This is a genomic window from Treponema sp. OMZ 906 (assembly GCF_024181185.1).
GTDB lineage: Bacteria > Spirochaetota > Spirochaetia > Treponematales > Treponemataceae > Treponema.
On the sequence record NZ_CP051196.1, the window covers coordinates 403,701 to 519,043 of the forward strand.

At 46.5% G+C, this 115,343-nt stretch carries 113 protein-coding genes and 3 tRNA genes (2 of these 116 cut by a window edge); 62 read left to right on the top strand and 54 right to left on the bottom strand.

Annotated features, from left to right (window positions below; translation table 11 throughout):
* From rsxC to E4N69_RS01660, 8 genes are all read left to right on the top strand, one after another.
* Positions 1 to 328, top strand: partial view of an electron transport complex subunit RsxC gene (gene rsxC / locus E4N69_RS01625; protein WP_253714945.1) — the final stretch only. 1,049 nt of this gene lie to the left of the window's left edge; only the last 328 of its 1,377 coding nucleotides appear in the window; its start codon lies off the left edge, out of view; it ends in the stop codon at positions 326 to 328.
* 3 nt (positions 329 to 331) lie between these two features.
* The gene (locus E4N69_RS01630) at positions 332 to 1,354 is read left to right on the top strand and encodes an RnfABCDGE type electron transport complex subunit D (protein WP_162662175.1); all 1,023 of its coding nucleotides are present in this window, start codon (positions 332 to 334) and stop codon (positions 1,352 to 1,354) included.
* Positions 1,351 to 1,929, top strand: coding sequence for an RnfABCDGE type electron transport complex subunit G (locus E4N69_RS01635; protein WP_253714946.1), 579 nt, complete (start codon positions 1,351 to 1,353; stop codon positions 1,927 to 1,929). Before E4N69_RS01630 ends, E4N69_RS01635 begins: the two co-directional genes overlap by 4 nt.
* Positions 1,930 to 1,942: 13 nt before the next feature.
* Entirely contained in the window at positions 1,943 to 2,776 is an 834-nt protein-coding gene (rsxE, locus tag E4N69_RS01640; protein ID WP_162662178.1) for an electron transport complex subunit RsxE, read from the top strand.
* The gene (locus E4N69_RS01645; RefSeq protein WP_162662180.1) at positions 2,763 to 3,335 is read left to right on the top strand and encodes an electron transport complex protein RnfA; all 573 of its coding nucleotides are present in this window, start codon (positions 2,763 to 2,765) and stop codon (positions 3,333 to 3,335) included. Before rsxE ends, E4N69_RS01645 begins: the two co-directional genes overlap by 14 nt.
* An 18-nt stretch (positions 3,336 to 3,353) precedes the next feature.
* Positions 3,354 to 4,196, top strand: a complete 843-nt coding sequence (locus E4N69_RS01650; RefSeq protein ID WP_253824285.1) for an RnfABCDGE type electron transport complex subunit B — start codon at positions 3,354 to 3,356, stop codon at positions 4,194 to 4,196.
* Positions 4,197 to 4,288: 92 nt separating this feature from the next.
* The gene (gene era / locus E4N69_RS01655; protein WP_253824871.1) at positions 4,289 to 5,176 is read left to right on the top strand and encodes a GTPase Era; all 888 of its coding nucleotides are present in this window, start codon (positions 4,289 to 4,291) and stop codon (positions 5,174 to 5,176) included.
* A gap of 542 nt (positions 5,177 to 5,718) precedes the next feature.
* On the top strand, positions 5,719 to 6,945 hold the full coding sequence (locus E4N69_RS01660; protein WP_253823921.1) for an IS110 family RNA-guided transposase: 1,227 nt from the start codon (positions 5,719 to 5,721) through the stop codon (positions 6,943 to 6,945).
* Between the two features lie 77 nt (positions 6,946 to 7,022).
* Here the strand turns inward: E4N69_RS01660 and E4N69_RS01665 are convergent, their stop codons facing one another.
* The 10 genes from E4N69_RS01665 to E4N69_RS01710 all read right to left on the bottom strand — a co-directional run bounded on the left by E4N69_RS01665 (position 7,023) and on the right by E4N69_RS01710 (position 13,913).
* Positions 7,023 to 7,826: a metal ABC transporter permease gene (locus E4N69_RS01665; protein ID WP_253824286.1), complete on the bottom strand. Its 804-nt coding sequence runs from the start codon at positions 7,824 to 7,826 to the stop codon at positions 7,023 to 7,025.
* A gap of 152 nt (positions 7,827 to 7,978) precedes the next feature.
* Positions 7,979 to 9,178 carry a knotted carbamoyltransferase YgeW gene (ygeW, locus tag E4N69_RS01670; RefSeq protein ID WP_253714948.1) on the bottom strand — a complete coding sequence of 400 codons (1,200 nt, stop codon included), beginning with the start codon at positions 9,176 to 9,178 and terminating at the stop codon, positions 7,979 to 7,981.
* Between the two features lie 55 nt (positions 9,179 to 9,233).
* Positions 9,234 to 10,580 carry a YgeY family selenium metabolism-linked hydrolase gene (locus tag E4N69_RS01675; protein WP_253824287.1) on the bottom strand — a complete coding sequence of 449 codons (1,347 nt, stop codon included), beginning with the start codon at positions 10,578 to 10,580 and terminating at the stop codon, positions 9,234 to 9,236.
* Positions 10,581 to 10,976: 396 nt separating this feature from the next.
* Positions 10,977 to 11,050, bottom strand: a tRNA-Val gene (locus E4N69_RS01680).
* Between the two features lie 205 nt (positions 11,051 to 11,255).
* Positions 11,256 to 12,014 carry a TPM domain-containing protein gene (locus E4N69_RS01685; protein WP_253824288.1) on the bottom strand — a complete coding sequence of 253 codons (759 nt, stop codon included), beginning with the start codon at positions 12,012 to 12,014 and terminating at the stop codon, positions 11,256 to 11,258.
* A 16-nt stretch (positions 12,015 to 12,030) separates the two neighbouring features.
* Complete coding sequence (locus tag E4N69_RS01690; RefSeq protein ID WP_253824289.1) at positions 12,031 to 12,693, bottom strand: regulatory protein RecX; 663 nt, start codon at positions 12,691 to 12,693, stop codon at positions 12,031 to 12,033.
* Positions 12,647 to 13,036: a 30S ribosomal protein S9 gene (gene rpsI / locus E4N69_RS01695; protein ID WP_044017141.1), complete on the bottom strand. Its 390-nt coding sequence runs from the start codon at positions 13,034 to 13,036 to the stop codon at positions 12,647 to 12,649. The genes E4N69_RS01690 and rpsI overlap by 47 nt, the downstream gene beginning before the upstream one ends.
* 17 nt (positions 13,037 to 13,053) lie before the next feature.
* Entirely contained in the window at positions 13,054 to 13,482 is a 429-nt protein-coding gene (gene rplM / locus E4N69_RS01700) for a 50S ribosomal protein L13 (RefSeq protein ID WP_162662194.1), read from the bottom strand.
* Between the two features lie 88 nt (positions 13,483 to 13,570).
* A complete protein-coding gene (locus E4N69_RS01705) occupies positions 13,571 to 13,819 on the bottom strand; it encodes a hypothetical protein (RefSeq protein ID WP_162662195.1) in 249 nt (82 codons plus the stop codon).
* A gap of 20 nt (positions 13,820 to 13,839) precedes the next feature.
* Positions 13,840 to 13,913: transfer RNA gene (locus tag E4N69_RS01710), tRNA-Arg, on the bottom strand.
* A gap of 160 nt (positions 13,914 to 14,073) precedes the next feature.
* On the opposite strand from E4N69_RS01710, the gene secA reads away from it, so the two are divergent.
* Together secA and E4N69_RS01720 are read left to right on the top strand one after the other, a co-directional pair.
* Positions 14,074 to 16,818: a preprotein translocase subunit SecA gene (gene secA, locus E4N69_RS01715; RefSeq protein ID WP_371922373.1), complete on the top strand. Its 2,745-nt coding sequence runs from the start codon at positions 14,074 to 14,076 to the stop codon at positions 16,816 to 16,818.
* Between the two features lie 24 nt (positions 16,819 to 16,842).
* Positions 16,843 to 18,006: a M20 family metallopeptidase gene (locus E4N69_RS01720; RefSeq protein WP_253824291.1), complete on the top strand. Its 1,164-nt coding sequence runs from the start codon at positions 16,843 to 16,845 to the stop codon at positions 18,004 to 18,006.
* 220 nt (positions 18,007 to 18,226) lie between these two features.
* Here E4N69_RS01720 and E4N69_RS01725 read toward each other — a convergent pair whose 3' ends face one another.
* Entirely contained in the window at positions 18,227 to 18,874 is a 648-nt protein-coding gene (locus E4N69_RS01725) for a peroxiredoxin (protein WP_162662197.1), read from the bottom strand.
* A 283-nt stretch (positions 18,875 to 19,157) separates the two neighbouring features.
* On the opposite strand from E4N69_RS01725, the gene infC reads away from it, so the two are divergent.
* From infC to E4N69_RS01755, 6 genes are read left to right on the top strand one after another with little or no spacing between them, the layout of a single operon-like run.
* Positions 19,158 to 19,679 (top strand): translation initiation factor IF-3, encoded by a 522-nt coding sequence (gene infC, locus E4N69_RS01730; RefSeq protein WP_162662199.1) that lies wholly within the window; start codon positions 19,158 to 19,160, stop codon positions 19,677 to 19,679.
* 15 nt (positions 19,680 to 19,694) lie between these two features.
* Complete coding sequence (gene rpmI, locus E4N69_RS01735; protein ID WP_162662200.1) at positions 19,695 to 19,901, top strand: 50S ribosomal protein L35; 207 nt, start codon at positions 19,695 to 19,697, stop codon at positions 19,899 to 19,901.
* Between the two features lie 24 nt (positions 19,902 to 19,925).
* Positions 19,926 to 20,285: a 50S ribosomal protein L20 gene (gene rplT, locus E4N69_RS01740; RefSeq protein WP_162662202.1), complete on the top strand. Its 360-nt coding sequence runs from the start codon at positions 19,926 to 19,928 to the stop codon at positions 20,283 to 20,285.
* 3 nt (positions 20,286 to 20,288) lie between these two features.
* Complete coding sequence (locus E4N69_RS01745; protein WP_253824292.1) at positions 20,289 to 20,759, top strand: cell division protein ZapB; 471 nt, start codon at positions 20,289 to 20,291, stop codon at positions 20,757 to 20,759.
* 2 nt (positions 20,760 to 20,761) lie between these two features.
* Positions 20,762 to 21,100, top strand: coding sequence for a cell division protein ZapA (locus tag E4N69_RS01750; RefSeq protein ID WP_253714956.1), 339 nt, complete (start codon positions 20,762 to 20,764; stop codon positions 21,098 to 21,100).
* Positions 21,097 to 21,555, top strand: a complete 459-nt coding sequence (locus E4N69_RS01755) for a YaiI/YqxD family protein (protein ID WP_253824293.1) — start codon at positions 21,097 to 21,099, stop codon at positions 21,553 to 21,555. The genes E4N69_RS01750 and E4N69_RS01755 overlap by 4 nt, the downstream gene beginning before the upstream one ends.
* Here the strand turns inward: E4N69_RS01755 and E4N69_RS01760 are convergent.
* Positions 21,494 to 22,777: a GAF and HD-GYP domain-containing protein gene (locus E4N69_RS01760; protein WP_162662210.1), complete on the bottom strand. Its 1,284-nt coding sequence runs from the start codon at positions 22,775 to 22,777 to the stop codon at positions 21,494 to 21,496. The genes E4N69_RS01755 and E4N69_RS01760 overlap by 62 nt on opposite strands.
* 232 nt (positions 22,778 to 23,009) lie before the next feature.
* On the opposite strand from E4N69_RS01760, the gene E4N69_RS01765 reads away from it, so the two are divergent.
* The 9 genes from E4N69_RS01765 (at position 23,010) to E4N69_RS01805 (ending at position 33,493) form a co-directional block, all read left to right on the top strand.
* Positions 23,010 to 24,449 carry an aminoacyl-histidine dipeptidase gene (locus tag E4N69_RS01765; protein WP_253824294.1) on the top strand — a complete coding sequence of 480 codons (1,440 nt, stop codon included), beginning with the start codon at positions 23,010 to 23,012 and terminating at the stop codon, positions 24,447 to 24,449.
* Between the two features lie 348 nt (positions 24,450 to 24,797).
* Complete coding sequence (locus tag E4N69_RS01770; RefSeq protein ID WP_253714958.1) at positions 24,798 to 26,219, top strand: alanine/glycine:cation symporter family protein; 1,422 nt, start codon at positions 24,798 to 24,800, stop codon at positions 26,217 to 26,219.
* A 321-nt stretch (positions 26,220 to 26,540) separates the two neighbouring features.
* Positions 26,541 to 28,424, top strand: coding sequence for a sodium-extruding oxaloacetate decarboxylase subunit alpha (gene oadA / locus E4N69_RS01775; protein ID WP_253824295.1), 1,884 nt, complete (start codon positions 26,541 to 26,543; stop codon positions 28,422 to 28,424).
* 27 nt (positions 28,425 to 28,451) lie between these two features.
* Entirely contained in the window at positions 28,452 to 29,855 is a 1,404-nt protein-coding gene (locus E4N69_RS01780; RefSeq protein ID WP_253824296.1) for a glycoside hydrolase family 3 N-terminal domain-containing protein, read from the top strand.
* 130 nt (positions 29,856 to 29,985) lie between these two features.
* Positions 29,986 to 30,225 carry a DUF2281 domain-containing protein gene (locus E4N69_RS01785; RefSeq protein ID WP_253824297.1) on the top strand — a complete coding sequence of 80 codons (240 nt, stop codon included), beginning with the start codon at positions 29,986 to 29,988 and terminating at the stop codon, positions 30,223 to 30,225.
* On the top strand, positions 30,222 to 30,629 hold the full coding sequence (locus tag E4N69_RS01790) for a type II toxin-antitoxin system VapC family toxin (protein WP_253824298.1): 408 nt from the start codon (positions 30,222 to 30,224) through the stop codon (positions 30,627 to 30,629). The genes E4N69_RS01785 and E4N69_RS01790 overlap by 4 nt, the downstream gene beginning before the upstream one ends.
* A 190-nt stretch (positions 30,630 to 30,819) precedes the next feature.
* Positions 30,820 to 31,104, top strand: a complete 285-nt coding sequence (locus E4N69_RS12695) for a CC/Se motif family (seleno)protein (protein ID WP_305880162.1) — start codon at positions 30,820 to 30,822, stop codon at positions 31,102 to 31,104.
* 327 nt (positions 31,105 to 31,431) lie between these two features.
* Positions 31,432 to 32,364 carry a 2-dehydropantoate 2-reductase gene (locus E4N69_RS01800; RefSeq protein WP_253824300.1) on the top strand — a complete coding sequence of 311 codons (933 nt, stop codon included), beginning with the start codon at positions 31,432 to 31,434 and terminating at the stop codon, positions 32,362 to 32,364.
* A 70-nt stretch (positions 32,365 to 32,434) separates the two neighbouring features.
* Entirely contained in the window at positions 32,435 to 33,493 is a 1,059-nt protein-coding gene (locus tag E4N69_RS01805) for a PTS sugar transporter subunit IIC (protein ID WP_253673630.1), read from the top strand.
* A gap of 140 nt (positions 33,494 to 33,633) precedes the next feature.
* On the opposite strand, the gene E4N69_RS01810 is transcribed toward E4N69_RS01805, so the two are convergent.
* Positions 33,634 to 34,275 carry a YoaK family protein gene (locus E4N69_RS01810; RefSeq protein ID WP_253824301.1) on the bottom strand — a complete coding sequence of 214 codons (642 nt, stop codon included), beginning with the start codon at positions 34,273 to 34,275 and terminating at the stop codon, positions 33,634 to 33,636.
* Between the two features lie 135 nt (positions 34,276 to 34,410).
* Here E4N69_RS01810 and E4N69_RS01815 point away from each other — a divergent pair, with 135 nt between their 5' ends.
* Genes E4N69_RS01815 through E4N69_RS01830 form a run of 4 tightly spaced genes read left to right on the top strand, consistent with a single transcriptional unit; the run spans position 34,411 to position 38,481 of the window.
* Positions 34,411 to 35,298: an ABC transporter ATP-binding protein gene (locus E4N69_RS01815; RefSeq protein WP_253824302.1), complete on the top strand. Its 888-nt coding sequence runs from the start codon at positions 34,411 to 34,413 to the stop codon at positions 35,296 to 35,298.
* Positions 35,295 to 36,029, top strand: a complete 735-nt coding sequence (locus E4N69_RS01820) for an ABC transporter permease (protein ID WP_253824303.1) — start codon at positions 35,295 to 35,297, stop codon at positions 36,027 to 36,029. The genes E4N69_RS01815 and E4N69_RS01820 overlap by 4 nt, the downstream gene beginning before the upstream one ends.
* Entirely contained in the window at positions 36,026 to 37,594 is a 1,569-nt protein-coding gene (locus tag E4N69_RS01825; RefSeq protein ID WP_253824304.1) for a Gldg family protein, read from the top strand. The genes E4N69_RS01820 and E4N69_RS01825 overlap by 4 nt, the downstream gene beginning before the upstream one ends.
* Complete coding sequence (locus E4N69_RS01830; protein ID WP_253824305.1) at positions 37,591 to 38,481, top strand: DUF4340 domain-containing protein; 891 nt, start codon at positions 37,591 to 37,593, stop codon at positions 38,479 to 38,481. The genes E4N69_RS01825 and E4N69_RS01830 overlap by 4 nt, the downstream gene beginning before the upstream one ends.
* A gap of 50 nt (positions 38,482 to 38,531) precedes the next feature.
* Here the strand turns inward: E4N69_RS01830 and E4N69_RS01835 are convergent, their stop codons facing one another.
* The 14 genes from E4N69_RS01835 to rsmI all read right to left on the bottom strand — a co-directional run bounded on the left by E4N69_RS01835 (position 38,532) and on the right by rsmI (position 51,688).
* On the bottom strand, positions 38,532 to 40,766 hold the full coding sequence (locus E4N69_RS01835) for an AAA family ATPase (protein WP_253824306.1): 2,235 nt from the start codon (positions 40,764 to 40,766) through the stop codon (positions 38,532 to 38,534).
* A complete protein-coding gene (locus tag E4N69_RS01840; protein ID WP_253824307.1) occupies positions 40,759 to 41,793 on the bottom strand; it encodes a hypothetical protein in 1,035 nt (344 codons plus the stop codon). Before E4N69_RS01840 ends, E4N69_RS01835 begins: the two co-directional genes overlap by 8 nt.
* A 14-nt stretch (positions 41,794 to 41,807) precedes the next feature.
* Positions 41,808 to 42,431: a TP0733 family outer membrane beta-barrel protein gene (locus E4N69_RS01845; protein ID WP_253714972.1), complete on the bottom strand. Its 624-nt coding sequence runs from the start codon at positions 42,429 to 42,431 to the stop codon at positions 41,808 to 41,810.
* A gap of 137 nt (positions 42,432 to 42,568) precedes the next feature.
* The gene (locus tag E4N69_RS01850; RefSeq protein WP_253824308.1) at positions 42,569 to 43,132 is read right to left on the bottom strand and encodes a hypothetical protein; all 564 of its coding nucleotides are present in this window, start codon (positions 43,130 to 43,132) and stop codon (positions 42,569 to 42,571) included.
* 14 nt (positions 43,133 to 43,146) lie between these two features.
* Entirely contained in the window at positions 43,147 to 43,740 is a 594-nt protein-coding gene (locus tag E4N69_RS01855; protein WP_162662226.1) for a hypothetical protein, read from the bottom strand.
* A gap of 2 nt (positions 43,741 to 43,742) precedes the next feature.
* The gene (locus E4N69_RS01860) at positions 43,743 to 44,210 is read right to left on the bottom strand and encodes a hypothetical protein (protein ID WP_253824309.1); all 468 of its coding nucleotides are present in this window, start codon (positions 44,208 to 44,210) and stop codon (positions 43,743 to 43,745) included.
* On the bottom strand, positions 44,207 to 45,229 hold the full coding sequence (locus E4N69_RS01865; RefSeq protein ID WP_253714975.1) for an RnfABCDGE type electron transport complex subunit D: 1,023 nt from the start codon (positions 45,227 to 45,229) through the stop codon (positions 44,207 to 44,209). Before E4N69_RS01865 ends, E4N69_RS01860 begins: the two co-directional genes overlap by 4 nt.
* Positions 45,219 to 46,496 (bottom strand): 4Fe-4S dicluster domain-containing protein, encoded by a 1,278-nt coding sequence (locus tag E4N69_RS01870; RefSeq protein ID WP_253824310.1) that lies wholly within the window; start codon positions 46,494 to 46,496, stop codon positions 45,219 to 45,221. The genes E4N69_RS01865 and E4N69_RS01870 overlap by 11 nt, the downstream gene beginning before the upstream one ends.
* Positions 46,493 to 47,950, bottom strand: a complete 1,458-nt coding sequence (locus E4N69_RS01875; RefSeq protein WP_253824311.1) for a hypothetical protein — start codon at positions 47,948 to 47,950, stop codon at positions 46,493 to 46,495. The genes E4N69_RS01870 and E4N69_RS01875 overlap by 4 nt, the downstream gene beginning before the upstream one ends.
* 3 nt (positions 47,951 to 47,953) lie before the next feature.
* Positions 47,954 to 48,439: a divergent PAP2 family protein gene (locus E4N69_RS01880; RefSeq protein WP_162662235.1), complete on the bottom strand. Its 486-nt coding sequence runs from the start codon at positions 48,437 to 48,439 to the stop codon at positions 47,954 to 47,956.
* A 21-nt stretch (positions 48,440 to 48,460) separates the two neighbouring features.
* A complete protein-coding gene (locus tag E4N69_RS01885) occupies positions 48,461 to 49,390 on the bottom strand; it encodes a TrmH family RNA methyltransferase (RefSeq protein WP_253824312.1) in 930 nt (309 codons plus the stop codon).
* A 3-nt stretch (positions 49,391 to 49,393) separates the two neighbouring features.
* Entirely contained in the window at positions 49,394 to 50,542 is a 1,149-nt protein-coding gene (locus E4N69_RS01890) for an iron-containing alcohol dehydrogenase (protein ID WP_162662239.1), read from the bottom strand.
* A 154-nt stretch (positions 50,543 to 50,696) separates the two neighbouring features.
* Positions 50,697 to 50,981 (bottom strand): flagellar biosynthesis anti-sigma factor FlgM, encoded by a 285-nt coding sequence (locus E4N69_RS01895; RefSeq protein ID WP_162664711.1) that lies wholly within the window; start codon positions 50,979 to 50,981, stop codon positions 50,697 to 50,699.
* Between the two features lie 47 nt (positions 50,982 to 51,028).
* The gene (gene rsmI / locus E4N69_RS01900; protein ID WP_253824872.1) at positions 51,029 to 51,688 is read right to left on the bottom strand and encodes a 16S rRNA (cytidine(1402)-2'-O)-methyltransferase; all 660 of its coding nucleotides are present in this window, start codon (positions 51,686 to 51,688) and stop codon (positions 51,029 to 51,031) included.
* Positions 51,689 to 52,162: 474 nt separating this feature from the next.
* On the opposite strand from rsmI, the gene yqeC reads away from it, so the two are divergent.
* Genes yqeC through E4N69_RS01920 form a run of 4 tightly spaced genes read left to right on the top strand, consistent with a single transcriptional unit; the run spans position 52,163 to position 54,665 of the window.
* Positions 52,163 to 52,933, top strand: a complete 771-nt coding sequence (yqeC, locus tag E4N69_RS01905; RefSeq protein ID WP_162662241.1) for a selenium cofactor biosynthesis protein YqeC — start codon at positions 52,163 to 52,165, stop codon at positions 52,931 to 52,933.
* A 49-nt stretch (positions 52,934 to 52,982) separates the two neighbouring features.
* Complete coding sequence (yqeB, locus tag E4N69_RS01910; protein ID WP_253824873.1) at positions 52,983 to 53,756, top strand: selenium-dependent molybdenum cofactor biosynthesis protein YqeB; 774 nt, start codon at positions 52,983 to 52,985, stop codon at positions 53,754 to 53,756.
* 9 nt (positions 53,757 to 53,765) lie between these two features.
* Complete coding sequence (locus tag E4N69_RS01915; RefSeq protein WP_253714979.1) at positions 53,766 to 54,329, top strand: 4'-phosphopantetheinyl transferase family protein; 564 nt, start codon at positions 53,766 to 53,768, stop codon at positions 54,327 to 54,329.
* Between the two features lie 42 nt (positions 54,330 to 54,371).
* Positions 54,372 to 54,665 (top strand): hypothetical protein, encoded by a 294-nt coding sequence (locus E4N69_RS01920; RefSeq protein ID WP_162662247.1) that lies wholly within the window; start codon positions 54,372 to 54,374, stop codon positions 54,663 to 54,665.
* A 78-nt stretch (positions 54,666 to 54,743) separates the two neighbouring features.
* On the opposite strand, the gene E4N69_RS01925 is transcribed toward E4N69_RS01920, so the two are convergent.
* Positions 54,744 to 55,427: a metal ABC transporter ATP-binding protein gene (locus E4N69_RS01925; protein ID WP_371922374.1), complete on the bottom strand. Its 684-nt coding sequence runs from the start codon at positions 55,425 to 55,427 to the stop codon at positions 54,744 to 54,746.
* A 75-nt stretch (positions 55,428 to 55,502) separates the two neighbouring features.
* The gene (locus tag E4N69_RS01930) at positions 55,503 to 56,990 is read right to left on the bottom strand and encodes an HDOD domain-containing protein (protein WP_162662251.1); all 1,488 of its coding nucleotides are present in this window, start codon (positions 56,988 to 56,990) and stop codon (positions 55,503 to 55,505) included.
* A 142-nt stretch (positions 56,991 to 57,132) separates the two neighbouring features.
* Here E4N69_RS01930 and E4N69_RS01935 point away from each other — a divergent pair, with 142 nt between their 5' ends.
* The 8 genes from E4N69_RS01935 to E4N69_RS01970 all read left to right on the top strand — a co-directional run bounded on the left by E4N69_RS01935 (position 57,133) and on the right by E4N69_RS01970 (position 67,192).
* Complete coding sequence (locus E4N69_RS01935; protein ID WP_253824874.1) at positions 57,133 to 57,978, top strand: sulfide/dihydroorotate dehydrogenase-like FAD/NAD-binding protein; 846 nt, start codon at positions 57,133 to 57,135, stop codon at positions 57,976 to 57,978.
* Positions 57,979 to 58,090: 112 nt separating this feature from the next.
* Positions 58,091 to 59,602 carry an NADPH-dependent glutamate synthase gene (gltA, locus tag E4N69_RS01940; RefSeq protein WP_253824315.1) on the top strand — a complete coding sequence of 504 codons (1,512 nt, stop codon included), beginning with the start codon at positions 58,091 to 58,093 and terminating at the stop codon, positions 59,600 to 59,602.
* A 16-nt stretch (positions 59,603 to 59,618) separates the two neighbouring features.
* Positions 59,619 to 60,998, top strand: a complete 1,380-nt coding sequence (locus tag E4N69_RS01945) for a tryptophanase (RefSeq protein WP_253824316.1) — start codon at positions 59,619 to 59,621, stop codon at positions 60,996 to 60,998.
* Between the two features lie 65 nt (positions 60,999 to 61,063).
* Positions 61,064 to 62,389, top strand: coding sequence for a sodium-dependent transporter (locus E4N69_RS01950; RefSeq protein WP_253824317.1), 1,326 nt, complete (start codon positions 61,064 to 61,066; stop codon positions 62,387 to 62,389).
* 156 nt (positions 62,390 to 62,545) lie between these two features.
* Complete coding sequence (locus E4N69_RS01955; RefSeq protein WP_253824318.1) at positions 62,546 to 63,568, top strand: BMP family ABC transporter substrate-binding protein; 1,023 nt, start codon at positions 62,546 to 62,548, stop codon at positions 63,566 to 63,568.
* Between the two features lie 9 nt (positions 63,569 to 63,577).
* Positions 63,578 to 65,296 carry an ATP-binding cassette domain-containing protein gene (locus tag E4N69_RS01960; RefSeq protein ID WP_253824319.1) on the top strand — a complete coding sequence of 573 codons (1,719 nt, stop codon included), beginning with the start codon at positions 63,578 to 63,580 and terminating at the stop codon, positions 65,294 to 65,296.
* Positions 65,289 to 66,338 (top strand): ABC transporter permease, encoded by a 1,050-nt coding sequence (locus E4N69_RS01965; RefSeq protein ID WP_253824320.1) that lies wholly within the window; start codon positions 65,289 to 65,291, stop codon positions 66,336 to 66,338. Before E4N69_RS01960 ends, E4N69_RS01965 begins: the two co-directional genes overlap by 8 nt.
* Complete coding sequence (locus tag E4N69_RS01970; RefSeq protein WP_253824321.1) at positions 66,335 to 67,192, top strand: ABC transporter permease subunit; 858 nt, start codon at positions 66,335 to 66,337, stop codon at positions 67,190 to 67,192. The genes E4N69_RS01965 and E4N69_RS01970 overlap by 4 nt, the downstream gene beginning before the upstream one ends.
* Positions 67,193 to 67,203: 11 nt before the next feature.
* Here the strand turns inward: E4N69_RS01970 and E4N69_RS01975 are convergent, their stop codons facing one another.
* Positions 67,204 to 68,199 carry a Fic family protein gene (locus tag E4N69_RS01975; protein ID WP_253824322.1) on the bottom strand — a complete coding sequence of 332 codons (996 nt, stop codon included), beginning with the start codon at positions 68,197 to 68,199 and terminating at the stop codon, positions 67,204 to 67,206.
* Between the two features lie 127 nt (positions 68,200 to 68,326).
* Between E4N69_RS01975 and E4N69_RS01980 the strand changes: the two genes are divergently transcribed.
* The 3 genes from E4N69_RS01980 (at position 68,327) to E4N69_RS01985 (ending at position 69,319) form a co-directional block, all read left to right on the top strand.
* Entirely contained in the window at positions 68,327 to 68,500 is a 174-nt protein-coding gene (locus tag E4N69_RS01980; protein ID WP_253714989.1) for a DUF4194 domain-containing protein, read from the top strand.
* A gap of 14 nt (positions 68,501 to 68,514) precedes the next feature.
* Positions 68,515 to 68,646 carry a hypothetical protein gene (locus E4N69_RS12665; RefSeq protein ID WP_256478595.1) on the top strand — a complete coding sequence of 44 codons (132 nt, stop codon included), beginning with the start codon at positions 68,515 to 68,517 and terminating at the stop codon, positions 68,644 to 68,646.
* A gap of 112 nt (positions 68,647 to 68,758) precedes the next feature.
* A complete protein-coding gene (locus tag E4N69_RS01985; RefSeq protein ID WP_253824323.1) occupies positions 68,759 to 69,319 on the top strand; it encodes a glutathione peroxidase in 561 nt (186 codons plus the stop codon).
* Positions 69,320 to 69,782: 463 nt separating this feature from the next.
* Here E4N69_RS01985 and E4N69_RS01990 read toward each other — a convergent pair whose 3' ends face one another.
* The 3 genes from E4N69_RS01990 to E4N69_RS02000 form a co-directional block, all read right to left on the bottom strand.
* Positions 69,783 to 70,997, bottom strand: a complete 1,215-nt coding sequence (locus E4N69_RS01990; RefSeq protein WP_253824324.1) for a galactokinase — start codon at positions 70,995 to 70,997, stop codon at positions 69,783 to 69,785.
* A 310-nt stretch (positions 70,998 to 71,307) separates the two neighbouring features.
* Positions 71,308 to 72,570, bottom strand: coding sequence for a hemolysin family protein (locus E4N69_RS01995; RefSeq protein ID WP_253824325.1), 1,263 nt, complete (start codon positions 72,568 to 72,570; stop codon positions 71,308 to 71,310).
* The gene (locus E4N69_RS02000; RefSeq protein WP_253824326.1) at positions 72,567 to 74,126 is read right to left on the bottom strand and encodes a hemolysin family protein; all 1,560 of its coding nucleotides are present in this window, start codon (positions 74,124 to 74,126) and stop codon (positions 72,567 to 72,569) included. Before E4N69_RS02000 ends, E4N69_RS01995 begins: the two co-directional genes overlap by 4 nt.
* A gap of 129 nt (positions 74,127 to 74,255) precedes the next feature.
* Here E4N69_RS02000 and E4N69_RS02005 point away from each other — a divergent pair, with 129 nt between their 5' ends.
* From E4N69_RS02005 to clpB, 3 genes are all read left to right on the top strand, one after another.
* A complete protein-coding gene (locus tag E4N69_RS02005; RefSeq protein WP_253824327.1) occupies positions 74,256 to 74,771 on the top strand; it encodes an HdeD family acid-resistance protein in 516 nt (171 codons plus the stop codon).
* A 216-nt stretch (positions 74,772 to 74,987) separates the two neighbouring features.
* Entirely contained in the window at positions 74,988 to 76,049 is a 1,062-nt protein-coding gene (locus E4N69_RS02010; protein WP_162662271.1) for an extracellular solute-binding protein, read from the top strand.
* A 64-nt stretch (positions 76,050 to 76,113) separates the two neighbouring features.
* Positions 76,114 to 78,690 (top strand): ATP-dependent chaperone ClpB, encoded by a 2,577-nt coding sequence (clpB, locus tag E4N69_RS02015; RefSeq protein WP_253824328.1) that lies wholly within the window; start codon positions 76,114 to 76,116, stop codon positions 78,688 to 78,690.
* Positions 78,691 to 78,921: 231 nt separating this feature from the next.
* Here the strand turns inward: clpB and E4N69_RS02020 are convergent, their stop codons facing one another.
* Genes E4N69_RS02020 through E4N69_RS02030 form a run of 3 tightly spaced genes read right to left on the bottom strand, consistent with a single transcriptional unit; the run spans position 78,922 to position 82,535 of the window.
* On the bottom strand, positions 78,922 to 79,155 hold the full coding sequence (locus E4N69_RS02020; protein ID WP_253824329.1) for a hypothetical protein: 234 nt from the start codon (positions 79,153 to 79,155) through the stop codon (positions 78,922 to 78,924).
* A 30-nt stretch (positions 79,156 to 79,185) separates the two neighbouring features.
* The gene (locus E4N69_RS02025) at positions 79,186 to 81,675 is read right to left on the bottom strand and encodes a hypothetical protein (RefSeq protein ID WP_253824330.1); all 2,490 of its coding nucleotides are present in this window, start codon (positions 81,673 to 81,675) and stop codon (positions 79,186 to 79,188) included.
* Between the two features lie 26 nt (positions 81,676 to 81,701).
* Positions 81,702 to 82,535, bottom strand: a complete 834-nt coding sequence (locus tag E4N69_RS02030; protein ID WP_253824331.1) for a viperin family antiviral radical SAM protein — start codon at positions 82,533 to 82,535, stop codon at positions 81,702 to 81,704.
* 147 nt (positions 82,536 to 82,682) lie between these two features.
* Between E4N69_RS02030 and E4N69_RS02035 the strand changes: the two genes are divergently transcribed.
* Positions 82,683 to 83,639: a TatD family hydrolase gene (locus E4N69_RS02035; protein WP_253824332.1), complete on the top strand. Its 957-nt coding sequence runs from the start codon at positions 82,683 to 82,685 to the stop codon at positions 83,637 to 83,639.
* A gap of 22 nt (positions 83,640 to 83,661) precedes the next feature.
* On the opposite strand, the gene E4N69_RS02040 is transcribed toward E4N69_RS02035, so the two are convergent.
* A tRNA-Cys gene (locus E4N69_RS02040) sits at positions 83,662 to 83,733 on the bottom strand.
* A 468-nt stretch (positions 83,734 to 84,201) separates the two neighbouring features.
* Between E4N69_RS02040 and E4N69_RS02045 the strand changes: the two genes are divergently transcribed.
* Together E4N69_RS02045 and E4N69_RS02050 are read left to right on the top strand one after the other, a co-directional pair.
* Positions 84,202 to 85,371 (top strand): FIST signal transduction protein, encoded by a 1,170-nt coding sequence (locus E4N69_RS02045; protein ID WP_162662280.1) that lies wholly within the window; start codon positions 84,202 to 84,204, stop codon positions 85,369 to 85,371.
* Positions 85,372 to 85,392: 21 nt separating this feature from the next.
* Complete coding sequence (locus tag E4N69_RS02050) at positions 85,393 to 86,829, top strand: aldehyde dehydrogenase family protein (RefSeq protein ID WP_253824333.1); 1,437 nt, start codon at positions 85,393 to 85,395, stop codon at positions 86,827 to 86,829.
* A gap of 76 nt (positions 86,830 to 86,905) precedes the next feature.
* Here E4N69_RS02050 and E4N69_RS02055 read toward each other — a convergent pair whose 3' ends face one another.
* The 4 genes from E4N69_RS02055 to E4N69_RS02070 form a co-directional block, all read right to left on the bottom strand.
* Positions 86,906 to 87,670 carry an IclR family transcriptional regulator gene (locus E4N69_RS02055; protein ID WP_253813098.1) on the bottom strand — a complete coding sequence of 255 codons (765 nt, stop codon included), beginning with the start codon at positions 87,668 to 87,670 and terminating at the stop codon, positions 86,906 to 86,908.
* A 41-nt stretch (positions 87,671 to 87,711) separates the two neighbouring features.
* Positions 87,712 to 88,452, bottom strand: coding sequence for an RluA family pseudouridine synthase (locus E4N69_RS02060; RefSeq protein WP_253824334.1), 741 nt, complete (start codon positions 88,450 to 88,452; stop codon positions 87,712 to 87,714).
* Positions 88,452 to 89,345, bottom strand: a complete 894-nt coding sequence (locus E4N69_RS02065) for a hypothetical protein (RefSeq protein ID WP_253824335.1) — start codon at positions 89,343 to 89,345, stop codon at positions 88,452 to 88,454. Before E4N69_RS02065 ends, E4N69_RS02060 begins: the two co-directional genes overlap by 1 nt.
* 240 nt (positions 89,346 to 89,585) lie before the next feature.
* Complete coding sequence (locus E4N69_RS02070) at positions 89,586 to 90,713, bottom strand: glycosyltransferase family 4 protein (RefSeq protein ID WP_162662290.1); 1,128 nt, start codon at positions 90,711 to 90,713, stop codon at positions 89,586 to 89,588.
* A 78-nt stretch (positions 90,714 to 90,791) separates the two neighbouring features.
* Here E4N69_RS02070 and E4N69_RS02075 point away from each other — a divergent pair, with 78 nt between their 5' ends.
* From E4N69_RS02075 to fabZ, 6 genes are all read left to right on the top strand, one after another.
* Positions 90,792 to 91,985, top strand: a complete 1,194-nt coding sequence (locus E4N69_RS02075; protein WP_253824336.1) for a DEAD/DEAH box helicase — start codon at positions 90,792 to 90,794, stop codon at positions 91,983 to 91,985.
* Positions 91,986 to 92,405: 420 nt separating this feature from the next.
* The gene (locus E4N69_RS02080) at positions 92,406 to 93,359 is read left to right on the top strand and encodes a beta-ketoacyl-ACP synthase III (protein WP_253715002.1); all 954 of its coding nucleotides are present in this window, start codon (positions 92,406 to 92,408) and stop codon (positions 93,357 to 93,359) included.
* Between the two features lie 80 nt (positions 93,360 to 93,439).
* A complete protein-coding gene (locus E4N69_RS02085) occupies positions 93,440 to 94,408 on the top strand; it encodes an ACP S-malonyltransferase (protein ID WP_253824337.1) in 969 nt (322 codons plus the stop codon).
* A gap of 9 nt (positions 94,409 to 94,417) precedes the next feature.
* The gene (fabG, locus tag E4N69_RS02090; protein WP_253824338.1) at positions 94,418 to 95,164 is read left to right on the top strand and encodes a 3-oxoacyl-ACP reductase FabG; all 747 of its coding nucleotides are present in this window, start codon (positions 94,418 to 94,420) and stop codon (positions 95,162 to 95,164) included.
* A gap of 15 nt (positions 95,165 to 95,179) precedes the next feature.
* A complete protein-coding gene (gene fabF, locus E4N69_RS02095) occupies positions 95,180 to 96,427 on the top strand; it encodes a beta-ketoacyl-ACP synthase II (protein ID WP_162662300.1) in 1,248 nt (415 codons plus the stop codon).
* Between the two features lie 204 nt (positions 96,428 to 96,631).
* Positions 96,632 to 97,054, top strand: a complete 423-nt coding sequence (fabZ, locus tag E4N69_RS02100) for a 3-hydroxyacyl-ACP dehydratase FabZ (protein ID WP_016522437.1) — start codon at positions 96,632 to 96,634, stop codon at positions 97,052 to 97,054.
* A 299-nt stretch (positions 97,055 to 97,353) separates the two neighbouring features.
* On the opposite strand, the gene E4N69_RS02105 is transcribed toward fabZ, so the two are convergent.
* The 5 genes from E4N69_RS02105 to E4N69_RS02125 form a co-directional block, all read right to left on the bottom strand.
* Complete coding sequence (locus E4N69_RS02105) at positions 97,354 to 98,115, bottom strand: alpha/beta hydrolase (RefSeq protein ID WP_253824339.1); 762 nt, start codon at positions 98,113 to 98,115, stop codon at positions 97,354 to 97,356.
* Between the two features lie 275 nt (positions 98,116 to 98,390).
* Positions 98,391 to 98,975, bottom strand: a complete 585-nt coding sequence (locus tag E4N69_RS02110) for a GIY-YIG nuclease family protein (RefSeq protein ID WP_253824340.1) — start codon at positions 98,973 to 98,975, stop codon at positions 98,391 to 98,393.
* A complete protein-coding gene (locus E4N69_RS02115; protein WP_253715005.1) occupies positions 98,944 to 99,414 on the bottom strand; it encodes a DUF6884 domain-containing protein in 471 nt (156 codons plus the stop codon). The genes E4N69_RS02110 and E4N69_RS02115 overlap by 32 nt, the downstream gene beginning before the upstream one ends.
* Before the next feature lie 93 nt (positions 99,415 to 99,507).
* On the bottom strand, positions 99,508 to 100,245 hold the full coding sequence (locus E4N69_RS02120) for a hypothetical protein (protein WP_162662308.1): 738 nt from the start codon (positions 100,243 to 100,245) through the stop codon (positions 99,508 to 99,510).
* Positions 100,246 to 100,683: 438 nt separating this feature from the next.
* Positions 100,684 to 101,037, bottom strand: coding sequence for a glycosyltransferase (locus E4N69_RS02125; RefSeq protein ID WP_162664712.1), 354 nt, complete (start codon positions 101,035 to 101,037; stop codon positions 100,684 to 100,686).
* 313 nt (positions 101,038 to 101,350) lie between these two features.
* On the opposite strand from E4N69_RS02125, the gene E4N69_RS02130 reads away from it, so the two are divergent.
* The 4 genes from E4N69_RS02130 (at position 101,351) to E4N69_RS02145 (ending at position 104,768) form a co-directional block, all read left to right on the top strand.
* Positions 101,351 to 101,473, top strand: coding sequence for a type II toxin-antitoxin system RelE/ParE family toxin (locus E4N69_RS02130; protein ID WP_203232436.1), 123 nt, complete (start codon positions 101,351 to 101,353; stop codon positions 101,471 to 101,473).
* 11 nt (positions 101,474 to 101,484) lie between these two features.
* The gene (locus E4N69_RS02135; protein ID WP_253824341.1) at positions 101,485 to 101,874 is read left to right on the top strand and encodes a HigA family addiction module antitoxin; all 390 of its coding nucleotides are present in this window, start codon (positions 101,485 to 101,487) and stop codon (positions 101,872 to 101,874) included.
* Positions 101,875 to 101,961: 87 nt separating this feature from the next.
* Positions 101,962 to 103,407: a TldD/PmbA family protein gene (locus tag E4N69_RS02140; protein ID WP_253824342.1), complete on the top strand. Its 1,446-nt coding sequence runs from the start codon at positions 101,962 to 101,964 to the stop codon at positions 103,405 to 103,407.
* Positions 103,404 to 104,768 (top strand): TldD/PmbA family protein, encoded by a 1,365-nt coding sequence (locus E4N69_RS02145; protein WP_253824343.1) that lies wholly within the window; start codon positions 103,404 to 103,406, stop codon positions 104,766 to 104,768. Before E4N69_RS02140 ends, E4N69_RS02145 begins: the two co-directional genes overlap by 4 nt.
* Here E4N69_RS02145 and E4N69_RS02150 read toward each other — a convergent pair.
* The 4 genes from E4N69_RS02150 to E4N69_RS02165 all read right to left on the bottom strand — a co-directional run bounded on the left by E4N69_RS02150 (position 104,752) and on the right by E4N69_RS02165 (position 107,902).
* Positions 104,752 to 104,937, bottom strand: a complete 186-nt coding sequence (locus E4N69_RS02150) for a hypothetical protein (RefSeq protein WP_253824344.1) — start codon at positions 104,935 to 104,937, stop codon at positions 104,752 to 104,754. The genes E4N69_RS02145 and E4N69_RS02150 overlap by 17 nt on opposite strands.
* A gap of 10 nt (positions 104,938 to 104,947) precedes the next feature.
* Entirely contained in the window at positions 104,948 to 105,367 is a 420-nt protein-coding gene (locus tag E4N69_RS02155) for an MFS transporter (RefSeq protein WP_253824345.1), read from the bottom strand.
* Between the two features lie 24 nt (positions 105,368 to 105,391).
* Positions 105,392 to 106,759, bottom strand: a complete 1,368-nt coding sequence (locus E4N69_RS02160; protein WP_253824346.1) for an alpha-amylase family glycosyl hydrolase — start codon at positions 106,757 to 106,759, stop codon at positions 105,392 to 105,394.
* Between the two features lie 558 nt (positions 106,760 to 107,317).
* Entirely contained in the window at positions 107,318 to 107,902 is a 585-nt protein-coding gene (locus E4N69_RS02165) for a TetR/AcrR family transcriptional regulator (protein WP_253824347.1), read from the bottom strand.
* Between the two features lie 128 nt (positions 107,903 to 108,030).
* Between E4N69_RS02165 and E4N69_RS02170 the strand changes: the two genes are divergently transcribed.
* Both E4N69_RS02170 and E4N69_RS02175 read left to right on the top strand, forming a co-directional pair.
* Positions 108,031 to 108,729 carry an HAD family hydrolase gene (locus tag E4N69_RS02170; protein WP_206182417.1) on the top strand — a complete coding sequence of 233 codons (699 nt, stop codon included), beginning with the start codon at positions 108,031 to 108,033 and terminating at the stop codon, positions 108,727 to 108,729.
* Between the two features lie 99 nt (positions 108,730 to 108,828).
* Entirely contained in the window at positions 108,829 to 112,074 is a 3,246-nt protein-coding gene (locus E4N69_RS02175) for a SpiroCoCo family coiled-coil protein (protein ID WP_253824348.1), read from the top strand.
* Between the two features lie 106 nt (positions 112,075 to 112,180).
* Here the strand turns inward: E4N69_RS02175 and ispF are convergent, their stop codons facing one another.
* The 4 genes in view from ispF to E4N69_RS02195 are tightly spaced (at most 50 nt apart) and all read right to left on the bottom strand, a layout consistent with a single transcriptional unit that may run on beyond the window.
* Complete coding sequence (ispF, locus tag E4N69_RS02180) at positions 112,181 to 112,654, bottom strand: 2-C-methyl-D-erythritol 2,4-cyclodiphosphate synthase (protein ID WP_212565469.1); 474 nt, start codon at positions 112,652 to 112,654, stop codon at positions 112,181 to 112,183.
* Positions 112,655 to 112,664: 10 nt separating this feature from the next.
* The gene (locus E4N69_RS02185; RefSeq protein ID WP_253715015.1) at positions 112,665 to 113,354 is read right to left on the bottom strand and encodes an IspD/TarI family cytidylyltransferase; all 690 of its coding nucleotides are present in this window, start codon (positions 113,352 to 113,354) and stop codon (positions 112,665 to 112,667) included.
* Positions 113,341 to 113,937, bottom strand: coding sequence for a CarD family transcriptional regulator (locus E4N69_RS02190; RefSeq protein ID WP_162662327.1), 597 nt, complete (start codon positions 113,935 to 113,937; stop codon positions 113,341 to 113,343). The genes E4N69_RS02185 and E4N69_RS02190 overlap by 14 nt, the downstream gene beginning before the upstream one ends.
* A gap of 50 nt (positions 113,938 to 113,987) precedes the next feature.
* Positions 113,988 to 115,343: the 3' portion of a putative glycoside hydrolase gene (locus tag E4N69_RS02195; RefSeq protein WP_253824349.1), read on the bottom strand. Its footprint extends 669 nt past the window's final position; only the last 1,356 of its 2,025 coding nucleotides appear in the window; the start codon falls outside the window, past its right edge; its stop codon occupies positions 113,988 to 113,990.

The following is a 115,343-nucleotide window of genomic DNA, read 5'->3' on the forward strand; positions in this document are numbered from 1 at the left end:
CGTACAGAAGAATACGTCCGGTGTTCTTTTCTTAACAAGGGAAGAAGTCAACCTTGATGAAGAAAGCCCCTGTATCGGATGCGGAAAATGCGTAACTCATTGCAGCTGCCAACTGTCTCCCGTTCTGATGATCCGCGCATTAAAAGCGAATAAGCTGGATGAAGCCGTTCGCTGCGGGTTGATGGACTGCGTTGAGTGCGGCATTTGTTCTTATGTGTGTCCGGCGCGTATAAAGCTCGTCCAACGGTTCAAGGTAGGAAAGCAGCTTTTACGTGAAGCAAAACAAAAAGAGGCCGCAAAAGCAGCCGCTGCGCAAGGAGGAAAATAGACTATGGCTGATACAGATAAGAACGAAATTTATCTTTCCCCCGCGCCTCATATCGCGAGCCCCGTAACCACCAGAAAATTGATGATACACGTACTGATTGCGCTTGCTCCGCTTGCGCTGTACGGTATTTATCTGTATGGAGTTCCGGCGCTCATCCGTATTATTGTTTCCGTAGGCGTTGCAGTCGGTGCCGAAGCCGCATTTCGAAAAGCGATGGGTAAGGACATCCGCATAAAGGATTGTTCTGCTGCCGTAACCGGTTTGCTGTTGGCGCTTGTTTTGCCGCCGCTTATTCCGATCTGGATTGTGGTGGTTTCCGCAATTTTTGCCATCGTCGTAGCAAAAGAATTTTTCGGCGGACTCGGCGCCAATCCTTTTAACCCGGCGCTGGTAGGTCGCGCCTTTGCGTTTGTCAGTTTTTCACGCTTGATGACTTCGTGGGTTGCTCCTCATCACGGCTTTGACGCGGTGAGTACGGCGACGCCGCTTTCGTACCTTAAAATGTCGGAAGGTGGGATTTCCACCGCAGCCGCAATCGCGGAGAAGATGGGCTTATCTTCCTCAAGCGATGTATACCTTAAACTCTTTTTAGGAGATCACGGAGGCTGTATCGGTGAATCAAGCGCGGTGCTCATCCTCATCGGTTTTGTCTACTTGCTGGTTACCCATGTTATTGAATGGCAGATTCCCGTTTCTATGGTGCTAACAGCTGTAGCGGTAACCGCGCTTGCGGGTATCGATCCGCTGCTCACGCTGCTAAGCGGCGGTTTGCTGTTCGGCGCCGTCTTTATGGCTACCGACTATGCAACCTCTCCCGTAACCTTTAAAGGACAGATCATTTTCGGCGCGGGCTGCGGCTTAATTACCGCTTTGATGCGGCTCTTTGCCGGAATGCCGGAAGGCGTTATGTACAGCATTTTGATTATGAATTCGGTTGTTACGTTCTTAAATAAACTGATTCAAAAGAAATACGGATATGTGAAGCCCGTTAAGGTTGCAAAACCGGCCAAGGAGGGCGCAAAATGAAACAGATGATGAAATTATCCGTTACGTTGGCGCTGTATACCGTTGTAGCATGTCTTGCGCTTGCGGCGGTTAATATGCTGACCTCTCCCCGTATCCTCGCGGCAAAAGAGGCCAAAACAAAGTTGGCGCTTCAAGCAATTTTCCCCGATGCGGATTCATTCCGTCCCGTTACCGAAGGAATGCCGAAATCGGTTGATAAAATCGCGTTCGGCGATACCTACCTTGCCTTCAACGGAGATAAACCTGTCGGAATTATCGTAACGGTCAGCGGTCATACGTATGATCAGGCGACTATCCTTATCGGTATCGATACGGAAAAAAAACTAAGGATGATTCAGTTTTTATCTTTAACCGACTCACCCGGTATCGGAACAAAGGCGAAGGACGAACCGTTCATCGGGCAGTTCCGCAATAAACCGACTACCGATGCCTTTGCGCTGGGAAGTGATGTTCAAGCGATTGCCGGCGCTACGATTACCTCTACGGCTGTTACCCGCATGGTAAAAATTGCCGTCGATGCCGCTTCTTCATATATGAGCAGTCAAGGACTTGGCGGCTCCGGCAGCGGAAACTAAGAGGAGAACGGTTATGAAAGAGTATGTACGTATTTTTACAAACGGGTTGGTGAAAGAAAATCCCCTCATCATGCTGATGATTGGACTTTGTTCCGCGCTCGCCATTACCACTTCCGTTGCAAACGGTATTGGAATGGGGCTCGCAATGACTTTCGTTATTGTGTTGAGCGAGATGATTATCAGTATGTTCCGAAAGTTTATTCCGAATGATATCCGTATTCCTATCTTTATTATTGTTATCGCATCGTTTACCACTATCGTAGACCTTTTGATGCAGGCGTTTTTACCGGAGCTCTCCGAATCGATGGGTATTTTTATTAAACTCATCGTTGTAAACTGTATCATTATGGGACGTGTCGAATCGTTTGCTTCAAAGGAATCTCCTTTAAAAGCGATGGCGGATGCATTGGGCATGGGGATGGGTTTTACGTGGGTGCTGGTCGTTATGTCTGCCATCCGTGAGCTTTTGGGTACCGGTACCGTGCTCGGTGTGCGCTTGTTGCCGGATGACTACCTTATTAAGTTCTTTGCAAACTCTCCCGGCGGCTTTTTTGTATTCGGTGTGATGATTGCCTTAACGTATTTGGTACAAGATCAGCGGAAGCAGCGGAAAATACGGAAAGCAGCCGCATTAAAAGAAGCGGCGCTGAAAGAGGCTGCCGCATTACGGGAAGCTGAGCTGGCGAAAGAAGCTGCGCTCAAGGCGGAGGCTGCACAAAAAGAAGCCGCGTTAAAGGCTGAAGCGGAAAAACAAGCCGCCGCACCTGCGACCCAATCTGAGGCTGGTGCCGAACCCGCGGCCGTTGCAGCGCCTGCAAAGGAGGGAACTGAAAATGGAACTGTTTAAGATTTTTCTCGCTGCGGTATTCGTTAAGAATATCGTTTTTATCCGCTTCCTTGCACTGTGTTCGTTTATCGGTATGACCTCCGATGTGAAAAAATCCACCGGTATGGGATGGGCGGTTCTCTTTGTTACGGTTATCGCAACGGCTGCAACGTATCCGCTCTATAAATTGGTTCTTGCTCCATATCATCTCGGCTTTTTGCAGACACTGCTCTTTATCTTGGTTATTGCGAGTTTGGTTCAGTTGGTCGAGTTCTACTTAAAGAAGTCGGCGCCTGCTCTGTATTCGGCGATGGGGGTGTACTTACCGCTGATTACCACGAACTGTGCCATTCTTGCGGTTACGCTCGATGTTATCGCTGCCGACTATACCTTTATTCAGTCGATGGTATACTCAATCGGTGTCGCAATCAGCTATATGTTGGCGATGGTTTTGTTTGCCGGTTTGCGCGAGCGTATCGACATTGCCCCGATACCTAAGTACCTCAAAGGTACTCCTATCCTGTTTATCGCTGCCGCCCTGTTATCGTTGGCATTCGGCGGTTTTGCAGGCATGATTTAGAGGAGTGTAAAAAAGAGTATGCAAATAATTATTTTAACGCTTATCGTTTCGCTGATTTTATCGTTAGCGATAGGCTTTTTATTAGGCTTTTTTAAAAAGCTGTTTTATGTAGCACCTGATGAAACGGTTGCGAAAATCCGTGAGGTGCTTCCCGGTGCAAACTGCGGTGCGTGCGGTTTTCCGGGCTGTGACGGTTTTGCGGCTGCGGTTGCAAGCGGCAATGCGCCGGTAAACGGCTGTTCCGTCGGTGCCGGTCCCGTTGCGGCGAAAGTCGGTGCGATTATGGGCGTTTCGGCAAATGCCGATGCAAAAGTCGCAGTTCTGCTTTGCCAAGGTTCGCACGATGTCTGCAAAGAAAAGGCGGATTATGTCGGCGTTAAAACATGCCGCGCCGCAAAGATTTCAGTCAACGGACTGCGGGAATGCGATTGGGGCTGTATCGGCCTCGGCGACTGCGAAATGGCCTGTCCGTTTGATGCCATCCATGTTGAAGCGGACGGTATTCCTCATGTCGATTATGAAAAATGTACCGGCTGCGCAGTATGTGTTGCGGCCTGTCCTCAGCATATTTTGACCACGGTACCTACTTCGCGGAAAGGTTCCATTGCGCTTTGTTCATGCAGAAATCCGAGAAAAGCAGTTATCATGAAAAACTGCAAGCGCGGCTGTATCAAGTGTATGAAGTGCGAAAAGAACTGCCCAACCGGTGCGATCAAAGTTATTAACGGTATTCCGGAAGTGAATTACGAGCTCTGCGATTCCTGCGGTATCTGTATAAAGGGCTGCCCGACAAAGGTGCTCGCTTTAGTAGAAGATAAGATTGCAGTGCTGTCGCCCTGCAGCGCGTGCGAAGCGTGTTAATTTGTGCGAAATATTTAAATTACGGCTTACCGGCATGTTTAATGAATGCTCGGTAATATCGAGCAGGATTGGTAAATATGCCGGATAAAAAGATGCGGAGCGGCGTTGTCTGTATTATCGGACGCCCCTCCGCCGGAAAGTCAACATTTCTAAATAGTGTTTGCGGTGAAACGGTATCGATTGTTTCCGCGCTGCCGCAAACCACGCGCAGCTCCGTCCGCGGTATCCTTACGGCGGAGCTGGGGCAGATTATCTTTCTTGATACGCCCGGTTATCATATCAGTGAAAAAAAAATAAACCGCCGTATGCAGCTCATTGCGGAAAATCGTCTACAGGAAGCCGATGCCGTGCTGTATCTTATCGATGCAGCGCGTCCGTTCGGCGAAGAAGAGCTGGCTATCTGCGCATTGCTGAAAAATAAACAAGACCGCTTGATTGTCGGTATTAATAAAATCGATAGTCCAGCCGCGTGTCCGGGGCAAACCCGCCTGAGTGTAATGCAGGCTTTACCCGATTTACCGCAAGAGCGGATATTTGAGCTGTCTGCGCAGGAAAAAACGGGACTAGAGCCCGTGCTTGCCGCACTGTTTTCCCTTTTGCCGGAAGGTGAACTTTTGTATCCCGAAGACTTTTATACCGACCAGCCGGTGGATTTCCGTATTGCCGAAATTATCCGCGGACAGGCAATCAGCCGCCTCTACGAAGAAATCCCCCATGCGCTGTATGTTGATATTCAGGATATGGAGATGAAAAAGAACGGAAAGGAGCTTTTTGTCCGTGCCTTTCTGTGCGTAGAACGAGACAGTCAAAAGGTGATGGTTATCGGTAAAGGCGCGGCGATGATTAAAGCAATCAGGGTAGAATCTCAAAAAGAGCTGCGTAAAATTTTTCCGTATCGAGTACAGCTTGATTTACAGGTGCGCGTCGATAAAAATTGGCGCCAAAAAGATCGGGTGCTGCAATCCGTATTGCAGGAATAGTACCACTTTTGAAAATATACGACGCATCTGCGTTGTCGCATCATTAAAAGTGTACATCCGTGTACACTTTTAATGGCGAGTTTCGCGGAATCGCGAAACATCGCTGCTGGTTAATACAAGCGGCATCCGTGCCGCTTCTGAAAATCCTCAACGTATCAAAACCGCCACGGATGGCGGTGGTTCTCGTCAGTAACGTGTTTGCAGTGCAAACACGTAGGTACAAAATGTACACGGATGTACATTTTGTACCGTGCCTGCGGGTGTTTTTTGTGCGCTCCTAGCATCTGCATCGTCTCGTATAATAAAGTCATTGAATGATCTTATGCATTTTGGGATAGTATACCCGTGCAATATGATGAGATAACCCGTCTGCACGCTGGGGGTGCTCCCCGTAAAATAGACTGGATTTCTTAGCTCCGGTAGGTAGTACACAGATGAGCAGGATGGGGGCATTCCCCGTATCTCACACGAGGATGTGTGCCTTTCGGAGATAAGATCATTCATATTTCACCAATCCATTTATCCCAAAGGAATACAGCATTATGTTTATTGTTGGAATTGATATTGCCAAGAAAACTCACGTTGCTGCTATAACCGATGATACCGGTAAGCTCATCGGTAAAACGTTCAAAGTCGACAACTCCGTCGAAGGCTTTAACGGTCTTCTTCAAAAACTTGCCGACATCAGTACTGACATCAGTCAATTCGTTTTCGGTATGGAAGCGAGCGGACATTATTGGCTGAACCTGTATACGTGGCTGAGCGATAAAGGTTTTACCATTCACGTTATCAATCCCCTCCAGTCCGATGCACTGCGCCGGTTGCAGATACGACGGACAAAAACCGATCCTATCGATGCACAACTGATTGGCGAATGTATACGGCTAGGGAAATACTGTGAAACCAATCTTGCCAACGATGATATGCTCGCTCTGCGTGACCTTACTCGTCAGCGTTTCTATCTGGTCGATATGGCAGGTGATATAAAGCGCAAAGTTATTTCCATGATGGACAGGATTTTTCCCGAATATGAATCACTTTTTAGCGACATGTTCGGCAGAACCTCTTGTGAACTGCTGAAGGAATGCACGAGTCCTGAAGAAATCCTCGCTCTCGACACCGAACGGCTGTGTGAAATCTTACGCAAGTCAAGTAAAGGCCGTTTTAAGCAGCAGAAAGCTGATCAAGTACGAGAACGTGCACGAAATTCTTTTGCAGTTCTTTTATCTTCTCAGTCTTTGTCTCTGCTTGTAAAGCAAATGATCGAACAACTTGAACTTTTAGAAAGTCAAATACGCCAAATTGAGACGCTCATCGAACAACTGTATGCCAAGTTCGATTGTAAATTAACCAAAATACAGGGAATGGGTACTACGCTCGCTGCTGTAATCTTGAGCGAGATAGGTGATATCTCCCGTTTTCAAAATCCAAAACAGCTGACCGCTTTCGCAGGTCTGGATCCGGTTATTAAGCAATCCGGTTCCTTCTCGGCAACAAGGGTTCATATGTCTAAACGCGGCTCTCCGTATCTACGCAGAGCGCTGTGGCTTGCTGCAAACACCGTCAAACAATGGGATCCCTCATTTGCTTTTGCCTATCAGAAAAAAATGAATGCAGGAAAGAATAAATCTCAAGCCTTGGCTTTCATTACTCATAAACTTCTTAACGTCGTTTTTACCATACTCAAAAACAATATTGATTATCTCCCGCTCTTTCCTCCTGATTTTGAGCTTTCTAAGCTGCCTCAAAATTTTCATTTAGCCACTTGACTTTTCATAGCAGGCTATTTTCAAAAGGCTAACGGCGAGGTTACTTAAAAATCATGGCTTCCATTATTCTGCGTTTTTTATCTACTCTGCCTGATACCAGTCTTTTTTATAATCAGCACCAGCAACAGCATAAAAACCGAAATCAGTGCGGTAAAGCCGCCGGGGGCGACGTTTAAATAGTACGAGCAGACAAGTCCGAGCATGATATCCGCGATCCCGAAACAGATTGAAAAAAACACCGTCCGCTTAAAGCCTACGTGCAGCTGGAGCGCCGCTGCAACCGGCAGGGCAATCATCGAGCTAAGTACGAGAATTCCTACTATCTTGATGGAAACGGCAATTGTTGCCGCTACTAAAATCGAAAAGATATAATTGATTGTCTTTACGCGGATACCGATGACATACGCGATGTCTTCATCAAGCGTTATATACAGCAGCTTATGATACAGCATGGCCAATACGGCAACGGCAAAAAAGCTCAATACGATAACGGTGATAACGTCGGAGGTTGAAACCGTTAAGATGCTTCCGAACAAATAGGCTTCTGCATTGGTGCGTATCAACCCCGAACTCATCAAGGTGATGGCAATACCGACACTGAGCGAAAGGACGATGGAAAGGATGAGATCGCTGTATTCTTTAAAATAGTTGCGCAGCGCTTCGATGAGTGCGCCTGCCGCAGAGGTAAAGGTAAAGGCTCCGATGATGGGATTGACACCGGTAACCAGCCCAAGCGTAATCCCCGTCAGCGATGCGTGTGCAAGGGTGTCTCCGATAAGCGAGTACCGCCGTAAAACAAGGAAAATACCGATTAACGGGCAAAGAATACCGATAAAGAACGACACAATAAAGGCGTTCTGCATAAAAGCGTATTTCAACATAGCGGTTATATTATCAAATTTTACGGATAAGGGCTATCGGGGATTAAGGAGCCGGATACACAACCAAAGCTGCGCATCCTCGGCTCCTTAACGGTTTATTCTTAACTGTTAAAAAACTCTAAAAATCTAACCGAGCTTTTTCAGATGTCCGCTTATCTACCGGTATGGCGGAGTGTTGCCCGCTTTTCCAGTTCTTCAAGCGTAAGCTGCGGATAGCGTACTTTTGCAAGGAAGATCATTGCGGCGATGATGTACGGCTTAAAGCTTGCTTGCTTGTAGAGCGGCACGCGGTAGCGGTCGAACACCGAACCGGCAACTTCACCTTCTTTGCAGCTGACGCCGGTGATATCTGCCGGTAAGCAATGCAGATAGAGCGCTTTACCGTCTTTGGTCAGCTTCATCATATCTTCGGTGCATTCCCAATCCTTGTGCTTAGCATTTTGAGCGAGCAGTTCTTTTTCGAGCGCTTTGATACCGTCAAAATCGCCTGCGCCGTAGAGGTTCGTCCGCTTTTCCATTGCGGTAAAGGGCGCCCAGCTCTTGGGATACACAATGTCCGCATCCTTAAATGCTTCTTTCATGCTGTTGGTCTTGGTAAAGGAACCGCCCGATGCCTTTGCCTGTTTTCTCGCGACTTCTTCAACCTCAGGCATTACTTCATATCCTTCCGGATGTGCAAGTACAACGTCCATTCCCAAGCGAGAGAACAGGCCGATTGCGCCCTGCGGAACGGAAAGCGGTTTGCCGTAAGAGGGTGAATATGCCCATGTCATCGCGATTTTCTTACCCTTGAGGTTTTCCAAACCGCCGAACTCGTGGATGATATGGAGAGTATCCGCCATAATCTGAGTGGGGTGATCGATATCGCACTGCAAGTTGACAAGGGTGGGACGCTGTTCGAGCACGCCGTCCTTATTGCCTTCGGCAACCGCATTCATAAAAGTGTGCATATAGGTATTACCCTTGCCGATGTACATATCGTCGCGGATACCGATAACGTCAGCCATGAACGAAACCATATTAGCGGTTTCACGGACGGTTTCTCCGTGGGCAATTTGAGACTTGCCTTCGTCCAAATCCTGTACTTCCAAACCGAGCAGGTTACACGCAGAGGCAAAGCTGAACCGTGTGCGGGTTGAGTTGTCGCGGAACAGCGAAATGCCGAGACCGCTTTCAAAAATCTTTGTAGAAATGTTTGATTCCCGCAAGGTGCGCAGCGCATCGGCTACCGTCCATGTTGCAAGAATTTCATCGAAGGTCTTTTCCCATGTAAGGAAAAAATCATTGTTGTACATTTTCTTAAAGCTCAAGCTATTGAGCTTTGTAATGTACGGATCCATAATCAAGGCCATAATTACTCCTAATACTATAGGGCATCTCTAAAACTCGAAGTTCCGGAGACTCCTTTTATAACTTTTCAACGTATATGGACGGCAGTGCGGCATATACGGCAGCGCAGGTTACCAAGTCCTGTTTCCACGTAATTTCGTTCGGGGCATGAGCCTGTGCTTCCGCGCCCGGGCCGAAACCGATACAGGGAACTTTATTCCGTCCCATGATGGAAACGCCGTTTGTAGAGAATGTCCACTTGTCAACGAGCGGGCGTGCTTCGCGCATAGCAAGCTGATCTTTCGGGCCGATACGCTTATCGCCGTATAAATTGTTATACGATTCGATCATCGAACGTGCAACAACATGTCCTTTCGGCAATACCCATGTGGGGAAGAAGCATTCGATCGGGTATTGTTCTCCCGTCCACGACGGCCGGTCGTAGTTGTACATCGAGACCGTTACATCTTTTCCGTATTTTTTGACGGCGGGAAGCTGGCGAATTTCTTCCAAGCATGATTCCCATGTTTCTCCGGCTGTCATACGGCGGTCGAGTGAAACGGAGCAGGAGTCCGCAACGGCGCAGCGGCTCGGGCTGGTATAGAAAATTTCGGAAACGGTAACGGTTCCGCGTCCGAGGAAGTTTGCTTCTTCCCATTCCTTGTTGTATTTTTTATCCAGCATTTTGACGAGGCCTTTAATTTCGGTGCCGTCAGCCGCATCGTTTTCATTCAACTTGCGTACTTCCTGCAAAATGTCGGACATCTTGTAGATTGCGTTATCGCCGCGCTCCGGTGCGGAACCGTGGCAGGAAACACCTTTAACATCGATGCGGATTTCCATGCGTCCGCGGTGTCCGCGATAGATACCGCCGTCAGTCGGTTCGGTGGAAACGACAAAGTCGGGCTTGCAGAGTTTTTCGTAACCGGGAACTTTGACGTCTTTTTTCAGGATGTACTCCCAGCACATACCGTCGCAGTCTTCTTCCTGTACGGAGCCGACTACCATCGCGGTGTATTTATCGTTGAGAAGACCTAAGTCCTTCATCATCTTACAGGCATACATTGCAGAGACAACGCCGCCGGTTTGATCGGAAACCCCGCGTCCGCCGATGAATATGTCATCTTCAAATCCTTCGTAGGGGTCGAACTTCCAGTTGCTGCGGTTACCGATACCGACCGTATCGATATGGCCGTCAAAACAAACAATGTGCGAGCCGGTGCCCATCCATCCCATTACGTTGCCGAGCGGATCAATCCATGTTTTGTTGAACCCGAGTTCATCCATTTTCTTTTGGATGCGCTTTGCTTTTTCCCCTTCATGACTACTTTCGCTGGGAAGGCGGATGATTTCGCGCAGAAAGGCGGTCATATCGGCCTTATATCCTTCTGCAGCAGCTTTAATCTTATTAAAATCCAAACTCATGCTTCCTCCTCTATCGTTTTTTCGAGCATTTTGCTCGATGCGATATTGATATAAACCGGGCTTCCGTAAAAATATATTTAACATATTTATAGAAGGAACCTTAGGTTATTTTAATTATAGAATTGAAAAATCCCTCTGTCAAGCATAATCTTCTAAAAATTTTTTAGCTATACTAATTTTTTTTTAGTTTTGTAAAAAAATTAGCTGTTAGGTGATTTTGGACAATCTGATGGAGAGTTGGTGAACATTGGTGGAAAAGAGAGTAGGGGAGAGCGGAATTAAGTGGAATGCTGTATTCTGTATGAAACGAGCAAACACATAAAAGAAATTGATGGAATAAAAATATGAATTTCGGTATTTTTGGGTTAAGTCTATATACAGTAAGGAAGGGAATTATGGGCGCTGACGGGATCGAACCGCCGACATTTTGGGTGTAAACCAAACGCTCGTACCAGCTGAGCTAAGCGCCCTAATAACAGAAAGGACTATATATAAACCGGATAAAAATGTCAAGCAGGGCACAGAGCTTTGTCGGGAATTCTTCATTATAAATATTTCAAGGGTTGAACAGCCCCAATGATCCTACGAGGTTATCGATGTTAGTTAACAGGTACCCCATTCTATCCACGGGGTTGACTTAATCCCCCGGTGCGGTAACGTGCAATAACGGCAATGTTACCACGAGCCGGAAGAACCGCCGCCGCCAAAGCGGCCCCCTCCTCCGCTGAAACCGCCGGCAAAGCCCCCACTACCGAACCCTCCGCCGCGTCCCGAATAACCGCCTCTTCGTCCTGACGAAAGGAACAGCAACGGCCAGAATAAACCGCCGGGCATAAAACGGGAACCGAACAGAAAGATAATAATCAGAAAAATGACGAGTGGCAGCGGAATAGAATCGTCATTCTGCCGGTCGGCTTCTTTTACAGTCTCACTAATGAGGCTTTCGTCTTGAAGTGCAAGTCCAGCGAGGTTTTTAACCCCTAACAAGACGCCTTTTCCGTATTCCTGCTGTTTAAAGTAAGGTGCGATGATCGAACGGATAATCCTGCTGCTTTGTGCATCGGTGATGCGATCTTCGAGGCCGTATCCCACTTCGATACGCAGCTTACGGTCTTGGACTGCAATTATTAAGATAACGCCGCTGTCCTTGCCTTTTTGCCCAATCTGCCATTTTTCCGCGACACGGATGGAATAATCTTCAAGACTTTCGCCTTCCAACGAAGGAATGGTCAATACCGCTATCTGTAAATCGCTTTGGCGGTCAATACTATATAAATATGCATTTAATTCCTGCGTTTCGCTTGCTGTGAATATATGTGCGTAATCGTTGACCGGACCGTTCAGGGGCGGAACGTCAAGCGCAAACAGAAAGACGCTTTGCACACAAAGACAGGCAATAATGATAAACCGAAAAGAATGTTTTGAAAATTTCATAGCGTCCCCTTTAGTTTTATGATGCGGCGGAGGAAAGGCGTGTAAGACATCGTTTGATCATAGAGAATGGGAACCCTTTCCGTTGGAGGGCGCTGTAGAGCTTTTGCTCGGTATAGCCCTTACGGATAAGGCTGCGTGCTGCTCCTTCGCATACTTCTGCTTCGTCAATCTCTGTAAAAAAATCATTGAGCGCTTGCTTTGCCGTGTCTGCAGCGATTCCGCGTTTACGCAGTTCCGAAAAGAGACGCGCACACCCCTCTTTTTTTGAAAGGCTCCTCGTATGTAAATATGCACCGGCAAAGCGGGAGTCGTCAAGCGTACCTTCGTCACGTAAATAATCCAACGCAGGCTGATATTCGTTTTTTATATAGCCTTTTTTTTGCAATTTGACTGTCAGTTGATAAGAGGAATGTTCGGCACGGTTAAGATAGGCGGCAGCTTGTTTTTCAGCTAAGAAACGCCGACCTGCTTGATAGAGATGTTCTGTTTGGGATTCTGTAAGGATGAGCGGGAGATCATCTATCGCAAGCGGTTCATCAAAGTAACAAAACCGGCTTACGATAGAAACATCCCCGGAGAGTACCAGTTTGACGGTATCCGAGGATGTATGCTCCACCGCAATAAGGGTAGGATTAACGCTTGCTGAACTGGAAGCGTCGGCGAGCACCGCGTTGGCCATACTTTTTACGTTCAACCATTCTGGAATCACGAGTTAATAAGCCATTCGCTTTAAGTGAGCTGTGGTTAGAGGCATCTACCTGTGCAAGCGCACGGGCAATACCGTGTGAACAAGCGCCTGCCTGTCCGTTTAAACCGCCGCCATATACGGTAATGATGATATCATAGCGGGTATCGCTGCCGGTAACAAACAAAGGCCGTTTTGCCATTTGAACCTGCTCGGGAGTGGCAAAGTAGTCGTCCATATTCTTATTGTTGACGGTTACCGAACCTTTTCCTTCGCGGATATAAACCCGTGCTACCGAGGTCTTTCTTCGTCCTGTTCCTATTCCGATATTTTTCACAACCATTTCTCCTAAAATTATAACGCTACCGCAACAGGATTTTGTGCCGCATGCGGATGTTCGCTACCTGCATAAATTTTTACATTTTTAAGCAGTTTACGTCCGAGTGATCCTTTGGGTAACATACCTTTTACCGCGATATACAACGGTTCGGTCGGTTTTTTGCCGATAAGGGTATTGAAATTGACGGACTTGAGTCCTCCGGGAAACCCTGTGTGGTGGTGATACATCTTATCCTTGTCTTTATTCCCCGTAACAGCAACTTTATCGGCATTGATAACGATAATATAATCGCCCGATTCCTGATGAGGTGCGTAGAGAGCCTTGTGTTTCCCTCGAGCCATTGCAGCAACTTTTGCTGCAACCCGTCCGAGTGGCTTTCCTGCAGCGTCGATAACATACCAGCTCCGTGGTATTTCGCGCTCTTTATAAAAAATTGTTTTCATTTTCCGTGTACCTTATATGTTTTTATTGCAGATAATGTGGGTAAAACACTATATCAAAAAAGTAGTTATACAGTCAACCGGTAGAAGTTTATTCGGTTTTATTTTCCCCTGCGTTCATTGCAGCCTCTTCTTTTTTTGCGTCCTGTTTGTCTTTGATATCCGCAATTCCGATGAATACAGCAATTAGTCCGACAAAGGCTGTAAAAATCGGTAGACCGCCGCGCAAAAAGAGTAGAATATCCTTTCCCCAGCCAAGCCCAAAACCGGCTGTCTCCGGCGGAAGCGCTGCAAAGACTGTAAAGAGAATCATGGCTGCCCCGATAATAAGCGCAATCATACCAACCTCCTATTAAAGTATGACCCGTACACGATTCGAACGTGCGACCTGCTGCTTAGGAGGCAACCGCTCTATCCACCTGAGCTAACGGATCAAAAGATTATGCTGCTTAGATCGGCATATCAGCTATGCTCTTTAAACAGCCTACATCTTAGTGAGTATAAAAAAAAAAACGGCTTTTTACAAGCCCTCGCATTATCTCTTTTTCTCCGAAAATTGACATTTAGCTCAAATCGCAGTACATTGATATAATGATTGCAGATAAAATAATTAAAGCCGTTTTCGGTTCACAGCATGAACGGGATATTAAAGCTCTCCTTCCCGTTCTTCATCAAATAAATGAAAAAGAAGCATGGGCGCTTGCTCTTGCTCCCGAAGATTTTAAGCAAAAGACCGCCGAGTTTAAGGAGCGGTTTGCAAAAGGCGAATCCCTTGATGCCTTTATCCCCGAAGCCTTTGCGCTTGCACGGGAGGCGGCGCGGCGTATTTTACATGAGCGTATGTACGATGTGCAGCTTTTAGGTTCGCTGGTTCTTCATTCGGGACGCATCGTCGAAATGAAGACCGGTGAAGGTAAAACCTTGATGAGCATCGCCGCTTCATACCTCAACAGCCTTTCCGGGAAGGGTGTACACATTGTAACCGTCAACGACTACCTCGCAGAGCGCGATGCCGATTGGATGCGCCCCGTCTACGCATACCTCGGAGTTAGTGTCGGCGCAATCCTCTCAAACATGGACAACGCCGCGCGGAAAGCTGCTTACAATGCGGACATTACCTACGGTACCAATAACGAATTCGGTTTTGACTATCTGCGCGACAATATGCAGCTTACAATAGAAGAAAAAGTGCAGCGCGGCTTTTCCTTCGCGGTTGTGGACGAAATAGACTCCATCCTCATCGACGAGGCGCGTACCCCACTCATCATCTCCGGCGCTGCCGAAGACGACACCAAGCGGTATTTCGATGTCGATAAGTTCGTCGATCAGCTTGAAGAGGTTAAGAAAAATCCCGAAACCGGCGAGTATCCCAATGAGCTGGAAGGGGAAGAGATTATCGGCGACTACACGCTTGACGAAAAAAGCCGCCGCGTGTCCTTTACCGACGCCGGTATGCTGCACATTCAGGACATTCTGCAAAAACAGGGCTTGATCAACGGCAGTCTCTTTGAAGAAGAGAACTTTGAATATATTCACTACTTTACGCAGGCAGTACGCGCCCACATCCTCTATCACATCGATGTTGATTATGTTGTAAAAGAAGGGCAGGTGCAGATTGTTGATGAGTTCACCGGGCGTATTCTTGAAGGACGCCGCTATTCGGACGGTTTGCATCAGGCTATTGAAGCGAAAGAGCATATCCGTATTGCCCAGCGCAACCGCACGATGGCGACCATCACCTTTCAGAACTTCTTCCGTATGTACGACAAGCTGTCCGGTATGACCGGTACGGCGGACACCGAAGCGGTCGAATTCAACAAGATTTACTCGCTTGATGTTGTGGTTATCCCGACCAACTTGCCCGTTATCCGCAAGGACGAACACGACGTGGTCTACCTGAACGAAGCGGAAAAATGGGATGCGCTCTGTAACGAAATTGCCGAAGCGCATAAACGCGGACAGCCGGTACTGGTCGGTACGGTGTCCATTGAAAAATCGGAAAAACTTTCGGCGCTGCTCACCCGGAAAGGTGTCCGGCACGAGGTATTGAACGCCAAAAACCACGCACGGGAAGCGCTCATCATCGCGGAAGCGGGCGCAAAAGGTTCTGTTACGATCGCAACCAACATGGCAGGGCGCGGTACCGACATCAAGCTCGGCGGTAGCCCCGAATTTAGGGCACGCAAGCGGGCAGGCACCGAAGCCGAGCCGGAAGTGTATCAAAAAATATACGAAGAAGAATACAAGAAGTGGCAGGAAGACTACAAGGAAGTTAAATCGCTCGGCGGTTTGTATGTTATCGGTACCGAACGGCATGAAAGCCGCCGTATCGACAATCAGCTGCGCGGTCGTTCGGGGCGGCAGGGCGATCCGGGGCGTTCAAAATTCTTCCTTTCCCTCGATGACGATTTGATGCGACTGTTCGGCGGCGAAAGTCTCAAGCGGGTAATGACAAAGGTCGGTATGGAACCCGGTGAGCCGATTGAGCATCCGTGGCTTAACAAGAGTATTGAAAAGGCGCAAACCAAGGTTGAAGAGCGCAACTTCGATATCCGTAAGCACCTCCTTGAATACGATGACGTGCTGAACGAGCAGCGCGGCTTTATCTATGAACAGCGTGATAAGATTTTGCAAGACGAGCACCTCGTTGAGCGTATTTACACCACGATAGAAGAATACCTCGATGACGCCTTTGAGCAGTTCAAGCACGGTTCCCGCAAGGAAAAAGCGGAAGAGCTAAAAGAGCTGCAAGCAAACCTCAAGGCAAAATTCGGCTACATCTTCAGTGATGAGGATACGAAGCTGGCTCAAGCTGGTGATACAAGCGCACTGCAGCAGAAAATCTACGCTGCGCTCAAAGCGAATATCGAAGAAAAGATTGCGCTCGTCGGTAATGAAAACCTCAATATGTTTATCCGCTATCAGTATTTACAGGCAATAGATCGTAAATGGCTCGATCACTTGGAAAATCTGGAAGCCCTGCGCGAAGCCGTCTATCTCCGCTCCTACGGTCAGAAAAACCCGCTCACGGAATACAAGCTTGAAGGTTTCGACATCTTCTACGCAATGCTCGACGAAATCCGCTTTTCCATTGCCTCTTTACTGGTATTGGTACGGATCAGCACCGAAGAACCCTCTTCGCGCACCCCCAACCGCCGCATCCCACAGGGCTCCGCGCACCACAGCTCCATGGGCTCCTTCCATCAGAGCAGCTCCCCGATGGGTTCCAGCAGCAAGCCGGAAAACGTCCAAGTGGTACGCACCGCGCCTAAAGTCGGCAGAAACGATCCGTGCCCCTGCGGCTCCGGCAAAAAATACAAGCACTGCTGCGGCAGGTAATGGGTAGTGGGAAGGATACTACCGATGCAAAACTCTTTTGATTATATCGATGATGATGAACTCCGTGCGTTTTTTGCAGGCGCTGTAAAAATTCCCAGCATCAATCCGCCGGGGAACGAAGCGCCAATGGTGCAATATATAGAAAATTTTTTACAAGCGAATAAGATTGAATATGAGCGGATTCCGGTTGAAGGAAACCGCTGTGATATTGTCGCTCGGGTGCGTGGAAAAACCCGTGAAAACAGCATCATCTTTACCGGACACATGGACGTTGTACCGGTTTCTGACGAAGAGCGAAGGCGATGGAACTTTGACCCGTTCGGTGCTGAAATGCGAGATGGTGTTTTGTACGGCCGCGGCAGCAGCGATATGAAAAGCGGACTGACTGCTGCGCTTTATGCAATGGCTGTTTTGCAGCGGCACGGTATTGTTCCCCCTACCGATATTATCTTTGCCGCGACAATCGACGAAGAAAACTACATGAAAGGTTCGAAACGGCTTTTATACTCTCCGTTGTTTGACGGAGCCCGCTCGCTGGTGGTGTGCGAACCGACCGATTTAAAGCTGTGTATAAAAGGAAAGGGTCGTACATGGGCAGATGTTTGTGTGAAGGGTAAAACTGCGCACGGTTCACAAGTCGGCGCCGGAGATAATGCGATTTACACGGCAATCAATTTAATAGAAAAGATTAAGCGTACGGAGTTAACGGGTTATTCTTCCGCGGAGAACGGTGAGTCTTTTTGGCGGACGCTGGCAATACAGGCGGGCGTAGAACCTCAGGTAGTTCCCGACACTTGTGTCTTTACCGTGGATGCTCGGCTCGCCGTCGGGCATCCCATCGATGCAGTATGGGCTCAGTTGGACGAACTGATTGCCGCATTGCACCAAGAAGTTCCTATCGCCCAAGTGTCGTATACCGTTATCGATAGGCGCCCCTCGTGGACTACAGCAGAAAGCGATCCGTTGGTGCGGCGATGTAAAACGGCATTGGAAGCCGTCGGTCTTCCGTATATTCCGGATATCTTTGCAGGTTCTACCGACGGCAGCGTATTGGTAAAGCAGGGGCTCATACCCGTGATTATCGGCCCGGGCGACCTTGCCGTTGTCCACCGCGAAAACGAGCATATTAAACTTCCTCAAGTTTATCAGGCGGCACGGTTGTATCTGTCAATGATGCTTACTTTTTGAAAATATACGGCACATCTGTGTTGTCTATTTTCAAAAACGTTGGCTTAAAAATATACGGCACATCTGTGGTTTCGTGCCTGCGGGAATAGGGGCAGTGGTTGAATGGCAATTAAAAACCCTCTAAAAACTTGAGTTTTTAGAGGGCTCGTTCAATGTCTTTAGCGCTGTACGGTTATCCGTTACGGGCAACTGTGCGTGATTTGTTGTTTTACAGTATCAGTTACTTTAATGCTTTGTGGCAGAACCACCAGTCGAAGCCTTCATATTCTTTGAGCCGCTTTTCGGCAGCTTTTACGTTTGAAGGTGGAGGAACAATTGCATGGTCTTTAATCAGACTGTTTTCAGGCCAGTTAGCAGGCAGCGCGACATCTTCTTTGTCGGAAATCTGCAAAGCCTTTACCGCCCGCAGGATTTCTTTCATGTTCCTACCGATTTCCTGTGGATAATATAGTACTAATCGGAGTTTTCCTTCGGGATCAACGATAAATACTGCACGGACGGTGTTCGTTCCTTTGCCGGGATGCAAAAGTCCGAGTGAATTCGCAATTGCATCATTTGCAGCAATAACAGGGAAGGTAATCTGCACATTGAGCTTGTCTTTCATCCATTCAATCCACTTCATGTGGCTAAATACCTGATCGACGGAAAGGCCGACCAGTTTTACACCAAGTTTTTCAAACTCGGGCATCAATTCCTGAAAACCGACAAACTCAGTTGTGCATACAGGGGTGAAATCTGCGGGGTGGCTGAATACGATAAACCATGAACCTTTCAGATCGGCCGGTAATGTCATCGGGCCTTGTGTGGTTTGAACTTGCAAAGTGGGAAATGCATCGCCCAAGAGCGGCATGTTAATTCTTTCGTCCATAAATATCTCCTTAATCTTAATAATGATTCTTAATATATCATACTTCTTAAAAAAAAGCAAGCGCCTTAATTTCTTTGCCGTTATTGTGCTTACATTGATTTTGCTATGCGTTATCTTGCATGAAAAAATTACGGTAAAAACAGCTCTTGGTAGCGTGCTTATCACCGCAGGCTCCCTGTTGTTTTTTGCAGGATGCCTTGACATATCTAAAGAAAATTAGATATACTTACGGCCTATAGCTTTATTTTATGTGCATTGAGAAAAGTGTGCTGGAGGAGAATAGTTGGCGGAGAATAAAGGTTTGCGGATTAATGAACAAATCCGTGTCCGCGAGGTTCGTTTAATTGATGATGCAGGGGAGCAGAAGGGTATTGTTTCCACCCTTGAAGCTCTTAGGATGGCTCAAGACGTTAATCTTGATCTCGTTGAAGTGGCTCCGCAAGCGGATCCTCCCGTTTGCAAGATTTTAGATTATGGAAAGTATCGTTTTGAATTGGAAAAAAAGCTCCGTGATTCCAAGAAAAAACAGAAGCTGCAAGTTCTTAAAGAAATTCGTATGCAGCCTAAGATAAATGACCATGATCTATCTTTTAAAGCACGGCATATACAAGATTTTCTTGATGACGGCGATAAAGTAAAAGTAACAATCCGCTTTCGGGGGCGGGAGTTAGCCCATACCGAGCTGGGGCTGGACGTATTAAATAACGTACTGGCAAAACTCGGCGGAGATTTAACGGTAGAAAAACCTCCGGCAATGGAGGGGCGTTCCATGTCGATGACATTGGCGCCCAAATCGAAGAAATAATTTACGAGGTGTATCATGCCTAAGATGAAGAGTAAGAGTGCCGCAGCAAAACGTTTTAAGTTTACCGGCGGCGGTAAAGTAAAGTATAAGCAAATGAATTTGCGCCATATTTTAACAAAAAAATCTCCACAACGCAAACGTGATTTGCGCAAAGGCGGAATTTTAGCCGAAGTCGACAGCAAAAAGGTAAGAAAACAACTGCTTCCTTACGGTACTAATTAAGTTTTGATTATTTAGGAGAATACAATGCCGAGATCGTTATGTTCAAATAAACGCATTCATAGACGCAAGAAGATTTTAAAGTTAGCAAAAGGATTCCGCGGACGCAGAGGTACGAACTATAAAGCGGCAAAAGATGCCGTTGTAAAAGCTCTTACCCATAGCTTTGAAGCACGCCGCGACCGCAAAGGTGACATGCGCCGCTTGTGGATCAGCAGAATAAACGCTGCTGTTCGTGCAGAAGGAATGAGCTATTCACGCTTTATCAACGGAATGGCCAAAGCGGGGATTGCTTTGAACCGCAAGGCCTTATCCAATATGGCTATCGAAGATCCGGCCGCTTTTAAAAGCGTTGTCGAACAGTCAAAAAAAGCATTAGGAGTTTAAAGTATGGTAAACCTCGATCAAATTAAACAGCTTGAAGCGAGGGTTTCTAAAGCGATTGAGCTGATGCAGACCCTCAAAGATGAGAACGATTTATTAAAGCTTGAATTGCACGATCGCCAACAGCGAATCGAGGAGCTGGAGAATATAGTTCTTGTTTTTAGAAATGACCAAGCAAAGATCGAGGAAGGTATCATCAATGCACTCAATCACCTGAGTGCATTTGAAGATACTGTATACCAAGCGGCAAATTCGACAGCTGCTTCTGCCGTACATGAAGCAGCTCTGGCCGCGAATGAAGTGCCGGAAATGCAGCCGACAGCATTAAATCCCACTGGAGCCGTTGCATCTGAACAGCCCAACCCCATACACGAAGAAGCTTCGGAAACGCAATCGCCGACTGCTGTTGCCGAGACGGTGCCGCAGCAAGCTCCACAGGAACCTATAAATCATTCCAATCAACTGGATATTTTTTAACGATGGCCGAACGCAAAGGGCGGCTGCAAATCGACCTATTAGGTACGTCGTTTGCGCTTGAGGCTGATCAACCCGCTGAATATTTACAGTCAATCTATAAGCATTATAAAAAAGTCGTCTCGGAGGTTCAACAAACGTCCGGCGTTAATGATTCATTGCGCATTGCGATTATCGCCGGTATCTTGTTGTCGGATGAACTGAGCAAAGAGCGGCTTAATCCGCAGGCGCTGATTCCGCAGCATGAAACAGAGGTCTTAATCGAGCAATCGGCAAAAAAGATGATCGAAGATATCGATTCGATTATTTATTCGCTTACTCCGTCAAATGATGGGCACGTATGACGCTTTTTGTCGATGCGGATTCCTGTCCGGTACGAATCCGCGAGATTATTTGCAGGACGGCGCAGCGATTACACGTTCAAGCGATCTTTGTTGCTAATAGATCAATTCCAATCCCTAGAAATCCTTATTGCACTACTATCGTAACCAAAGCTGAGGATCAAGCTGCAGATATGTATATCATTACTTATGCGGCACAAGGTGACATGGTTATTACCCGTGATATTCCCCTTGCAAAACAGCTTGTCGAAGCCCATATCAAAGTGATTAATGATCGAGGTGTCGTGTATACTGCCGAAAACATTGATGAACGGTTGTCTATCCGGAATTTTATGTATGAATTGTCGATAAACGGTCTTGCTCCCGAGCGGACGAAGGCGTTCGGGAAAAAAGAAGTTATGGAATTCGCTCAAGCGCTAGATCGGGAAACGCAGCGTCTTCTGAAAACCGATCCTTGATTTCTTTAATCCTGGGGGCAACTTCAAAAAATGCATCAGTGACTTCAGGATCGAATTTTATACCGCGTAACCTTCGTATCTCTCCCAAAACTTTATCTTCAGTCCATTTTTCTTTATATACTCGTTTACAGGAAAGTGCATCGTAAACATCTGCGAGCGAGGTAATACGTGCACCAAGGGGAATTTCCTCACCGATAAGCCCTTGCGCTGCGGTATGCATACGGTTGTATTTTTCTATTGCGCCTGTTTCCTCTGAGATATGGCCGGGATACCCGGTTCCATCCCAATTTTCATGGTGCCGTAATGCAATATCCCGCGACATAGTATCCACTGTCGAATTACCCGACAAAAATAGCTTTGAACCGCGCCATGTATGGCTCTGCATAATCCGGTATTCTTCGGGCGTGAGTTTGCCGGGTTTTTTTAGAATTGTGTCGGAAATACCGATTTTTCCGACATCGTGCAGCATTGCAGCAATCTTTAGCGCATCGCGAAATTTTTCGCGTTCATGCCGGTGGATATTATGGTTAAATGCCCAACGATCATAAATTTCTACTGCGTAGTTTGCGACGCGATGCACATGAAGCCCTGTCTCCCGCGGATCGTGCAACTCTGCCATTTGCACCATACGCAGGATCATCTCGCGGGTTAACGAAGCATGCATAAGCGTTGCTGCAGCGTTTGCTGCAAAATGAGAGAGGAACATTTCGTCATCGGAAGTAAATGCACGGACTTTGCCATGTATGTCAAGCGCATTAATCATCTGTAAAACACCCAATACGTCACCAGAGATGGCAATGAGCGGAATCGTCAGCGTCGATACTGTTTTGTAACCTGTTGCCACATCACTGACAGTACCGAATTTATAATACTTATCAGGAGAAATGGCATAAACATCAGGTTCATTGATCAGCTGTTTAGTCATCGCAGCCGATCCGGCAATAGTCGTAACATCGATCGGGAATGAAAAAATATGGAAAGGAAGTTTTTCTCCAGGATTTAATCGCTTTTGCAGCGTTGCATTTTGCGCATAATGGATAACCAGACGATTCCCTTCGACCAAGTAAATGGAGCCTGCATCGGCATTCAAGGCTTGCCGTGCCTCAGTTAATATCCTTTCCAGTAAAATATCTTTATCCCGAATACTATATAATCGGGAAGTTGTCTGCATGATATCAAACAGAATTTCTTCCCGTGTTCTTACTGTCGGCATCGTACTCATAACATTTCCTCTTTGCCTATAATAACAATATAGAGGCTTTGATAGTATCACCTAATATGCGATATGACAATAAGAAATACCCTAAATTTTTGCCAATGACATTTGAGCATGTTCATAAAAAATATCTTGCACTGCCAAACTTGTAAAAGTGTGATACACTGAAAAGGAGCTCTAAGCGATATTTCGACTATGGTTTAGAGAGAACTACTATTTCTGTTCAGGAGGAACAAGCATGAATATAGAACACATTCAACCCAAAGAAGTATTCCGTTGGTTTGCCGAAATTTCGGCTGTGCCGCGCGGTTCACACAATGAAAAAGCCATCAGCGATTTTTTAGTACGCTTTGCAAAAGAACGTTCGCTTGAAGTGTATCAGGATGAGGCGCTCAACGTCATTATCAAAAAGCCCGGGACGGCCGGCTACGAAAAATCCCCTACGGTTATATTGCAGGGACACATGGATATGGTCTGCGAAAAAACAGCGGATTCAAATCACAATTTCCTTAAAGACCCGATCAAGCTGATCGTAGAAGGAGACACTCTCCACGCCGACCGAACAACGCTTGGCGGAGATGATGGTATTGCGGTCGCGTATGCACTGGCTATTCTTGATTCCAAGTCGCTTGCCCATCCGCCGCTTGAGGTCTTGATTACCACAACCGAAGAAGTCGGGATGGACGGAGCGAGAGCCTTAAAAGCAGATCATTTACAGGGGAGAATCCTTTTCAATGTCGATTCCGAAGAAGAAGGTGTATTTTTGGTTAGCTGCGCAGGCGGCGCGAATACCCATGTCGATTTTAAGATCGAAACGGAACCGTTGAAGGGACAGGCGCTCTCCATCAAAGTCGATGGGCTGCTCGGCGGACATTCCGGTATGGAGATTATTAAACAACGTGCAAACGCCATCAAACTGCTGGGACGGATTTTGTCTGCAGTAAAGGCGGAGCAGTCCGCACATATTGTGTCGATTTCGGGCGGTTCGAAGCATAACGCCATTGCAAAAGAAGCGCTGGCAATTATCACCGTCGAGGATGCCGCCCGCGCACAGACAGCGATTACAAAACTTGCTGAAGCAATTAAAGCGGAATACCGTGTTGCCGACAAAGATATCCGCATTGCAGCCGAAGCGGCGACAGCTCTGCCTAAGATGATGTATAACGGTACCGTCAGTTGCGGCATCATAGACTTTATGACGATGGCTCCTGACGGAGTACAATACATGAGTATGGATATCCCCGGATTGGTACAAACCAGCTTAAACAACGGCATTCTCGCCCTGAGCGGAGAAACCCTAACCTTTACGATTTCGGTACGTAGTTCGGTAAAAAGTGAACTGGATGAAATTGTGCAGGTACTGAAGCTATGCGCAGAGCGTACCGGAGGCATATTCAGTAAGGTGTCGGAGTATCCTGCATGGGAGTATTCGCCGCAGTCTCGTGCCCGGGACGTTGCCGTAAAAACATACAAAGCACTCACCGGCAAGGAACCGGTTGTTTCTGCTGTTCACGCAGGCCTTGAATGCGGACTTATCAAAAAGACCATCCCCGATATCGATGCCGTCAGTTTCGGCCCGAATTTGTACGATGTGCATACCCCAAATGAACACCTGAGTATCTCATCAGTCGAACGGATGTGGAAATTTATCGTTAAACTTCTGGAAAATATGCGGTAGATAATATAACCACAACGGGTTTACGCAGGGGAGCGGGGAGAGGCATGGTTGGGTCTCACTCGATGCTTCCTTGCGTTTTTTTGTGTACTGCGCGGTTTTATTTTAATTAACCGGTAAATCCATAGAGAGTGCAAAGGATCCGGTATGGTTATGTTTAGAGAATAAATTATCGCTCCAATCAATTATTCAAGCTCTTCTACTTCTTAATAGATCCTTTTTATTTATTATTTGTTTTCTATCTTTATTAAAAATATTTATAAATAGATAAAAAAATAATTATATACTTGCGAGTGCCGATAATGTATGATACCATATATCAAGATTATTAATTGGAGGTTCTATTTAATTATGGAAGCGTTTTTACAAAATCTTACTAACCTAGTCGCAGGCATAAACAGCTTTGTATGGGGACCGTATTTTCTTATCCCTCTGCTTTGCGGAACAGGTTTATTTTTCACGCTCCGATTAAAGGGTGTGCAATTTTCAAAATTCGGTGCCGGATGGCGCAGACTGTTCAGCAATTTCTCATTAAAAGGAGAAAAAGCGGGGAAGCACGGTATGAGTTCTTTCCAAGCCGTTGCAACCGCGATTGCAGCGCAGGTAGGAACCGGTAACTTAGTCGGTGCAATGACGGCTTTGATTATGGGCGGCCCGGGCGCAATTTTTTGGATGTGGCTCGCCGCATTAGCGGGTATGGCGACGAACTTTGCCGAAGCCTGTATCGCACAAGTCTACAAAACAAAGGATAATTCGGGACAGACCGTCGGCGGCCCTGCGTATTATATTTCCCGCGGTTTGGGAAATACGGGCTTTTCAAAATTCCTTGCAGCATTCTTTTCCGTTGCGATTATTCTCGCGCTTGGATTTATGGGTAATATGGTTCAAGCGAACTCAATCTCCGATGCGTTTTTAAATGCATTCTCCGTGCCGACATGGATAACAGGGGTTGCCCTTGCCGTTGTTGCCGGCGTTATTTTTATGGGCGGCGTGAAGCGTATTGCATCCGTTACTGAAAAAGTTGTTCCATTGATGGCAATTATCTATATTGCTGTCGGTATCATCGTTATTCTTATGAATGCGCATAACATTCCAGCTATGTTCTCTATGATTTTTAGAGGGGCGTTTAATCCGCGATCCGTTTGGGGAGGTGCTTTAGGCTTCGGTATAGGGCGTGCTGCTCGTTATGGTATTGCTCGCGGTCTTTTTTCCAACGAAGCCGGTATGGGATCCACACCTCATGCCCATGCAGTTGCAACCGTCGATAATCCTGTCGAGCAGGGTGTATTGGGAATTGTTGCCGTATTTATCGATACCTTTGTCGTTTTGAATATTACCGTCTTTACGGTTTTAAGTGCCGATATCATCAGGTTTGAAGGCGGACAGCCGGTGATGAAAGGTATTCAGCTGGTTCAGGAGGCGTTTTCGCAACACCTTTTCGGACACACCTTCGGTTATCTTTTCATTGCAATCTGCTTGTTCTTTTTTGCATTCTCTACGATTATCGGTTGGTATTATTTTGGTGAAACCAATATCCGATACCTGTTCGGTTCAAAGGGCTTAGTACCGTATCAACTGTTGGTTGTAGCATTTATCTTTTTAGGCAGCTTGCTGAAAATCGATTTAGTATGGGAGTTGGTAGACTTCTTTAACGGTATTATGGTTATCCCGAACCTTATCAGCTTATTGCTACTGAGTGGCACGGTTGCGGCAGTCTTGCACGATTATAACGCAGGTAAGCCGTACGATGTTAATAATTATATCAGAAAATAACTGAATTTAAAACGTACCAATCCGCCGATTAGTCTTTGTTCTGATTCGTGCAGTGGGTTATCTCACATGCCGCATCGAGGGCGTTGATTAGTCGGCGCGATTCTCGTCTTTACCCTTCCTAACACAACTTATGAGAACCTCTAAAAGCTTTAGAAACCAACTGCAGAATAATGAGACTATGATTTTTAAAACCAGTCTTTCCGTTAGCCTTTTGTAAAAAGTGCATCGCATATTTACAAAAGGTGTATACCTTGCAAAAAGCACCAATAAGCAATATCATTGTGCCCTGATGTTCATTGTATGAACCGCATAGGAGAATATATGGCACATAAAGTTCGGATTTCCGATTTGGTATTAAGAGACGCGCATCAGTCTTTACACGCAACGCGCATGACAACCGCAGATATGCTGCCTATTTGCAACAAGCTGGACAGCGTCGGATATTGGAGCCTGGAAGCATGGGGTGGAGCGACGTTCGATTCATGTATTCGTTTTTTAAATGAAGATCCGTGGGAGCGGCTGCGCTCTTTGCATAAGGCGCTGCCAAATACTCCCATTATGATGTTGCTGCGCGGACAAAACTTATTGGGTTACCGGCACTATGCCGATGATGTCGTCGATGCGTTTGTGAAAGCTGCTGCCGATAACGGCGTTGGTGTGTTCCGTATTTTTGATGCGCTTAATGACCCGCGCAATCTTAAACGTGCGGCGGATGCAGCAAAGAAAACCGGCAAGCATGTTCAAATGGCTATCTCCTTTGCGACAACTCCGTATCATACTATCGAAAAATATGCGGAACTGGCAAAAACGTATACGGAATTCGGTGCCGATTCCATCTGTATTAAAGATATGGCAGGGCTTTTAAAGCCGATGGAAGCTTATGATTTAGTAACGGCGATTAAAAAGAAGACGACTATCCCAATCAATATTCATACCCATGCAACAACGGGGCTTTCCGTAGCGACACTGCTTAAAGCAGCGGAAGCGGGAGCGGATATCTTAGACACTGCGATTTCATCGATGTCGATGGGAACCTCGCACAGCCCGACAGAAACTATGGTAGAAATTTTCCGCGGCACCGAATGGGATACCGGTTTGGATATTAACCTGCTCCTCGAAATTGCGGCCTATTTCCGTGAAGTGCGCAAGCATTATGCTCAGTTTGAATCGAGCTTCCTCGGTGCAGATACCCGTATCCTCGTGTCGCAGGTGCCGGGCGGTATGCTTTCCAACCTCGAAAATCAGCTGCGCGACCTGAAAGCCTCCGACAAAATGGATGCGGTATTAAAAGAAATCCCGATTGTTCAAAAAGACTGCGGCTATATTCCGCTTGTTACCCCAACGAGCCAGATTGTCGGTACTCAGTCGGTATTCAATGTCTTGTTCGGACGGTATAAAAAACTGACCGCAGAGACCCGTGACCTGCTTATCGGCCGGTATGGTAAAACTCCCGCTCCGTGCAACGAAGAACTGGTAAAAATCGCTTTGGCAGAGGCAAAACTCGATAAGCCCGTTACCGCGCGCCCTGCCGACTTTATTCCCAATGAGCTGGACAAAATAAAAGCCGAAGCAAAAGAAAACGGAGCAGGCAATTCTATCGAAGATGTTTTGACTTACGCGATGTTCCCCAAGGTTGCACCAAAGTTCTTTAAAGAGCGCAGTAAAGGCCCCGTTGTGTTTACGGCGCCGGCGGCGGAGAAAAAAGTAGCAGACAGTGCAAGCAGCGGCTCGTATACGGTAACGGTAAACGGAACCGATTATGAGGTTTCTTCATCTAACGGAACATTCACCGTAAACGGTACTGCATACGCAGTAAGTGTAAAAGAGAACGCCTCCTCCGCATCTACGCAAAGAACGGCTGCCGCAGTTTCGGCATCGACCACATCGGCAACCCCTGCCGCAGCGCAAGCAGTACCGGCATCAAAACCGGCAACGTCCGCGGCTCCGACTGCTTCTAAACCCGTTGCGGCATCTTCATTAGCAGCAAGCGACAGTGGTGCAAAGCTGCTCGCTCCGGTAACCGGAACCCTTTTGCGCTACACTGTTGCGGAAGGTGCACAGGTGAGCGAAGGGCAGACGGTCATGATGCTTGAATCGATGAAGATGGAGTTGGAAATTAATGCGCATAAGGCGGGGGTTATTCACTTTGTGGCTGCAGCCGGTGCACAAATTGCAGAAGGCGACTCACTCGCAGAAATACGCTAACAGCCGCTCCGCCGGTATCGCGTCTCTATGTTAGTACTAAAAAAACTGTGCTGCAGTTGTTGTTTGACGGCTGCAGCTGTTTTCTTTTTTATCATCCCCACTTTATTTGCCCGGCCTTTTGCCGCCTTGGTACAATCAGCGCCAACATCAGTGCAAACCGGCAGTTCTCCCGAATATACCGGTAATATTCATGCAAAAATCAACACAGTAGCAGCACAACCGGTCTCCCACACTGCAGTGCAAGCCGGCCGTTCTGTCGTACCTGTGTCTGTATCTCAAAATGAGGAAGCCCTACGTGCCGTTGTTTCGCAGCTTTCGCTTGAAGAAAAAGCGGCGCAAGTACTGATGGTCAATATTGCAGGGAGCAAAACGGCGGATGCAAAAAGCATCGCATCGTTTAAAGGAACCGCTCCGGGTGCCGTGCTTTTGTTCGGATATAATATCGCAGATACGCCCCAAGCGGTTGCAGACTTTTTGGAATCGGCCGTACAAGGCTTTCAGGAAGCGGCGCGCCGTTCAGGTCATACTTTTATCCCGCCGCTTTTTGCGCTCGATAACGAAGGCGGTACCGTGTACCGAACCCGCCGCATCACTGCACCGCTGCCCGCTGCAGAGGAAATCGGCAAGCGGTTTTCCGTCGAGGAAACGGAGGATCTCTACCGATTGTTGGGACAGCAGATGCGGGAGCTTGGTCTCCATCTTAATCTGGCACCGGTTGCGGAAGCAGGGACGGAAGATGTTACAGCGGCACTCGGTACGCGGACATTCAGCCCGGAAACCGAACAAGCGGGACAATACGCCGCCGCCGCAGTACGAGGTATGCAGGGCGCAGATATTCTTGCGACGGTCAAGCACTTTCCCGGCAATAGCGCTGCGGATTTACACAAAAGTGCTGCCGAATTAACCGTTGACTATGAAGCCTTCCTCAGCCGCTATTGCTCAGTATTCCGGCCTTCAATTACAGACGGTGCGGCAGCGGTGCTCATTTCTCATATTACGGTGCCGGCAATTGAAGCCGCGCCGTTCTGCTTTTCCGCAAACGGAATTGCCCTGCTCCGTAATGAATTGGGATTTCCCGGCCTTATCATCACCGATGACATTGCAATGCAGGCATTAAACCGGAATGGCGCATCGCCTGAAGAAAATACTGTACGTGCAATCGCTGCCGGTTGCGATATGGTTATGTGTTCGCTGTCGAAAATCTATCCGCTGATTACAGCCATTGCCGAAAAAGCCCGCACCGATACTGCGTTTGCAAAGCGGCTTGACGAAGCAGTGCTGCACGTTTTAACTGCCAAGCAAAAAGTGAAACTCATCGATGCAAGCAAGCCTATTGCTACCAATGACTTCTTTATACCGCATACACCGGATTGGGAAAAATTCCGACACGCAAAAGAAGCCGCCGCCGTATATGAAAAAGCAACTCATTAAAAACTCAGGGTATCAGATCCCCCCCCTGTGAGCCAAATATGCTATCAGTATACTCATTGCAGTAAAATCAACGAGAAACTGGCATAAAGATAAAAGCTTATGTTATAATAAATTATACGGAGGAATGCTTATGTCTTATGAACAGTATACTCAAATAGAAACTCAGGTTTTAGGAATGCCTTATGAACAGAAAATTCAACTTCTTGCGATGATTGCAAATAATTTAAAAAATACAAAAGTAATTGAACCGATTCATTTACAGACTAAAAAAACAAAACGGCACTTCGGTATTGCAAAAGGAGAATTTTCTTATCCGAAAAATTTTGATGAAGATAATGACGAAATTTCAAAACTTTTTGGGGCTGTATGATGAAAATACTTTGCGATACTCATATTTTGATTTGGTTTTTAACAGGAGATGATCGACTTTCAGTAAAGGCACGTACCATTATAGAAAACGAGGAAAATGAAATTTATTTTTCTCTTGTGTCTGTATGGGAAATTAGTATAAAACATTCTCGTAAGCCGGAACAGATGAGTCTATCCCCTAAAAGATTTATAGAATTGTGTGAAAGCCAAGGCTTTTTAGAATATCCAATAGAACAGAGGCATATTCTTGCTCTCGATACCCTGCACCGTCCTGTACATACTCCAGAACATCATGATCCGTTTGATAAACTTTTACTTTCACAAGCAAAAATAGACCAACTCATATTTGTTACTCATGATGCGCTCATTCCGGATTACAATGAACCATGCATAGTTTCCGTATAAAAAGAACTGTAAGAATTATAACACGCATATATTTTGTCAGACGATCGACAGTTGTCTCCTACGCGAAATTTTTTTAATAGATTTGACGAAAAGTAAAATTTTTTTTATATTATTTTCAGAAACTAGGAATAAATCCTATAATTGAAAAATTTCTTTAATGTTTTAATGTATTGAAGAAAAAGGAGGAACTATGACAGTTACTGTTGATGAAAAAGCAAGAGCTTTTCTTGCAAAACACAATGAAACCAGTGTGTATACCTATTTAGGCGGATGCCGTACGTGAGGCGGCGTCGTACCTCAACCGGCCGTGTTTGCCGGTTCGCCTGATTCGCTCGATGACTACGATACCTTTAATGCTGACGGTATTACCGTCTATGTGCGCAAAGGAACCCAAACCGAAAACGGCTCGCTTACCGTTACAGTGGTTAAGATGTTGTGGATGGATTCTTTAGCAGTAGAAGGGATGGCATATTAGCCGCTGAAATTATCCCCGCAGGATGAACGCCTCCGGCAATCGATTTTCAACCTCTTTTGAAAATCGATTGTTGGGGTTACCGATATGTCTTAAACGGAAGAAAATAAGCTGAAAGCCTGCAATAATTTATAAACATTATCAGGGAGCGCGGTTTTTGCCTAACACTGTGAGTTCCGTGATACCGGCGTCTGATTTATAGACATTGTATATGAAAAGCGATAAAATACCGGCCATTAGGATAGCGGTGGTCTATACGTGGTTTATAATCCTATTTTTATAGATAATATACTATCTATTACACCGGTCTATGCTAATAGAGGAGTTTTTATGAAGGTTGTTATTGCCGGCTCAGGTGCTATGGGCTGCAGTTTCGGTTTTATGCTGCAAAAAAGCGGTAATGATGTAACACTGTTGGACGGTTGGCAGGATAATATCGATGCAATTAGGAAAAACGGTTTGCACTTGCAAGACGGTACTGCGGAACTATCAACAAAGATCGATGTTTATAAGCCGGAAGAGTTTAAGGGCACTGCCGATTTTGTTATCGTGTTTACAAAATCGATGCAGCTGGAAAATATGCTGAGCAGTATTAAACATGTTCTGCGGGATGATACAAAGATCCTCTGTCTTTTGAATGGACTCGGTCATACTGAAACACTGAAAAAGTTTATCGCGCCTAAAAATATTTTTATGGGTGTTACCGTAGTAACTGCCGGTATGAAGGGGCCGGGGAGTGCAGTGTTGTCAAGTCATGGAAAAACAGAAATTCAGAATATTGTACCGGAAGGCAAAGCCGGTGCGGAGGTCATTGTAGAAGCGCTCAATAAAGCAACAATGCCTGCAGTTTATTCCGACAATATTTTATGGTCTATTTGGCGGAAGGCTGCACTCAATGGAGCAATGAACAGCACCTGCACAATTATGGAATGCAATATGCTGGAGCTTGGCGGTATCGTAGGTTGTAAAGATATGATGCGCTGTATTATCTCCGAATTTGCCGCAATAGCAAAAACACAAGGAGTTACGCTAGATATCGATTCCGTAACTGACTACGTTTACGGATTTACGCAGCCGGACTTTGTCGGGGCAAAGCACTATCCTTCAATGTATCAAGATTTAATTAAAAATCACCGTTTAACCGAAATTGACTTCTTAAATGGTTATATTTCCCGTAAAGGTAAAGAACTGCATATTCCAACCCCCTATTGCGATCTTATTACCACTTTTGTACACGGCAAAGAGAAATTATTCGGATTATAAAAAGGAAATGGGAGTATCATTTGGGGTACTCCCGTATTTGATAGTATAAGGATATAAGATCGAGAACATTATGGCTGAACAAACAAAGAAAATTACGGTTAAATTTTTTATTAATACGCTTTTAAATGGCATGGCTGCAGGAATTGTTGTTGCCCTTATTGCTAACGCTGTTTTAGGACAGATATTTAAGGCGCTGGCGCCATACGGTGCCATATTCGGTATGCTGTACCAGTCTGTTGCGGATGTGCAATATTTGGTATCTGCGGTGATCGGCTTTATTGTCGGTATACAGCTCGGTTTTGTGCCGATTAAGGCTTCTATGATCGGGCTTGCCGGTTTTATCGCGTCTGGAGCAGTACGCCATGTAGACGGTATTGTTAAACTTGCCGGTATCGGCGACTTAATCAATGTGATGATTATTGTTGCGCTGGCAGCTCTTGTTACGCTGTGGTTGGGCAACAAGCTCGGCTCGCTTACGATTATTGTGCAGCCGATTATTGTTGCAGGCGGGCTGGGAGCATTGGGGCTCTTTATCTTGCCGTATGTAGCAGAGGTAAGCGCAGCAATCGGCCGCGGTATTAACTCGTTTACCGTGCTGCAGCCGGTACTGATGTGTATTCTTATTGCCGCATCTTTCTCTATTGTCATTATCTCACCTATTTCGACGGTAGCAATCGGTATTGCGATTGGGCTTGCAGGGTTGGCATCCGGGGCTGCAAACTTGGGTGTTGCTGCTTGTACTGCCGTACTTATTGTAGGATCGTGGCGTGTAAATAAGGCTGGAATTACCGCAGCTATTGCCCTCGGCGGTATGAAGCTGATGATTCCAAACCTTGTGCGTTACCCTATTATGGCATTGCCGGTTGTATTAACGGCCGCTGCATCAGGGATCGCAGGGCGTTTCCTAGGTATTATGGGTGATAAGGTGAGTGCCGGTTTTGGTATTGCAGGGCTTGTCGGTCCGATTAAGGCATACGAGCTATTAAGCGGCTCTCCCGCTGTGCGGATTGGTGCATTGCTGATTGCATACTTAGTTGTACCGTTCGGCTGTGCTTTGCTGCTGCATATTTTGTTTACAAAAATAATTAAACTCTATAAGCCGGAAATTTATAAATCCGAAGCGGTGTAGGTATTTAACGTCATGTATGGCAACTGTATCGGATATTTCCGGTGCAGTTGCCGTATTAAGACGGAATATCTTTATGTAAGAATATCATATCATTAGAATCAACAGCCCCGACGCAGAGCGTTGCCGAAAAACGGCAGGTATTAAACCGCACGAATAAAAGCAAAATAAAATACCGCAGTAAAGAAATAGAAAACTGCAATGATATAAAAAAATGCAATAGAAGGCATAAATGCGGAAGCGGCCGCACCGGCGGCAAAACATACGATACCGGACAGATAGTGTACACCGCGCCGTAGTTCTTGCCGTTTTCCACGCATGACCTTTCCCATCGCGAGTCCCGCATCCGTTAAATAGCCGCTAAAATGCGAAGTTCGTATTAAAATTCCGTCATAAGGAATGAACATACCGTTTTGTATACCAAGTATTACGCAAGTTATGATAAGCACGATTTGCAATGGCGGTCTTAGAACGGCGATCGCGAAAAACACTGTTGAGAAAACCAATAATAGAATACCGTAGCGTTTTGAGAATGTGCAATCACTTTTATGAAAAAGCATACCGGAGATGCATGCGCCGATATAAAAAGAAAGAATAAGCAATAAAAATGCGGCGGCCTCTGCAACAGCTCCTTGGGAAAGAGTCAGCGCTACACGAGTAATAGTGCCGGTGTGATGGCTGACCGCCGTACCGGCTATAATAAAAAATACACCGTTCAGAAACCCTGCGATAAAGGTTAGCAGATGTATTAATATCGTTAGAATAAGTTTATGTCTTTTACTCACTTGAATACTATAATCCGATTTCGATAAAAAAGCTACGTGATTGGTTCATACAAAGGCTTTAATACCTGTCGTTTCCGTTCTACTCCGGGGTTTGTTGATTATTCGAAAAGTGATATAGTACCGGCAGAGGCGATAGTGATTATCCTTGAAGTACAAGACATCTGTAAATATTACGGCACAGGAAAGAAGCAGCACATCGGTTGCGAACACATCAGTTTTACCGCTGAGGCTGGAGGTATCTACTCCCTGCTTGGATTAAATGGGGCGGGGAAAAGTACGGTATTGAACAGCATCAGCGGGTACCGCCTGCCCTCTTCCGGAGACGTATCGATTTGCGGATACTCCATTTTGAACGAACCGATCGAGGCTAAACGGAATATCGGGATTTTGTATGAGCAAAACCCGCTCTATGATTCGATGACGGTGCGGGAGTTCCTGCTTTTTACGCTGCAAATGCGCGGTTTCGGTAACGCCGTGCAGCAAGACCTGCTTGACGAGGCGGTTGAGTTTACCGATCTGCAAGAGGTATACGCCAAACGGATTAAAGAGCTGTCGAAAGGGTATCGGCAGCGGGTAGGGCTTGCGCAAGCGATTATCCATCACCCCCGCCTCGTCCTCTTGGACGAACCCGCGTCCGGCCTTGATCCGTTCCAGCTGAAAGACTTTGAAAAAAAAATACTTGCTCTATCCACGTATGCGGCGGTCATCCTTTGTACCCATCAGCTTGAACTTGCCGGACGGATATGCTCGCAGCATATCCTGCTCCACAAAGGACGGCAGATTGCCGGAGGAACACGGGCGGAACTCGCCGATCGTTTATACGAGGACTTCGGCATTGAAGAAGATGCTGCTTCCGATACGCTTTTGTTCAAGATCTTTGAACAGTACGCCGGAGTTACCACCCGCGAGTTCCGTGAATCCGCCGCTTCCGAATCCGCGGGACGGAAGAGTTCATATTCGGAAACGCCATCATCTGCGGCTGGTGTCGAACAATCCGAAACCGGTAAGCGGGGGCGACGATGAATCGATTCCCGGCGTTTAAGGCTCTTTTTAACAAGGAACTGCATACCCTCATATACAGCCCCACGCTGTATGCAGCAGCGCTCGTGCTTTACCTCGGAGCGGCGCTTCCGTTCGTGGGTTCAGGTTACTGGTTTTCGGCGGGGCTGTCGGACTTCCGCTCCTTTTTCCTCAATCTGCCGTTCCTGTTCTGTATTGTCATTCCCCTGCTCGCGATGAACAGCTGGGCTGACGAAAAAAAGCACGGCACCGACCGGCTCCTTGCCGCCTATCCGGTGGATAAACGCCTGCTTGCCGCGGCAAAATATGCAGCCCTGCTCGTCTGTTTTGCAGGAACCGCCACGCTTACGATGGTTATTCCGCTTTCGGTTATTCCGCTTGTTTATTTTGACTTTTTTCCGTTTTTTCTTTCGTATTGCGCTGTCCTCTTTTTCGGCGCAGCCTTTACCGCATGGTCGCTCGCACTTTCAAACATCTCTGCGCACACCGCCATCAGCTTTTTACTCAGCTTTTTTACCGGTATCTTTTTTACCGCAAGCCACGTACTTGCTCAAGTACTCCCGCTCCCGTCAGTCATTGTAAAAATACTGCGCTATTGCTCTTTTACGCTTCATTTTGAATCGGCCGCGCGCGGTATTTTCGACACTCGTGATTTCTTCTTCTATACACTGCTCATCGTCGCGGCGCAGGGGCTTTCGGTCTTTTTACTGTACGTTCAGGAGGAAAGCCGATGAACACAAAATCGATAAGCATAAAGATGCGCAGCGTAAAAGAGTACCGTATTCAAGCCCTGCTGTTGGGTGCCATCGTAGTAACGGCAGCGCTGCTCTCACAGCGACTCTATACCCGGCTTGATATGACAAGGCAGCACACCTATTCGCTTTCAGCTTATACTCAATCGATACTGAACAGCCTCGAAGGAACGGTAACGATTACATGGTTCCGCTCGTACAATATTGATGGGTTCCTGCCGTCGCTGCAATATGTTGAAGATATCCTCGCAGAATATCAGCGTACTGCGGACGGACGCTGTCTCGTGCTATACAAGGATACGGAGAAGCTTTCCCCGCAGCAGCTGAATCAGCTCGGCATTGTTGCTCGGCAAATTGAGCGGAACAGCAATAATACGCAGGTACTGCAAAATCTCTATTCGGGATTGCTGTGCGAGTACCGCGGGGAAAGCCGCGTTATTCCGTTCCTCTCCGATATCTACACCCTTGAAGCTGATATTGCGCGTTTTATTACCGAGATGAATCAGGATGCGCAGGGGCGAAAACTCGACCGCTCCGTTTATGTTGCGTTTCCCGAAGGCGGTGCAGAAAACGGCGCAACGGGTAATTATAAATATGTGTTGCCGTGGCTTGAGTATGCGGGGTTTGTACCGATTACGTTGACCAAGCCTTATCCGGAGCTGCACCCCGAAATTCCGCTATTGGTAATCGGCTCTTCCTACTTTGATGCCGATATGCTGACGGCTGTTGATACCTTCATTAACAGGTATGGTTCCGCCGTCTTTTTTGTGTCCGCAAACACCGTGGATATCGGCGGCAGCTGGAGTGCAACACCCAAAAAAGATGACGGACTGCTTGAACTGCTCGCCCGCTCCGGCTTTGCGGTGCAGACTAATCTTGTGATGGATCCCGTAAACTTCCGCATGACATTACCGGCCGCCGACGGCTCTCGGTACGAGCATATCAACTACCCGTTTTGGGTTCAGGTGTTCCGTCAAGAGGCGGAAGCGATTCCTCCGCTGCTATCTGCGGCAAAGCCCGTGCAGTTTTTCTGGCCGTCGGAGATGGTTTGTACCGCCGCGCGGGGAAAGACGCCGCTTCCGCTGCTTGTTTCAAGCACTCGGTCGGCGCTGCAACAGCCGCCGTATAACACCGACCCGCACGGAACTCAGCTTGCCGCAGCCGCGAACGGCGAACACGCAGCCTATCCGCTTGCAGCCTTCAGCGAGCGGGGCGTCAATGCGGTGAGCGGTATCAGCGGTGCAGATAGTGCGCGGCTCTTGGTGATTGCGGATGAGCATTGCGTGAGTTCCGCCGTAGAATACACAAATTCCGATGCGAATTTGGACTTTATGGTGAATACCGTGTACTGGATTGCGCGGCAGGATGCGCTTTTGCAGCTGAAAAACAAACAGCCGGCGGTTTTGCCCTTCCGCTACTTTGAAAGCGATACAGCCTTTAACCGCATTATCGCCGCCGCCCGTATCTTTAACCTTGTACTTGTCCCCCTGCTGATTATCGGTGCAGGCGCCGCGCTGTACATCCTCCGGCGGAGGAACCACGCATGAAAAAAGAAACAAAGGGCATGTTTATCATCCTCTGCGCGCTGCTCTGCTGCTATGCGTTGAGCTTTTTACACCGGCCTTCCCGGGCGGGCGTTTTTTCGAGCAGCTTGATGCATGAACAGGATATCCGCGAGGTTGCAGAAATCAGGTTTTCTATTCCGACAAGGGCTGAACCGGTAGAGATGGGCGAAATGACGCTGATTAAAGACGGCGCCCGCTTTTATCTCCGCACCGGAAACGGCAGCTATCCGGTCAGGCAGGAAATTATCGACCGCTTTTTTTCGCTGCTCGGCGCCGGACGCTCCTTTCTCCCCATATCGGTACGGCCTCAAGATTATCCCGATTACCAAATCGATGACGGACACGCTTCGCGTATTGTCTTTGTGCGGAAGGATAAAACCGTTCTTTCGGAACTCTTTTTCGGGATGACCGATGCGGCCGGCGCCGGTCGGTATGTGCGGACGGGAACAAGCGTCAAGGTGTTTTTAATTGATAATGCGTTTGAACCTTTTTTAACGGTCGCCGCTCCGTTCTGGCTCGATTTGCAGATATATGCGGCGCTTTTCCGCGGCACGGGAATCCAAGGCTTGGAGTACGGAAATCACAGCGTAATCAGGACGGAAGCAAACGGCGATGCGTTCCGCGCATTGGAAAGCTTTTTAGAAAAATTCTCCTGTATCGACATATACAGCGCGCCGCCATTACAAAGTCCTCAAACCGCACGGGTGCGTTTAGCACTCGGCAACGGCACGGAATTGCGCTTTTCGTTTACCACCCTGCAAAGCGGCGACTATGTAGTCTTCGACAGCCGCAGCTCAAATGCCTACCTCATCAGCGGGTATACCTGCGAACAGCTGCTCCGGCATATCGATGCGATATGTAATTCATAATGGGGATAGAAACTAAGGATTGGATAAAACGCCGTTATGGTGGAGTTTCTCTAAAGGGAAACACTCATGTATACGACGGTGCGGGTATACACGGCAGGTTTTCTACACCGCTGTTCCAGCTGCTGAATGATTTTTTCGAGGGAACCTTCCTCCGAACCAAAAGCCTTGCGGATTGCCGTGCCGTATTCGGATTCTGCCGAGAACCATCGTCCGAGTTCGGCCTGTGTTACCAGCCGCTTTTCTTGATAGTCTACCTTTTTCAGCAGCTGTATGCGGTAGCCTGCTTTTTCGGCGATGTCTACAACGGTGTTCTCCGTCCATGCGATGTGTTTATTTCGGCTGTCGGAAAAAAATGCGGCTTCGGCAGCCGAAAAACGATTTACGGATTCGTCAGACGGGAGCAGTGCCGACAGCCGGAGTCCCTGTTGCGGAAGCGCGAATGCAAAAATGATACGCGCACCGGTGGCATGTTCTTGCGCGATACGGGAAAAGAAAGCGGTAAAACCGTCCGCAGTCGCAGCGGGGTTATACGAAAGCACAACATCAAAGGCCAGCTCGGGAAAAAGAGCCTTACTATCTGACGGAGCGGATAGGTTTTCATCGAGCTGAGTAGCGGCAGATGTTTTTTCACTAGGGTAGGTACAGGCTGGAAGCACGGTCATAATCGGACGGTTTAAAAATTCAAAGGTTTCCGCGTACCGCTGTGCGGATTGCAAGGCTTCTTGGTGTTCAAAGATTCCTGCGGTACATCCGTTAAGGGTGATACGGGTACTCGGCCACAGTAAAAGCCCTCCGTCAGCCCGGTACACCAACGCGCGGTCATCAGCGGACAGGTTTGCCAGCCCGATAAGGGTGTCCCGTATCTGCTCCAGTATTTCGGCGCTGCTGCCTTCCGTCCGTGCCTGCCAATCTTCAACCGTAAAGGCATCCTTCTTTCCCTCGGCTGCTTCGTGTATGGCAGCCAGCTGGGTTTCCCGCTTTGCCAGTACCTCGTTCCGTATCTTTTCTTCGTAGCCGGTGTATCCGGGGGTGTAAAACACCCTGCCGATCAGTTCGTCGGGCAAGTACTGCTGTGCAATCCAGTGGTCGCGGTAGGCATGGGGATACAGGTACCCTTCTCCGTGCCTGAGCGATTCTCCGTCGCGGTTTGCATCTTTCAAGTGATTCGGCACCTCGGTCTGTTCCTTTTCTACCGCTTTCAGGGCGTCAAAAAAACCGAGCGAGCTATTCGATTTGGGGCATGTCGCAAGATACAACGCTGCATGGGTGAGGTGGTACCTGCCCTCCGGCAAACCGATACGATCAAAGGCTGCCGCCGCGCTTGTAACAACGGTCAGCGCGTGAGGATCGGCAAGTCCGATATCCTCGCAAGCGGAAATAAGCATACGCCGAAAGATAAAGTGAGGAGACTCCCCTGCCCGCACCATTCGGGCTAGCCAGTAAAGAGCAGCGTCGGGATCGCTCCCTCGGATGGATTTTATAAAGGCGCTGATGATATCGTAATGGTAATCGCCGTCTTTGTCGTAGAGCACCGCTTTTTGCTGGATACTTTCCTCGGCAGCCTGCATGTCGATGATGATTTCCGTACCGGCAGGCGGCGGCCAGTGTTCGGTAGATGTCTCAACGGCTAGCTCAAGAGCGTTTAAGAGACTGCGGGCATCACCTGCAGCGGTTTCGACAAGATGCTCCAATGCGCCTTCGGTAAAAGAGACTTTCCATTTTCCGTAGCCCCGCTCCGTATCCTGCAAGCACCGTTCCACAGTCCGGTACAGGTCGGCATCGGTGAGCGCCTTGAGCTGAAACACCCGACTGCGGCTCACTAAGGCTTTATTCACTTCAAAAAAAGGATTTTCGGTTGTCGCGCCGATAAAAATAACGGTTCCGTTTTCTACCCACGGCAGCAAAGCATCCTGTTGGGCGCGGTTCCATCGGTGTACTTCATCGACAAAAAGAATGGTCGGTTTTCCGTAGAGTTTTTTATATTGCTCCGCCGATGCAATCGCATCACGTATCTGCTGTACGCCTGCAAGGACAGCATTTAAACTTAAAAAATTACTTTTGGTATGATTGGCAATAACCTGGGCAAGGGTGGTTTTTCCCGTCCCCGGCGGCCCGAAAAAGATAACGGACGAAAGCCTGTCCGCTTGAATGGCTCTTCTTAAAAGCCGCCCTTTTCCGACAATGTGTTCTTGTCCGATATATTCGTCAAGGCTGCGGGGACGCATTCGTGCAGCAAGCGGAAGCCGTTCCGTCGTCGCCGCTGCCTCGAATAAGTCGTTACTCACGGTTCCATTCTATTTGACCGGGATTGTAGAAGCCCCATAAACCGGTATATCTCGTATTGGGATCGTTTATACCGGCATAGATGACATAACCGGTACTGCTATCAAACGCATAAATAGGATTAATCACATATTTTCCAACGCTGTTGTTATATTGAAGAATATTCCCCGGCGGGACGGAAGAATCTGCGGAACCTGCTTTAATCGGTTGTGCACCCGCAAGAGTAGGCGCATCGCCGGCAAGCTTAATTTCTCCATATCCCTTTATACCGCTGCTGATCAGTACTAAGTGCTTATTTTCCAAATAGGTAATACTTTGAGGGCTGCTTACTCCGTGTACAATATTTGTCCAAGTCGAAGTATTGCCGTCATAACAGTACAATTTCGTGTTGTCAACAACAAAGACGGAGGAGTCTGTAGGTCCTTCACAAATACCCTTTAGTCCCGAAGAAGGACTACCGGGTACCTTTGAACCGGTATTATTGCAAAGGCCGTCTTCAAGCAAGCAATAGGTACGCGCTGCGCCTACCGGAAATTTTCCGGTAGACCATGGAGGCGGGGATCCTCCTGCAATAACGCGTATCGTATAGGTTGTATCACTTTCTTTACTGACGGCAAAAACCACCCGCGTTCCGAAAACAGCCTTCGCCGTTAGTCCGTACACCTCCTTCCAAGTTGAAGATGGAGTTCCCGTGTCGTACCAATAAATTGTGAAAGCATCGTTTTGCTCAAATGCGGCATAAAGGTTGGGGCCACTGACAGCAAGCCCTGTGCACAGACCTGAGGGGCAATTCTTCATCTCCGACCACTTTCCTGTTTTTCCCTTTTCCTTGTACCATATCTTTCCGTTTGAAGCATATAACGTATCGCCAATCTTAACTATTCCGCGGACGCGGCCTTTAACGGAAGCAGGATTAAGTTTTACCTCCTGCTCTATCGCAGCGAATATCGGCGGGTTTTTACATGCTGATAACACGATTACAAGAGAAACCGCGAGAGTAGCGGCAAATAGTATTTTTATTTTTTTCATAGTTCTGTTCCTTTTTAGAAGTGATACCGGGCTGCAAAGCCGATATTCAAGAAATTGCCCGTACGATTAAAGCTTGAATCTTTATACCATTGCGGAACTATATCCCATGATAATTCGCCGCCGAACGACCATTCGGGGGAATACTGATAGAAAACGCCGGCTTGCGGTCTAAAGAACAAGCTGAAATACCGCGTACCGTTATAGGATTGAAAATCGCCGCCGATCCCGAACGTGAGCGGAATACGGAATTTTTCGATTGCAAAGGTGTATCCTGAATTGATTGTAAAGGGAATGGCAAAATAGAGATTGCTGCCGCGCGTTAAATGAAAGGTAAAAGCAATATCACCGCCGATGGAAACTCCTTTCGTCAGATAGTGAGTATAACCGAGGAAGATGCTGCCACCCGGATAGATATTGGGTTTAATCGCAAACTTATTCGGCGAGGTATTAAAAAGCGGTATTCCCAGCTGTAAACCCATGCGGATAAACTGATCGCCCTTCCGAATAGGTTCATAAACATACGCAGCAATAGGGGCTTGCGCAGACGGTGTTTCCGGTTCTTGAGTTTCGGCAGCTTCTTGCGCAAAAGTATTCCATATCAAAACAGAAAAAAAGAAAAATAACCAACAACGTTTCATAAAGGAATTCAACTCCATCTCATTTTATAGGATTGGGCATCTCTAAAAACTCAAGTATAGATTTGTAAAAGATCCCAATAAAACAATATCAAAATTATCTCGTAAAGTATTTCTAAACAATCACCCTGTACCATAAGTTACAGAAGTGCCGGTGTCAGCCATGCAACGTCCCATGCATAGAGCGCTAATGCAATCAACCCCATACTGATTAGTAATAGCGGGGCATTTTTCCATTGCGCGCTGACATTGCTTTCCTCAACCCTCCGTCTGACAGCGCAGAGTATAAACGACCAAACAAGCATACTTACTAAGGCGCTCACCAGAATAGCAATCAGTTCGATATAGGTGAAAGCCTGATAGAGGGCAAAGATAACGGTACCGCCCGAAAACAAGCGTTCCCGTATCAGCCGACTTTCAGAATGTTTAAAAAATATTCGGTGTACGGCCAGATCGCACAGATATACGATTATCAATGCGGCAATCGGCGTTATACTTACGATATCGAGCGGTAATAAAATAGAAAATTCAAGCAGCCAGCTGAGTGATGCAGAAATGAGCATCACCGCGCCGTCCCGTAGAATAAACGGAATCACTACGCGGGTTGAACGCGCATTCATCGAAAGGCGTTCCAAACCGATGCCTTGTAAAAAAATTAAAGAAGCGGGGAGGGTATAAAAAAAGATTATAGATACGATAAACATATGCCTTCTCACTACTATCGATTCCGATGCATTTCATCGGTTTGGAAGGGTAACAACTCACCTTTGTGGAAGCTGAGGAAAAGCCAGAGTGCAACACCGAGCATCATAAGAACGCCGGCGCTGCTCCCCAAAAACTTAAGCGGTAAAGGGAACGGGATAAGCGTAATACTGAATAAGCCGGAGCGAGCAGGTAAAGAAACCGTACCGAACACCACGAGTTCCCGCAATATCGAAATAACCGCTAAGAGAATTGAATAGAGTATCGGCATTTCAAACGGATATTGGCTTGAATCATACATACCGATGCTGATAATCAGTATATACGAAAACCCAACCATATATATGTATCTTTCGAGGCTAATTGCCATCACGGGAAAAATTGCCCCTACGATTTGCGCATATAATGCTGTCGCAAGAATAATATCAAGGAAGAGTATAATCTGAGAAAATTTATCAATTTTAAAATAAGCGATAAGCATCTTACTTACTATTCCGACCGCCAAAAGAAGCCAAAATTCCGCAATAAAGATCAGACCTTCAGCAAAATGAGCTACGAGAGGGATGACCGGACATAAACCTAAAAAAAAGACAACCGATTTATTGACCATAATTATCGCTCCTGCTTCTTCATTAGCGTGCCGATTTTATTCCGATGTATTGCAATAGCTGATTGCGTTATCCCGTAACTCTCCGCCTGCTCCGGAAGAGCATCAACCCCTGCAAGTCCACAGAATACACAGCCGCTCGAGCGTTCATAAAAAAAGACGGCAGGATAAACGCCGTACTTACCTGTTATTGGAAGCATAAATACTAACGCCTCATGTCCGGAGTATGTTGCGGACAATACGGCTCTAAATGGCAAGCCGGATAATCTTGAATTATCCTGTCCTAAGATAATTATTTGCTGCCCTTTAAAGCCGGGATACGCACGGCAAAGTTTTTCTGCAGCGGCGGTCAAACATAAGGCATCCGCTTTTTTCCGTAGATATGACAGCCCAAAAAATGAGGCTAAGAATACAAGCACAATTCCGGCAAGTGCAGCATATTTTTTAAAAAGGTGTTTTGCAGCATCGGTCATAATGCACCTCGTCTTCTTTTATAAAAATATGCTTCCAGCCACTCGATGAGGGGAGTGAGGCAACCAACAAATAAAACGGCAAAAGGGATACCGGCCGGTATCGCACCGGGACCCGCAATACAAAAAGCGAAGATGCCGGTCAATATGCCGGTGATAAATCTCCCTTCCCATGAACGGGGAATGGAGCCGCTGTCGTTCATGACAAAAAAGGCCGAAAAAAGAGCGCCGCTCGTCAGTATCGCAGATAATACATCACCCTGTCCGTATGTACTTGTGTGCCCTGCGGAGGGAAACAAATATACAAGCAGGCCGTAGACGATCAAAAAAGTAAAAGGAAGTGTTTTATGGATCGTTTTTACTGACAACAATACGATTGAAGAGCATAACGTTAAAAGATTATATCGAAAAGCCGGTATGGCGGATGGATAGTGAAGAAAAAGTCCGATATACCCTTCCGGAAGTGTTACGTCAACTTCGTGCAAAAATGTCGAGTTGAACATTGACGTTATATATTGATCGGCCGGTGTCTGCAACAAACCGGAGCCTTTCAGGGCGGAAAAAACACTGCCTTCGGAGATTATCCGATTGATACTGGCCGGTTGTACAAAGCAATCGGGCTTGCACACTGCAGCAATGCAGGCGGCAAGCATGACCGGATTAATCCATGAGAAACCTTTTCCGCCGAAAACACCCCAGCTGAAAAAATAACTCATAAACGCGATCAAAAAGCTAAAAACGAAGCCCCCGTTAACCGGTAGGAAAAAACCGATCAACAATCCGGTTACGAGCGCATGAATATCAAAGGAACTTTTTCCTTGCATATAACCGATAAGAAAAGACGCAAGCGCTGCTGCCGCTCCGGCAGATATGACCAGAAAGATACTTGCAAAATCGTGCATAATGCCCATCGCGATAAGCTGAAGCGATAGGAGGCTCAGCACGAGTATAGCGGTTTGCCGCGCATTCATACCGGTATAGATGTAGGGTGCAGGGGAAATTATCATACGATTATAGGGCATGGCCGGCTCCTTGCTCTGCTGCCGATTTGATAATCGCGCTTAACGGAATACGTACCGGACATACTGCCGAACAACAGGCACAACCACTGCATAATGCAATAGAACGCAGCGTTTCGGCTGTGTACCGATCCCTTTGAATATGGCGCACCGTATTTATGGGGTCGATATATGCAGGGCAGCTCCGCAGGCATTGTCCGCAGTGCCCGCATTCCTCCAGTTGTTGTTGAATATCAATATCTTTCCCGACCGCGTGGATCGATTTAATTCCCTTGCCGGCAGGTAAGTCTAAACTGTCAACCAACGTTCCGCGCAACAAACCGTTAATAATGATATGTGTATTTTTGCTTTTAAAGCCGCCGCATTCTTCTATCAGGTGTCCGATCGGTGTCCCGATGCGTACTTTAATAACCTTGGCGTGTTCCAATGTCTTGCCGGTAAGGAGCAAATACGTTGTCAACATCGGTTGGTTTTGTTGCACCGATTCATAAACCGACAACGCAGTCGAAGCGTCGATCACGACAGCATCTCTTTCTGCCGAGCGTGTATGGGCAGTTCCTGCGGGATAGGTTTGCGAGACAGTAATATGTGCAAGGTCTCGGTCGGGGATAATGGTTCCGATCGTATCAAAAAGGGCACGCTCTTTCTTTTCCGTACCTGTTTCTACAATGATTTTTGTGGCGCTCATCGCATGAGCGATAATGTTGATTCCTTCTGCGACTTCGCGGATAAACCGGCGGGCTAAAAAAGAATCCAGTAAGCAGGTAGGGTCTTTATCGTAAAGCATAACGGTTAGCGTTTTTATACCTTGCTTTACCGCCGTTCTAATGTCTTCTGCGAGAGAAATCGTTTCTCCGGAGGTATTGACTAAACCGGCAAGATCGAGAAAGTGAATCAGTCCTGTCTGATCGCTTTGCTTCCATAAATACGGAGTGCGTTGTTTACCCAATATTCCAAAGCTGCCCCCTGTTTTGATATGAAGTCCACGGAATGAATGGCCGTTTGGCAGCTGCGTATCGACAATCCCCGAAACAATACCGGGAACCGAGGCATGAACATGTGCTGAGGCGCTATTTCCCGCACGAGCAATCATCTGCCCTTCATTTACAGACTCTCCTATGGAGACGAGCGGAAGGCCACTCGTTTGTGTCCTGAATGCAAGCGGCACCAGTGCATATCGCGGCAGAAAAGCGTTTCCTTCAAATTGGGGCTCTAAGCGGATATATTTCGCTTGCTGTTGTCCCCGTTTAAACCGTATAAATTCTATCATCGTACCTTGCTCATTATAATCAGAACACAGGGAAATAACAACGTACCGAGGATAATAAAAAATGAGGTAAACGGACTCAGTGTAGATACGTGTAAGGGGCGATAGGCAGCAGCTAAAAAACCGGTCTGAGCTATCAGCATTTTCTCTAATGGGAGCAGTACCAGCCGTTCATTCCTTAATGCGCGGAGAATAAACACCGTATCGAAGGAGTATATAACTTTTTCTTCACGATGCAGTTTTCCGTTCGAATCCTCATAAAAGGAATCAAAGTACACTCGCATATTCGAGGTAAGTGGTTGCAGCGATTCATGTACATTTAGGTAGGGCAAAACAGCCGTATACCAATAATCTTCTATATAGTTACTTAAATCGGGAAGATAATCTTGCGGCCGCGATGCCTGCACGGTGAAAAAGCCGGAATCGGTAAACGGAATCGGCTGCCGTGAAACCGGCTGGGGCGCACTCAATTTAGCGGCAGCGGGACTCAAACGGTTCGTTGAGAACACAAGCGGTATAATCGCAGACACCAGCAGCAAACAGCCGGTTAAAACGGTAGCAGTAATTGCATATCGTGTGTTCCAAAACTGTGCCCATGATTGCGGATGCATGGCAAACAGCTTTAACGAAGGATGTTGACGGTACTGCTCCCAATAGGTCTCTTTCAGCTGCAAAAAGCTGTATACGGAAAAGAGTATGCTTGCCGATAACAGCAGCGCCAGCAAGAAAAAGCACAAGGAAACTACTCCACCGATAGCCGCAGTCAACAGCGGGGCAGCAGGGAGAATCAGCATGAATATATTATGCTTTATCCGCTCTTTAAGTTGCTTCCACTGAATAGTCAATTCGTTTTCCAGAGCTTCCAGCCAATATGCGGCAGTCAATATACTTAACAGGGCAGTTGCAGACGATAAACTGCTTTTAATACAAAAAGCATAACAGACAAAGCTGGACGCAGCGGCAAAAAACAGCAATTTTTTACGGGAACCGGCAATGCAGTAGGCAAACAGAATAAGCGCAAGAAGTCCTTGTATCGGACTATATGGAATAGCAGCTTCAAGAAAGAAATGAGCTCGTTTACCGTAGAGCGAAAAATAGAACGAAAGGTATTTAAAAATCGAAGTATACGGAAGGTACAGATATTGATATCCGCCGTCGTCATCGCGGAACCATCGGGTATAACGGCCGATATCGGTAAATGGAAACCGTTCATGCCGGCCGGTTCCTAGTAATGAAAAGCGGTTTGAAACGGAAAACTCCGATGCAACTCCCGATATACCGGCCTCTTCCGCAGCTGAAACATACGGTTCAATATCGTCCGAGCAGGGAACCGCTGCTATCCGGTATCCAGCCCATACAGGAGCATAAAAACGGAGAGGAAAGATGATAAAAAGCAAGAGAATTCCGGTTGCGATGAACGCCGACAAGAAATATAAAAAACCGTTCAGCCGCTTCATGGGTTACACTGTATAATAGAGTGAAAAATAACTTCCGATTACAACACCGAGAATCATACCGGCAAAGACTTCAACAGGGGTATGACCTTGAACTTCTTTCACGGGCTTAAAAGGTATGTCCATTGTTTCGGCCATTTTAGCGCCTACTTCGTTTAACATTTTTGCTTGAAGGCCGCTTGAGCGGCGGACGCCCATTGCATCTCTAATAACAATCATCGCAGAAAAAATAGAAAAAATAAATAAATCCGAAGAAACGCCCTGTTTAAAACCGATTGCAGTCGAGAGAGCTGTCACAAGAGCAGAGTGACTTGAGGGCATACCTCCTGTGCGCCATACCAATAAGTCGAAAAAGACCGGCAGAGAATGTACTGATGAACCGCAAAATCCGATGAATGTTTTGATGAATTGACTCAAAAGCCAGCTTGTAATCGCCGCTAAAAAAATCGGATTTTGGGCTATAATTTTAACTTGTGTAAAAAAAACCTGCATCTTGTGGACAGTTTTGTATAATTAACAGCTTTTGTCAAGCACCGTGTCTTTTAAAGAGGCTATCCAGTATTGCATGAGAATGCCGAATGCCACCGCGACATTGAGCGAGGCTTTGATGCCTTTCATCGGAATGCTGACAATACCGGCGGAAACCTTTTTGAGAGCTTCTGCGCTAAGCCCCAGTTCTTCGGAGCCGAGCAGGACGATGCCATGCTTGGGGAAAGAAAAAGAGGTAATCGGAGTGCCACCGGTTTCAAGCGCAAAGACGGGTAAGTCGGCAGGCAGGGATTCAAGCGAGCAATACTCCCACGGCAGGAAGCGGGTGCAGCCCATTGCCGACCGTTGCGCACGGGGTTGTTCGGGTGAAACGCAGCCCTCCGACAAGAGCAGCTTTTCCGCACCGAAAGCCTCTGCGGTACGGAATATGGAACCGAGGTTAAAAGGTGCGCGGATATCTTCGGCATACACATATACCCCCGGATAAAACGGGCGCGTTATCGGAAGCACTGCCGAAGGCGCAGCGATCTGTGTTTCTGTATCAGACACTGCCGGATTCGGCGCGGTTGTATCGTACTTCAGTGCATCGGTTCCGTAGCGCAGCCCGGGAGCGATTAAATCCCATTCGGAGGGCTGCACACCGCTCTGGCGGTACAGCGCATGGCGCAGTGCATTAAACAGTATACGGTAATCCCCTGCGGTCAGCGTTTCCGCACGTAAGGCGGACATATAGGTTTTGACGGCAGCGGTAATAACGGAATCGGACGGATACATTGACGCAAGGTGCGTGCAAAGCCCTTCGATATAAAAGGAATCGCACGAAAGCGGAGTAGCCGAATACGGCAAATCAGAAGAGCATGCAACGCATTCGGTTTCGAGAGTCTCGATGATTTTGATAATCTTGCGTATTTTTTGAGTATGAGGAAGCCGAACAAGCTTAAAAAGCTCGATCATGTACTAATATGCTTGTTTAAGTAGCTCAAACACATCGTCGCTCCGCATCGGTTTGGGGATATAATTCATAAAACTCAGCGAAACGGCATCTTCAGAAATAGCAACCAGCTGCTCAATGGATAAACCGATATCTTTTAAGCGGGTAGGTAGATTTGCTTGAGCCAAACGACGGCGGATTTCTTCGATAGCAGACTTTGCTACATAAAGCGGGTCAACGCCGCGTGTATCGACATTCAGCATCCGCCCGATTTTTACGAGCCTATCGAGGCTCGATGTTTGTGCATTTGTGAGGACATACGGCAAAAGGATTGTTCCGACTACCGAACTGGAAATATTATAGCGGCTTGCACATGCAAGGGCAATGGCGCTACCTAATCCGGGGCTGGAAAAAGAAATGCCTATGGCGGTTAAACAGGCTGCTTCTGCAATAACCGTTTCGCGGGAAGCACCGGTAGCCCGTCCGTACTGCGGATCAAGCGACAATAAGAAGCGGTCAATAGCTTTCCCTAAAATCGTTTCCGACAAAAAGTTTGTTTTTGAGGAAATATATCCTTCAAATGCAATACCGACTCCTTGAAGAATGGTTGCTACGGTTGCATTCGGCGCAAGGTTTGAATAACAGGCGGTATCAAAGACGCAGAGTTTACAAAGGTCATTGCGTACTTTTAGCAAATGAATTTTTCGGGAGCGCACATCGACAATCGGGCTGAACGGCGTAAAAGTGAACGGTTCCCTACAAGTAGCCGGGACTTCGATGAAAGGAAGCGGCTCTGCTGTACAGGGTTTTCCTTCGATAAAGTCATAGATTGAGCCGGACTCATTGTACAGCGAGGCAACAGCACGACCAATAGCAACGGGTCCCATACCGCCGGATGCAATGACGGCATCGATAAAAACTCCGCGTGCAAGGCCTAATGCGTTTTCAATGATATCGGAGTCGGCGGAACGTTTTACACCGTCGAATACAAGAACGGATATACCCCTTTCTTCCAGTGCATCAATAACTTTTTTAGCAATACCGGTTTCGTGCAGCAACGGATCAACAATAAATAAGAATTTTTTTCCGAACTGAACAGCTTCCGCACCTATTTTTGCTATGGAGTAGCTTCCGAGGATAATATTTGATGTAAGCTTAAAGGTAAAATTAGACATACTCGTATTCCGCCCTCATTTCAGGTTTTTCGGGAAAATATATTAGCGGGAACCTCTAAAAACTGAAGTTTTTAGAGGTTTTCCTTGATTTTAATTTGCGATTAAAATTGCGTTAAAACGACACACCACGGCTTCACCGTACTGTCACACACTTTTAGAGACCGTAATCGTCTAATATCTTGTCAGCAACAAGTTCCAAGAGAGCATTATTTATATATGAAGGATCTGCAAACTTTTTCTTTACCTCGGCAACCTTATCCTCACGAATATCCGGCGCATTTCGTACTGCTTCCAATGCAATGTTTGCATCTGATAACACCCGTGCTTCGTTTGAAACGGAAACGGCATCGGCTTTACCGACCACCTCAGCCCTCTGTGTCCGTTGAATAGGTTGTACAGGTTTTACAGGATCAATTCCGTTTAGTCTATCAATCGTCATGTTTTCTCCGCCTTCCATAGCTTTTATCGGCATTTTTATCAAAAAAATTAAGTCTTCCCTGATACAAAAACAGAAAACTCGCCTTTTATCGATTGCCGCTCCTGTAATGTATGTAAAATATCCGAAACCCGTCCGGATAAAATTTCTTCATGCAGCTTGGTCAGCTCGCGGCCGACAACAACCTGTCTGTTGCTATCAATATCGGCAATATCTTGTAGGAGCTTGATAATTCTAAACGGGGATTCGTAGAGTACAAAACCCGTTTGCATATCGAACAACTCCTGAAGCCGTCGCTTCCTCCGCCCCTGTTTAGGGGATAAAAACCCCTCAAAAAGCACCGATGAGTCGCCCGTTCCCGCGATGCTGACCATAACCGCAAATGCGGAAGCGCCCGGGATAGGGACAACAGGATACCCTGCCTCACGTACCAGCTTGACGAGAACGGCGCCGGGATCGCTCAAAGCCGGAGTACCAGCATCGCTCGCATAAGCGACATCTTTACCTTCAGCCAATAGGCTGATAATCTTCTGTGCGGCCTCTGCTTCGTTCTGCGACCGGCACGAAATAAGTGGCTTCCGTATCTCAAAATGGGTTAAAAGCCCCAGCGTGTGCCGTGTATCCTCGCAGGCAATATAGTCGGCCGTTTTGAAAATTTCCAATGCCCGCACTGTAATATCGCCCAAGTTTCCAATCGGTGTTCCGACTATATATAACGATGCCACGACAAAAGTATACTGCGTTTTATAGGTTGTCGCAAGTCCATGAATCGTGTATCTTATTTATATGGGTACGTTTCTTTCACCGCTTTCATGGTTTATATTGGTATTTATCGGTATACTATTAATGGGGATCGCTTATTTCTTATTTACTTTTAAAAGTAGAAAAATAGGGGATGCAAAATATTTGCCGAAAGGAAAACCGGGAGCCCCCGGCGTCTGCCCTATTTGCTGTACTGTATTAAAGAAAGGGGAGCAGTTAAAAACAAAGGTTTACCCATCGGAAGGAACCGATAGCTTATGCTCAATCTATGGGTGTCCTCACTGTTATCCGATAATCGAGCCCGATGCAGACCGTTTTTGTCCTGTGTGTAAAGCGCCTATTCCAGCCGATTCATATCTGATTGCCCGGTTGTTTGACCGCAGTAAAACAGATAAGCATGTCCATATTCTCGGATGTAGAGCATGCCGGCACGCATAAACCGACAATGTCGTATCCTCAATTTTAATCGCAGAAGTATATGCCCCCTTACGGAAAAACTCCGCCTCCGTCGCGGTGATGTCGTCTCGTTTATCGGGAGCGGCGGCAAAACTACATCTATGATTACGACGGCAAATGAACTCGCCGCTTTGGGGTTGCGCGTTGCGGTAACTACTACTACAAAGATGGGCGTACGCGAAAAAGAACGGCTTAATGCTGCCGTGTCCTTTTTCGGCACGGAGGCAGGAGGAAAGTTGAGTGCACCGCCGTCAGGGGTAATCGAGAGTCTCTGCGATAACTATGATGTTGTTTTAATTGAAGCGGACGGCAGTAAACGGCGGGCGGTTAAGGGCTGGAACGATACCGAGCCTGTCATTCATCCTCGTACCACAAAGACGGTGGGACTTATTTCCACGCGGACGCTCGGCAAGCCGGTGAATGAAACATGGGTTCATCGGCCGGAACGGTTTTTAAACATTACTACCGCAAAGATGAACAGACCGTTGCGACTTACTCATATTATGCAAGCGGTTTTTCATCCGAACGGACTTTTTTTTAAGGCACGCGGTACCTGTTTTGTACTCTGTATCGCGCCGAGGAGCGAACATGAAGCAATCCTCACCGCTTATTATCGTGCGCGGGGCAGGCGATTTAGCCAGCGGGGTACTCGCAGTAATCCATATCTCAGGTTTTCGTGTCCTTGCACTGGAAACCGCAAACCCATCCGCCATCCGCCGCACCGTTGCGTTCAGTGAGGCTGTTAGGCTTGGGCATTGTATAATAGAAGGAATCGAAGCGCGCCTTATTGCAAAAGAACAAGCCGCAGCTATTTTGTCTGCAAATGATCGTGAATCCGGTGCCGATACTACGGTCGCTCTGCACGGTTCAGAGGCGATTACAACCGTCTTATCAGGTGCAGAGGTGATTGCAACCGGTATCAATACTCTTGCGACCGAAACCGGCGCCGCGACCGACTCCAAAGCAAATCCTATAAGTTTTATCCCGATTGCGGTTGACCCTACAGGAGAACTGATCGACATTTTGCACCCAGCTGCCATCGTAGATGCCGTCATCGCAAAGAAAAATTGCGGTACCCGCCTCGATATGGCGCCGCTTGTGATTGGGCTGGGGCCGGGCTTTACCGCAGGAAAAGATGCGCATATTGTTATCGAAACAATGCGCGGGCATAATTTAGCGCGATTGATTTATCGAGGAACGGCGCTTCCCAACACCGGCGTTCCCGGACTGGTCGGCGGAGAAAGCGTCTTGCGGGTTATCCATGCACCGGCGGAAGGTACGCTGCGCGTTATACACGATATCGGCTCTTCCGTTACCCGCGGTGAAGTCATCGCTCGCATCATACAGGCGGACGGTAGCATTATTGATGTTGCCGCTTCGCTTAACGGGATAATCCGCGGTATGCTGCCCGATGGGTTTGTCGTTCGACGCGGTCTCAAAATGGCGGATATAGACCCGCGCCTTACCGAATTGAACAACTGCTTTACCATTTCCGACAAAGCGCGCGCCCTCGGCGGGGCGGTATTGACGGCGCTGCTATCCCGCGGTATCGTACCATGAGATAGAACAATGACGGAGCTGTGGATTTGCAGGCATAATGGGTTATCTTCAGAACAAGAGCGCACGCAAGCAAGAAAATTGTTGAAGGCTGCGCTTGTCGAACGGATTCCTCATTGTCCCGATCAGCTCCGGTTTGAATACGGAAAGTATGGAAAGCCGTACCTGAAAAATGCAGCGCTGCAATTCAGTTTATCGTATACGCATAGGGCATATATTATTGCATTATCCGATGATGAGATCGGAGCTGACATTGAACGGCTGCGCGCTGCAAAACCGCATGTTGCAAGCCGCTGCTTTACCGATGCCGAAAACAGCTATCTTTACCAAGACATGACATTGTTTGATAAACGGTTTTACGAGTTGTGGACACAAAAGGAGGCGTATCTCAAATACACGGGGGAGGGGTTTCATTGCTCACCGAAAAGCGTTGATGTTTTAGCCCAACCTATTTACGAATGCCTCTATACGTTGACGGATGATGAGGTAATAATCTCGTTATGCGGTCGAAACATACATCCCGTTTCGGTGTATAAGGTTTCCGACAAATGGAAAGAACCGCTAATGACCGATTGAGTTTTTAACGCTTCTATAAATTAGAAAGTAAAGAGGTATTTTATGAATCAAAATACGGCGATACTGTGTGTTATCGGCGCTCTTTTGCTTATCATGTCGATAAGCTGGATTATCAACCTTGTACGGGCAGCTAAAAATAAGCATCCGTTGCGCTGGCTGGGGCGCGTAGTATATATATCAGGCATCATTTGTATCGGTTTGAATGCAATCCGCAGTTGGCGAATCTATGAAGATAGCGCTGGTATCGTTATCGCAGCTCATGTGATCGCTCTATTCAGTATTTTATCGGCATTTATCCGGTCTGAACGGCAGTACGATGAAAAAAACGACTTCTGAATACGATCGGATATCTACAGGTACCCTTTAAATGCGTCGAACAACGGTATTAATCGACGGCTGTGGGCGCTTAGTTTTTTAAAGTTTGGCATCCGCAGTATACGGCGGGCGGTGGAAGTGAAGGAACTCCGCCGCGTATTTTTGCGGATTGCATAAGTGTCCGCATCCGTTTGCAAGATGAAAAATATCGGTTGAGTTGAGTACTGCCGCGTCGAGGTTATGCTCTACGGAGATAACCGTAAGCCCCTGCTCAGTATTTAATTTTTTAATAAAAGCGTAGATTTCCTGCTGGCTTTGTATGTCGATTCCTGTTGACGGTTCATCAAGGATGAGCAAATCAGGTTCACCGATAAGCGCACGCGCTATATACATTTTTTGCAGCTGCCCGCCGGACAACGTTCCTGCCAAAGCATACTTATAATCGAGCAGCCGGACATCCGAAAGATAGCGGTCGATAACGCCTTTGTCGTGCTGCTTGCGCAATATCCGATACGAGTTTAACGTTTCGTAAACAGTAATGGGAAATCCCGTTATCGACGCTTTTTTTTGCGGTACATAGCCGACACTGCGCGCTCCGCACCGGATACTGCCCGTGTTGGGGGTTAAAAGTCCGAGAATCAGCTTTATCAACGTACTTTTCCCCGTACCGTTTTCGCCGACAATTGAGATGTATGCTCCTTTCTTAATCGTAAGGCAGAGATTTTCAAATAATGCTTTTTTACCGGCGCCGTATTTAAAAGATAAGCCTTGAACACAGACCATCCCGCATGCATCTCCGTGCTCGTGTGCGGGAATAGAGGCCGGTTGAAGAGATTCTTGTTCGTTCATACTAATGTGTTATACGGGTTCGTGGAATTTGGCATTGAGCTTCCCGCATAGTTCACGTAACTGTGCCTCATTTTCAATATTATGCTGCTTTAATAAGACCGGTGGAATTTGATAATAACTGATATTACCGTCAAAAAACTGCAACATAAATTCGGCAAAACTTACCGTAGAAACGAGCTCATAATATTTTTTAGGGGCAGCTTCCGGTTCGTATTGGTATTTTATCGTATTGATAATAGCTGCGGGGAGATGCCATTTTTCCGCAACGGCAACACCGATTGCTTGGTGCTCCATGCCCGACATCACGCTCTTTATGACCTGATCGGGAATATTTTTTTCGGCTTGCAAGGTTTTGATTTTTTCCAGTACTTCCGGATAAATGGAACTGAATACAATCTTACCTAAATCATGTAACAAGGCACAGACATATATTTCTTCGAGAAGATGGGTTTTCCCTTGCATTTTAGCAAGGTTATATGCAAAAAATGCACATCGATATGTGTGGTTCCATAGTCTTTTCTGTTCATTTCCCGTTACTTTTAAAACTTGTAGCGTCCCAACGGAATACAACAGATGTTGAATACCCCGTAAACCGGCCATTTTGACCGCTTCGGTAATGCTCATACATTCCTTTGTAAGGCCGAACGCAACCGAATTGACGAGTTTTAAAAGATCGGTTGTTAACGCAATATCATCGCTGATAAAAGATGCAATTGTCCCCATCGTTGCATTCGGATCGTTGATGAGATGCTGTATTTGCATGATTTTTTCGGGGAATTGTGGGATTTCTTCAATATAATTGACAATCGTTTTAGTCAATTCCACCAAATGCCGGTTTGCTTCAAAATCAATTGGAATGGTAATCCGATTAATTGTTAAATCTTTTTCGGCAATCAATTCAAATGCATCCTCTTGCAAACCGATTTTTTTAAGCATAAGGAGCATAATAATTAAACCAAGTCCTGCCCCTTCCGTATCGTCGATCGCCTGCATAAAGGCTTGATCCATATTTTCATAGTCTCGTGCAACCACCATTCGGTCGAAAATACGCTTAAATTCTGTTGCGACCATTTGGACATTGTTTCGTACTTCGAAAATAATGTGTCCCTGCTTTACCTGCATAATAACTTTAATATAAAGACCCGCTTTTTTTTGTTGCTGCAGATAGTATTCAATGTTATCGAGACTTTCTTGTTTAAAATTAAGCATTCCCTCGTCGTAGGACTTTTGGTCATAGATATCGAAGCCCTTTTCTTTAAAATATACCCGTTTGGTATTTGCCTTCTTCGCATTTGTGGTCAGTTCATTGAGGCAATAGACAATATAGTCTTGGATTGCGTCCTGATGAATTGCTCCGAGGAAAGCCTTTGCAACATCGACGATATAGGTTTCCGTTTCCTTAGGGAGCGTATAAGTATTAATCGAGATGGGAATATTCATCTGCACCGCTTGTTTAATTTTGTTTTTATCTACCGGTATAGTTGCAACAGTATCCATATATTCAGTATATGAGAGATTGATAATTTTCGCAATGCCCTATATTGATATTCCATACTGTTGCGGGTAAAATGCCTCAATATATGTATGTATCGATTGCAAATCGATGCCATATTTTTCCCTAGATTAAAGAGGTCGAATGATTCACACAATTTTAGAGAAGAAACAATTCTCAAGAGATGTTTTTTATTTACGTGTTGCGGCGCCGGAAATTGCCCGCCAGAGAAAAGCGGGGCAATTTGTCATTATCCAGCTTGATATCGATTACGGCGAACGGATTCCGCTTACCATTGCCGATGCCGATCCCGATGAAGGATGGATAGCTCTTGTCGTTCAAGCAGTCGGAGCAACTACCATCAAGCTCTGTCGAAAGGAAGTAGGCGATTCGATTGCCGCAATCCTTGGGCCGCTTGGCAATCCGACTCATATTGCAAAAGTCGGAAAGGTGGTATGCGTCGGCGGCGGTATCGGTACGGCGCCTTTACACCCGATTGCCCAAGCCTATAAGCATGCCGGTAATGAGGTTATCATTATCATCGGTGGGCGCACAAAAGAACTCGTGATTTTCGAGGAAGAAATGCGCAAGATAGCGGATGAACTTATTATCGTAACCGATGACGGAAGCTATGGCCGAAAAGCGCTCGTTACCGAACCGTTAAAGGAAATCTGTGAAAGCGCTGCGCCGCCACAAGAGGTTATTGCAATCGGCCCGCCGATTATGATGAAGTTCTGCGCAGCAACAACGCGTCCGTTTGGAATCCACACGGTGGTTTCGTTAAATACAATTATGATCGACGGTACCGGAATGTGCGGAGGCTGTCGCGTTACGGTTGACGGCAAAACAAGGTTCGTCTGTGTGGATGGCCCTGAGTTTGATGGACACAAAGTAGATTTTGATAACATGATGATGCGGATGAAAGCATTCAAAGAACGGGAAGATCACGATCGCCATGTATGCAGAATCGGACTTTCGAACGGCGCTAGTTAATCCTAAGAAGGATTGCCCGATATTTCTAAGGGAAACCGGTGAGCAAAACTCACCTCTAAAACCTGAAGTTTTTAGAGGCGTCCTATAGGTTATTGAGCATGAGGAGTATGAAATGGAAACCGAAAATATAAATACCGAGCACCACTATGTGTCCCGTGAAGAACTTGCGAAAGAGGCAAAAACATATTGGGGTGAACTGAAAGATAAAGAATTAAAAATGAAAGATCGTGCAGCTATCCCAATACAGGAAATGCCGGTACTTGAACCGCATGCCAGAGCTCGCCTTATGGACGAGGTCGCAACCGGTTACACCGAAGAACAGGCGCGGATAGAGGCAGAACGCTGCTTAAACTGCAAGAACCGCCCCTGCGTACAAGGCTGCCCTGTCGGAATTCCCATCCCCGAATTTATTAGCTGCATTCAAAAGGGAAACTTTAAAGCCTCCGTCGACACGATTAAAACGACGAACTTGCTCCCTGCTATCTGCGGCCGCGTATGCCCGCAGGAAAAACAATGTCAGCTGGTTTGTACGGTCGGAAAGATGCATAAATCGGTAGATAAGGCGGTCGCAATCGGTAGATTGGAACGCTTTGTTGCGGATTGGGAACGAAACAATAATAAGACGACGATTCCACCGGTTGCTCCCGATACCGGAAAGAAAGTCGCAATTATCGGATCGGGACCTGCGGGACTTGCCGCCGCTGCCGATATCCGCCGTGCCGGTCATGCGGTAACCGTATTCGAAGCATTCCATAAAACGGGCGGCGTTATGGTGTACGGAATCCCCGAATTCCGGCTCCCCAAAGACATTGTCGCTAAAGAAGTGGAAAATCTTAAAAAGATGGGCGTCAAATTTGAAACCAACTTTTTAGTCGGACGGACGGCAACGCTGGAGCAGCTGCTTCAAGACGATGGTTTCGACGCCGCCTTTATCGCTACCGGCGCTGGGCTCCCTAAGTTTATGAACATCGAGGGGGAAAACCTCATCGGCGTATTCAGCGCAAACGAATACCTAACCCGCGCCAATTTGATGAAAGCCTATCAGGAAGATAAAGCGGATACGCCGCTGTATCCTGCAAAGATTGTCGCGGTTATCGGCGGTGGAAACGTTGCGATGGATGCCGCCCGTATGGGGTACCGACTCGGCGCCGATAAAGTGTACTGTATTTACCGCCGTACCCGTGCCGAAATGCCTGCCCGTGCCGAAGAAATCGCCCATGCGGAAGAAGAAGGGGTCGAGTTCTGCTTTTTGCAAAACCCGACACGCTTTATCGGCGACAAAGACGGCAAGGTGTGTGCAGTCGAAGTGTTGAACTACGAGCTCGGTGAACCCGACGCTTCCGGCCGCCGCAGCCCCGTCGCTATTCCGGGTACCGAACATCAAATCCCGGTGGACACGGTTATCGTTGCACTCGGTAACAGCTCCAACCCGCTAATGGCAAAGACGACGGAAGGATTGCAGGTAACTAAAAACGGCAATATCATCGTTGATGAAAATCAGAAAACCAGCATCCCGAAAGTTTGGTCGGGTGGAGACATCGTACTCGGTGCGGCAACTGTCATCCTCGCTATGGGCGAAGGGCGCAAAGCGGCGGCGAGCATTAACGAATATCTAGCGCAGTAAAAAAGGAGAAAACCGTATGAAAAAGTATGTACCGGAACCGTTTAGAATCAAAATGGTAGAGCCCATCAAGATGACAACCCGCGAAGAGCGTATCAAAAAGCTTGAAGCGGCCAAGTACAATATGTTCAACCTGCGCGGGGAAGATGTGTACATCGACTTATTAACCGACAGCGGAACAAACGCAATGAGCGATAGACAGTGGGCGGGCGTCATGGTCGGGGATGAGGCGTATGCCGGCGGCAAAAGCTACTTTAAATTGGTAGAAGCGGGACAGGATATTTTCGGTTATGAATTTATCCAGCCGGTACATCAAGGACGTGCAGCCGAAAAAGTGATGTTTCCCTTGTTGCTTAAAAAAGGACAGTTCGCTATTTCCAATATGTTCTTTGATACGACAAGAGCTCACGTAACATTATCCGGCGGAAAACCGGTAGACTGCGTGTGTGCGGAAGCGAAAAAACCGGCTGTCTATGCTCCGTTTAAGGGCAATATGGACGTTGAAAAACTTGAAAGGTATATCAACGAATACGGCAAAGAAAATGTCGGCATGATTGTTATGACTATTACCAATAATTCAGCCGGCGGTCAGCCCGTGTCGATGCAAAACATCCGTGAGGTTTCTGCGGTCGCAAAAAAATACGGCATCTTGTTTAATATCGATGCCGCTCGTTTTGCGGAAAACGCCTATTTTATCAAAGAACGCGAAGCGGGATATGACAATAAATCCATTAAAGATATTGTCCGCGAGATGTTCAGCTATGCCGACACCTTTACGATGAGCGCAAAAAAGGATGCAATCGTCAACATGGGCGGTCTTATCGGTATTAAAAACAACAAAGATATTTACCAGCTGATTAAAGGCAACTGTATTTCGTTTGAAGGTTTTATTACCTACGGCGGTCTTTCCGGCCGCGATTTGGAAGCCTTGGCTATCGGTCTCTACGAAGGTATCGATGAAGAATATCTGAAATACCGCAATGCTTCTATGGAATATTTGGCATCTCAGCTGCTTGATGCCGGTGTTGCCATTCAGAATCCTGCAGGCGGGCATGGTGTCTATGTCGATGCAAACGCAATGTTCCCGCATATCCCCTACTATGAATTCCCCGGCCATACGCTCTGCGTAGAGCTGTACAAAGAAGCAGGTATCCGTACCTGCGATATCGGTTCATTCATGCTCGGCAATGATCCTGAAACGGGCAAGCAGATTAAGTCCGAGTTTGAGTTTGCGCGGCTTGCGATCCCGCGGCGTGTGTATACGCAGGCTCATTTGGATGTTATTGCCGAAGCGTTAATCACCATAAAGGACAGGGCTTTGCAGGTGAAAGGGTACCGTATTATTTGGGAACCGCCGATTTTGCGCCACTTCCAAGCTCATTTGGAACCTATTAAATAGCCAAGCGGGTATTCGGAGCGCAAAACGTACTAATCCACTAATCCACCTATTAAAAGGAAATGGCTATGATACATAAAGAAACACGACGCGATCAATTCGGATCACAGGTTGGGTTTATTCTTGCCTGTATCGGTTCCGCCGTTGGAATGGGAAATATCTGGCTGTTTCCGTTCCGTGTCGGACAGTTTGGAGGAGCGGCGTTTTTAATTCCTTATATTGTTTTTGTTATTGTTATCGGCTACACCGGCATTGTAGAAGAAATGTGCTTAGGGCGGGCGATGAGAACAGGCCCGTACGGCGCGTTTCTGAAAGCGACTCAAATGCACGGCAGTAATTCCGGCGCCGCTATCGGCTGGATTCCCGTTATCGGGTCGCTCGGTATTGCAATCGGATACACGGTTGTTGTCGGGTGGATTATCCGCTTTACGGTGGGGGCTTTTTCGGGTTCCATGCTTGCAGCAGAGAACAGCAGCGCATATTTCGGTGCCATTGCCGGACGGCTTTCAAGTATACCGTGGCACAGTATCGCAATTATCGGCTGCTTTATAATTATGGCAGCAGGTATTTCATCAGGTATCGAAAAAGTCAACAAGGTGATGATGCCTGCATTTTTCGGCTTGTTTATTATTCTTGCCATTCGTGTTGCGACATTACCGAAAGCAGCTGATGGATATACCTTTTTATTTAAAGCAGACTGGAGTAAATTAGCTGATGTAAAAACGTGGGTTTATGCACTTGGTCAAGCATTCTTTTCGTTATCCCTCGCCGGAAGCGGTACTGTGGTATACGGCAGCTATTTGAAGGATAATGAAGATGCTCCGACCAGTGCAAAATTCACGGCGATATTCGATACGCTCGCAGCGCTGCTTGCGGCATTAGTTATTATCCCCGCGGTCTTTGTGTATAACCTTGAACCGACAGCAGGACCGCCGCTGATGTTTATCACTATGCCGATGATCTTTAAAGAGATGCCGGCCGGTACGCTCTTTTCAATCATCTTCTTTGTCGCGGTATTGTTTGCAGGAGTTACCTCGTTAATCAACCTGTACGAAACACCGGTGGAAATGTTGCAGCAAAAGTTTAAGCTCAGCCGGAAGTCTGCTCTTGCAATTGTGCTCGGTCTCGGATTTGCCGTAGGGCTGATTGTAGAAGACGGAAACATACTCGGAACATGGATGGATGTTATCAGTATCTACATTATCCCGCTTGGCGCCTTACTTGCCGGTGTTATGTTCTTCTGGGTATGCGGTAAAGATTTTGTGGTAAATGAAGTTTCAAAAGGGCGTTTAAAGCCGGTCGGCAGCGTCTATGCCGCACAGGGAAAGTATCTGTATTGCGGCGTTACCGTCATTATATATATCCTTGGTATTTTTTACGGCGGTATCGGCTAACGCGATCGAAGCTGTTGCCAAGCATCAGCAGATCGACATATCAAAAATCCTAGACAAGAAGCGATAAATATTATACGGTATGTACCTGCCGATTAACAATTTTACCATTTTATTAATCGCTTTATTTATAATTAATATAGTAAAGAGGAGTGTAATATGACATTAAAACAAAAAATCATCATACTCGGTTGTAGTATTGCCCTAATCGCAGGTGCGCCTCTTTTTGCAAAACCAAAAGCGGTTTCCATTGCGGTCTTTGTGCCCGGAATTGTCAAAGGGAACCCGACGTATGAATTGCTCGTAGAGGGTGTGCAAGACGCGAAGGCGCAGCTGGACAAAAAGGGGAAAACGGTTACCGTCAAAGTAGTTGAAGGCGGTGTGAATCAGGGTGAATGGCAAAACGGATTGACGGCGCTCGCCTTAAGCAAAAAGTATGATCTCATTATCAGTTCCAATCCTTCGTTGCCGGCCATTGCAGAAAAGGTGCTGCAAGCCGCGCCCAAACAAAAATTCTTGCTGCTGGACGGCTACCTTGCCGGAAACGCTCAAATAAAAACCGTCGGATTTAATCAGTACGAACAGGGTTACCTCAACGGTTACTACGCCGCGCTCGTAAGCAGCAGTTCGATGAAGCATGCAAACGCTGCGTATAAGATCGGTCTTCTCGCCGGACAGGAATTCCCGGTTATGAATGATAAAATCCGAAAAGGCTACCTAGACGGAGCAAAAGCCGTCAATAAAAACTTTGAGCTCGATTTCCGTGTCCTCGGTAACTGGTATGATGCAGCCAAAGCCTCCGAGCTTGCCGCTTCGATGATTAAAAACAATGTAGATGTCATCTTAACAATCTGCGGCGGCGGAAATGCCGGCGTTGTGGCAGCCGCCCGTGAACACGGCGCGTATGTGATGTGGTTTGACCGGCCGGGCTATTCCTACGGGAAGGACATTGTAGTCGGTTCAACGGAAGTCAGCCAAAAGACAGCCTGTACCGACTCCGTGATTGCCTTTGTGGAAGGACGCTTGGAATTCGGTACTTCGGAAGAACTCGGCATAAAAGACGGTGCGGTAAACTTTGCCTTTGAAGGTGTACCTTCCGCCGTGTCGGCAGACATTATTCAAAAAGTAAAACAACTGATAGACGGCGTTAAAACCGGAGTATTGACCTTATCCGCTCACTAGGATGCCTTTGTGTTTTCGACGGAAAACTTACGCTTTACGTTTCCGGAAAACGGTATTACGGCTGTAGACGAGGTAAGCATTGAGTTTGAGGCAGGCAAGATACATGCGCTGTTAGGCGAAAACGGCGCCGGAAAGTCAACGCTTGCCCGCCTCTGTACCGGTCATTTACAGCCGGACAGCGGCCGCATCCTTTACAATGGTGAAGCGCTGAACTTACGTTCCGCTGCGGACGGTATCGCACGAGGACTCGTGTTGACGCCGCAGCATCCGCAGCTTTCGGCGGAGCTTACGGTATGGGAAAATCTTGCAATCGGATTACACACCGAAAAAGATATCGCCGCCAACGTTCTTTCGCCCCAAAAAACTCAAAACGCAATTGCGGCGGTGCTCGCCCGCTACGGTATCGTACTGCCGCTCACCCAAAAAGCGGAGACGCTCGATACGGCGCAGCTGCACTGGGCGGCAATCGGAGAAGCGCTGCTTAAAAATCCTTCCGTATTCTTTTTGGACGAACCGTCCGCCTCCTTTAGTCCGCAAGAAATTACCCAGCTGTACGGCATACTCCGCAGCTGCGCGGACAAGGGCGCGTGTATTATCGTAGTAACACACCGCATTCAAGAAGTGCTGAGCTTTATGGATACGGTGCATATTCTGCGAAACGGCAAAACGGTATGGAACGGTTCAATCGATTCTACCGTAAATGCAAACCTCCTGCTGCAAGAAATTTTCGGTTCCGAACAAGCGGAATGGACTGCCGCCGAAGCACCACCGGATACTCCGCCGCTTCAAGCCGACTCCGGTACAACCGCCGGTTTATCAAACACTAATACTTCATCGTATACAAATACATCGCAATCCGACACGGTATCTCCGGAACATCCATCTGCGGCATCCCTATCCAAAGCAGCGCTAAAGGGCACGCTACAATCGAGTACGGTCTCTCCGACATCGCAGTTCCAAAGCTCTTCCACATCGCAGTTTCAGGCTTCTTCGATAAAACCGGCGGCGGGGCTGACCGTTTCACATGTTGCCGCCGTCAGCAGCAGAGGAGTCCGCTTTTCGGATTTTTCAATCGATGTTCCGCACGGGAAGATAACCGGCGTCGTCGGCATAAAAAAACAGGGGCTGGAGCTTTTGGAATATCTACTGGTCAACACACTCAAGCCGGACAGCGGCACTATCCGGTTTGACGGGCAGCCCCTGAGCCGCATACCGCGCGAAACCTACGCCTACATCCCCAGCAAGCGGATGCGGAACGGCATTGCCGGCAGGCACAGCATTGCGGAAAACCTCTATGTCCGCGCACGCGCCTCGCTGTACCGCTTCGGTATTTACTCCCCCGCGGCGGTTGAAGCATGGAAGCGCAGTTGTTCATTCGATATTCCCCGCTCGTGGAAAGATTCGGTGTTGAGCTTATCGGGAGGCATGATTCAAAAACTGATTTTCAGCCGCGAACTCGACAATCCGCCGCCGCAGTTGGTTATCTGTGCCGAACCCTATTGGGGGCTGGACAGGAAGGTACAACTTGCGCTACTGCAGCGGCTCCGCAATCTCGCTGAAAAAGGGGCGGCGGTTATCGTGCTCACCTCGGACGTAGACGCTGCGCTTGAAACCTGCGACCGTATTCATGTATTATACCGCGGCGTCTTGACCCGCTTTATGGAACGTTCCGCATATAACCGCGCGGAAATCATTGCGGCGATGATGCAGGCGAGTAAAGATGAATAAAGATACGCAACAACACCGTCTCAAAAAAGCAGCTCCGCTTTTAAACAGTATTATTTCGGTAACCGCAAGCGCAGCCGCAGCGGCAATCTGTTTGGCGGCGCAGAGTGAAGAACCGCTCGAAACGCTTATCGCATTTTTTATTTCCCCTTTTACCAACACGTTTTATTTCGGCAATATGCTCGACCAAGCCTCCCTCATTTTGCTCTGCGCGATGGGTTTTATCCTTCCGGCAAAGGCAGGCTTTTTCAACCTTGGAGGAGAAGGGCAAGCGTATCTCGCTTCGTTTATCGCGGTGGAATTCGCATTGTTGACACCTCAATTCCCGCAGCCCTTCGGCCTTATCGCCGGATGTATACTCGCGGCTCTTTGCTCCGGCCTTTTAGGTTTTATTTCCGCTTTTTTGAAACAATTTCTCGGCATTACCGAACTGATCAGCACCTATTTATTATCGTGCGCACTACTCCCGCTCATCGACTACGGCGTGAATGACATATTCAGGGATTCCTCAAGCAATCTGATGGCAACCCCGTATACCAGCGAAGCGTGGTTCTTCACTTCTTTTTGGAATCCTTCGACATTGAACAGCAGCATCTTTTTTACGGTGATAATAACGGCGCTGCTTTTCTGGATGTTCAAGCGAACCCGCTACGGTTACGAACTCGGATTAACCGGCAATAACCGCGCCTTCGCACAATCCCAAGGAATTAAGGTCGGCTTGATTTCAGTCTTGGCGCTGACATTCGGCGCAGCATGCCACGGACTTGCAGGCGCATTCAGCGTATACGGCTCGCGGCACTATGTCTATGCGGGCATTACATCGGGACTGGGCTGGAGCGGCATCTCCGCAGCGCTTATCGGACGCAATCATCCGTTGGGTGCGGTATTCGGCGCGCTGTTTTTTGCATGGATGGAAGCAGGCGGCAAGGCTGCGATGCTCCAGACAAGCACGTCCTTTGACCTTTCGTCAATTGTACAGGGGATTGCGTTTATATTGATAACGGTTGATTTTTTCCGGCAAAAACGAGGGGGAAGTCCTGTATGATAACCGCATCGATTACTTTGATTGCACAAGCCGCGCCGCTGCTGATTGCCGCCTGCGCTGCCCTCGTTTCGGAATATGCAGGGCTGTTGAACGTCGGGATAGAAGGGCTGATGCTTTTAAGCGCCTTTACGGGAATCGGCGGAATTCTATTAACCGAAAGCCTCGGCGGTCTTATTCCGGGGCTTGCCGTCTCGCTTACGTTGGGTGCAGGGTTGAGTATGTTTATTACCTATCTTGCTATCTATCGTAAAGCCAATATCTACATACTCGGACTTGCAGTAAACTTAACCGCTGCGGGCTTTGTTTCCATACTAAGCACACGGTTTTTCGGTAACCGGAGTATCGTTGCGCTGCCGCCGGAGCTGCTGCTTCAGCCGCAGCTCGTCAAAACGGTGAGCGCTGCGCTCGCCGTTTTGACCGGCCTCGGACTTGCGCTCTTTTGCCGCTACACCAAAACAGGCTTACGGATAAAGATACTCGGAAAAGACTCTGCATTTTTGGATTCGATTGGGGTGCATACCGCACGGTTAAAGATAGCGGCAATGGGTATGTCAGGGGCGGCGGCGGCGTTGGCAGGCTGCTTATTATCCCTCCAACTGGGAGCCTTTGTTCCAAACCAAAGCGCCGGCAAGGGGTGGATTGCCCTCGTGCTTGCGTATGCAGGCGGACGCTCCGTTATCGGAACAATCTGTGCCGCGCTGCTGTTCGTCTATCTTGAAAATACCATCGCGGCGGCGCAAATCGGTATGGAACATCCGGCGCTTTTGATCGGACTGCCTTTCGTGCTCGGCCTCTTCCTGATTATCGCCGAAAAGCTGATTATCCGAATATGGAAGCGGTATAGGGGGAGATGATTAATCCCGTCTTAAATATTTCCGATACGGTTGCCCTGATTTTCATCCTCAACACGCCAGTAGCCGTTTTTATCGGCGCCGACACGGGTGATACGGCCTGCTTTTTTTAACTCTGCAAGTTTGCGGCTTATCGTTATCCGCGATTTGCCTGTTTTTTTTGCAAGTTCTTTGTAGGAAATGGCAGGATTTTCTTTAATACAGGGTAAAATCATATTTACAGTATCATTTACAGTATCATTTACAGTATCATCCTGTTTATTTTCTTGTATCGTTTGCATAATGATTTCAAGCATAAAGTCTATAAAAATCCCGGAGTCGTTTGCGGCCGTACTGTGTTCCAATGCTCTGTAATAGGCCGCCTGATTTTTTAAAATCATATTTTCTATTGGCAGATGTATAAACAATGGATTCCATTCTGCAAGAATACGTGAATGCCAGAGCCGCCCCATTCTGCCGTTACCGTCTTCAAAGGGATGAATAAATTCAAACTCGTAATGAAATACACTGCTTTTAATAAGCGGATGAGCGTCCGTATCTTTGAGCCATTGAAATAAATCATCCATCAAAAAGGGTACCCGATCGGCAGGAGGAGCAATATGACTGATGCCGTCTTTTCCCGCAATACAGACACCGCCGTACCTAAAATGTCCCGGATGATCCACAAGACCAAACGTCATCAGTTTATGTGCTGCAAGCAAATCCTCTTTTTTATAGGGATTAAAGGACAGGCACTGCTCATACGCTTGAATTGCATTTCTGACCTCTTGCACCTCTTTTACCGGTGCGATGATATGTTTTCCTTCAATGAGAGCCGTAACCTGTTCTTCCGTTAGTGTGTTCCCTTCGATCGCAAGCGAACCTTGTATCGTTTTCATCCTATTGATTTTCCGCAAGCGTACGCTATCGGACTGTTCAAATCTGATCTTCAACCGCTCCATTGCGGCAGCTATCTGAGAAATAAGATTGATCGCTTTTGAGGTAATTTTAAACGGTGGTTCGTATGGCATTTGTATGTATTATACCGGATTTTTGACAATTTCTCTACCTTGTTTTTAGCGATGCCCAATCGCAACTCTTTCAAAAAAAGGATATACTGACTGTTGAAAAAGGAGCACAGTCATAGGAGGCTGAATAATGACGGCACAGTGGGCGGCAGTCTGTATAAAATTGTTACAAGGGGCTATTTACGAAAATGAGGAACCTGAGGCATGGAAGCTCTTGCAGCAATACCGGCGTGAAATTGCCGCATATTTTGACCAAATCGGTATCAGCCTCTTTATTGAGCCGGCCGACGGCTGCGCATTTTAGGCTTTCTTAAAAACTTGAGCGAAAAAGACCTCAGCAAAACAGGTGATGCAGATATTGACCCTGCGTATGAAGTCCGCAAAATAATACGGGCAAAAGTCAGTGTCGATTTTTTAGCGGAATTCAAAGAGCGGCTGCAAAAGCTTTAGAAACCGGCTAAACCAATATTTCCCGGCAGCCGGGCGAATTCTAAGAAAGATTGGCTATTTCAAATATTCGGGCGATTATCCCAAAATCGATATAATTTTATGGAGGTAAACAATGATGATTTATGATTATTCGGTGCAGGATGCACAAGGAAACGATGTTTCACTCAGCAAATATAAGTGCAAAGTTCTGCTGATTGTAAATACGGCAACAGCCTGCGGATTTACGCCGCAGTACAAAGAGCTGGAAGAAATCTACGAAAAATACCACGATAGCGGTTTTGAGATAATCGATGTGCCGTGCAATCAATTCGGTGAGCAGGCTCCCGGCACGGATGCGGAAATTCACACATTTTGTACACTGCATTACAACACGAAGTTTCCACAAATGAAAAAATCGGATGTAAACGGAGAACACGCGCTGCCGCTTTTTACTTATTTAAAATCACAAAAAAAATTTGAGGGGTTCGGCGCAGGAAAAATGGCGGAGACGTTGAGAGATTTTATTCAAAAGATCGACAGCGATTATAAAAATACCCCCGACATCAAATGGAATTTTACTAAATTCGTTATTGCCCGGGACGGCACTGTCGTTGCCCGCTTTGAACCGCCCGCCCCTATGTCCGATGTTGCAGCATGTGTTGCGGGGTGTGTGGAGAATTTAGAGGGGAAGTAGGGAAATTCAAAAAAAGGAGTGACTGGCATCTACCTCGATTTCGATACGCCGGACAGAAAGCGCAATATTAAAATGGAAAAAAATAACCGTTGTGCCCGTTTGTATAAATCTGTGAAGCAGCGGTGTAGGTGCGTCGGTTCCTTAATATACCGTAACGATATAATAATTGCCGTTGAATATCAATAGCTTGCTATTAAAGTTCTTCATAGTAATTTCGCCATAGATAAGCTGAGTTTTTTAAATTGTTGCAGAACTATACGGATATATTTATGATTTTACCAGTTTGTACAAACGTTTGGTAACGGCAATTAAATTGATGGATATACGTTGATGCCCCCTGAATTCCCGATTATACGACTTTTTGGGGGTATCATCGATAATCCGCTAGAAGGTGCGATGCAGCCGCTCTCTTTTATACGGTAACTATCGGTGAGGGGAAGATAACCTGCCTCATGCTGTCCCGTTATACCCTGTGCGCACCATCTCCTGCCTCACAGGCAAAAAAGGAAGCTGTCAGCCCTGTCTTTTCGGTATAGGCGTTGCCGATACGGGCGGTAAATTCCGCAATGGCATCTTTTTGCACTAAGGCAATAGCACAACCGCCGAATCCCGCACCGGTCATCCGCGCGCCTAAGCAACATGGTTCGGCATTAGCGGCATCGGCAAGCGTATCAAGTTCAAGACCGGTTACTTCATAGTCGCGCCGCAGCGAGTCGTGGGACGCCTTGAGCAGCGCCCCGAGTTTCTGCAAGTTACCGGCTTTTAGCGCCGTGACCGCTGCAAGAACCCGCTCATTTTCCGTAATGCAATGCCGCACCCGTTTAAAGATACGCTCATCGGCTATCGCTTCGGCAACCATACCCAAATCGGCGGAAGACAAATCGCAGAGATTATAAATAGGCTTAATTTTCTGTAAAAGAGCAAGTCCTTCCATACATTCGGCGCAGCGTTCATTGTACTTTGAGTCTACCAGCGCACGCTGCTTATTGGTATTCATTACGACAATGCGGTAATCACCGAGTACGAGTGGTACATATTCATACTCAAGCGTCGCCGTGTCGAGCAGCATCGCGCATTCTTTTTTACCCATTGCAATACTGAACTGATCCATAATTCCGCACTGCATATTCATAAAGACATGCTCGGACTCCTGCCCCATCTTGGCAAGTTCTACCGGATCAACCTTAAAGCCGAACAATTCGTCGACCGCTCGTCCGAAGCCAACTTCCAGCGCAGCCGATGAAGAAATACCGCCGCCCGCAGGCAACTTGCTAAAAAACAGTACCTCAAAACCGCTTGTCAGTTTGTATCCGCCTTTTTGCAGCATCGCGAGCATACCGTTCAAATAGTTCGCATACTGATTTTCTCTCCGATAGCAAAAAGTTTCCGTAGAGGAAAATTCAAGTGCACCTGGAAACCGTATATCATCATAGATAATCTTTGTGTCAGGGCGCTTGCGCAAAAGCACATAGAGATACCGGTTAATCGCCGCAGGGAACACCTTCCCGCCGTTATAGTCGATATGCTCCCCGATAATATTGATACGGGCAGGGGAGGCAATCATCATGATTTCTTCCGTACCTGCTCCATACCGCTCGATAAAGGCCTTGGTCAATTCCGCCTTCATCTTATCTTCCGGCAAATCGGTTAAAAACTGTATAAATTCGTGCTGTGTCATAGTGCCCCTCCCTTTAGGATTATCACAGCAGACTGTTTTTTAACAACCCCGCAGAATAATGAGGTTGCTTAACCAGAATTGAACCTGCGGTTCAAATGGTTGCTCAACCTCATTATTCTGCGATTCTGATTTATCTGTCTGCTGTGATAATCCTTCTGCTAAATAAAATAAACTGTGTGAAATTTTTGACAAAATTTCACACAAAAGGTAAGCAACCGTTTGAAATATTTTTGGTACGGTTGCCTTATTCTGTTGTCCAACGGTTACTCTTATTTTCGGCATTAGTGGGCTGGTGTTTTATAACCAGCACTTACAATACCGATGAAAGATCGGCGACGACGGTGTCGATCCGTCTGTTGCTGATATGGGTGACAGTAAAGGTTATCCGGTTGCAAGTGAGCCTCTCATTAGTATGCGGCAGATAGCCCCATTTTTCAAGTAGGAAACCGCCGAGCGTGTCATAATAATCGGAGTGAAAATCGGTGTGCAGCAATTCGTTGCAATCTTCCAGTCGCAGAGCGCCGGGAAGGATAAGCTGCGACGTATTGATAAAGCGGACCGAACGCATCGGGTCGTTCCGCGCCTTGCCATACTCATCCTGCACCGTACTGAACACTGCGGCAATGATATCATCCATCGTAATGAGTCCCGCCACACCGCCGTGTTCATCGATGACGATTGCAATATTTTGCATATTGGTATTCATCGCTCTGATAATCGAAAGGATGGAAGCGCTTTCGGGTACAAAAATTGCAGGGCGCTGCAAAGCCGCAATTCCGGGCTTCCTCCGCTCCTGCACGGCAAACAGCAGTGTCTTATAATGGATAATACCGGTAACGGTCTTTGTTTTGGGATCGTAGACAGGCAGGCGAGAAAAACGGCTGCGACGGAACTGTTCGATAATCTGCGAGAAAGTCGCGGCGGAATTAACGTAAGTAATCGCCGTACGCGGCGTCATAATATTGCGGAGTTTTACGTCCTGCAGCAAAACGGCTTTGCGCAGCAATGCTTCTTCTCCGGCAGCAAGGGCGCCGTCTTCTTGCCCGATATGCACGAGCAGTTGGAGATCTTTTTCTTTAAGCGTATCCGGCGTTGTTTTTGAGCGGGCATTACACAGCCTGAGTACCACTTTTGTCAGCAGCGAGAATACCGCCACAATGGGACGGAGTACGGTGTAGCAGACATACAACGGCAGCGAGGCTTTTTTACCGATTGATTCCGCCCGTTCGGCTGCCAGCGCTTTAGGGAAAATTTCGGCAAGGATGATGATCAGCACGGTAATAACCGCAGTTGCTGCAGGGACGGCCTGCGCACCGAACACATTGAGGGTAAAAGCAGTGATGAGTCCCGAATTGAGCGTATTGACAAAATTGGTACCGATAAGCGCGGTTGTAACAATTTTGTCCTTCATCTCCACCAGCCGAGCCAACCGTTGAGCATTCCTGCGGGAACTTTTTTTAAGACTGCGATATTCCGGACGCGTAATAGCCGTTACCGCGGTTTCGGTGCCGGAAAAAAAGGCTGCACAGGCGAGCAAGATAATTATTTCAACACTGATAATAATGAGATTCATTCTTCCACCTGCATCCGCACTTCAACTTGCTCAATGCGGTTTGCTTCAACCTTTGTTACGGTAAAAAGATACGGTTCAATACTGATCGAATAACCGGCTGCCGGAATTTCTCCGGCCTTCTCCATAATGTAGCCGCCGATGGTGTCGCTGTACTGCGATTCAAGGTTGAGGTTCAGCTTTTCGTTTAAGTCGGCAAGCCGGGTAATGCCTGCGATGGTGAAGGCTTCCTGTTCTTCAGCTCCATTACGAGCGGTTCCTGTATTATCGCTGCCTATACCATCAGCTCCTGTCCGTACCGGTGCGCTTGGTGATGCACTTGTCGGCATGGAGTTTGATGCGATCTCCGCAGGTGTTATACCGAATTCATTTGCTGCCGATGTTGCGTCGGCTTCGGTTGCTGCTATAGCCGCTGCCTGTCCTGATTTACTTACCGTCGATAGAGCTGGTGATGTGTTATCGGGTACGGCCTGTGTCGTTTCTGCCGTATCAACGTGTATGCTTGCATCCGCCATAGCGGTGTGAGTGTCCACGTCTGCCTGTACATCATACTCATCAAAAATATTGCCGAATATTTCTTCGCTGACATCCTCAACGGTTATCAGCCCTGCAGTGCCGCCGTACTCGTCAAGTACAATCGCCATTGTCTGCTGCTCGGTATGGAATTTTTTTTCCACTTGAGCGAGCTTCGTTGTTTCAAACACAAAGAGCGGTTTACGCAGATAGGTGCTTACCTGAAAGGTGTCGCTTTCGTCCAAGTATTCAGGAGAAAAAAGGAAGTCTTTAATATAGAAGAAACCTTGTATATCATCGATATTCGTGCTGTATACAGGGAAGCGTGAAAATCGAGATTTTTTTGATAGCTCAATGATTTCTGCTGCGGCTGCTCCAATATGAATTGCTGCAATGTCACGCCGCGGCGTCATTACGCTGCGGACGGAAAAATCGCCGTAGCGGAGAATATTCGTCAGCACGGTGCGTTCATCGCTGCCGATAAAGCCGCCCTCCTCCCGTGCCTGAAAAAACTCGCGTAAATCTGCCTCGGTAACGGCTGCTGTGTTTTGTGCTTCACGGATACCGCAAAGCCGCAGCAGAACACCGGTAACTGCGGAAAAAAGCGTAACAATCGGCGAAAGAATTGCCATCAATAATAGGATGAAGTGGGCAAAGGCAAGACTCAAAGCATCGGGGTACACCAACGCAATTGACTTAGGTAAAATTTCGCCGAAGATCAATAGCAGTACCGTACCGGCAGCGACCGCAATACCCAGTCCGGAATCTCCGAATATCCGCAGCGCAGCAGCAGTCAGCACTACGGAAATAGCGATGTTGACAATACTGTTTCCTATTAAAATCGTCGATAAAAATTTTTGTTTGTTTTGCAGAATTTTTTCCGCCCGTGCCGCTGCACGGTTATTCCGTTCGCGCAAAAAACGCAGCTTGAGCTTATTCAAAGACAAGAACGCTGTCTCCGCCGATGAAAAAAACATCGACAGCAAAAACAGCGCCAATAAACTGACGAGAAGTAATAGCGTATGCGGGGGTTCTCCAGTATCCATATTCGATAGACTATATTAGAAGGAATTTTTAAAAATGTCAATTTTCTTATTAAGAGTGCTTCCTGCTTGACAAAATATGATACGGCATATACCTTTTTATTAGGAATATCATTCTTAAAGGAGGAAGATATGAGAAAAGAATTCCGCATTACGGCGTTGATAGTAGGTATCCTTTCTATTATTGCGGGTATCTATATGTTCGTCAGCCCGATTACCAGCTTGGCGTCGCTTTCATTTTTTTTAGCAGTGGTCATGTTTATAAACGGTGTGTATGAAATTATCCATTATTTTGCAGACAGAGAAGATCATATCTTGATTGTTTTGCTGAACGGTATCCTCACCATTCTGCTTTCAATTCTCGTATTCTCCAGTCCTTTGTTCACAGCTGCAACCTTTATTCCGTATCTATTTGCTTTTTGGATATTGTTCAGCGGCATTACGCGGCTTGCCATCAGTTTTAAAATTCGCTACATAACCAGAAGAGGCGGCTTTTACTTACTGTTAGTCGGCATATTGGGCATTATCTGTGGCATCGTCATGCTAATGCATCCGCTCTTTACCAGCCTGTTCGTCGCGTACATGATCGGCTTCGACTTTATTTATCACGGTATTATCAGTATTGTTTTATTCTTTAGAGGACGGTAAACGATTAGAAGATACTCATCAACTGATGCATGATACTGTGCATTAGTTGATGATAAGTTTTTTTATCATGCGATAGCCCGATTCTGTGGAGATTTTCAAAAAAAGCCTAATACCTTTGCCATCACCTGTTTGCGAGCTTGTCATTTATTGGGTATTTCTTGTATATTCCGTATATATTTCATATATGGTATAATTCCACCGCGAGTGAGGTAAACTATGAGTCGTCATTTAAAAAGAACAGTCTCCATTTTTTTCTGCATCGTAGTAATACTCCCTTATCTCATCATTTTTACCGCTTGCCGCGATACACGGGAAGCAATCCTTTACCTCTATAATTGGACATACTACACCCCCGATTCCGTTATCCAAGCTTTTGAAAAAAAATACAATGTCAAAGTTGTCTACGATGATTTCGCTTCAAACGAAGATATGTTTGCCAAACTCATGGCCGGTTCAAAAGGTTACGATCTGGTAGTTCCATCGGCAGACTATGTTTCAATCATGATCAAACTTAACATGCTTGAACCTATCGATGTATCAAAAATCCCGAATATTCGCTATCTGCGTCCGGAGATCCTCACTCGAATCGACTACGATCCAAAAATGGAATTTTCAGTGCCGTATTATATGGGAGCCGCTGGTATTGCAGTAAATACCAAAGAAGTGCCCGATTATGAGCGCAGCTGGAATATCTTTGAGCGGAGTGATTTAAAAAACAGAATGACAATGATGGATGATATGCGGGAAGTGCTCGGTGCTGCACTAGGTTTTTTAGGTTACCAGCCGAACAGTACGGATCCCAGCGAACTGGAGCAGGCATATCGGTTGATCCAAAATGATTGGAAACCGAATCTCGTAAAGTTTGATGCGGACGGTTTTGCAAAGTCTTTCGCATCGGGAGACTTTTTGGCAGTGCAAGGATACGCGGAATCGATTTTTGCGGAGTTGCAAGAAGATCAAACACAGGATGTCGATTTTTTTATTCCGCAAGGCGTTCATTCAGCCCTGTATATCGACAGCTTCTGTATTCCCGAAGGGGCTCCTCATCCGGAACTTGCACATGCCTTTATCAACTTTGTGCTTGAACCTACCGTTTATGCCGAGTTCTTAGATACATTCGGCTTTCCAGCTTCTATCCATACGGAGGCAGGGTACTACCAAAAGAAACGACCTCACTACGCACTCGACGATCTTAAAGATTGCATTCTCAAACAAGACCTCGGTGCAAACTTAGAACTGTATAACAGCTTTTGGCAGCGGATCCGTTTTACGCCATAGGATAAGCCGCCGTTCTCCAAAAAATTTTATTGCCGTTTTTCCATTTTGTGCGTAAATTTATTATATGAATATAGACAAATACACAGTGAAAGCACGTGAGGCGTTGCAGGATGCAGCCTCACTTGCCGAACAGGACAATCACAGTCAGATTGAGCCGGTTCACCTCTTATACAAACTCTTGGATCAAGAGGAGGGGATTGTACCGCCGCTCATTGAGAAGATCGGTGCATCAACGGATCAAATCCTCGATGCGCTCGATTCTATTTTGGATAAAAAACCGCGGGTAACCGGAGACTCTGCACAGGTCTATATGTCGCCGGTTTTAACAAAGCTCTGCGCTCAGGCGGAAAAGCTCGCCGCTTCGTTGAAGGACGAGTATGTTTCCACGGAGCATCTTCTCCTTGCGCTTACTAAAAGCGATGACGAGGTAGGCGAACTGCTCCGCTCGCACGGTATTACCTACGATGCGGCGTTGAGAGCCTTAAAGGATGTGCGGGGAAATCAGCGGGTTACGAGCGAGGATCCCGAAGCGACGTTTAACAGTCTGGAAAAATACTGCCGCGATTTAACCGAACTTGCCCGGGAAGAAAAAATCGACCCCGTTATCGGCCGCGATGAAGAAATCCGGCGGGTGATGCAGGTACTTTCGCGCCGCACTAAAAACAACCCCGTATTGATCGGTGAGCCGGGTGTCGGTAAAACCGCTATTGTCGAGGGGCTTGCCCGCCGGATTGTGTCCGGAGACGTGCCGGACAGCCTGCGCGGGAAAAAGCTCTTGTCGCTTGACCTCGGTGCCTTGGTTGCCGGAGCGAAGTTCCGCGGCGAATTTGAGGAGCGCCTCAAAGCGGTTATCTCCGAGGTGCAAAAAGCCGAGGGCAGCATCATCCTCTTTATTGATGAGCTGCATACCCTTGTCGGCGCCGGTGCGAGCGAAGGGGCGATGGATGCTTCCAACCTCTTAAAGCCTGCATTGGCGCGCGGTGAGCTGCGGGCGATCGGCGCTACTACCTTGGATGAGTACCGCAAGTATATTGAAAAGGACAGCGCCCTTGAGCGCCGCTTCCAGCAAGTATACTGCCCCGAACCGAATGTAGAGGACACCATTGCCATTCTGCGCGGCTTGCAGGAAAAGTACGAGGTACACCATGGTGTGCGCATTAAGGATGAGGCGCTCATCGCAGCAGCGGTACTTTCCAACCGCTATATCACCAACCGCTTTTTGCCTGATAAGGCAATCGACCTCGTGGATGAGGCCGCCAGTAGGCTCAAAATGGAAATTGAAAGCCAGCCGGTTGAGCTTGATCAAGTGGAGCGCAAAATCCTCCAGATGAACATCGAGAAGGTGTCGCTTTCAAAAGAAACGGACGCTGCTTCAAAAGAGCGGTTGGAAAAGCTGGAGCAGGAGCTATCCGACTTAACCGAAAAACGGAATGTGATGCAGGCGCAGTGGCAAAACGAAAAGACCCGCATCAACGAGTCGCGGAAGTATAAGGAAGAGCTTGAACAGCTGCGCCGCGAAGAGACGCAGTTTACGCGCGACGGCAATTTGAATAAGGCTGCCGAGCTAAAATACGGACGCATACCGGAACTGGAAAAAAAGATTGCTGCCGTTACCGCAGAGCTTGCAAAAAAAGCAGGCAGCAGCGGACAGCTTCTCCGCGAAGAGGTTTCCGAAGAGGATATTGCTAAGATTGTTTCGATGTGGACAGGGATTCCTGTTGCAAAGATGCTGGCGAGCGAGCAGCAGAAGTACCTCGATCTGGAATCAGTATTGCAGAAGCGGGTTGTCGGACAAGATCAGGCAGTACAGGCGGTTGCCGATGCCATCAGACGGAACAGGGCAGGACTTTCCGACCCCAACCGACCGCTCGGCAGCTTCCTCTGTATCGGGCCTACCGGTGTGGGTAAAACCGAACTGGCGCGCACCCTTGCAGACTTCCTCTTTAACGATGACCGGGCGCTTACCCGTATCGACATGAGCGAATACATGGAAAAGCATTCGGTGAGCCGCTTAATCGGAGCGCCGCCCGGCTACGTGGGCTATGACGAAGGCGGACAGCTGACTGAAGCAGTCCGCCGCCGTCCGTACAGCGTGGTGCTCTTTGATGAAATCGAAAAAGCGCATCCCGATGTGTTCAACGTTTTCTTGCAGATACTGGATGACGGGCGGCTGACGGACGGACAAGGCAGGGTAATAGACTTCCGCAACACGATTATCATTATGACGAGTAACCTCGGCTCGGAGCTGATTCTATCGGCAGATACTCCGGAAGCAATGACTGCGCAGATTAAAGACCTGCTCAAACAGCATTTCCGCCCTGAGTTTTTAAACCGTATCGACGAGCTTTTAACCTTTAGACGGCTCGGCAAGGAGCAAATCCGCAAGATCGTCGACATCCAGCTGCAGGCTGTTTCCGCACGGCTTGAAGCACGCCGCCTGCATTTGACTGTAACGGATGCTGCAAAGGACTTCCTCGCCGATATCGGCTACGATCCCTTGTACGGTGCGCGTCCTTTAAAGCGGGCTATCCAAACCGAACTTGAAAACAAGCTGGCAAAAGAGTTGCTTTCAGGTGCTTTCGTCGGCAAGACCGACATTACGGTGGATGCCGGAAAGGGCGGCTTGACGTTCAAGGTGTAAAATCGTTAATAGGTAAAACCTAACAGCTCCCTTAGATTTAGATACGATGTTTAAAATTAAGCCATTATTGTAAAGACTTAATTTTAAACTCGCGGGGATGTCCCGAAAGTAACCGATTTTCGAGACATCCCCATTGCCCTGTCTTTTCTTCTCCACATATTGCCTTTTTCCGATAGAGATTTAGAAAGGTTCTCTCCGCTTACTTCAACTTCCCTTACCGATTCACTCATTCTACTTTCTGCATATCACTTTAATGTTGCACGGTGTTTCATCAAGCATCCGTTTGCATTCAAACATATCTTCAACCTGATGCGCTTTCAGTTCGGCAAAGAATGATGCCAATAGCTCGTAATCGGTGCTGTTGAGCACAAAAAGAGGTTTTTCGTCGGGATCGGTCTTTTCATCAAGGTATACTTCCAACTCCGTGAGTAAATCGTTGAAGGTAACGGCAAGCTGAATATGCACGGCATCTATACCGGTAGACAGTACCAGTTGCTATTGGCACTGTAAGTTTATCGTAAGATATACAAGATATGTAGCGATTGAACTATAATAAAACTCTTTAAAAGTAAAATCAATACAATATAAATTCTTAAAAAACCATTTCACTTCTCGTAGATATTGCGTTCCTAATGTAGCGGCATAATCCAATGAGTCTGAAAACTTACTTTTTATTGTTCCATTAATATTTTTATCATTTGTGTAAATGATATTCCAGATATCTCCTATTGCTTTAAGAGGATTTTCTAACAAATTACATTTTTCAGCATACATATACAGGTGACGTGTTAAAAAATCCAATTGATATTCTAATATCAATAGTTCAGCCTGACTATTTTTCTTTTCTTCTTTTAAGCTCAAAATAAAATCTTTTGCATCTATAAATGCCTCAAGCAAGTTTGAAGGATATGTGTCATCAAGAATATTTGAAAGAGAATACATATCAACATAATGGCGAGCGGTATTTCTTTCTGCAGCATAAAGTGTATGGCAAAAAAAGTTGTTTTTATTTGTTTCTCTATAATTTTCATAACACTGTATAGCATATGCGTTCTTCCTTCTTTTCCTTTTTTCATAACGATATTTTTTATCTGTATCGCTAAAAAACCTACAAGTAAATTTCCTTAAAAACATACATGATCTATCTCCCACTGATACACAAGGTACTGGTATCTGTACATAATTATCAACTTCAAATCCGCAATCAATTTCCTTAAGTGTTTTTTGATTGTTTTTTAGTGTCATAATTTCTGCTTCAGCAGCATCATCAGAAGTGAACATCATGTTTTTTTTAGGTTGGCAATAAAGATTTTTGCGTTCTTTAAGTTCACCTGCAAAATCCATTACGTTTAGTAATTTATCAATTTGTTTTTCTTCAATTTGTGAAAAATTAGATAATAATACTTTTAAAAGCTCGGTTTTTAATTCAATATTTTCAAAATTAAAAATGTTAATGGGTTGATTGGTAACAGTATTATTTATCTTATAATCTTTTAATAGAAGATTAAACAATTCCACCCATTTTTGGGGATCTGTCCATGTCGTATTCATCCTCCTATTCTTTTTTCTTTCATCAGAATTCTCTCCATATTCTCTATTCCACGACTCATCTATAAACGGCTCGTAAAATTTCTCCATTAATTCTCCGTGTTGGAAAAAATAGTGTGTTAATGCTTCTTCTGTTACGTAAGGAGATACTGGTAATTGCTTGCCTAAGTCCCAAAGAAAAAAATAAAACATCATACAAAAAATTGAATATCTTTCGCCTTCAATTTCCTTTTGTATTTTTTCTGAATTTACCCTATCTTCCTCAGATTGGTTTTTAAAATGTTCGTAACGTGCATCTGTAATTTTTTGATTTCCATAATTATTTGCCATTTCAGTAAATGAGAAATGAGCTGCTTTTTGCTTTTTTAAGTTTTGAAAAAATAAAAATTCATCCTGTAATGCATTATGTCTTACTGTAATAACGATATTTTTAAAACTATCTCTACTTAGATATTTTATTGCCCTATATAGACAATAAACAATTGCAGGTTTTGCTTCAAAATAACCTAATTCTGTTTTTGGCGTTTCGCCTAAAAACACCCAAAATAAGTCATTAAAAATATCAGTTACAAATAATTCTATTTCCTTTTTTTTCTTATTTTTTGCGTAATCAGTAAATATTAGTTGCATTAGATTATGTATTGCACGCCTTGAAGAACGAGGTTTATCAGTAAAATACATTCTTGGATAAGATTGCTTATTTATTTCCGGCTTAATAATAAAATCAAGAAGACACCAATCGTAAACTTCTTGAATTGTTAGTTCTGAAAAAAGTGGAAGTGTCTCTATGATAATACCAACAAATTTATCACTTTGGGGAAGATAAAATTCTGCATAAAGCTTACTTTTATCATTTAGTCCGTATTTTGGACCTTGAGTGTAATCGGGACCCAAAGGAATCGGAGTTCCACCTGTAGTCATAAAACATGTTGAAGGAAAATCCCATGTTTCATCTTTGTTAGTATTCAAGCTATCTAAATAGACTTTTTTAAGGATAGCGGTATTTATTTGTTTCCAATAAGCATTTTCATTCAAAATACAATTTTTTGAGGCAAACATACAATAAGAAATAAAAGATAAAACCTTTTCATCAAGGACATTAAAAGTTTGTTTAATAAACTTGAGTAAGGTTGCATTTTCTTTTATTTCGGTAATATCTATATTATTTTTCTTAGCCTCTTTCACAATAAAAGAGGCTAATTCTTCTTGCTCTGTTATCTTTTCTTGACTCAGGTTATGGATATTAAAAGCTTCATACATGCTCCAATTAAGCATATATTCTAATATTGTTATCTCACTTTCAGTTTTTTTTATCTTTTCAAAATATGTATTAGCAGGTATTTTCATATATTCTGTATAATCACTTCCATCCGGTTGACCATAATCATATATGTTTTCCATAATAGTCGCTGACATTTCTTTTAATAAATCATTCATTTTACTTCTCCTCATATTTCATATTTTTACGCAATATATCGTGCTTGATATTTTGCAGTATCTACTTCAATGTATGACAAAGCTTGTTCCACCGTCATACCCTCATCCGCAAGCGAAGGACTCTTTTTACCGGTTTTGTTGTCGATAAACCGGCACTCGCTGTCCAGAATGTAGTAGGCATTCGTCATTGCTTCATTATCCTCTGCAACGATATTCTCACCGAAAGAGCCGGTGGTTTTGTGCCGCAGTACAAAGGAATTAAAATCGGCTTTAGTAATCAGCAGATCTTCATAATCATTTTTAAGCTGTGTATTCGGCTTCAACACTTGGAAGAGCTTTATTCTGTCAGGCTGTACGGCTTCGTAAAAGTGGGTAAAATCCTCATGCACATTCAACTTACTGACCACCGTATTTATCTTTAACCGAATACCGTGTGATTTAATTGAAGCGCACAGCTGTTCGTACTCAGTTCTTGTGATAACATGACCCTTACAGCATCTGCCGATTACAGCATTCGTTCTTTTGTCTAAAGAATCGACACTGATACCGATGCACGATAATAGCGGATAGATAGCTTCAAATTGCTGCGCATTATGGATGAGATTAAAACCGTTTGTTACGATTGAGCAGTCGAACCCTGCGTGATAAGCATCACGGACAAGCGGGATGAGTAATGGAGATACGGTCGGCTCTCCGCCGACAAAGTTAATCCTTTGAAAGGATCCTGTAAGCTTTTTAAGCACAACCATATAATCTTTCCGCGTTAACGAAAGACTATTGTGCATAAAACAATACCGGCACTTAAAATTGCACACTGCAGTAAAGTGCCAATTAACAGTGAGACAATGAGTCGTTTGCATCTTTGACCTCCAAAAACATTGCATAACACTACTAACATTGTCTTTGAAATCAAAAATGTATTTTTACTATAGTGATACCGGATGTTTTTGTCAAGAATACAATTTTAAGGCTTACATTTCTTTATGATATAGTTTAAAAATGTATGTATGTACATTGATGCCCATCTCCATCCCGCAGATTATTTTGATACGTGCGCCTCTGTCGGTGATGCCGAAACTGTAAATACATCGTTTGCGTATCCGGCATCGCTTTGCTGTTCGGCGCATGACCATACCGAATATGAACGGCACCGTCGCCTCTTTGAACGTGATTTGTGCAGCCGCGGCGGTTCTTCTACTACGGGAACAGTCCTACATCAAAGCGTATCTCATTTACCGCTATCTGAGAAACAGCACGTACTCTTCTCCTTCGGCATCCATCCCCAAAATCCCGTAACCGATGAAGCGGAGTTTTTATACCGCCTTTTGGAAAAGAAAGAAATTCAAGCGATTGGAGAATGCGGCTTTGATCTTTTTAATGATGAGTATAAACAACTCTTGCCGATGCAGCAAACAGTATGGGATATGCAGTTACGGTGGGCACAAGAGTTTCAGCTGCCGGTAGTGATTCATTGCCGGAAAGCGCTGCCGCTCATCTTTGATTCAGTACCTCGACTAAAAAAACTGCCGGCGGTTATCTTCCACGGCTGGGGAGGCAGTCCTCAAGAGGCGTCGGCATTTCTCAAAAAAGGCGTCAACGCCTATTTTTCGCTCGGTAAGGCAGTGCTCCGCGGACAGAAATCCGTGTGTGCAATGGCTGCCTCATTCGATAGTACCCGCCTCTTAACGGAAACCGACGCTCCATATATGAGGCTCAAGGCAGAACCCTACTCTCATCCCTACGATATTATTGCCGTTACAAAGCAGTGTGCAAACCTGCGGTACAACAGAACCGATTCGGTAAAACAAACCGGCTCCGATGCGGTAAAACGGGCATACGTTATCAAACAGTATGAATCGTCCATGGCGGCACTTGAAGAAATCAGCATAGATAAAGTTGCTGTAAAAGAATTCAGCGATATGATTGTACGGAATTTTAATTGTGCATTTGGATTATCGGATTGAATGAATAGGGGGGGGGAATAAAAGGCGCCGATCAGAATCGAACTGATGAATGAAGGTTTTGCAGACCTCTCCCTTACCACTTGGGCACGGCGCCGATAATGGTGCTACTATAGCAGAAACCGATATCTTATGCAAGAGGTTCAACAGAGGTTCCTCAGGGCAAACACATCAGTCTGTGTTTAAATAACCCCGCAGAAAAATTGAGGCTATTCGACCAGAACTGCCAAGGATGGCAGTGGTTCCATACAGAAGCGATGTTTTGTGCACGCACAAAACTCGCCTTCAACTGTTGTACACGGATGCACAACAGTTGAAGATGGTTCAAATGGTCTCACAACTTCATTTTTTCTGCGATTTTTTATCTTCTCTGCCTGATGCATTTGCCCTGTTGTCGAAAAAATGTGCGAAAATTCCTTAGGGACATATTGTTTCGTATCGTGAAATTCGATTTTTGATATACAGAACCAGCTCTTTTTATTTTCATTGACAGGTGAAAATTCTGCTCCTATCATAAAATTATAAGGTTTTATAAAAACTTTTTAATCTTTAATAGGAGGCGTTTATGTTAAAAGTACAAACTGCGAGCAGCAATACTCCAGATGCGGCTCTGGCAGGCAAGGAATGCGCACAAAAAATAAAGCATGCGCTACACGATCCGAAGCTTGTGTTTGTATACAGCGGTGTGTCGTATAACCAGCAGGCTTTGTTAAAAGCGATTGGTGAAGAACTTCCGGGTGTACCGTTAATCGGAAATACATCATTTTCCGGTGTCGTTACGCAGGACGGTTTTGTAACCGGCGAAAAAGGCTATGTCGGAATGATGGCGCTGTCCGGTACCGATTTGACGGTCGGAACGGCAGGGATGGCAAAAAGCGGAACTGCCCGCGAAACGGGGCGAAACCTTGCAAAACAGGCTCTCGCTGCCGCCGGTAAACAGGAAGCGCCTGCATATATGTACATGGTCGCTCCTCCGGGCGAAGAAGAATACTATCTAAAAGGTGTTTCCGATGTCGTAGGCAGAGTACCTCTTTTTGGCGGCAGTGCGGCCGATAACACGCTTGCAGGTGAATGGAAACTTTTTACAGACAAAACGATAACCGGTGAAGGTGCGGCTGTTGCCTTTTTCTATACAAAAGCCGGTTTCGCAAACAAATATACCGGCGGCTACAAAGAGACCGGTAAATACGGTGTCATCACCAAAGTAGCAAAAGAACGGACACTTGTGGAAATCAACGGAAAGCCGGCCATTGAGCAGTACCGCGAGTGGACGGGAGCAAGCGCAAAAGACACGGAGGGAGGTAATCTGCTGGTGCGTTCAATCACAAACCCCCTTGGTGTAAAAGATCCCTTAGGTGATTTGATTGCGGTACGCCATCCGATGAACGGCAACGATGACGGTTCAATCGCGGTAGGAAACAATTTGGCAATCGGAACAGCGATCGCGCTCCTCGAAAGCGATACCGATGGTTTAATAAAAGCCGTAAGTACAGCTCTTGCCGACTTAAAGGCAAAGATGAAAGTACCGGTAGCCGGTTTCCACTTGGTTCACTGCGGCGGCAGACGGATCGGTATCGGCGACCGAATAAACGAATTGACAGCGGCAATTAAAAAAGAAGTGGGGGCAATTCCGTTTATCGTTGAATTTACATTCGGCGAATACGGCTACGAAGACGACGGACGCAATACGTGTGGCGGTCTTATGCTGTCCTTTACGGCGTTCGGCGAAAAGTAAGCTAACAAGAGGTATACTATTATGAAGATGATTATCAACGGAAAAAAGACGGACAGCACAAGCGGCCAAACCTTTGACGTAATCGCGCCTGCAACCGGTAAAGTAATTGACAGCGTGCCGCGTGCCAACGAAAAAGATTTGGATTTGGCAATTACGGCTGCAGTGCGTGGGCAAAAAGAATGGGCAAAAGTGCCTGTGTTTAAACGCGCCGAAGTGCTGTATAAATTCCTGAGTTTGGTACAAAATGCGCATGAAGATTTGGCTCGGCTTTTATCGAACGAAAACGGAAAGCCTATAACCGAAGCGCGCGCCGAAATCGGAAATGTTACGATCGGTTTTAGCGGATTTATTGAACGGGCAAAGCATTTTTACGGTACGATTATTCCACAGGGAACGGAAGCTGGGCAGCAGACAACGATGCAGATGGTACTTAGAGAACCGATTGGGGTTGTCGTATGTATCATCCCCTTCAATTTCCCGTGTGATCTATTCGATCAAAAAGTCGCTCCCGCATTGATGATGGGCAACTCTGCGCTTGTACTACCTTCATCGGATAACCCGTTGACACTGATGCGGCTGACCGAGCTGCTTGTTCAAGCAGGTGTACCTGACGGCGCCATTCAATGCGTTACGGCTCCCGGATCCGTCAAAAGCTATGCCGTTTCCGACAAGCGGGTCGGCTTGGTTACGCTGACGGGAAGCACGGAAGTCGGTATCGATTCTGCAATAAAGGCTGCAGCAAATCTTACGCATACGGCCTTGGAGCTTGGTGGGAACGATGCATTTATTGTGCTGGATGATGGCGATGTCGATTTAGCAGTCGAAGAACTCGTATGGGGACGCATGTACAATACTGGGCAGGTATGCTGTGCAAGCAAGCGTTTTATCATTCACAACTCGCTGAAAGAAGAGTTTGCGAAAAAGGCCGTTGCCAGAATAAAACAGCTGAAATGCGGTGACCCTGCCGAAGAAGATACGAAAATTGCCTGTCTTATCAGCGAAAAAGCAGCAATACAGGTTGAAAAGCAAGTGCAAAAAACAGTCGAACAGGGTGGAAAAATTGTACTGGGTGGAAAACGCAATGGTGCTTTTTACGAACCGACCGTCATTGTAGATGTCCCCAAAACTGCTGACGTTGCAAAAGATATGGAAATATTCGGGCCTGTTGTACCGATTATCGGATTCGACACCGACGAGGAAGCAATCGAAATCGCAAATAACTCCATATTCGGTTTGTCGAGCTGCGTATTTTCACGCAACCAAAAACGTGCATTTAAAATTGCAAATGCAATGGAAGCAGGCGAAGCGGTTATCAACGGCGCAAGTTTTTATCGCTCGTTTGAAATGCCCTTTGGCGGTTGGAAGCACAGCGGTATCGGCACGGAAGGCGTTATGTCTACGTTCAATGAAATGACAAAGGTAAAAACAGTTGTATTAAAAAATATTATTGAAGCATAACAAGCTTTAAAAGGCGCTTTCGGGAAAAAATACTCGGGAGCGCTTTTTTTATGCCTGCAAGCAAAATGAGGCGTTTCTACAGCACATAGCCCATATTTTGAGAAATCTCTGCAGCAGTCTGCTTTAAATATTCCGCTATTTCCGGAATGCGTGCATCGGTAAGTATGCTCGTGTTACCGCTTGCGCTTATTGCCGCAATTATATCCCCCCGATAATCATAGACCGGTGCTCCAATACAGCGGTGCCCGATTTCAAATTCTTCGTTATCGATTGCCCACCCTTGTTGCTTAACCGTATCGATTTCTTTTTGTAGCGCTTCAATTGTTGTGATCGTATTGTGGGTAAAGCGGGTAAATTCGGTTTGCCCCATAATAGAGCGAAGCTGTGTATTTGAAAAATTTGCTAAAAGACACTTGCCGAGCGAAGAACAGTATGCAGGCATCCGCAGCCCTATTTGTGAATACAATTTGATATTTGAAAATATATCCATTTTTTCGATATAAACTACTTTATCACCTTCCAAAACTCCCAAATGAGATGTAAGCCCAAACTTTGCCGTAATCTGCGCGATATACGGGCGCACTTCAGTTTGTAATTGTAAACTGTCGATATAATAGCTTGCCGCTTCGATAAGTTTTAATCCGATTTTATAGGTACCGTCTTCGTTCTTTTTTAAATACCCTCGTTTAAGTAGTGTCGAAATAATGCGATATGCCGTACTTTTATGCAGGCCGGTTTTTTCGGCAATTTCCGTCAAGACGGCAGAATTTTTACTTGTCGCTACCGCTTCGATGATATCAAATGCTCGTTCAATAGACTGAACACCGCGCTCATCTGCCATGGCATACCTCCGTTAAATTTTTTAACAACTGTAACACTCTCCTACAGCTTTTGGAGCTGATGCACCGTACTCTTAAAATCCTTAGCGTATTCAGCGGTAAAGGAGAAAGGCTCGCTCGTCCGCGGATGCCTTCCTTCAAGCTGATAGGCATGAAGCGCAAGCCGCCGGATAAGCGGTTGTTCCGTATACACATCACCGCGCCATCGCTGTTTGAGTTCGGAAAGGAGTACCGGCTTACCGCTGCCGTATAGCGAATCGCAGACAATCGGGTAACCGGCGGCTGCAAGGTGCGCCCTAATCTGATGAGTTCTGCCGGTAACGGGGCGAGCCTCAAGCAGAGAGAATTGCCGGAACGTTTCCAGTACCGTAAAATGCGTTATCGCTTCCTTGCCGCGCCGTTTATCGACAACGGTACGGTGCATCGCATCTCCGTCGGCGCGCAGCGGAAGGTCAACAGTAAATTGTTCTTCCTGCACCCGCCCGTGAATCAGCAGCCGGTATGTTTTTTTTATCTCCCTCTCTTGAAATGCGGTATTCAACGCACGGTGCGCTTCCGCATTGAGGGCATAGAGCAAAATACCGGAGGTGTCTTTATCAATCCGGTGTACCGCATAGAGTTTTTGACCCAACGGCGCGATCTGCGGCAGCTGTTTTTGAATGAGCAGGTCGAGCCGCGGAGCTTCACTATCCCAACGGTCGGCAGCGACTAAAAGACCCGCGGCTTTATTCACCGCAATCATATCCTCATCGGCATAAATCAGCGTAAAGGGCGTTTTTTTCATCAAACATTCCTCAATTTTAAAAATCGGATTAATTCCGCGTAGCTTTCGCAATCGGGCAAAATGGAAGGCGTACCGTATTCGGGAGAGATTAATACGTGAGCATCAAGCGCCTGCAAAAAAAATGCAGGGTATTCGGCTTCGGGGATATGAGGGAAGAGGTACCAACCTTTTTGTGTCCACACGCCGGGAATGAGGCGTTCCGCTTCGGCTTTCCGGTTGAGCGCCGCCTGCCGTTTCTTTACTATTGTATGGCTTACCCTTGCGCTGCGTCCTGCCGCCTCAGAATGATGTCCGTCTTCGATTTTAATTTCTTTAATTTGAAGTTCTTCCATCTTACGCTTTAAATCGAAAAATGCCCGCGCAAGGCTGTACGCAAGCGGCGGGAACAGCACATCGGAAGGAGGCAAGGATTCTTCAAACCGGCTGCCGGCAGCGATAATGCCGCACGGTACCGGATAGGCGGGCGTTACCAACATGATACCATCGGCTATCGGCTCTTGCGGATCGGAAGCGGAATCAAGGTCTAAAAACGGCCGCCATACCGGCAGCGGCTGTCTCGTACCGTTTTGACCGGCCGGCATCGCAGAAGCGGCTATCCGTTCCGCCTTACCCTGCGTTTCATACCAGCGGATAACGGGATAATCCGGCAGCAGGGCTTCCAACGCACGCCGTAGTTGAACATCGGCCTTGGTCGGCAAAAAGCCGGTGAGTCCCTTATCCAAAAATTGCTTACAAACCAGATTTGCCTGTCCCGTTCTTCTGCCTAAAATTGCTTTTCCGCCGTCAAGCCACAGGTCAAGCAGCCGGACATTCTTTTCCGTGTATAAATAGTAACCGCGGGCGCGCCGGATATTTCCGTACCGCTTGCGGATTTCAGTATAGATATCGATCATTGGAAAGCTATCATCGCATAACGGCAAAAAAACTACAAGGTATATGCCTACAAAATAGGGATATGTCAGGGGTACCATTCATTATCTCAGGATAAACGCATTAGGCCGCTTTTTTTAATACTCCCGTGGAAAAATTGAAACCATTCGACCAGAGTTGAACCTCTTCGCGGTTCAAATGGTCTCACAGTCTCAATTTTTCCGCGGTTTTTATCTACTCTACCTGATGCGTTTACCCTGTCATTATCTAATCGTTTCCAAATAAGCAAGCGTTTCTTCGGCTGTTTTTTTCCAACTGTATTGCTCTACCCATTTTATTCCGGCATCGATTAATTTCTGACGCCGTTCTTTATTTGCGCCGGTAGTATCGTTGATAAGATCGCCGATGAGTGTAGCTATCTCTTCCGGTTTATCGGGTTCAAAATAGCACGTACAGTCGCCTGCGATTTCGGGCAATGCACCTGCACGGACACAGGCTGTCGGAATACCGCAAGCCATTGCTTCAATTACCGGCAAACCAACCCCTTCGACGGGAGAAGGGAATACACATAGGTCGGCAGCAGAATAAAGCAGCGGGAGATTTTCATGTGGGAAATATCCGGTGAGCAGAATATCCGATGCAAAGGGTGACCGAAGGACAGCCTGATGCACCTGTTCTGCCTGTTCGCCATCCGCACCGGCAATTACCAGCCGATGTGGAGCCTTCGTTTTTTGCTTAAAGATAGAAAAAGCATTAATCAGCTCAATATGTCGTTTTTCCGGATGAATAATCCGCGATGCGTAAATGATATACGGGCGCCGAATCGCAAAGGGCTTAATCATCAGTGCCTCTTGTGCTTGCAGGTTATGCGGATGAAACAGATCGGTATCAATTCCATTGTGAATAACCTGTATTTTATCTTCTGAAACACCGTTTTTAAGCAGATTATTCTTGATATAGTTACTCGGGCTGATGATTCCTTTGGCAGACTTAAGCGTTAATTTGGAAACAAATGACGATATGTTTTTTAAGTATCCTTGAGCATTATCCGTAAGGATATTTTGCATAACGAGGACTGCGGGAACTTCAAAACGCATGGGCAATAGTTTTGTTCCCGATGGAAATAAAACAATGTCATATTGCTGCTTACGGGCAAAGGTATTAAAAGAAAGGCGATGCCATGTTTGTTCCGCGAAGGCGGAATCCCCTACGGAAACACAGGTGTACCTGACACCTTCAACGCCCGATGTATAGGTATATTTATCCAACTCGTGTCCGAAAAGCTGAATGCTGTGTTCGGTTTTTGGCAAGTTATGTACTAATGAAAGAATGTAAGCTCCGATTCCCGACCTGCCGTGATCGCATCCGAACGTATCAATCCCTATTTTCAAAATAAGCCTCTTTGCTTGTACGATTTAAGTATTTTGATGATTGTAGCATTTACCGTAACAATATGCTATCCTTGCAACATGACTGAGTTTTCAGATTTGCCATTGTACCAACCTTTTGTTAAAACGCTTGTTGCCGGTGGGATTACAGAACCAACCCCTGTTCAAGAAAAAGTGATGCCACTTGCCTTAGAAGGAAAAAGCGTTTTTTTTGAATCCGAAACCGGTACGGGTAAAACCTTTGCTTTTTTATTACCGCTCTTAACAAGACTGATGCAGGATGAGCAAAAGTCAACTGCTCCGCGTATTCTTATTTTAAGCCCTACGGTAGAGCTTGCCTCTCAAATTAAAGAAGCGGCGGCTCAACTGCAAGGAACTGATACGAAATGTTTTAAGACACTGCTCTGTGTCGGCGGCAGTTCGTTAAAACGGCAAATAGACGGCTTAAAAGAAAAGCCTGCCGTAATTATCGGAACACCGGCGCGCATTTCCGATTTAATCGGGCTAAAGAAACTCAAGCTGCAAGAAATAAAGGCTGTAGTAATTGATGAAGCCGATCGCCAGCTTGCACGGGAAAGTAGAGACGCGCTGCAAGCCGTCCTCGTGGCACTCCCGCAGGATGTGCAGGTACTTGCTTGTTCGGCAACATTTAATGGAAGAAATATTGAGCTGCTTAACAGCTTTTTGCGGCATTCTGCAACTGCCGCAGCGCCGGAATATGTTTCGATTGCTCATACGGGAGTGCTTCAAAAGTCCATCGAACATTGGGCGCTTTTTAGCGATCGCCGGAGCAAAGCCGATACCTTGCGCGCACTGATCCATGCCTTGGGCAGTACAACATTGGACGACAGAAAAAAAATCCTTATTTTTACTGCGCCTGCACAGGAAGTTGAAACCCTCGCGCAAAAGCTGCAATATAAAAAGATCGCTGCCGTGCCGTTATATGGTAAACTCGAAGGTTCCGAACGAAAACAAATTATCGCACGGTTTAGGTCGGGTAAAACGAGGATATTAATTACCAGCGATCTGTCCGCCCGCGGACTCGATATTGCCGATATTGACTACATCGTGCAGATGCAGCTTTCCAAAGATACCGATGTTTTTGTGCACCGTGCGGGGCGTACTGGAAGGGCAGGGAAGAAAGGCATCAATATCGTTATTGGGGATGAATACGAACTGCGCATTTTGCGAGGTATCGAAAAAAAGTTAGGCATAACGGTATATCCCAAAATCCTCACTAACGGAAAGATCGAGTCTGCTGCAGAAAATGCATAGATATGGAATTGGCTATTCCAGTATATTGCCTTCCGTAAGCCTTTTGAAAATAGCCTGTTGCACAGTTGTACGTCCGTGCACAACTGTACAACGACGAGATTTGTGCATAGCCAAAATCTCGCTACTGGTTATCACACCGGACATCCATGGACGTATTGATACGTTGAGGATTTTCAGTAGCGGCACGGATGCCGCTCGTATTAACCAGCAGCGATGTTTCGCTTGTGCGAAACTCGCCATTAAAAGTGTACACGGATGTACACTTTTAATGATAGATGTGCCGTTTATTTGTAAAAGGAAGGTTGACAGCGCGGAATTAACAAATATACTAAACTATTATAAACTGCATGGGAATATCTAATGCAACCGGCGTTAGAGACATTTGCAAGTTTTTTCTTTATTTATTATTGGAGAGCAATTATGGCTATTGTTATTCGAGGATTGGGTAAAGCCCTCCCCTTAAAAGAGATGAAAAATACGGATTTTCCACCGGAGCTCGGCACATCGGATGAATGGATCCGAAGCCACACCGGTATCGGTTCACGCCGGATCGCAGGCTCGGAGGACACAAGTGCATCGCTGGCGTACCAGGCTTGCCGGGATGCGCTTAAAAACAGTAAGACTTCCGAGCCTGTAACGGCGGACAAAATCGACCTTATTATTTGCGGTACTGCAACACCCGATTTCCCGGGTTCCCCGTCAAATGCCTGCCTTATTCAAAATAAATTGCAAGCAGTGCATTCGGTTTGCTTTGACCTAACGGCGGGGTGTTCCGGCTTTATCTACGCGCTGGACACGGCAGCAAGTATGATGGAAAGGCACCATTGGCGGTTTGCACTTGTGTGCGGGGCGGAGGTTCTCAGCCGGATTATGGACTGGACTGATCGTTCTACGTGCGTCTTATTCGGTGATGGAGCTGGCGCGGCGCTGCTCGAAAATACGTTTGAACCGTCAGGGCTTGGGCTTGGAGCTACCATACTCGGTGCCGACGGTACCGGAGCTGATAAGCTCTATATTGCACCCGACCGCCGCGTGCATATGAATGGACGAGCGGTATACGAGTTTGCAGTCAGTCATATCACTGAAACGGTAAAAACGCTCCTTGCAAAGGAGCACTTGAAAGCTGACGACCTTGATTTAATCGTATGCCATCAAGCAAACGAGCGGATATTGGAGGCCGCTGCAAAGCGGCTTAAAATCGACTTTGGAAAATTCGTCTGCAATCTTGAAAATTACGGGAACACTTCGGCAGCTTCCATCCCTATCACCCTTAACGAGCTTACGGAACAGGGAAAATTGCATGAAGGTATGACCATACTGATTACCGGCTTCGGCGCAGGCTTGACATGGGGCGGTGCCATCATCCGATTCTAATGTAAGAGTATCTCTAAAAAACTGAGGTTTTTAGAAGATATCCCCTTATAGATCTAATATTTATTTATGGAAGAAAAGTAATGAAGTACGTTTTTTTGTTTTCGGGACAAGGTTCCCAATTCAAGGGCATGGCAGAAGATATCTGTAAGAAATACCCGTCAGCCCGCACCGTCATCGATGAGATGAGCAAGGCTTCGGGAGAAGATATCGCTGCTTTCTTATGGAATATGGAACCGGTGGAACTTGCACGGAGTGACCGAAGTCAACTTGCCATCACTGCAATGCAGGTCGCAATTACCGCAGTTTTACGTGAACACAGTATTACGCCGGTTGCCGCCGCAGGGTTCAGCCTAGGTGAATTTTCAGCGTTGTATGCTGCAAATGTCTTAGACCTTGTAACGATGACAAAACTGGTAACTTTGCGCGGAAAAATCATGCAGAAATACTGTGAAAAACTCGATGAGCAGAGTAAAGCGTCCGGCAGCGGATGCGGTATGGCGGCGGTACTCAAACTTGATCCTGAGCGGATTGTCGAAATTTTGAAACCGTATTCCGATCCTGCGACGGGGATTGTTTTTGCGGCAAATTTGAATAGTCCGATGCAAACCGTTGTATCGGGAACAGCCGAAGGGCTTGATGCCGCGGAAAAACTCTGCAAGGAAGCGGGAGCAAAACGCTTTATCCGGCTTGCGGTTGCAGGGCCGTTCCATTCGCCGCTGATGCGCGGTGCTGCCGAAGAATTTTCTGCGGTGCTGCAGGATGTTCCGTTCAATGATCCCGTTATTCCGATTTTTTCAAATGTTACCGGAAAGCGGCTTTTAACCGGCGAAGAAGCGAAAAAAAACGCCGTACTGCACCTAACGCATCCCGTGCGCTGGCTTGAGGAAGAGCGGGAAATCGCTGCGCTGGCAAATGCGGCTACGCTGTTGGAAATAGGGCCGGGTATGACGCTCTGCAATCTGTGGCGGGACAGCGGCTGCGCAGGAAACTGCCACCCCACCGGTACCGCTGAACAATTATCGGCTGTGATAGACGGCAGCCGTTCATAAGAGGTTTATATGTTATTACAAGGGAAAAAAGCATTAGTAACCGGTTCTTCACGCGGAATCGGAAAAGAGATAGTCCGCAGGTTTCTGGAAGAAGGAGCTGAGGTGTGGGGGCTCTGCACAAAGCCCTCACAAGGAAAGGCGGAAATGGAAGCCTTCGCCGCACAGCACAATAGCGTATTCCACGAGATATACGCCGACTGCGGAAATGCCGAAGAACTGACCACTACGGTAAAAGAGGCACTCAAGCAATCCGGTGGATTTCAGATTTTGGTCAACAACGCGGGAATTACTCGGGACGGGCTATCTTTCCGTATGCCGCAGGAGGACTGGGACGCTGTACTGCGCGTTAATTTAACCGGAGCTTTTTTAACATCGCAAATTGTCTCTTCCGATATGTTGCGAAAGCGGGAAGGCTCCATTATCAATATGGCCAGTATCGTCGGTCTGCACGGACAAGGCGGGCAGGTTAACTATGCGGCAAGTAAAGCGGGCTTAATCGGTATGACCAAAAGCCTTGCAAAGGAGATCGGCAGCAGAGGGGTACGGGTTAATGCGATTGCGCCCGGCTATATTGAAACGGATATGACATCATCATTACCGGAAGATATGCGGAAGAATTGGATAGAAACCGCTATTCCCTTAAAGCGCGGAGGAACGCCGCTTGATGTTGCAAATGCGGCTGTCTTTTTAGCATCCGATTTATCCGTGTATATTACCGCACAGGTACTCGGCGTAGACGGCGGTATGGGCGCCTAATTGAAGGAGAAAAAAATGAGAAGAGTTGTAATTACCGGTCTTGGTGCCGTTTCCGCTTTGGGAAATACGGTTGCGGAAACATGGGAAGGAATAAAAGCAGGTCGCTGCGGAATCGAGAAGATTACCGTCAACTATGACCCCGGAGATGATAGGGTAAGAATTGCGGCTGAATGTAAAGAGTTTGATCCTACCGCATTTATGGATAAAAAGGATGCCCGTAAAATGGCGCGCTTTTCGCAGTTTGCAGTGGCGGCAGCGGTACAGGCAGTAGCGGATGCAGGACTCTCAAACGAAACGATAGAGGGCGACCGTACCGGCGTGATGATTGGAAACGGCATCGGCGGTTTTGAAATCCATGAAAGCTCGTTCAAAAAATACTTTGAAGCGGGGCACTCGCGGATACCGCCTCTCGCTATTCCGCTGCTCATTCCGAACGAGGCAGCAGGCAACGTCAGTATGCATTTCGGACTGCACGGCGTTTCGTGGACAATTACGACCGCCTGTGCTTCCAGTACCGACGCTTTGGGCAATGCGCTTGATTTAATCCGTTCGGGTAGAATGGATATGTGTCTTGCAGGAGGAACTGAGGCCGCAATTACAGGGTTCGGTATCAATGCATTCAGCGTACTGCAAACGCTCGCGTCGGACTATAACGATGAACCGCACAAAGCCTGCTGCCCCTTTGATAAAAAGCGCTCGGGTTTTGTGATGGGGGAAGGCGCAGGAATCCTCATTCTTGAAGAATACGAACATGCAAAAAAGCGTGGGGCAAAGATATATGCGGAGCTTGCAGGCTACGGCGGCTCCTCCGATGCATATCACCTGACCAGCCCCGACCCTTCCGGTATCAGTGGTGCTTTGGCGATGACGAAGGCCTTGGAAGACGCGGGGGTAAAACCGGAAGATGTGCAGTACTACAATGCGCACGGAACATCAACCCCGATTAATGACCCCTCCGAAACCGCGATGATTAAAAAAGCTTTTGGGCAACATGCATATAACCTGAAAATCTCTTCAACAAAGTCGATGATTGGTCACTGCTTAGGAGCTGCCGGCGCGTTGGAAGCAATTATCTGCGTAAAAGCAATTGAAGAAGGTTTTTGTCCCCCCACCGTGAACTTAACGGAACCTGATTTAGAGGCAGGGTGCGATCTGAATTACCTGCCGCAAAAAGGCATCTCCTGCACGGTCGATTGCGCCGCATCCGGTTCGCTCGGTTTCGGCGGCCACAACGGCGTGTTAGTGTTCAAAAAAGTAAAGTAGGAAAAATTGGGCAACCGCATTAGGAATATTTCAAGCGGGTGCTTTCCTTTTGAGATGCGCGAAATTTTAGATAAAATTTCGCGCTATTTATTTAGACGAAGGGTAAACGCATCAGACAAATGGGTAAGAATCGCAGAATAATGGAGATTGTTCTGCGGGATATCCATAAGAATGTCTGATGCGTTTACCCTAAAGGAGAAAACGATGACAAAAGATATTGAAGCCTTGCTTCCGCACCGGAAGCCGTTTTTGTTTGTCGATGAAATTATCCGTGCCGATGATGAAGGCAGCGAAAGCCGGTATACCTTTAAGCCGGAGGAGTTCTTTTTTAAAGGACATTTCCCCGAATATCCGGTAGTGCCCGGTGTCGTATTGGTTGAAACAATGGCTCAAGCGGGCGGCGCAGCACTGAGTTCTATGGGCAAGTTTGAAACAGGTGCGCTGTTCTTTTTGGCGACTATCGATAAGGTAAAACTTCGCGCACAGGTACGCCCGGGAGATACGGTACGCATCGAGGTAAAAAACCTGCGTGTTTCATCCCAAATGATTAAACAATCCGGTAAAATCTATAACGGTGATGCTGTCGCTGCGGAAGCGGAGTGGATGTGTCTGGTGGGAAAGGCCTAGTTACCTTTTGAAAATATACGGCACACCTACTCTGACAGGATGTCCGCGGGTATAAGCAGTAGCAGGGACTGTCCAAAAGCTGAAAGGCTATCGATTTTTTCTGTAAAGAAATGATTGCGAACCTCTAAAAACTGCAAGCCTATCGGCTTGTTCTGTAAGGAATAATCATCGTATCCGCTAACGCGGACTGCGAATCAGTTTTTGGCGGTTCCCTCGTTGCTGAACAGCGTATATTCTTATATGCTGTTCAGCAAGCTGTTTTCAAAAGGCTCACGGAAGTGAGTAAAATACATTATCAGTTATCTATTCAAAAAGTCGATGATACGCTGCGCTACCAGTTCACGCTCGACATCGTCGGTAACAATATGACTGCTTTCTTCCAAGATGACATACTCATTCGGCACCTTGAGCAGCCGGTCGATAAGTTCTTTTTCCTTAAACGGTACCGACTGATCCGATTTTGATAAAACCGTTATCACCTTTGATCGGATATTCGGAAGCTGCTGAATAGCCATCTTCTGCAGTTTGTACAAGTCCGCGGCCTTTCCGACGTAATCATAGTTGCAATAGTCTTTGACGCAATCATAATATTCGGGTTCTTTATAAAATGTTTTCCCTTCCGTCGGAATGGTCTGTATAAAATATTTTAAGTACGGTGTCAGTTTGATCCGTGAATCGGCGGCCATAAATGCGGGCGCACAAAGGAAGATTTTTTCAGGCTGAAATTTTGCCGCAAGGAGCGCAGTCAGCACGCCTCCCATCGAAAGACCGCCGACATATACCGTCTGATATGCTTCGGATAAATCGAGGTATTCATCATACACGCGCCGCAGCCAATCCTTCCACGAAGTTGCGATAAAGTCCTCTTTGTTTGTCCCATGCCCCGGCAGGCGCGGGATCGATACGGTGTATCCCGCCTTATGCAGCTGCGTGCCGAGCCACAGCATTTCCCGCGGAGAACCCGTATACCCGTGTATCAACAAAATGGCTTTATCTCCACCCTGAAAAAAATGAGGTTTGGTGAACCGATTTATTTTTGCCGGATTATTATCATAAAACATCTGAAGCTCCTATCATTTTGCATATAAACAATACCCCCTTATCTGCCTTTTGTAAATATACAGTACATCCTTGGAAATAGGAGATGCCGAGTGAAATTCGTATTTTTATACCCACTCTTAAAATCTTGAAGAAACGCACAAATACTGCTGAATCAATCTTGAAGAAACGCGTCATCCGCCATCGGTAAAAGAAATAATACAAAATCAAAAGAGCTGCTCTATGAGCTCCTTCCTGGTTTCAATAAATGGAAAAAACTCGAGTATAGCATTTTTATTCAAACTTTACCGGCAGAAAAATTTGCTTGATCTCTTATCGTATTCTTACTTATCTTTCTCAGCCGTTTTAACTCTTTTTTTATTTCTTTCGCATAAGGATGGTTGTTGTCTCTAATATTTAAAATTCTCAAATATTCTTGTAATAACGCCTTTTCAATACCGGTCAATTCATTTTTTGCATTAGCAGATTTTATCGGCTGCTCATTAAAAAAATATTCGACTTCCAATTTATCAATAAAATCATCTGTCGTTTTCTTGTCATACTGATTATGTGCAACTATACTGGCTATGCTTTGTCTAAGGGTAGATAATGTTCCATATTTTACGCGGGTCTCCGTATGTGTATCGTTAATATGCCAATTCAATCGGTCTCTAATAGATTCTTTTACGGCAATACCGATATAGATACAAAACTTATCCGACTGCGTTTCAATTGAGGATTTTATATCATCAAACTTAACGTTCAATTCATTTAAAATCACATCTAACTCAGCTCGATTTGCCCACCATTTATAATATCCCGGTGCTTTTTTTATCTTTTGTAAATTTTCTTTATCTCTTAATTCTATCGCTTTTACTATCATAGACCTCCCCGTTTCGATATTCGGTCGGTTTATTTAAGTCAATACAATTACTGTTTTTATAGGCAAAAACGATGCAATGTAAATGAGGTATTAAATGCTCATAGTATGATTTGCCGCCAAAAATATAAAATATATCATTTTTTAAATCATACTTTGACTTTAATGTATTCAATACATTTTCCGCCCATTTCTTTTTATATTCTACCGATTGTTTTCCTAAATACAAATTATAATATGAAATACGTTCGTCTTTATCTAATAATCCGTATTTCCCTGATAGGATATACCATTCTTCGCAGTTATATTTTTTTAATCCTTCTTCTTTTGATTTTATAAAAGTATTACCTTTGTATATATCTTTAGCCCAATATTTCTCAGCAGGATTATTTTGTCCTAGTTTACGGCTGCTGCAAGCAATTAACCCTATTATTTTACTCATAATTCAATTTCCTCCTGACATCAAAAATCATCTCTAAATAGTATTCCGTATACTTTTTGAGATTCCCATCTTTGTCATAGTCATACTATTTACTCATTGTATCCACTCCAATGGAACAACTTTATTATATTCTTTTACTGTAGGGTATATATCTTTATACCACGCATTACGTGCATAATAATTATTTGTATTTTGAGGTTCTATATATAACCACCCGTCATCGGTATGAACTCTAATAAACACGTGTCCATTATCCCCTATATGCTTGTTGTAAACAATTTGGGCAGTTGAATAATAATCACAAAATAACAAGCAATAATCTTGACAGTTTATCTCACCATCTCTATTAACATCTCGTATATTATCGTGAATCTTATAAAGCACACGTTGCACCTCACGTTCCACATTCTTTAACGACGTATTTGATTTACCTTTTTTAACAGGTTGAGCCTGCTTATTATAGGTACTCGCCGGTGCACTATAAGGATATCGAGTAGTATCAATGTTGTTCTTAACTGCTAAAATAATGATAAGTAAACCGGCACACAGTGCAAGAAATTTTAAAAAAGCTTCACCTCTAGAAGGTTCACTATGTCCCCCAGCAGAGGGCTTACTATGGTATCCAATACGCTCTTGATTTTTAATATAAAAGGCTGTGCGGAGCATCTTTGCTCTATTAAATTCAACAAATTGAGCTGGATTGAATTGACAGTTTGTACAATAAGAACGCCCAAAATCTCTTGCACAGCTTGCACATCGTCTAGCAATTGTTTTGATGTATTCGTCATCGATATGGTCTTCGCCTTCATAAAAATACGCTTGTCGGATCATACTTCACTCTCCAATAAATGAGCTTTCCGAATAATATTCGATCATCATAAATTGTAAATATCTTGTATTACGGCTTTCGCACATTTGCATCCGTTTTTAAAGCCGAAAAGCTTAAATGTTTTCCACACAAATATTGCACCATAGTATATGAGTTTAAGACGGTTCCACACTCTTCTGCAAATGTATGATAATGCGAATATTGCAGTATGGTATATACGTCTAAGGCGTTTCCGCACTCTTCGACAAACGTATGATAGTCTCGGGGCGACAAATGGATAGAAAAGGGCGAGGCATAGTATGAACCCTAGTTTTTTCATCAAATACTCCTGTATGTATTCATAGCATTTTTTGCTCTTTATACTCTTCCTGTTTTTAGGCCGGTCAGTCTACCCCGTTTGAAATGTACAATAAAATTATCAAACAGATTCATTGATTTTTTTATCGCTTCTTGTATACTTCCCATATATAAGAATTGCCATTTGTTTTTTTATATGCGTAATATTCTTCTTTCTCTTTTTCAGGTGCCGTAAATTTATACCATTTATTACCTTCCGCATGTGCTCTATCTGCATATCTGTATATTGCAGAGGCTTCTTTAGAAAGGTTGCTTAATTTTTCCAGTTGATTTAATGAAGGGACTTTATCTACTGCCGTCATCTCCCAATTTACCGACGTGTCTTCTTTGCCAAAAAAGAGACCGTTAAAATCTGTTACACACCCCGAAAATAAAAATACTGTTCCTATAGAAACCAGTATTACACCAATCATTGAAAATAATTCCTTCCGTTTCATTACGATACCCGTCCTTTTGCAATGCTTTTTCACTGCCATTTATAGTTTTTGCGGACTGAAAAGTTATACGGAGCAATATCATAATTATCTATTTTGATAACGAGGCGCTCCAGCATTTTTCCCATCCACACCTAAAGCCGTCTCCCTTAAAATTTGAAGAGAGTTTATTACACTGGCTTTCTTCCATAATACCCCCCCCCCCCCCCCCCCAAAAAAAAAAGTCAAGAGCGTTTTGTCAAAGGTCCAACTTGACAGATACTAACCACCAATGATAGCATTTCCCTATGATAGTTGATTGGCTGGATAAAATAGTTTGGAAGCTTTAAAACATGACAGAAAAGGTCAGTACAGTATTAGAATAAACAGTCAGTGGCGTATTTGCTTTGAATGGAACAATGGACGAGTTGTTATAGTAGATATCGTTGATTATCATTAGGAGGCATATTGATGGATGTTATACTAAAACCGGTACATGTAGGCGATATACTGTATGACGAGTTTATGCAGCCGTATCATATAACAGCATATAGACTTGCGCAAATGACAGGGCTTTCGCAAACACAAATAGGACGGATCATAAAAGGAAAAAGAGGTATTACAGTCGATACCGCATTGCGCTTCGCGCAGGTTTTTAGCACAAGTCCTGAATTTTGGCTGAATATTCAAAATAGGTATGAAATTGATAGTATGAAAGCAGAAACAAAAGAAACTATTAAACAAATACAACCGATTAAGGATATTCCTTTAAATGCAGCAACTGAACAAAGTATAAACTTTGGAAGGTGCTGCATTGGTGCGCGGAACGCGCATACGTTAATGAGCGATGTTTGCCGATAGGCAAACTCGCAATGTTTTTCAGCCACGCTATCTTAGTGGCTGAAAATAAACTACGTGTTTGCTTAACAAATATCGAAGGAGTTTTTTATGAAAGTGAATATACACCGGCTTTTGAAGGAAGCGAAGGACGCTGTTCCGCAGGCCGAGTGGATCGGATTACGGCGGGTTACCAACTATCTGACAGGGTTTTCCGCTATCGACGGTAAATTTGACGAGGCGGCCGGCGGCTCCGACGAGGGAGTTATGCTGGAGGTGCTGTACAAGGGAACGTTTAGCTACGCGGCGACTGCCGATCTGAGCAGCGGCGGTATCAAGCGCGCGGCGAAGCAGGCTTTTGCGGCAGCACAGGCAGCGCAGCCCTATGGCATCCACCGTTTTGACCAAACGATGCGACCCGCCGCACAGGTACGCTATGCCACAAAGCGTGAAAAATTAAGCGGGATTCCCGCTGCCGAAACGGTGGAGCTTTTGTGCAGTATCTGCGATGCCGCAAAGGTCTCTTCAAAGATTATTCAGACCGCTGCTTCCTGCGAAACGGGCATCTGCGAAACCGAAATGGTTTCTACCAACGGAGCCGACATCCGGCAAACCGTTCGGTTCGGCGGCATCAGCATGAACGCCGTTGCACGGGAAGGAGATATTATCCAGCAGCGAAGTGCGCACGGACGCTCTGCGCTCACTTATCAGGGCGGACGGGAACTGTTCAATCCTGTGGCGCTGCTTGAAAAGGCACGGAAGGCAGGCACGGAAGCCGTCGAGCTGTTGACTGCCGAGCCGTGCCCCAACGGTAAGCGGACACTCGTGCTGATGCCCGACCAGATGATGTTGCAAATCCATGAAAGCGTTGGGCACGCGCTGGAAATAGACCGCATCCTCGGCGACGAGCGCAACTATGCGGGCGGCAGTTTTATCACGCCGGAAGATATCGGCAGCTTTCGCTACGGTTCCCCGTTGATGAACGTCGCCTTCGACCCGACCATCGCGCAGGAGCTGGCAAGCTACGGGGCGGACGATATCGGCAACGCCGCGGTAAAAGAATACCTCATTAAAGACGGCATTTTGATACGGGCGCTCGGCAGCTTGGAAAGTCAGAAGCGGTCGGGACTCAGGGGCGTTGCAAACCAGCGCGCCTGTTCATGGAACCGTCCGCCCATCGATCGGATGGCAAACCTCAACCTCGAAGCGGGAACGAGCAGCTTCGATTCCATCATCGCCTCAATCGAAAACGGCATTCTGATGTTCTCCAACCGTTCATGGTCGATCGACGACTACCGCAATAAATTCCAATTCGGCTGCGAGTACGGCAAGCTGATCGAAAACGGCAAACTGACAAAAACCGTCCGCGACCCGAACTACCGCGGCATTTCGCGGTACTTTTGGAACAGCCTCTGCGCAGTCGGCGACGAAAGCACCTTCGAGGTGTTCGGTACCCCGAATTGCGGCAAGGGCGAGCCGAATCAGGTGATACGGGTAGGACACGCAAGTCCCGTATGCGCATTCAGCGATGTTGAAGTATTTGGAGGCGGAAAATGAGTTGTGATCAAGAAATGATGTGTGAAATGGATTCCGATTTTAAATGGCATTTTGAGTCTCTTGCAGACTTTTTCTTCGATGAGCTGTTACCCACGGAACAAGCGTCTCTAAGCTACGATGCGGAAGACACTTACTTCCTACGGATGAATCACGCCAAGGTGCGGCAAAACGGTTTTGTGAAGCAGGCGGCAATTTCGGTTACCCTCTATAAAAACAAGAAAACCTATCGCTTTGCACAAGGGTTGAGCGGACAGCTTGAGCAAGATAAGGAAACACTTGCCGCAGCGTTGGAGAATGCACGCAGTATTATCGCGCAGCTTCCCGAAGATCCCTATCAGTCTATTCCTACTGCAAGCGACGATTCCGAAACAATCTATGACGGTGCGTTGCTTCCGCAAGAGATGATAGAAAAGACGCTGCTTGAGCCTGTGTCGGATTTGGATTTTGCCGGGCTTTTTTCGCAAGGGATGATATGCCGCGGAGCTGCCAATACGGCCGGCGCACGGCACTGGTTCCAAACAAAGACCTTTACGCTCGACTATTCGATTTGGCTGAAAAACGGACGCGCGGTAAAAGGCTTGTACGCAGGGCGCGACTGGCAGCAGGCTGAATACGAAAAACGCATCGCCGATGCGCGGCAGAGTTTGCAGGTGCTTGCGCTTGAACCGAAAAAAATCGAGCCGGGTAAATACCGCGTTTTTATCGCTGCGGATGCGTTGGTTGATGTCGTAGAGTTTTTCTCGTGGAACGGATTCGGGGAGCGGGGAATGCAGCAGGGTGAAAGCGCCTATCTTGCATTAAAAGAAGGGCGGGAGCATTTTGCCGATTCCTTTAATTTGACGCAGGATTTTTCCATCGGTGTGGAACCGTCGTTTAATAGCGAAGGAGAATCCGCTCCCGAAAAATTGACTGTTATCGAAAAAGGAAAGCTCATTCATACCATCGTGAGTTCCCGCTCGGAAAAACAGTACGGTACAAAGGCAAACGGAGCCGATTCAAGTGAAGGATTCCGTTCCGCAACTATCGGGGCGGGGGCGCTCGCCGAAGCGGATGCGCTCAAAGAACTGGGAACCGGTATCTACATTTCGAACTTCCACTACCTTAACTGGAGCGATCCGGCGACTGCCCGCGTAACGGGGATGACCCGCTTTGCCTGCCTCTGGGTGGAAAACGGAAAAGTTACAGCCCCCATTGCGGATATGCGCTGGGATGAATCGCTGTACAATATGTTCGGCGCGAATCTCCTTGCGCTCACCAAAGAACGGAAGCTCTTTGTAGAAACAAGCACCTACGAAGAGCGCGCAGTAGGCGGCTGCCTCTTGCCCGGTATCTTGGTCAAGGATTTTAACTGTACGCTGTAGAAGTTGCCGTTTTGGTGAGCATTTTTTCGTGCATAAAGATCATCACAATTAAAATCACCGCCAAATAGAGCGGCATCAATGCGACACCGATATGATTTGCAACCGACCCGAAGATCGGCGGCATCAGACAGGTTCCGGCATACGCGGACGCCATCTGTACCCCGATCATCGCTTGAGACTTATCTTTTCCGAATTGTGCAGGTGTCGCATGGATAACAGCTCATGTGCCTGCTGGCATAATGCACTGCTACATAATTGTTGAGAGATGCATCAACACTTCCGGCACCGAGTCCGTATGGTATCGCCCACAGGCACAGTGTACTATAGGAATGACTGACCGGAAAACCGAAGAGGGCAATAGCTGTCAGTAAAACACTGAATGCCGTTACTTTTCCGGAGCCGAAAATCTTTGTCAACCGGTCGCTTTGGAGGCTGGAAACAATAGTCCCGCCTGCAATAATCATAAAAATAGCACCGGAATAAGACACGGGGACTGAAAGTTCCCGATACATCGCCGGCCATGCAGAACCTAACAGAGCATCCGGCAGTCCAAGACTGATAAACGCTGCGTAAATAATTGCGAGCAATATATGTATCATAATTTTTTCAGTATACTTCCTTGATCACTTCTTCCGCAATATCAGTATCGAACACGGAGGCATTTGCAGCCCTTTTAACACATCGGAATGATAGACGCGCCCATCCGTCAAGCTCTCATATTCACCCGCCGGGATGGTATGGAGCGAAACAAAGCCCTGAGCAAAATCGGAATTTACGATAATCAATATTTTTTCTTCATTATATTCGCGCCAAAAGCCGAATTGCCGGTTTGCAACAAACTCCTGCCGGTACGAACCGCGCTGTAAGGCGGGATGCTGTCCGCGTATCTTTGCAAATGTTGTAATCGAGGTGCGGATAAACCCTGCATCAAAACCGGGAGCGGTAAAATCCGGAAGTGCACCGAACGGCGGGAGCGGCGGACGCAGTTCATAATCGCAATTATGGCTCCGAACCCCTCTGATGCCGTACTCACTGCCGTAGTAAATGGACGGAATACCGGGAATGGTAAAAAGCAGTCCGTACAAAAGATGAATATGCTGCTCCGGCTTGTTGAGCGCACTAACCGCGCGGTTTACATCGTGGTTGTCCACAAAATTATACAATGCACTGTCCCTGTACATTCCTCTTTCGCTATTGTATTCCCTGTCCAAATTATACGAAAGCTCATACATATTCTGATCATTCAAACACGACCAGAGCGCTTTATACATTTGATAATTTGTTACCGAATCAAGCCTGCCGTTCCGCGTCCATTCGGCATAGTCGCCATGCACCACCTCACCCATCAGCCAAAAATCGGGCTTAATACTTCGGCAAAAAGCCCCCAACGCATCAAGGAAGTTTTTACTTAACACATCCGCCGCATCAAGCCTGAGTCCGTCTATCCCAAACTCTTCAATCCACATTTTTACCGCACCAAAAAGATACTCCCGCACTGCGCCGCTATCGCCATTCAGCTTGACCAAATCCTTGCAGCCGGCCCAGCCTTCATACTCAAAGCAATCCCCCTGCGCACTCCGCCGGGAAAAATCAAGATTGACATACCAATCCTTATAAGCGCTGCCGTATCCATGCCGCTGAATATCTTTAAACGCAAAAAAATCCCGCCCCGTATGATTAAACACCGCATCCAGCACCACCGCAAAGCCCTTTTCATGGCACAGACGGCAAAACTCCTTAAACCGCTCATTATTCCCCAGCCGGCGCTCCACATGATAATAATCCACCGTATCATACCCATGCGCCGTTGACTCAAACACCGGCCCAATCAGCAGCGCATTACACCCCAACGCCCTCATCTCATCCAACCGTCCCGCCAGTTTCTCAAAAAAATCCCCCGCCGGACACGCAAAGTCATTCCTCTTAGCGCAATTCCCCATCCCCAGCGCATAAATATGATAAAAAACCTTATCTGAAAAAACTTGAGACATAGACACCTCCGTCATTTGTTTTATTTTTTTTAGTTTTGGGCGGCTTTTTGCGATACAATCGCAAAAACCAAGGTTTAACTGCGGCTGCTGAAATGGCGCAGCCTTGTTAAACGCCGAGTTTCGGCACCGCCGAAACATCGCCTATTTACGTGTACGCTATCGCGTACCAATTCAGTAGTCTCCAAAATGAATATTTTGTTCGACTGCTGAATTTATAAGAAGCTTTCGGGGTTCCGCCTCTCGGCTCCATTCCTCCGGAACGGCTTCGCCGCCCCTACAATCCTTTCCGCAAGCCTTTTGAAAAGAGACGATGTAGATACAAGGAGCTAGCTGAAAATAAAGCGCAGGCGTATCTTTGATACGTTGAGCATTTATTTTCAGCGTACGACGCAGTAGATGCGTCGTATATTTTCAAAAGTCCCTTTCCGTAAGCCTTTTGAAAAAAGACGGTACAGATACAAGGAATTAGGCAAAAAAGTACCGGAGGCGTATCTTTGATACGTTGAGGACACTTTTTTGCCGTATGACGAAGTAGATGTGCCGTATATTTGCAAAAGGTTAAGCGACACCGTAGACAAAGCTATGTATAACGCGATAAATCGTTTGATCATCTCTAGGCAGTTTGTGCTGGACACACAGCAGTGCTACCGAAATGACATTATTGTGATACAGTATCGAATAGAGCTCTTCCTTCCCGCGCATATTGCCGAACTCGTTTGCGGATTTTATAAAAAATGCTGCAAATACCGAATCAAAGCGCTGTTTTAACGGCGCGTAGACAGCCTCGGTTTCCGCATTACCGGGTGCATTTAAGAGTACGCTGTGCAGATTAAAAAAATCCGGATACGCAAGAGCAAAATCGATTACTGCGGTCAGAATGCGTGTCAGGCTTTTAAGAAAATCGTGCTCGTACATCGCTGCATCACTCAAACGCTGCAGCAGCTCTGCTCCCTTGGAATCCGCTATTGCCTGCAAGAGTCCCTGCTTGCTTTTGAAAAAATAGTACAACGTCGGTTTTGTGATACCGGCGTTATCGCAAATTTCCTGTACCCCAACTCCCTCATACCCTTTTTGAGAAAAAAGACGTATTGCCGTGTTGAGAATTTCGTTTTTGCTGTTATCGTTTGTTGTTGTATCATCCATAACGTATACCAATCGGTATATTATATACCGATTGGTATACTGTGTGTCAAGTGTTTTATGTTATTGAGACTCACACACGCTCTTTTTTATGAATGGACAGGGGGTAATCGGTACGCTATAATAAAAAAATGATTGTAAGCAAAATCCCCGGCATTGAAGCTATTGCATTCGATATAGACGGCACGCTCTATCCTGCATGGAAGCTGACGCTGCGTGCCGTTCCGTTTTTTATCCGTCATATCCGTTTTATGAAAGCTTTTGGAAAAGTTCGTCATATTTTACACGGATACAGTTCATCTGATCCGGATAAAGTGCTGCCGGATTTTTTTAATGTGCAAAACGAATTGTTGGCAACTCATCTTAATATCTCCCCGCAAGAAGTAAGCGATTTTTTAGATAGAGAAATATATAGGGGGTGGAAAAAGAAATTTGTGCGTATCCGTCCGTATCCTTTTGCAAAAGAAGCGATCATACGATTAAAAGAGGCGGGATTTAAAATCGGTATTCTATCTGATTTTCCGCCCGAACAGAAAGGCTCCGTATGGGGCATTCTTCCGCTCTGCGATGTTGCATTGGACTCCGAAGCGCTCGGCGCTCTTAAACCTTCCCGAATCCCGTTTCTTAAACTTGCCGAAGCCTTGAACACGCCGTGCGAACGGATACTGTATGTTGGGAATAGTAAAGCCTATGATGTCGCAGGCGCTTCTTCAGTCGGTATGAAGACCGCTTATATCGAAAACCCGCTTGTTTCATTTTTTAGAAAAAAACCGCCGTATGCGGATATTTCCTTTTCAAACTATCGTCAATTCTTAAACTATGTGTTATAATAATATAATAAGTAGGATAATTTTAAAAACCGCTGTTTTTAGATGTGTCCGATCTATTCATTAAAACAGAATTTATTTTAAGTAAGGGTGGAACTTAGAATGTCAATGCAACTTTTGGCCTCCGCGATAACGCTTATGCTTTCTCTGATGCTGATTCTTTTTTTTCGGCAAATGGATAAAAACAGCCGTTCGATAGAAAAAGCAAAAAAATACGGCGACCGTGTTAAAGATGAAATAGAAGGGTTTGTTAAGGAACGGACGCAGAATTTGCGTGATGCGGCGATCGAGCTTGACGCAAAACTTTCGCAAGCCATTGCGGCTGTTAACCGGCTCGATTCCATATACAACGATTTTATGAAAAAATCCGATGTGTTGACTGCCCGTTCATCATCCATCGATGCAATAGAAAAAAATGTTGCGGGGGCGGAGGAAACTATTAAGACCGTTATGGATATGGCTGCTCTTGCGGAAAAAAATCTTGCGCGGGTCAGTCAGGAATCCGACTTTGTCGATTCGCTTGCAAAAAAAATTACGGATGCACGGAGCGAATTGAATCATATTTCAAAACTGATGCCCGAAATGCAGGATAGCTTTTATAAGCAGAATCGTGAACATCTCCAGATGCTTGAAGAACAGCTTACTGCGGGTTTCAATAATACTATTAGTGCTTTTGAAAACAGGGTTGCCGGCGCAGAGAAAAAAAGTGCGGAGTTGCTTGAGGTAACCTCAATCCAATTGAACGACCTTTATAAAAAGGCGTTTACGGAGGCGAGTAAAAAAGCGCAAAACCTTGGCGATGAATCTTTTGCTAAATTGCAGAACCAGATGGAAATGCAGATGCAGCATTATAAGTCGGTGCTTGATGACCGTTCCGCAGCGCTTGAGGCGGAGATTACCGCCGGTATGGCCGAAAATAAAGCGCTTGCTCAAAAGTTTAAACAGGATTGGCAAGAGGAAGCGGATAAGTTGGAAAGTTCACTACATTCAAAGTTCAGCGCTGCGGAGATTGCCTTTACACAGCGCATCACCAATCTTGAAAAGGGCTTGGAGAAAACCGAGGCGGATATGCAGAATACGAACCGGCAGCTTGATTCGCGGCTTACGGAATTTGAAACGGGATTAAATACCCGCCTCGAAAAAACGGCGGCAAAGGCAGCGCAAAGCCTGACCGCGCTGTCCCAATCGGCAGATACAAAGTTTGCCGAATATAAAAAGCAAGCGACCTACTATTACGAAAAATTTGATAAGTCCATTGCCGGTATCGATAAGCTTTCTGCCGAGATGGAAAAAGCGCAAGAATCGGTAAAAGACCGGCTTTTGCAAGACTTTGGAAAACATACCTATACCATGCAGGAAAAATACAACGGATTCGAAAAACATTTTTCCGAACGGGCGAATGCGCTTGCCGGTCGCTTGCAGGAGATAACCGAACAGCTAAATGTGCTGCGTGAAGAATCGCAAGCCGCGCTCTCCGAAAAGCTGCATACTTTTGAAACCGATTTTGCAAGCGAGTTGACCCGCCGCAGCGATGCACTCAGCGGAGACATCCAAAAGCTGCGGAATGATGTTACCGAACGACTTGCGCTGATGGGATCGGAAAGCGAGTCTGCTCGTAAGGATCTGGAAGATGCGTATAAACAGGATTTAAAAGCGCGGCTTGCGCAAACGGCGGAGGAATACAAGGGGCACTTTGCAAAATTCAAAGAAGACATTGCCGCAATCGAAGAGGGAATTGCCAAACGTATTACGGCAAGCGACGAAGCGCTGCTCGCCTATAACACTCAGTTTAAGAATATGATGGATCAGACAAAGGAAAAAGCTCAAACATATATGCGCAATGAGCTTTCCGGTCTCAAGCTTGAACTGCAAGAATCGATGCGGCAGCAAAGTGTTGAAGTTGAAAATGTTACAAAAGAGGTAAAAAACTGGCTTGATACGGTTAAACAAGAATCAGGCGGGCAGCTCGACGCAGCAAAAACCGATTTTGAAACATGGAAGGCGCGTATCGATCAACAACTGGCAGAGATGCGGACTACGGTAGATGAAAAGGTTGCTAATTTTACCGCATCGACGGAACGGGCTATCGAAGGCATCGGTTCAAAATATACCTCATACTATAAAGATTTCAGCGTGAAAAGCGATGAAGCGCTTAAACTGATGCAGCAGAGAATCAATGATCTGAGCGCAAAGGTTCAGAGCGCCGAAGAAGAATTTTCTGCACAGGTGCGCAGCGTTACCGAAACCTTTACGCGCGATGCCGAACAGCTTACCAACGAGCTGGATAAACGGATCAACAACGCGACGGGAGAAGCAAGTCATTCGCTTGACAACATCAGGGAGCTGGTACACGGCCTGCGCAGTGAAGTGGAAGAAACGCAGCATGATTTATTCGAAAAGATACGGCGCGATTCCGAGCAGCTGACCGAAACCGTAGAAGAAATCGATAAGCGGCAAAACGCCTTTATTACGCAGACGCGCGTATTTGACCGTGCAGACGAATTGAAGGCTGATTTGGAACAGAACATCGAAAAGCTGAAGGCGGAGGTTACCCGCTTTGAAATCTACCGCAATACAATGGATGATCTGAATCTGAAATACGAAAAGGTAACTCATCTTGAAGAGGAAGCAACACAGAAAATCGCGCGATTTATGGGTGAGCGTAAAAATATTGAAATTTTGGAAAACGATTTTGCAAAACTGAGTGTGCTGTCTGAGTCGATGGATAAAAAGCTTGTTGAGCTTGCTTCGGCTGATGATGAATTACAGCGCTATCAGGTACAGATTCGGCGTATTGAAGAAAGCATTGCCGATGTAAATACCCGCTATGACCGCTTGGAGAAAAAAGGTACCGTGCTCGACCAAACGGTACAGAGCATCGATGCCGCCTTTGAAGATTTAAAGACGGTTGAAAAAGATATTAAGGCGGTACAGAGTAAGCTCTACACCATTCCGCCCGAACTGCAGGATATTCAAGAAAAGATGGAGTATCTTATTTCCAATCAGGAAAAAGCGGAGAAGGCGCGGGAGCAGCTTGATACCATCGATGAATTGCTTGGAGAGCTTGAGGGGCGCATTGAAAAACTGCACAATGCCCGTGAATGGCTTGCCGGTACTGAAACGCGCTTACAAGATATATCGAAGAATTCCGAAAATCAGTTGAAACTGTTGGCGGATTTGGTTAAGACCGAAAAACCGGTCAACAAAACGGAGGGAGCAACGACAGTCGGTACCCGTGAGAATGTGTTAAAGCTCTTTAGAAGCGGATGGACGCAGGACGCTATTGCCAATGCCCTCAATCTATCGCAAGGAGAAGTGCAGCTCATCCTAGAGCTTGCCGAAAAATAAGCTGACGCCGCGCCGCTTAAATACTGCATTTGTTTTCTCCCTCATTCTACCGGTGAGCAGCTTTAAAAATACCGTTAGCTTTTAGAGCTGGTATGGGAGTAGAGAGCTAGCGAGAGAGAAGACAGGTGCACCACACGGCGGCGGCCGTACCGCTGCCGATAATGCCGACCCCTTCGCCGGTTTTTGCTTTGACAAAAATTTGATCGATTTCTACCGATAGAATTTCCGCAATAGACCGGCGGATTGCCTCGCGGTACGGCAGAATTTTCGGCTTTTGGATCGCAATAACGCAATCGGCGTTTTCAAGCTGCCAGCCTGCTGTCAGGATCCGTTCCCACACCGTTTTTAGGAGCATCCGGGAGTCGGCATTCTTCCACTGCGGATCATTCGGCGGGAAAAGCTCGCCGATGTCGCCAAGACAAGCAGCTCCGAGCAAGGAATCCGCAAGCGCATGGAGTAGTACATCCCCGTCCGAATGCCCCGCTTCCCCTTTTTCAAAAGGAATATGAACCCCGCCTAAGATTAACGGTCTGCCTTCAACAAGGGTGTGGAGGTCATAACCTAAGCCAATTCGTATCATAGTGTTTTCCTTAAAGGTCTTCGCGATAAGTGATTTTCTTGTTTTCCCGTGATCCGGGGCAGATGTAAACAGTTCCGCAGTATCGTGCGTAGATCTCGCTGTCGTCGGTGTAGGTTTTGCCGTCATTGCAGGCTTGGCGGTGGGCGTAGAGCAACGATTCAAAGCGGAACCCTTGCGGTGTTTGTACAGCGGCGAGCCGGTCTCTTCTAAGATGCCGGATAATCTTTCCCGTTTCGTCCACTTCTTTTTGTGTATCCGTTACGGGTATGGCAGGGACTGCCGCTCCGTATTGTTCGGTTGCCATCAATACTGAAGTAATCACTTCGCCGGAAACCCATGGCCGCGCTCCGTCGTGTACCAGTATACAGGTTATGTTTTTATCCGCAAGCGTTAACAGCCCCCTGTACACCGACTCCTGCCGGCTTGCTCCCCCTTCAACGATATGGAGATTACCTTGATGTGTATCGAAAAAGGAGGAGAGCCGTATATCTGTAGCAAGCAGTGAATAGGCAGTTTCAACTTTACCCTGCGGCACAGTTATGACATAACGGCTAAAAAATCCTGCCGATGTAAAAGCATAGAGACAGGCAGACAGTACCGATGTATGCGTATCGGAATGTAAGGAAAGAAATTCTTTTTTTTCTCCGAACCGTTGGGAACTTCCGGCAGCTGTAATCAGAACGGCATTATTCGTCGTCATCGAAGTCGTCTTCGTCGTTCATATCGTTCATACCGTCGTCAAATATATCTTCATCGATTGAGTCTTGTTTCCCGGCAGGAGCGTTTTTACTTAAAACCTCCAGATATGAATGGATCATCGCTTCGATTTCCTGTTTCGGTTTTTGTAGTGCATAAGAAAGCTCGTCGTAAAAGATGCGATATGCAGAATCGTATAATTTACGTTCTTGAATAGGAAGTTCTTTGATTTTACTGCGATGGTAGAGCGAGCGGACGATGGAGGCATTGTCTAAAATGCTCCCCGTTTTGAATAAATCGAGGTTCATTTGGTACCGCATCTTCCAATCGCTTGGGATGGGATCAAACTTTTCGGATAAAAAGGCGAGCGCAGCTTGCGCTTCATCGGCGGAAACGATTGTTCTAATACCTAGTTCAGCCGCCTTAAGAGCAGGTACAAGAACCGTCATGTCGGATTCATCAAAGTAAATGACGTAATACGTCAGCATTTCGTCTTTGAATTTTCTTTCACTTATTTCGACGATTTCTCCGACACCTTGACCGGGATAGACAACCCGTTCTTTCACTGTAAATGAACATTCAGTCATATGTTGGTGTTATAGCATAAAGAGTGGCTTTGGTCAAAGGATGCCGGTCGCTATTTCTGTGGCAGCGGGAGGCCGTCTGGACGGATGTCGGCGTAACGGCCGGAATTATTCCAGTAGGCATAGCCTTCATCAATGGAATCCTTAATGCCGATAACCTGTCGCTGCACATAATCTTCATTATAATACTTTCTGTCGTACGATACGGGAATATAAAATGCTTGCGTCCACGGCCGGATAACTACCTTATTGTGTGCAATAATTTTATTCCGGTAGGAGCCTTGCTGATAAATGCGGTACGGGCGTTCCTCTGGCGGCTTTTGCGCCAGAAAACTTTGCCGGAAATGGCTGGGATAAAACATCGGGCATATCACATCCACATAGTCGGCAAGCACTTCAACTTCTTGCCCCGTGCGCGCTCCGGTGCGGTACCATCCGTTCGCCCCGTAAATATCGATTGAAATCGGTGCGTGGATTTTTTCCCGAGCATAGGCGAGAAAAGACATGATGGCGCTTTCCTTATCCATGCCCTGCTCTTGTGCAGGGTACCGTGCCGCATAGAGATTTTCCCCATCGGTGGGGAAACGGATATAGTCGAACTGAACTTCATCAAAACCTCTCCGAATCAGTTCTTGAGCAATTGCCGTATTGTACTTCCATACATTTTCGTTGTAGGGGTCTACCCAATATTCTTCAATCGGCTCTAGAATTCCGTCAACGGTTTTATAGCCCTGCCACGGATTGCCGCTTTTATCTTTTATCGCATATAAATTTTTTCGGTATCGATACAGCTGCTTATCTTTGAAGACAACAATGCGGGCAACGAGGTACACCTTACGTTCTTTCGCTTTTGCGGTAAAGTCTTCAAGCTGGATAAAGGGACGCACCGCCCCCACCGCCTGTATTTCTTCATCCTGTGAGTCGTAGCGGACGAAGCCGAAATCATCTTTCATATCGATAACGAGTGTATCGAGTTTATTTTGTTCAAGCAGATCGAAATAGCGCTGCAAACCGGTGGCTGTCCGTGCCTGATGCGCCGGTAGATAGACTCCTTTCCGTCCCGCAGCGCGGCGGAGATAGTCCGTTTTCCGTGTCTTTTCTCCCTCATCGAACAGCCACAATTCCGAAAGGCTCACCGCTTTACCGAGTCGCGTCATCCGCTGCGGTATCCACGCCGAGAGCGGCTTTGAGGCAATACGTTTAAGTGTAAGTTCTATTCCCTTCAGCCGGTTGGGAGCGGGCGCCGGCAGTACGAGCGGTATTTCAAACAAACCGCCATTTTTCGTGCCAACGATGGACATTGCAGCGGGGCTCAGCCCGTCGATACAGCGCGCATCGGCGATGCTGTCCGTCCAGTCAGAAACGGCATTAAAGCGCTTTGCCGACCAATCGAGTTGGTACAGTTTACC

Bases quoted from the DNA above. Each gene is read 5' to 3' on its own strand.
- E4N69_RS01630 (WP_162662175.1), top strand. From the start codon at position 332: ATGGCTGATACAGATAAGAACGAAATTTATCTTTCCCCCGCGCCTCAT.
- E4N69_RS01635 (WP_253714946.1), top strand. From the start codon at position 1,351: ATGAAACAGATGATGAAATTATCCGTTACGTTGGCGCTGTATACCGTT.
- rsxE (WP_162662178.1), top strand. From the start codon at position 1,943: ATGAAAGAGTATGTACGTATTTTTACAAACGGGTTGGTGAAAGAAAAT.
- E4N69_RS01645 (WP_162662180.1), top strand. From the start codon at position 2,763: ATGGAACTGTTTAAGATTTTTCTCGCTGCGGTATTCGTTAAGAATATC.
- E4N69_RS01650 (WP_253824285.1), top strand. From the start codon at position 3,354: ATGCAAATAATTATTTTAACGCTTATCGTTTCGCTGATTTTATCGTTA.
- era (WP_253824871.1), top strand. From the start codon at position 4,289: ATGCGGAGCGGCGTTGTCTGTATTATCGGACGCCCCTCCGCCGGAAAG.
- E4N69_RS01660 (WP_253823921.1), top strand. From the start codon at position 5,719: ATGTTTATTGTTGGAATTGATATTGCCAAGAAAACTCACGTTGCTGCT.
- E4N69_RS01665 (WP_253824286.1), bottom strand. From the start codon at position 7,826: ATGTTGAAATACGCTTTTATGCAGAACGCCTTTATTGTGTCGTTCTTT.
- ygeW (WP_253714948.1), bottom strand. From the start codon at position 9,178: ATGGCCTTGATTATGGATCCGTACATTACAAAGCTCAATAGCTTGAGC.
- E4N69_RS01675 (WP_253824287.1), bottom strand. From the start codon at position 10,580: ATGAGTTTGGATTTTAATAAGATTAAAGCTGCTGCAGAAGGATATAAG.
- E4N69_RS01685 (WP_253824288.1), bottom strand. From the start codon at position 12,014: ATGAAATTTTCAAAACATTCTTTTCGGTTTATCATTATTGCCTGTCTT.
- E4N69_RS01690 (WP_253824289.1), bottom strand. From the start codon at position 12,693: ATGGCCAACGCGGTGCTCGCCGACGCTTCCAGTTCAGCAAGCGTTAAT.
- rplM (WP_162662194.1), bottom strand. From the start codon at position 13,482: ATGAAAACAATTTTTTATAAAGAGCGCGAAATACCACGGAGCTGGTAT.
- E4N69_RS01705 (WP_162662195.1), bottom strand. From the start codon at position 13,819: ATGATTGCGCTTATTATCGGGGCAGCCATGATTCTCTTTACAGTCTTT.
- E4N69_RS01720 (WP_253824291.1), top strand. From the start codon at position 16,843: ATGCAAAACTCTTTTGATTATATCGATGATGATGAACTCCGTGCGTTT.
- E4N69_RS01725 (WP_162662197.1), bottom strand. From the start codon at position 18,874: ATGGACGAAAGAATTAACATGCCGCTCTTGGGCGATGCATTTCCCACT.
- rpmI (WP_162662200.1), top strand. From the start codon at position 19,695: ATGCCTAAGATGAAGAGTAAGAGTGCCGCAGCAAAACGTTTTAAGTTT.
- rplT (WP_162662202.1), top strand. From the start codon at position 19,926: ATGCCGAGATCGTTATGTTCAAATAAACGCATTCATAGACGCAAGAAG.
- E4N69_RS01745 (WP_253824292.1), top strand. From the start codon at position 20,289: ATGGTAAACCTCGATCAAATTAAACAGCTTGAAGCGAGGGTTTCTAAA.
- E4N69_RS01750 (WP_253714956.1), top strand. From the start codon at position 20,762: ATGGCCGAACGCAAAGGGCGGCTGCAAATCGACCTATTAGGTACGTCG.
- E4N69_RS01755 (WP_253824293.1), top strand. From the start codon at position 21,097: ATGACGCTTTTTGTCGATGCGGATTCCTGTCCGGTACGAATCCGCGAG.
- E4N69_RS01760 (WP_162662210.1), bottom strand. From the start codon at position 22,777: ATGAGTACGATGCCGACAGTAAGAACACGGGAAGAAATTCTGTTTGAT.
- E4N69_RS01765 (WP_253824294.1), top strand. From the start codon at position 23,010: ATGAATATAGAACACATTCAACCCAAAGAAGTATTCCGTTGGTTTGCC.
- E4N69_RS01770 (WP_253714958.1), top strand. From the start codon at position 24,798: ATGGAAGCGTTTTTACAAAATCTTACTAACCTAGTCGCAGGCATAAAC.
- oadA (WP_253824295.1), top strand. From the start codon at position 26,541: ATGGCACATAAAGTTCGGATTTCCGATTTGGTATTAAGAGACGCGCAT.
- E4N69_RS01780 (WP_253824296.1), top strand. From the start codon at position 28,452: ATGTTAGTACTAAAAAAACTGTGCTGCAGTTGTTGTTTGACGGCTGCA.
- E4N69_RS01785 (WP_253824297.1), top strand. From the start codon at position 29,986: ATGTCTTATGAACAGTATACTCAAATAGAAACTCAGGTTTTAGGAATG.
- E4N69_RS01790 (WP_253824298.1), top strand. From the start codon at position 30,222: ATGATGAAAATACTTTGCGATACTCATATTTTGATTTGGTTTTTAACA.
- E4N69_RS01800 (WP_253824300.1), top strand. From the start codon at position 31,432: ATGAAGGTTGTTATTGCCGGCTCAGGTGCTATGGGCTGCAGTTTCGGT.
- E4N69_RS01805 (WP_253673630.1), top strand. From the start codon at position 32,435: ATGGCTGAACAAACAAAGAAAATTACGGTTAAATTTTTTATTAATACG.
- E4N69_RS01820 (WP_253824303.1), top strand. From the start codon at position 35,295: ATGAATCGATTCCCGGCGTTTAAGGCTCTTTTTAACAAGGAACTGCAT.
- E4N69_RS01825 (WP_253824304.1), top strand. From the start codon at position 36,026: ATGAACACAAAATCGATAAGCATAAAGATGCGCAGCGTAAAAGAGTAC.
- E4N69_RS01830 (WP_253824305.1), top strand. From the start codon at position 37,591: ATGAAAAAAGAAACAAAGGGCATGTTTATCATCCTCTGCGCGCTGCTC.
- E4N69_RS01840 (WP_253824307.1), bottom strand. From the start codon at position 41,793: ATGAAAAAAATAAAAATACTATTTGCCGCTACTCTCGCGGTTTCTCTT.
- E4N69_RS01845 (WP_253714972.1), bottom strand. From the start codon at position 42,431: ATGAAACGTTGTTGGTTATTTTTCTTTTTTTCTGTTTTGATATGGAAT.
- E4N69_RS01850 (WP_253824308.1), bottom strand. From the start codon at position 43,132: ATGTTTATCGTATCTATAATCTTTTTTTATACCCTCCCCGCTTCTTTA.
- E4N69_RS01855 (WP_162662226.1), bottom strand. From the start codon at position 43,740: ATGGTCAATAAATCGGTTGTCTTTTTTTTAGGTTTATGTCCGGTCATC.
- E4N69_RS01860 (WP_253824309.1), bottom strand. From the start codon at position 44,210: ATGACCGATGCTGCAAAACACCTTTTTAAAAAATATGCTGCACTTGCC.
- E4N69_RS01865 (WP_253714975.1), bottom strand. From the start codon at position 45,229: ATGCCCTATAATCGTATGATAATTTCCCCTGCACCCTACATCTATACC.
- E4N69_RS01870 (WP_253824310.1), bottom strand. From the start codon at position 46,496: ATGATAGAATTTATACGGTTTAAACGGGGACAACAGCAAGCGAAATAT.
- E4N69_RS01875 (WP_253824311.1), bottom strand. From the start codon at position 47,950: ATGAAGCGGCTGAACGGTTTTTTATATTTCTTGTCGGCGTTCATCGCA.
- E4N69_RS01880 (WP_162662235.1), bottom strand. From the start codon at position 48,439: ATGCAGGTTTTTTTTACACAAGTTAAAATTATAGCCCAAAATCCGATT.
- E4N69_RS01885 (WP_253824312.1), bottom strand. From the start codon at position 49,390: ATGATCGAGCTTTTTAAGCTTGTTCGGCTTCCTCATACTCAAAAAATA.
- E4N69_RS01890 (WP_162662239.1), bottom strand. From the start codon at position 50,542: ATGTCTAATTTTACCTTTAAGCTTACATCAAATATTATCCTCGGAAGC.
- E4N69_RS01895 (WP_162664711.1), bottom strand. From the start codon at position 50,981: ATGACGATTGATAGACTAAACGGAATTGATCCTGTAAAACCTGTACAA.
- yqeC (WP_162662241.1), top strand. From the start codon at position 52,163: ATGCCGGCACGCATAAACCGACAATGTCGTATCCTCAATTTTAATCGC.
- E4N69_RS01915 (WP_253714979.1), top strand. From the start codon at position 53,766: ATGACGGAGCTGTGGATTTGCAGGCATAATGGGTTATCTTCAGAACAA.
- E4N69_RS01920 (WP_162662247.1), top strand. From the start codon at position 54,372: ATGAATCAAAATACGGCGATACTGTGTGTTATCGGCGCTCTTTTGCTT.
- E4N69_RS01925 (WP_371922374.1), bottom strand. From the start codon at position 55,427: ATGGTCTGTGTTCAAGGCTTATCTTTTAAATACGGCGCCGGTAAAAAA.
- E4N69_RS01930 (WP_162662251.1), bottom strand. From the start codon at position 56,990: ATGGATACTGTTGCAACTATACCGGTAGATAAAAACAAAATTAAACAA.
- gltA (WP_253824315.1), top strand. From the start codon at position 58,091: ATGGAAACCGAAAATATAAATACCGAGCACCACTATGTGTCCCGTGAA.
- E4N69_RS01945 (WP_253824316.1), top strand. From the start codon at position 59,619: ATGAAAAAGTATGTACCGGAACCGTTTAGAATCAAAATGGTAGAGCCC.
- E4N69_RS01950 (WP_253824317.1), top strand. From the start codon at position 61,064: ATGATACATAAAGAAACACGACGCGATCAATTCGGATCACAGGTTGGG.
- E4N69_RS01955 (WP_253824318.1), top strand. From the start codon at position 62,546: ATGACATTAAAACAAAAAATCATCATACTCGGTTGTAGTATTGCCCTA.
- E4N69_RS01965 (WP_253824320.1), top strand. From the start codon at position 65,289: ATGAATAAAGATACGCAACAACACCGTCTCAAAAAAGCAGCTCCGCTT.
- E4N69_RS01970 (WP_253824321.1), top strand. From the start codon at position 66,335: ATGATAACCGCATCGATTACTTTGATTGCACAAGCCGCGCCGCTGCTG.
- E4N69_RS01975 (WP_253824322.1), bottom strand. From the start codon at position 68,199: ATGCCATACGAACCACCGTTTAAAATTACCTCAAAAGCGATCAATCTT.
- E4N69_RS01980 (WP_253714989.1), top strand. From the start codon at position 68,327: ATGACGGCACAGTGGGCGGCAGTCTGTATAAAATTGTTACAAGGGGCT.
- E4N69_RS01985 (WP_253824323.1), top strand. From the start codon at position 68,759: ATGATGATTTATGATTATTCGGTGCAGGATGCACAAGGAAACGATGTT.
- E4N69_RS01990 (WP_253824324.1), bottom strand. From the start codon at position 70,997: ATGACACAGCACGAATTTATACAGTTTTTAACCGATTTGCCGGAAGAT.
- E4N69_RS01995 (WP_253824325.1), bottom strand. From the start codon at position 72,570: ATGAATCTCATTATTATCAGTGTTGAAATAATTATCTTGCTCGCCTGT.
- E4N69_RS02000 (WP_253824326.1), bottom strand. From the start codon at position 74,126: ATGGATACTGGAGAACCCCCGCATACGCTATTACTTCTCGTCAGTTTA.
- E4N69_RS02005 (WP_253824327.1), top strand. From the start codon at position 74,256: ATGAGAAAAGAATTCCGCATTACGGCGTTGATAGTAGGTATCCTTTCT.
- E4N69_RS02010 (WP_162662271.1), top strand. From the start codon at position 74,988: ATGAGTCGTCATTTAAAAAGAACAGTCTCCATTTTTTTCTGCATCGTA.
- clpB (WP_253824328.1), top strand. From the start codon at position 76,114: ATGAATATAGACAAATACACAGTGAAAGCACGTGAGGCGTTGCAGGAT.
- E4N69_RS02025 (WP_253824330.1), bottom strand. From the start codon at position 81,675: ATGAATGATTTATTAAAAGAAATGTCAGCGACTATTATGGAAAACATA.
- E4N69_RS02030 (WP_253824331.1), bottom strand. From the start codon at position 82,535: ATGCAAACGACTCATTGTCTCACTGTTAATTGGCACTTTACTGCAGTG.
- E4N69_RS02035 (WP_253824332.1), top strand. From the start codon at position 82,683: ATGTACATTGATGCCCATCTCCATCCCGCAGATTATTTTGATACGTGC.
- E4N69_RS02045 (WP_162662280.1), top strand. From the start codon at position 84,202: ATGTTAAAAGTACAAACTGCGAGCAGCAATACTCCAGATGCGGCTCTG.
- E4N69_RS02050 (WP_253824333.1), top strand. From the start codon at position 85,393: ATGAAGATGATTATCAACGGAAAAAAGACGGACAGCACAAGCGGCCAA.
- E4N69_RS02055 (WP_253813098.1), bottom strand. From the start codon at position 87,670: ATGGCAGATGAGCGCGGTGTTCAGTCTATTGAACGAGCATTTGATATC.
- E4N69_RS02060 (WP_253824334.1), bottom strand. From the start codon at position 88,452: ATGAAAAAAACGCCCTTTACGCTGATTTATGCCGATGAGGATATGATT.
- E4N69_RS02065 (WP_253824335.1), bottom strand. From the start codon at position 89,345: ATGATCGATATCTATACTGAAATCCGCAAGCGGTACGGAAATATCCGG.
- E4N69_RS02075 (WP_253824336.1), top strand. From the start codon at position 90,792: ATGACTGAGTTTTCAGATTTGCCATTGTACCAACCTTTTGTTAAAACG.
- E4N69_RS02080 (WP_253715002.1), top strand. From the start codon at position 92,406: ATGGCTATTGTTATTCGAGGATTGGGTAAAGCCCTCCCCTTAAAAGAG.
- E4N69_RS02085 (WP_253824337.1), top strand. From the start codon at position 93,440: ATGAAGTACGTTTTTTTGTTTTCGGGACAAGGTTCCCAATTCAAGGGC.
- fabG (WP_253824338.1), top strand. From the start codon at position 94,418: ATGTTATTACAAGGGAAAAAAGCATTAGTAACCGGTTCTTCACGCGGA.
- fabF (WP_162662300.1), top strand. From the start codon at position 95,180: ATGAGAAGAGTTGTAATTACCGGTCTTGGTGCCGTTTCCGCTTTGGGA.
- fabZ (WP_016522437.1), top strand. From the start codon at position 96,632: ATGACAAAAGATATTGAAGCCTTGCTTCCGCACCGGAAGCCGTTTTTG.
- E4N69_RS02105 (WP_253824339.1), bottom strand. From the start codon at position 98,115: ATGTTTTATGATAATAATCCGGCAAAAATAAATCGGTTCACCAAACCT.
- E4N69_RS02110 (WP_253824340.1), bottom strand. From the start codon at position 98,975: ATGATAGTAAAAGCGATAGAATTAAGAGATAAAGAAAATTTACAAAAG.
- E4N69_RS02115 (WP_253715005.1), bottom strand. From the start codon at position 99,414: ATGAGTAAAATAATAGGGTTAATTGCTTGCAGCAGCCGTAAACTAGGA.
- E4N69_RS02120 (WP_162662308.1), bottom strand. From the start codon at position 100,245: ATGATCCGACAAGCGTATTTTTATGAAGGCGAAGACCATATCGATGAC.
- E4N69_RS02125 (WP_162664712.1), bottom strand. From the start codon at position 101,037: ATGAAACGGAAGGAATTATTTTCAATGATTGGTGTAATACTGGTTTCT.
- E4N69_RS02135 (WP_253824341.1), top strand. From the start codon at position 101,485: ATGGATGTTATACTAAAACCGGTACATGTAGGCGATATACTGTATGAC.
- E4N69_RS02140 (WP_253824342.1), top strand. From the start codon at position 101,962: ATGAAAGTGAATATACACCGGCTTTTGAAGGAAGCGAAGGACGCTGTT.
- E4N69_RS02145 (WP_253824343.1), top strand. From the start codon at position 103,404: ATGAGTTGTGATCAAGAAATGATGTGTGAAATGGATTCCGATTTTAAA.
- E4N69_RS02150 (WP_253824344.1), bottom strand. From the start codon at position 104,937: ATGATCGGGGTACAGATGGCGTCCGCGTATGCCGGAACCTGTCTGATG.
- E4N69_RS02155 (WP_253824345.1), bottom strand. From the start codon at position 105,367: ATGATACATATATTGCTCGCAATTATTTACGCAGCGTTTATCAGTCTT.
- E4N69_RS02160 (WP_253824346.1), bottom strand. From the start codon at position 106,759: ATGTCTCAAGTTTTTTCAGATAAGGTTTTTTATCATATTTATGCGCTG.
- E4N69_RS02165 (WP_253824347.1), bottom strand. From the start codon at position 107,902: ATGGATGATACAACAACAAACGATAACAGCAAAAACGAAATTCTCAAC.
- E4N69_RS02170 (WP_206182417.1), top strand. From the start codon at position 108,031: ATGATTGTAAGCAAAATCCCCGGCATTGAAGCTATTGCATTCGATATA.
- E4N69_RS02175 (WP_253824348.1), top strand. From the start codon at position 108,829: ATGTCAATGCAACTTTTGGCCTCCGCGATAACGCTTATGCTTTCTCTG.
- ispF (WP_212565469.1), bottom strand. From the start codon at position 112,654: ATGATACGAATTGGCTTAGGTTATGACCTCCACACCCTTGTTGAAGGC.
- E4N69_RS02185 (WP_253715015.1), bottom strand. From the start codon at position 113,354: ATGACGACGAATAATGCCGTTCTGATTACAGCTGCCGGAAGTTCCCAA.
- E4N69_RS02190 (WP_162662327.1), bottom strand. From the start codon at position 113,937: ATGACTGAATGTTCATTTACAGTGAAAGAACGGGTTGTCTATCCCGGT.